Source organism: Mycolicibacterium iranicum (assembly GCF_014190915.1).
Lineage (GTDB): Bacteria > Actinomycetota > Actinomycetes > Mycobacteriales > Mycobacteriaceae > Mycobacterium > Mycobacterium iranicum_B.
Genome location: NZ_JACHVU010000014.1, coordinates 52,856 through 145,405 on the forward strand (window position 1 = coordinate 52,856; position 92,550 = coordinate 145,405).

At 69.2% G+C, this 92,550-nt stretch carries 94 protein-coding genes and 1 pseudogene; 43 read left to right on the plus strand and 52 right to left on the minus strand.

Annotation, left to right across the window (positions count from 1 at the left end):
- Positions 1–123: 123 nt before the first annotated feature.
- Positions 124–876: a 3-hydroxyacyl-CoA dehydrogenase gene (locus FHR72_RS22975; protein ID WP_183472667.1), complete on the minus strand. Its 753-nt coding sequence runs from the start codon at positions 874–876 to the stop codon at positions 124–126.
- A 79-nt stretch (positions 877–955) separates the two neighbouring features.
- A complete protein-coding gene (locus FHR72_RS22980) occupies positions 956–2,050 on the minus strand; it encodes a CaiB/BaiF CoA transferase family protein (RefSeq protein WP_183472670.1) in 1,095 nt (364 codons plus the stop codon).
- A gap of 121 nt (positions 2,051–2,171) precedes the next feature.
- Here FHR72_RS22980 and FHR72_RS22985 point away from each other — a divergent pair, with 121 nt between their 5' ends.
- Entirely contained in the window at positions 2,172–3,002 is an 831-nt protein-coding gene (locus FHR72_RS22985) for an enoyl-CoA hydratase (protein WP_183472673.1), read from the plus strand.
- Positions 3,003–3,100: 98 nt separating this feature from the next.
- Entirely contained in the window at positions 3,101–4,405 is a 1,305-nt protein-coding gene (gene tet(V) / locus FHR72_RS22990; protein ID WP_221194275.1) for a tetracycline efflux MFS transporter Tet(V), read from the plus strand.
- Here tet(V) and FHR72_RS22995 read toward each other — a convergent pair.
- Genes FHR72_RS22995 through FHR72_RS23005 form a run of 3 tightly spaced genes read right to left on the minus strand, consistent with a single transcriptional unit; the run spans position 4,402 to position 6,827 of the window.
- Entirely contained in the window at positions 4,402–5,082 is a 681-nt protein-coding gene (locus FHR72_RS22995; RefSeq protein ID WP_183472922.1) for a CPBP family intramembrane glutamic endopeptidase, read from the minus strand. The genes tet(V) and FHR72_RS22995 overlap by 4 nt on opposite strands.
- 32 nt (positions 5,083–5,114) lie before the next feature.
- The gene (locus tag FHR72_RS23000; protein ID WP_183472676.1) at positions 5,115–6,260 is read right to left on the minus strand and encodes an NAD(P)H-binding protein; all 1,146 of its coding nucleotides are present in this window, start codon (positions 6,258–6,260) and stop codon (positions 5,115–5,117) included.
- A gap of 39 nt (positions 6,261–6,299) precedes the next feature.
- Complete coding sequence (locus tag FHR72_RS23005; protein WP_183472679.1) at positions 6,300–6,827, minus strand: gamma carbonic anhydrase family protein; 528 nt, start codon at positions 6,825–6,827, stop codon at positions 6,300–6,302.
- Between the two features lie 77 nt (positions 6,828–6,904).
- Between FHR72_RS23005 and FHR72_RS23010 the strand changes: the two genes are divergently transcribed.
- The 3 genes from FHR72_RS23010 to FHR72_RS23020 all read left to right on the plus strand — a co-directional run bounded on the left by FHR72_RS23010 (position 6,905) and on the right by FHR72_RS23020 (position 9,320).
- Positions 6,905–7,861 carry an SDR family NAD(P)-dependent oxidoreductase gene (locus FHR72_RS23010; RefSeq protein ID WP_183472681.1) on the plus strand — a complete coding sequence of 319 codons (957 nt, stop codon included), beginning with the start codon at positions 6,905–6,907 and terminating at the stop codon, positions 7,859–7,861.
- Complete coding sequence (locus tag FHR72_RS23015) at positions 7,858–8,445, plus strand: TetR/AcrR family transcriptional regulator (RefSeq protein ID WP_183472684.1); 588 nt, start codon at positions 7,858–7,860, stop codon at positions 8,443–8,445. The genes FHR72_RS23010 and FHR72_RS23015 overlap by 4 nt, the downstream gene beginning before the upstream one ends.
- Positions 8,446–8,573: 128 nt before the next feature.
- A complete protein-coding gene (locus FHR72_RS23020) occupies positions 8,574–9,320 on the plus strand; it encodes a fasciclin domain-containing protein (RefSeq protein ID WP_183472687.1) in 747 nt (248 codons plus the stop codon).
- Positions 9,321–9,381: 61 nt separating this feature from the next.
- On the opposite strand, the gene FHR72_RS23025 is transcribed toward FHR72_RS23020, so the two are convergent.
- The 4 genes from FHR72_RS23025 to FHR72_RS23040 all read right to left on the minus strand — a co-directional run bounded on the left by FHR72_RS23025 (position 9,382) and on the right by FHR72_RS23040 (position 13,922).
- Entirely contained in the window at positions 9,382–10,524 is a 1,143-nt protein-coding gene (locus FHR72_RS23025; protein WP_183472690.1) for an acyl-CoA dehydrogenase family protein, read from the minus strand.
- Between the two features lie 22 nt (positions 10,525–10,546).
- Complete coding sequence (locus tag FHR72_RS23030; protein WP_183472693.1) at positions 10,547–11,359, minus strand: crotonase/enoyl-CoA hydratase family protein; 813 nt, start codon at positions 11,357–11,359, stop codon at positions 10,547–10,549.
- Positions 11,356–12,501 (minus strand): thiolase family protein, encoded by a 1,146-nt coding sequence (locus FHR72_RS23035; RefSeq protein WP_183472697.1) that lies wholly within the window; start codon positions 12,499–12,501, stop codon positions 11,356–11,358. Before FHR72_RS23035 ends, FHR72_RS23030 begins: the two co-directional genes overlap by 4 nt.
- Positions 12,502–12,605: 104 nt before the next feature.
- Positions 12,606–13,922, minus strand: a complete 1,317-nt coding sequence (locus FHR72_RS23040; protein ID WP_183472700.1) for an acetyl-CoA hydrolase/transferase family protein — start codon at positions 13,920–13,922, stop codon at positions 12,606–12,608.
- A gap of 191 nt (positions 13,923–14,113) precedes the next feature.
- Between FHR72_RS23040 and FHR72_RS23045 the strand changes: the two genes are divergently transcribed.
- Positions 14,114–14,905 (plus strand): FadR/GntR family transcriptional regulator, encoded by a 792-nt coding sequence (locus FHR72_RS23045; protein ID WP_183472703.1) that lies wholly within the window; start codon positions 14,114–14,116, stop codon positions 14,903–14,905.
- A 9-nt stretch (positions 14,906–14,914) separates the two neighbouring features.
- On the opposite strand, the gene FHR72_RS23050 is transcribed toward FHR72_RS23045, so the two are convergent.
- From FHR72_RS23050 to FHR72_RS23060, 3 genes are all read right to left on the minus strand, one after another.
- Positions 14,915–16,681 carry a DUF3556 domain-containing protein gene (locus tag FHR72_RS23050; RefSeq protein ID WP_183472706.1) on the minus strand — a complete coding sequence of 589 codons (1,767 nt, stop codon included), beginning with the start codon at positions 16,679–16,681 and terminating at the stop codon, positions 14,915–14,917.
- Between the two features lie 87 nt (positions 16,682–16,768).
- Positions 16,769–17,290 carry a DoxX family protein gene (locus tag FHR72_RS23055; protein ID WP_183472709.1) on the minus strand — a complete coding sequence of 174 codons (522 nt, stop codon included), beginning with the start codon at positions 17,288–17,290 and terminating at the stop codon, positions 16,769–16,771.
- A gap of 62 nt (positions 17,291–17,352) precedes the next feature.
- The gene (locus tag FHR72_RS23060) at positions 17,353–18,624 is read right to left on the minus strand and encodes a WS/DGAT domain-containing protein (RefSeq protein ID WP_183472712.1); all 1,272 of its coding nucleotides are present in this window, start codon (positions 18,622–18,624) and stop codon (positions 17,353–17,355) included.
- 24 nt (positions 18,625–18,648) lie between these two features.
- On the opposite strand from FHR72_RS23060, the gene FHR72_RS23065 reads away from it, so the two are divergent.
- Positions 18,649–19,455 carry an SDR family NAD(P)-dependent oxidoreductase gene (locus tag FHR72_RS23065; protein WP_183472715.1) on the plus strand — a complete coding sequence of 269 codons (807 nt, stop codon included), beginning with the start codon at positions 18,649–18,651 and terminating at the stop codon, positions 19,453–19,455.
- A 7-nt stretch (positions 19,456–19,462) separates the two neighbouring features.
- Here FHR72_RS23065 and FHR72_RS23070 read toward each other — a convergent pair whose 3' ends face one another.
- The 4 genes from FHR72_RS23070 to FHR72_RS23085 form a co-directional block, all read right to left on the minus strand.
- Positions 19,463–20,113 (minus strand): Rv1363c family protein, encoded by a 651-nt coding sequence (locus tag FHR72_RS23070; protein ID WP_311736236.1) that lies wholly within the window; start codon positions 20,111–20,113, stop codon positions 19,463–19,465.
- Positions 20,110–20,796 carry an Rv1363c family protein gene (locus FHR72_RS23075; protein ID WP_183472718.1) on the minus strand — a complete coding sequence of 229 codons (687 nt, stop codon included), beginning with the start codon at positions 20,794–20,796 and terminating at the stop codon, positions 20,110–20,112. Before FHR72_RS23075 ends, FHR72_RS23070 begins: the two co-directional genes overlap by 4 nt.
- A gap of 194 nt (positions 20,797–20,990) precedes the next feature.
- Positions 20,991–21,464: a VOC family protein gene (locus tag FHR72_RS23080; protein ID WP_183472721.1), complete on the minus strand. Its 474-nt coding sequence runs from the start codon at positions 21,462–21,464 to the stop codon at positions 20,991–20,993.
- A gap of 70 nt (positions 21,465–21,534) precedes the next feature.
- Entirely contained in the window at positions 21,535–22,098 is a 564-nt protein-coding gene (locus tag FHR72_RS23085; protein WP_183472928.1) for a TetR/AcrR family transcriptional regulator, read from the minus strand.
- Between the two features lie 140 nt (positions 22,099–22,238).
- Here FHR72_RS23085 and FHR72_RS23090 point away from each other — a divergent pair, with 140 nt between their 5' ends.
- Genes FHR72_RS23090 through FHR72_RS23100 form a run of 3 tightly spaced genes read left to right on the plus strand, consistent with a single transcriptional unit; the run spans position 22,239 to position 26,432 of the window.
- Positions 22,239–23,114 (plus strand): alpha/beta fold hydrolase, encoded by an 876-nt coding sequence (locus FHR72_RS23090; RefSeq protein WP_183472724.1) that lies wholly within the window; start codon positions 22,239–22,241, stop codon positions 23,112–23,114.
- Positions 23,111–26,050, plus strand: coding sequence for an aminotransferase (locus tag FHR72_RS23095; protein WP_183472727.1), 2,940 nt, complete (start codon positions 23,111–23,113; stop codon positions 26,048–26,050). Before FHR72_RS23090 ends, FHR72_RS23095 begins: the two co-directional genes overlap by 4 nt.
- A gap of 7 nt (positions 26,051–26,057) precedes the next feature.
- Positions 26,058–26,432 (plus strand): limonene-1,2-epoxide hydrolase family protein, encoded by a 375-nt coding sequence (locus FHR72_RS23100; protein ID WP_183472730.1) that lies wholly within the window; start codon positions 26,058–26,060, stop codon positions 26,430–26,432.
- Here FHR72_RS23100 and FHR72_RS23105 read toward each other — a convergent pair.
- Positions 26,429–27,364 (minus strand): hypothetical protein, encoded by a 936-nt coding sequence (locus FHR72_RS23105; RefSeq protein WP_183472733.1) that lies wholly within the window; start codon positions 27,362–27,364, stop codon positions 26,429–26,431. The genes FHR72_RS23100 and FHR72_RS23105 overlap by 4 nt on opposite strands.
- Before the next feature lie 25 nt (positions 27,365–27,389).
- On the opposite strand from FHR72_RS23105, the gene FHR72_RS23110 reads away from it, so the two are divergent.
- A complete protein-coding gene (locus tag FHR72_RS23110) occupies positions 27,390–28,199 on the plus strand; it encodes an adenylate/guanylate cyclase domain-containing protein (RefSeq protein WP_183472736.1) in 810 nt (269 codons plus the stop codon).
- Here FHR72_RS23110 and FHR72_RS23115 read toward each other — a convergent pair.
- On the minus strand, positions 28,166–28,327 hold the full coding sequence (locus tag FHR72_RS23115; protein WP_183472739.1) for a hypothetical protein: 162 nt from the start codon (positions 28,325–28,327) through the stop codon (positions 28,166–28,168). The two genes, FHR72_RS23110 and FHR72_RS23115, sit on opposite strands and share 34 nt — an antisense overlap.
- 42 nt (positions 28,328–28,369) lie before the next feature.
- Here FHR72_RS23115 and FHR72_RS23120 point away from each other — a divergent pair, with 42 nt between their 5' ends.
- Positions 28,370–29,047, plus strand: a complete 678-nt coding sequence (locus FHR72_RS23120) for a guanylate cyclase (protein WP_183472931.1) — start codon at positions 28,370–28,372, stop codon at positions 29,045–29,047.
- A gap of 109 nt (positions 29,048–29,156) precedes the next feature.
- Positions 29,157–29,771 carry a hypothetical protein gene (locus tag FHR72_RS23125; protein ID WP_183472742.1) on the plus strand — a complete coding sequence of 205 codons (615 nt, stop codon included), beginning with the start codon at positions 29,157–29,159 and terminating at the stop codon, positions 29,769–29,771.
- Positions 29,772–29,780: 9 nt separating this feature from the next.
- Here FHR72_RS23125 and FHR72_RS23130 read toward each other — a convergent pair whose 3' ends face one another.
- Positions 29,781–30,245 carry an SRPBCC family protein gene (locus FHR72_RS23130; protein ID WP_183472745.1) on the minus strand — a complete coding sequence of 155 codons (465 nt, stop codon included), beginning with the start codon at positions 30,243–30,245 and terminating at the stop codon, positions 29,781–29,783.
- Positions 30,199–30,654, minus strand: coding sequence for a hypothetical protein (locus FHR72_RS23135; protein WP_183472748.1), 456 nt, complete (start codon positions 30,652–30,654; stop codon positions 30,199–30,201). Before FHR72_RS23135 ends, FHR72_RS23130 begins: the two co-directional genes overlap by 47 nt.
- A 266-nt stretch (positions 30,655–30,920) precedes the next feature.
- Between FHR72_RS23135 and FHR72_RS23140 the strand changes: the two genes are divergently transcribed.
- From FHR72_RS23140 to FHR72_RS23150, 3 genes are read left to right on the plus strand one after another with little or no spacing between them, the layout of a single operon-like run.
- A complete protein-coding gene (locus tag FHR72_RS23140; protein ID WP_183472751.1) occupies positions 30,921–31,145 on the plus strand; it encodes a hypothetical protein in 225 nt (74 codons plus the stop codon).
- Between the two features lie 34 nt (positions 31,146–31,179).
- Positions 31,180–31,674, plus strand: coding sequence for a nitroreductase/quinone reductase family protein (locus FHR72_RS23145; RefSeq protein ID WP_183472754.1), 495 nt, complete (start codon positions 31,180–31,182; stop codon positions 31,672–31,674).
- Between the two features lie 23 nt (positions 31,675–31,697).
- Complete coding sequence (locus tag FHR72_RS23150) at positions 31,698–32,237, plus strand: putative immunity protein (RefSeq protein ID WP_396888503.1); 540 nt, start codon at positions 31,698–31,700, stop codon at positions 32,235–32,237.
- Positions 32,238–32,366: 129 nt separating this feature from the next.
- Here the strand turns inward: FHR72_RS23150 and FHR72_RS23155 are convergent, their stop codons facing one another.
- Together FHR72_RS23155 and ychF are read right to left on the minus strand one after the other, a co-directional pair.
- Positions 32,367–33,323: a DUF1214 domain-containing protein gene (locus FHR72_RS23155; protein ID WP_183472757.1), complete on the minus strand. Its 957-nt coding sequence runs from the start codon at positions 33,321–33,323 to the stop codon at positions 32,367–32,369.
- Positions 33,324–33,402: 79 nt separating this feature from the next.
- Positions 33,403–34,500 (minus strand): redox-regulated ATPase YchF, encoded by a 1,098-nt coding sequence (ychF, locus tag FHR72_RS23160; protein ID WP_183472759.1) that lies wholly within the window; start codon positions 34,498–34,500, stop codon positions 33,403–33,405.
- An 82-nt stretch (positions 34,501–34,582) separates the two neighbouring features.
- Here ychF and FHR72_RS23165 point away from each other — a divergent pair, with 82 nt between their 5' ends.
- Entirely contained in the window at positions 34,583–35,770 is a 1,188-nt protein-coding gene (locus FHR72_RS23165) for a DUF6542 domain-containing protein (RefSeq protein WP_183472762.1), read from the plus strand.
- A 6-nt stretch (positions 35,771–35,776) separates the two neighbouring features.
- On the opposite strand, the gene FHR72_RS23170 is transcribed toward FHR72_RS23165, so the two are convergent.
- A complete protein-coding gene (locus FHR72_RS23170; RefSeq protein ID WP_396888505.1) occupies positions 35,777–37,534 on the minus strand; it encodes a penicillin-binding transpeptidase domain-containing protein in 1,758 nt (585 codons plus the stop codon).
- A gap of 28 nt (positions 37,535–37,562) precedes the next feature.
- Positions 37,563–38,564 (minus strand): 4-hydroxy-3-methylbut-2-enyl diphosphate reductase, encoded by a 1,002-nt coding sequence (locus FHR72_RS23175; protein ID WP_183472768.1) that lies wholly within the window; start codon positions 38,562–38,564, stop codon positions 37,563–37,565.
- Between the two features lie 52 nt (positions 38,565–38,616).
- Here FHR72_RS23175 and FHR72_RS23180 point away from each other — a divergent pair, with 52 nt between their 5' ends.
- The 5 genes from FHR72_RS23180 (at position 38,617) to FHR72_RS23200 (ending at position 42,540) form a co-directional block, all read left to right on the plus strand.
- Positions 38,617–39,195 (plus strand): lipid droplet-associated protein, encoded by a 579-nt coding sequence (locus FHR72_RS23180; protein WP_183472771.1) that lies wholly within the window; start codon positions 38,617–38,619, stop codon positions 39,193–39,195.
- Complete coding sequence (gene xseA / locus FHR72_RS23185) at positions 39,192–40,445, plus strand: exodeoxyribonuclease VII large subunit (protein ID WP_183472774.1); 1,254 nt, start codon at positions 39,192–39,194, stop codon at positions 40,443–40,445. Before FHR72_RS23180 ends, xseA begins: the two co-directional genes overlap by 4 nt.
- Positions 40,442–40,654: an exodeoxyribonuclease VII small subunit gene (locus tag FHR72_RS23190; protein WP_183472777.1), complete on the plus strand. Its 213-nt coding sequence runs from the start codon at positions 40,442–40,444 to the stop codon at positions 40,652–40,654. Before xseA ends, FHR72_RS23190 begins: the two co-directional genes overlap by 4 nt.
- Positions 40,655–40,717: 63 nt before the next feature.
- Positions 40,718–41,830, plus strand: a complete 1,113-nt coding sequence (locus FHR72_RS23195) for a 3-beta-hydroxysteroid dehydrogenase (protein WP_221194279.1) — start codon at positions 40,718–40,720, stop codon at positions 41,828–41,830.
- On the plus strand, positions 41,830–42,540 hold the full coding sequence (locus tag FHR72_RS23200) for an alpha/beta fold hydrolase (protein WP_183472780.1): 711 nt from the start codon (positions 41,830–41,832) through the stop codon (positions 42,538–42,540). Before FHR72_RS23195 ends, FHR72_RS23200 begins: the two co-directional genes overlap by 1 nt.
- Positions 42,541–42,593: 53 nt before the next feature.
- On the opposite strand, the gene FHR72_RS23205 is transcribed toward FHR72_RS23200, so the two are convergent.
- Positions 42,594–44,918, minus strand: a complete 2,325-nt coding sequence (locus FHR72_RS23205) for a putative bifunctional diguanylate cyclase/phosphodiesterase (protein ID WP_183472783.1) — start codon at positions 44,916–44,918, stop codon at positions 42,594–42,596.
- Positions 44,919–45,062: 144 nt separating this feature from the next.
- Positions 45,063–45,527 (minus strand): SRPBCC family protein, encoded by a 465-nt coding sequence (locus FHR72_RS23210; protein ID WP_183472786.1) that lies wholly within the window; start codon positions 45,525–45,527, stop codon positions 45,063–45,065.
- An 89-nt stretch (positions 45,528–45,616) separates the two neighbouring features.
- Between FHR72_RS23210 and FHR72_RS23215 the strand changes: the two genes are divergently transcribed.
- From FHR72_RS23215 to FHR72_RS23225, 3 genes are read left to right on the plus strand one after another with little or no spacing between them, the layout of a single operon-like run.
- A complete protein-coding gene (locus FHR72_RS23215) occupies positions 45,617–46,402 on the plus strand; it encodes an SDR family NAD(P)-dependent oxidoreductase (protein ID WP_183472789.1) in 786 nt (261 codons plus the stop codon).
- On the plus strand, positions 46,399–47,241 hold the full coding sequence (locus FHR72_RS23220; protein WP_183472792.1) for an SDR family oxidoreductase: 843 nt from the start codon (positions 46,399–46,401) through the stop codon (positions 47,239–47,241). Before FHR72_RS23215 ends, FHR72_RS23220 begins: the two co-directional genes overlap by 4 nt.
- A gap of 10 nt (positions 47,242–47,251) precedes the next feature.
- Positions 47,252–48,475 carry an AI-2E family transporter gene (locus FHR72_RS23225; RefSeq protein WP_183472795.1) on the plus strand — a complete coding sequence of 408 codons (1,224 nt, stop codon included), beginning with the start codon at positions 47,252–47,254 and terminating at the stop codon, positions 48,473–48,475.
- Here the strand turns inward: FHR72_RS23225 and FHR72_RS23230 are convergent.
- Positions 48,456–49,253, minus strand: a complete 798-nt coding sequence (locus FHR72_RS23230; RefSeq protein WP_183472798.1) for a dienelactone hydrolase family protein — start codon at positions 49,251–49,253, stop codon at positions 48,456–48,458. The genes FHR72_RS23225 and FHR72_RS23230 overlap by 20 nt on opposite strands.
- Positions 49,254–49,267: 14 nt before the next feature.
- On the minus strand, positions 49,268–49,960 hold the full coding sequence (locus tag FHR72_RS23235) for a DUF4245 domain-containing protein (RefSeq protein ID WP_183472801.1): 693 nt from the start codon (positions 49,958–49,960) through the stop codon (positions 49,268–49,270).
- A gap of 54 nt (positions 49,961–50,014) precedes the next feature.
- On the opposite strand from FHR72_RS23235, the gene glpX reads away from it, so the two are divergent.
- From glpX to FHR72_RS23250, 3 genes are all read left to right on the plus strand, one after another.
- Entirely contained in the window at positions 50,015–51,043 is a 1,029-nt protein-coding gene (glpX, locus tag FHR72_RS23240) for a class II fructose-bisphosphatase (protein WP_183472805.1), read from the plus strand.
- Between the two features lie 36 nt (positions 51,044–51,079).
- Entirely contained in the window at positions 51,080–52,513 is a 1,434-nt protein-coding gene (locus FHR72_RS23245; protein WP_183472808.1) for a class II fumarate hydratase, read from the plus strand.
- A 102-nt stretch (positions 52,514–52,615) separates the two neighbouring features.
- A complete protein-coding gene (locus tag FHR72_RS23250; RefSeq protein ID WP_183472811.1) occupies positions 52,616–52,837 on the plus strand; it encodes a hypothetical protein in 222 nt (73 codons plus the stop codon).
- Between the two features lie 13 nt (positions 52,838–52,850).
- On the opposite strand, the gene FHR72_RS23255 is transcribed toward FHR72_RS23250, so the two are convergent.
- The 5 genes from FHR72_RS23255 to FHR72_RS23275 form a co-directional block, all read right to left on the minus strand.
- Positions 52,851–53,519 carry a polysaccharide deacetylase family protein gene (locus FHR72_RS23255; RefSeq protein ID WP_183472951.1) on the minus strand — a complete coding sequence of 223 codons (669 nt, stop codon included), beginning with the start codon at positions 53,517–53,519 and terminating at the stop codon, positions 52,851–52,853.
- Between the two features lie 74 nt (positions 53,520–53,593).
- Positions 53,594–54,931, minus strand: a complete 1,338-nt coding sequence (locus tag FHR72_RS23260) for an RNA 5'-3' helicase PhoH2 (protein WP_183472814.1) — start codon at positions 54,929–54,931, stop codon at positions 53,594–53,596.
- 203 nt (positions 54,932–55,134) lie between these two features.
- Positions 55,135–55,962 carry an acyl-ACP desaturase gene (locus FHR72_RS23265; RefSeq protein WP_183472817.1) on the minus strand — a complete coding sequence of 276 codons (828 nt, stop codon included), beginning with the start codon at positions 55,960–55,962 and terminating at the stop codon, positions 55,135–55,137.
- Positions 55,963–56,020: 58 nt separating this feature from the next.
- Complete coding sequence (locus FHR72_RS23270; RefSeq protein WP_183472820.1) at positions 56,021–57,484, minus strand: glycine hydroxymethyltransferase; 1,464 nt, start codon at positions 57,482–57,484, stop codon at positions 56,021–56,023.
- A 91-nt stretch (positions 57,485–57,575) separates the two neighbouring features.
- Entirely contained in the window at positions 57,576–58,772 is a 1,197-nt protein-coding gene (locus tag FHR72_RS23275; RefSeq protein WP_183472823.1) for a DUF885 domain-containing protein, read from the minus strand.
- Positions 58,773–58,802: 30 nt separating this feature from the next.
- On the opposite strand from FHR72_RS23275, the gene coaA reads away from it, so the two are divergent.
- The gene (gene coaA / locus FHR72_RS23280) at positions 58,803–59,753 is read left to right on the plus strand and encodes a type I pantothenate kinase (RefSeq protein WP_183472826.1); all 951 of its coding nucleotides are present in this window, start codon (positions 58,803–58,805) and stop codon (positions 59,751–59,753) included.
- A 16-nt stretch (positions 59,754–59,769) separates the two neighbouring features.
- Here the strand turns inward: coaA and FHR72_RS23285 are convergent, their stop codons facing one another.
- From FHR72_RS23285 to FHR72_RS23300, 4 genes are all read right to left on the minus strand, one after another.
- Entirely contained in the window at positions 59,770–60,171 is a 402-nt protein-coding gene (locus FHR72_RS23285) for a hypothetical protein (RefSeq protein ID WP_183472829.1), read from the minus strand.
- An 82-nt stretch (positions 60,172–60,253) separates the two neighbouring features.
- A complete protein-coding gene (locus FHR72_RS23290; RefSeq protein WP_183472832.1) occupies positions 60,254–60,670 on the minus strand; it encodes a hypothetical protein in 417 nt (138 codons plus the stop codon).
- A 69-nt stretch (positions 60,671–60,739) separates the two neighbouring features.
- A complete protein-coding gene (locus FHR72_RS23295) occupies positions 60,740–62,089 on the minus strand; it encodes a hypothetical protein (RefSeq protein ID WP_183472835.1) in 1,350 nt (449 codons plus the stop codon).
- 11 nt (positions 62,090–62,100) lie between these two features.
- On the minus strand, positions 62,101–62,892 hold the full coding sequence (locus FHR72_RS23300) for a (2Z,6E)-farnesyl diphosphate synthase (RefSeq protein WP_183472838.1): 792 nt from the start codon (positions 62,890–62,892) through the stop codon (positions 62,101–62,103).
- Positions 62,893–62,948: 56 nt separating this feature from the next.
- Between FHR72_RS23300 and trhA the strand changes: the two genes are divergently transcribed.
- Complete coding sequence (trhA, locus tag FHR72_RS23305) at positions 62,949–63,677, plus strand: PAQR family membrane homeostasis protein TrhA (RefSeq protein WP_183472841.1); 729 nt, start codon at positions 62,949–62,951, stop codon at positions 63,675–63,677.
- A 350-nt stretch (positions 63,678–64,027) separates the two neighbouring features.
- Here the strand turns inward: trhA and FHR72_RS23310 are convergent, their stop codons facing one another.
- From FHR72_RS23310 to mca, 4 genes are read right to left on the minus strand one after another with little or no spacing between them, the layout of a single operon-like run.
- Positions 64,028–64,402, minus strand: coding sequence for a nuclear transport factor 2 family protein (locus FHR72_RS23310; RefSeq protein ID WP_183472844.1), 375 nt, complete (start codon positions 64,400–64,402; stop codon positions 64,028–64,030).
- Positions 64,403–64,412: 10 nt separating this feature from the next.
- The gene (locus FHR72_RS23315; RefSeq protein ID WP_183472847.1) at positions 64,413–66,434 is read right to left on the minus strand and encodes a thioredoxin domain-containing protein; all 2,022 of its coding nucleotides are present in this window, start codon (positions 66,432–66,434) and stop codon (positions 64,413–64,415) included.
- Complete coding sequence (locus FHR72_RS23320) at positions 66,421–66,702, minus strand: hypothetical protein (protein WP_396888504.1); 282 nt, start codon at positions 66,700–66,702, stop codon at positions 66,421–66,423. Before FHR72_RS23320 ends, FHR72_RS23315 begins: the two co-directional genes overlap by 14 nt.
- Position 66,703: 1 nt before the next feature.
- On the minus strand, positions 66,704–67,573 hold the full coding sequence (mca, locus tag FHR72_RS23325; protein WP_183472957.1) for a mycothiol conjugate amidase Mca: 870 nt from the start codon (positions 67,571–67,573) through the stop codon (positions 66,704–66,706).
- 117 nt (positions 67,574–67,690) lie between these two features.
- On the opposite strand from mca, the gene FHR72_RS23330 reads away from it, so the two are divergent.
- From FHR72_RS23330 to FHR72_RS23340, 3 genes are all read left to right on the plus strand, one after another.
- The gene (locus tag FHR72_RS23330) at positions 67,691–68,113 is read left to right on the plus strand and encodes a DUF4307 domain-containing protein (RefSeq protein WP_183472850.1); all 423 of its coding nucleotides are present in this window, start codon (positions 67,691–67,693) and stop codon (positions 68,111–68,113) included.
- Positions 68,114–68,346: 233 nt separating this feature from the next.
- Complete coding sequence (greA, locus tag FHR72_RS23335) at positions 68,347–68,841, plus strand: transcription elongation factor GreA (protein ID WP_183472853.1); 495 nt, start codon at positions 68,347–68,349, stop codon at positions 68,839–68,841.
- Positions 68,842–68,879: 38 nt separating this feature from the next.
- Entirely contained in the window at positions 68,880–69,548 is a 669-nt protein-coding gene (locus FHR72_RS23340; protein ID WP_183472856.1) for a GOLPH3/VPS74 family protein, read from the plus strand.
- Here the strand turns inward: FHR72_RS23340 and FHR72_RS23345 are convergent.
- Positions 69,545–70,723 carry a cystathionine gamma-synthase gene (locus FHR72_RS23345; protein ID WP_183472859.1) on the minus strand — a complete coding sequence of 393 codons (1,179 nt, stop codon included), beginning with the start codon at positions 70,721–70,723 and terminating at the stop codon, positions 69,545–69,547. The genes FHR72_RS23340 and FHR72_RS23345 overlap by 4 nt on opposite strands.
- A 31-nt stretch (positions 70,724–70,754) precedes the next feature.
- Here FHR72_RS23345 and FHR72_RS23350 point away from each other — a divergent pair, with 31 nt between their 5' ends.
- A complete protein-coding gene (locus FHR72_RS23350; RefSeq protein ID WP_183472862.1) occupies positions 70,755–71,945 on the plus strand; it encodes an acyl-CoA dehydrogenase family protein in 1,191 nt (396 codons plus the stop codon).
- Here FHR72_RS23350 and FHR72_RS23355 read toward each other — a convergent pair.
- From FHR72_RS23355 to FHR72_RS23370, 4 genes are all read right to left on the minus strand, one after another.
- Positions 71,929–72,417, minus strand: a complete 489-nt coding sequence (locus FHR72_RS23355; protein WP_183472865.1) for an Rv1078 family RDD domain-containing protein — start codon at positions 72,415–72,417, stop codon at positions 71,929–71,931. The genes FHR72_RS23350 and FHR72_RS23355 overlap by 17 nt on opposite strands.
- Positions 72,418–72,486: 69 nt before the next feature.
- On the minus strand, positions 72,487–73,530 hold the full coding sequence (locus tag FHR72_RS23360; protein ID WP_183472868.1) for a DUF2189 domain-containing protein: 1,044 nt from the start codon (positions 73,528–73,530) through the stop codon (positions 72,487–72,489).
- Positions 73,531–73,981: 451 nt separating this feature from the next.
- Positions 73,982–75,376, minus strand: a complete 1,395-nt coding sequence (locus FHR72_RS23365) for a cystathionine beta-synthase (RefSeq protein WP_183472871.1) — start codon at positions 75,374–75,376, stop codon at positions 73,982–73,984.
- A gap of 56 nt (positions 75,377–75,432) precedes the next feature.
- Entirely contained in the window at positions 75,433–76,503 is a 1,071-nt protein-coding gene (locus FHR72_RS23370) for an alpha/beta hydrolase fold domain-containing protein (RefSeq protein WP_183472874.1), read from the minus strand.
- 194 nt (positions 76,504–76,697) lie between these two features.
- On the opposite strand from FHR72_RS23370, the gene FHR72_RS23375 reads away from it, so the two are divergent.
- From FHR72_RS23375 to purT, 3 genes are read left to right on the plus strand one after another with little or no spacing between them, the layout of a single operon-like run.
- On the plus strand, positions 76,698–77,660 hold the full coding sequence (locus tag FHR72_RS23375; protein ID WP_183472877.1) for an SGNH/GDSL hydrolase family protein: 963 nt from the start codon (positions 76,698–76,700) through the stop codon (positions 77,658–77,660).
- 38 nt (positions 77,661–77,698) lie between these two features.
- Positions 77,699–78,916, plus strand: a complete 1,218-nt coding sequence (locus tag FHR72_RS23380) for an acetyl-CoA C-acetyltransferase (protein ID WP_183472880.1) — start codon at positions 77,699–77,701, stop codon at positions 78,914–78,916.
- Between the two features lie 21 nt (positions 78,917–78,937).
- Positions 78,938–80,140: a formate-dependent phosphoribosylglycinamide formyltransferase gene (gene purT, locus FHR72_RS23385; RefSeq protein WP_183472883.1), complete on the plus strand. Its 1,203-nt coding sequence runs from the start codon at positions 78,938–78,940 to the stop codon at positions 80,138–80,140.
- On the opposite strand, the pseudogene FHR72_RS23390 reads toward purT, so the two are convergent.
- A pseudogene (locus tag FHR72_RS23390) lies at positions 80,121–81,064 on the minus strand (hypothetical protein). The gene purT and the pseudogene FHR72_RS23390 sit on opposite strands and share 20 nt — an antisense overlap.
- Before the next feature lie 196 nt (positions 81,065–81,260).
- A complete protein-coding gene (locus FHR72_RS23395; protein WP_183472886.1) occupies positions 81,261–82,115 on the minus strand; it encodes a Bax inhibitor-1/YccA family protein in 855 nt (284 codons plus the stop codon).
- Between the two features lie 176 nt (positions 82,116–82,291).
- Here FHR72_RS23395 and FHR72_RS23400 point away from each other — a divergent pair, with 176 nt between their 5' ends.
- Genes FHR72_RS23400 through FHR72_RS23410 form a run of 3 tightly spaced genes read left to right on the plus strand, consistent with a single transcriptional unit; the run spans position 82,292 to position 85,827 of the window.
- The gene (locus FHR72_RS23400) at positions 82,292–83,332 is read left to right on the plus strand and encodes an enoyl-CoA hydratase/isomerase family protein (RefSeq protein WP_183472889.1); all 1,041 of its coding nucleotides are present in this window, start codon (positions 82,292–82,294) and stop codon (positions 83,330–83,332) included.
- A gap of 2 nt (positions 83,333–83,334) precedes the next feature.
- Entirely contained in the window at positions 83,335–84,108 is a 774-nt protein-coding gene (locus FHR72_RS23405; protein ID WP_183472891.1) for an enoyl-CoA hydratase, read from the plus strand.
- A 9-nt stretch (positions 84,109–84,117) separates the two neighbouring features.
- A complete protein-coding gene (locus FHR72_RS23410) occupies positions 84,118–85,827 on the plus strand; it encodes an alpha/beta hydrolase (protein WP_183472893.1) in 1,710 nt (569 codons plus the stop codon).
- Here FHR72_RS23410 and FHR72_RS23415 read toward each other — a convergent pair.
- Both FHR72_RS23415 and FHR72_RS23420 read right to left on the minus strand, forming a co-directional pair.
- Positions 85,824–86,192 carry a rhodanese-like domain-containing protein gene (locus FHR72_RS23415; RefSeq protein ID WP_183472895.1) on the minus strand — a complete coding sequence of 123 codons (369 nt, stop codon included), beginning with the start codon at positions 86,190–86,192 and terminating at the stop codon, positions 85,824–85,826. The two genes, FHR72_RS23410 and FHR72_RS23415, sit on opposite strands and share 4 nt — an antisense overlap.
- Complete coding sequence (locus FHR72_RS23420; protein ID WP_183472897.1) at positions 86,192–86,713, minus strand: cysteine dioxygenase; 522 nt, start codon at positions 86,711–86,713, stop codon at positions 86,192–86,194. Before FHR72_RS23420 ends, FHR72_RS23415 begins: the two co-directional genes overlap by 1 nt.
- A 336-nt stretch (positions 86,714–87,049) precedes the next feature.
- Between FHR72_RS23420 and FHR72_RS23425 the strand changes: the two genes are divergently transcribed.
- The gene (locus tag FHR72_RS23425; RefSeq protein ID WP_183472899.1) at positions 87,050–87,487 is read left to right on the plus strand and encodes a lipoprotein LpqV; all 438 of its coding nucleotides are present in this window, start codon (positions 87,050–87,052) and stop codon (positions 87,485–87,487) included.
- A 63-nt stretch (positions 87,488–87,550) separates the two neighbouring features.
- Complete coding sequence (locus FHR72_RS23430) at positions 87,551–88,534, plus strand: patatin-like phospholipase family protein (RefSeq protein ID WP_183472901.1); 984 nt, start codon at positions 87,551–87,553, stop codon at positions 88,532–88,534.
- Here FHR72_RS23430 and FHR72_RS23435 read toward each other — a convergent pair.
- Both FHR72_RS23435 and FHR72_RS23440 read right to left on the minus strand, forming a co-directional pair.
- The gene (locus FHR72_RS23435; protein ID WP_183472903.1) at positions 88,523–89,389 is read right to left on the minus strand and encodes a patatin-like phospholipase family protein; all 867 of its coding nucleotides are present in this window, start codon (positions 89,387–89,389) and stop codon (positions 88,523–88,525) included. The two genes, FHR72_RS23430 and FHR72_RS23435, sit on opposite strands and share 12 nt — an antisense overlap.
- Before the next feature lie 147 nt (positions 89,390–89,536).
- Positions 89,537–90,598, minus strand: a complete 1,062-nt coding sequence (locus FHR72_RS23440) for an NAD(P)H-dependent amine dehydrogenase family protein (protein ID WP_183472905.1) — start codon at positions 90,596–90,598, stop codon at positions 89,537–89,539.
- A 182-nt stretch (positions 90,599–90,780) separates the two neighbouring features.
- Between FHR72_RS23440 and FHR72_RS23445 the strand changes: the two genes are divergently transcribed.
- Positions 90,781–92,454: a serine/threonine-protein kinase gene (locus tag FHR72_RS23445; RefSeq protein WP_183472907.1), complete on the plus strand. Its 1,674-nt coding sequence runs from the start codon at positions 90,781–90,783 to the stop codon at positions 92,452–92,454.
- The last annotated feature ends 96 nt before the right edge of the window (positions 92,455–92,550 follow it).

Here is a 92,550-nt window from a genome sequence, read left to right on the forward strand (position 1 = left end):
TGTGCTTTCTCCTCTTCGCGCAGGCGCTCATCTGTGCTTTCTCCTCTTCGCGCAGGCGCTCATCTGTGCTTTCTCCTCTTCGCGCAGGCGCTCATCTGTGCTTTCTCCTCTTCGCGCAGGCGCTCATCGGGGCGCCATGCGGATCGCGCCGTCGAGGCGGATCGTCTCACCGTTGAGCATCGGGTTCTCCACGATGTGGACCGCGAGCGCACCGTACTCGTCGGGATCGCCCAGACGCGCCGGGTGCGGCACCTGCTTGCCCAGCGAGGCCTGCGCCTCCTCGGGCAGCGAGCCCAGCAGCGGCGTCTTGAACAGACCCGGAGCGATCGTGCACACACGGATGAACTCACGCGACAGGTCACGCGCGATCGGAAGGGTCATCCCGACGACGCCGCCCTTGGAGGCCGAGTACGCGGCCTGGCCGATCTGACCTTCGAACGCAGCCACCGAGGCGGTGTTGATGATGACGCCGCGCTCGCCGTTGATGGGCTCGGTCTTGGCGATCCGCTCCGCCGAGAGCCGCAACACGTTGAACGTGCCGATCAGGTTGACCTGGATGACCTTGTTGAAGCCGTCGAGCGGGAACGGGCCGTCCTTGCCCAGCGTCTTGATGGCGTTGCCGATGCCGGCGCAGTTGACGTTGATCCGCAGCGGTCCGAACTCCTCGGCGGCATCCAGCGCCGCGCTCACCTGCTCGGGATCGGTGACGTTGGCCTCGACGAACTTCGCGCGCGGTCCGAGCTCGGCCACGACATCGGCACCCTTGAGGTCGATGACGACGACCGAGGCGCCCCGGTCCAGCAGTCGCTTGGTCGTCGCGAGACCGAGGCCCGAAGCACCTCCGGTGACGACGGCGGCGGCATCTTTGATCTCCACAGGCGGTTTCCCTTCTTCGTTGTTGTGCTGAAAATGTCGTGTTCGGGGTGGGATGTGCGAGCGGTGCCGGACCGGCCCGTCAGACCCATTCCCGCAGAACGGCTTCGGTGTCTGCCCCGGGAACACCCGGCGCCTTCGGAGCCGACGGGGCGGTGCGCGAGAACCTCGGCGCCGGCGCCGGGTACTGGAAACCGTTCTCGGTGTAGAAGGTTCCGCGTTCGGTGTTGTGCGGCTCGGACTCGACCTCGGCGAACGACAGCACCGGCGTGACGCACGCGTCGGTGCCGGCGAACACGCCGGCCCAATGGTCACGGTCGTGGGCCGCGAACGCCTCGGTGAACTCGGCGCGCAGTTCCGGCCAGCGGGCCATGTCGTTCTGATCGGGCAACTCGGCGCCGTCGAGACCGATCCCCTTGAGGAGTTCGGCGTAGAACTGCGGCTCGATCGCCCCGACCGCGACGTGGCGGCCGTCGGCGCAGGTATAGGTGTCGTAGTACGGGGCCCCGGTGTCGAGCATGTTCACGCCCCGCTCGTCGCTCCACATGCCCATGCCGCGGAACGCCCACATCATCATCGACAGAACGCTGGACCCGTCGACCATCGCGGCGTCGACGACCTGGCCCTTGCCGGAGCGCTCCCGTTCCCACAGCGCCGAAAGGACGCCCACGAGAAGGAACATCGAGCCGCCGCCGAAGTCACCGACGAGGTTGAGCGGCGGCACCGGGCGCTCACCGGCACGGCCGATGGCGTGCAGGGCGCCGTTGAGCGAGATGTAGTTGATGTCGTGGCCGGCCTGCTGCGAGCGCGGACCCTCCTGCCCCCAGCCTGTCATCCGGGCGTAGATCAGCTTCTCGTTGACCTTCGCGCAGTCCTCGGGGCCCAACCCCAGGCGTTCGGTGACCCCGGGCCGGAAGCCCTCGATCAACACGTCGGCCTTGGCGATCAACTGCAGGACCATGTCGCGGTCCTCATCGCTCTTGAGGTTGGCCGCAACCGACCGGCGGTTGCGCAGCAGGTAGTCGCCACCGGGCTTGGTCGCAGGCCCCGGCCCCTTGCCGGGCCGCTCGATGCGCACCACGTCGGCGCCGAGATCGCCCAGAATCATCGCCGCGTGGGGGCCGGGCCCGATACCGGCCAGCTCCACAACTCGTAGTCCCTGCAGTGGTCCAGCCATGCCTAGCCGCCCTTCGTCAGTTTCGCTCGGTTGACCGCGACATAGCTTACTTGTATAACCAAGTCGACCGGCCGCGGGGCATCGAGGTCCCCGGTGGTCCCACCAACCGAAGGGTGCGCACATGACCGTCGAGTCCGGCGCGGACGTCGAGACCAGCGAGTATCAGGGCATCACCGATCTGGAGGTCGGCCTCGATGGCGGCGTGCTGAGCGTGACGCTGAACCGCCCGGACAGCCTGAATTCCCTGACGGCGCCGATGTTGCGCACCTTCGCCGAGGCACTCGAACGTGCCGCCACCGACTCCCGGGTCCGCGTGGTGCGTATCAGCGGTGCGGGTCGCGGGTTCTCTTCCGGCGCCGGCATCAGCGAGGAGGACCACGCCAACCCCGGGGCGGCCGGCACCCCCGCCGATGTGCTCGACGCCGCCAACCGCTGCATCCGCGCGATCGTGAACCTGCCGCAGCCGGCCGTCGCCGTGGTCCAGGGCGCCGCCGCCGGTGTCGGCGCGTCGTTGGCTCTGGCGTGCGATGTCGTACTCGCCTCGGAGAAGGCGTTTTTCATGCTCGCCTTCACGAAGATCGGCCTGATGCCCGACGGCGGTGCGTCGGCACTGATCGCCGCAGCGGTGGGACGCATCCGCGCGATGCGGATGGCACTGCTGGCCGAGCGCATCTCGGCCGGCGAGGCGTACGGCTGGGGCCTGGTCAGCGCCGTGTACCCCGTCGAGGAGTTCGACGCCGAGGTCGACAAGGTTCTCGCGACGCTGGTGTCGGGTCCCGCCGTGGCGCTGCGCAAGACCAAGGACGCGATCAACGCCGCGACGCTCACCGAACTCGAGAGTGCCCTCGAGCTGGAGAAGGTCGGCCAGCTCTCGCTGCTCGACTCGCACGACTTCCGTGAGGGGACCAAAGCTTTCCAGCAGCGCCGGACAGCCACCTTCACCGACACCTGACGAACGTGGGCCCTGTGCACGCGATCTCGTGATGTCGCGTGCACAGCACCCATGGTCGACGGGCTCCGAGGCCTGAAAATCATTCGACCGCGCGGGGGATGGTCGGCGACCATCGAGCGGTGAGCACGCAGATCGACACCGAGCAGCCGGTGGCACCCGGCCGCTGGCGCGTGCTCGCCCCGTTCCGGTTCCTTGAGTACCGCCTGCTGATCGCCGCGGTCTCACTGTCGATCTTCGCCGAGGGCATGTGGGCCGTGGTGATGGCGCTGCAGGTCATCGAGCTGTCCGACGACCCGACGTCCCTGTCCCTGGTCGCGACGTGCCTCGCCGCAGGCCTGGTCGCGTTCGTCCTGGTGGGCGGCCTGGCGGCCGACAGGCTCAGCCAGCGGGCCATCATCATCGTCGTCGAAGCGGTGAACACCGTCGTGGTGACCGCGGTCGCGGTCCTGGGAATGCTTGGCGCGCTGGCCATCTGGCACATGGCGGTGGCAGCCGCCGCACTCGGCATCGCCGCGGCCTTCTTCTTCCCCGCCTACAGCGCGATCCTGCCCCGCATCCTGCCCGCCGACCAGCTGCTCGCGGCCAACGGCGTCGAGGGGATGGTGCGTCCGGTCTTCCAGCGGGCCGTGGGCCCGGCCGTCGCCGGGCTGCTCATCGGCGCGACGTTCCCGGCAGCGGGCGCGGTCGTCGTCGCCGCGCTGTTCGGCACCGGCCTGATCCTGCTGATCGCCAACAAGCCCACCTCGGCGAAACCTCCCGTCGCAGAGCAGGAATCGACGCCGCACCTGCTGCGGGACCTCCGTGACGGGTTCGGCTTCGTGCTGCACACCCCGTGGCTGTTGTGGACACTGCTGTTCGCGAGCCTGTTCGTGCTGGTCGTCCTCGGGCCCATCGAGGTGCTGCTCCCGTTCGTCGTCTCCGACCGGTTCACCGACGGCGCCCAGACGTACGGCTTCGTGCTGGCGTTCTTCGGCGCGGGCAGTGCACTCGGCGCGCTGGCCGTGTCGTCGCGGCAGCTGCCGCGCCGGTACCTGACGGTGATGATGACCATGTGGAGCGTGGGTTCCCTACCGCTGGCGATCGTCGGTATGACGTCGTCGTTTCCGCTGATGGCGTTCGCTACCTTCATCATCGGGGTCACCGACGGTGCCGGCATGGTCATCTGGGGCACGCTGTTGCAGCGCCGCGTCCCGCCGCAGATGCTCGGCAGGGTGTCGAGCCTGGACTTCTTCGTCTCCCTGGCGTTCATGCCGGTGTCGTTCGCGATCGTGGGTCCACTGTCGAAAGTCGTGTCGATGGAGGCGATCTTCCTCGCCGCCGGCGTGCTACCCGTACTGCTGGCCGCGATCGCCGTGACGGCGGCCGGCATGCGCCGCGACGAGCTGGCGCACCCGCTGCGTTAGACCCCGAAGATCGGCGGCAGCGCCAGCACCAGCACCAGGCCCCAGAAGAAGTGCACGAGCATCGGCGCCAGCACACCCCCGGTCGCCCGGCGCAGCAGGGCGCAGACGGTGCCGAGGATGATCGCCGCGAAGCCGAGCATCGGGTTGCCCGTGGTGGCAGCCGTGGCGATGACGTACAGCACCGTCGACACGATGATCGGGTGGTGATTGCGCAGGGCGGTGTACACGGCGCCGCGGAAGAACATCTCTTCGGCGAGGCCGTTGATGACCGTGATGAATGCGATCAGGTAGATCGGACCGTTGTTCGAATACTCCAGAACCTGGCGCACATAGTCGTTCACACCGGGGATCTCGCGCACGATCAGACCGCCGACGACGAATACCGCGCCGAGACCGAGACCGATTGCGGTGCCGGTGATCACGGGCCGCTGGTTACGTCCGCGGAAGCAGACGTACCCCATGTGCAGCGGGCCGGAGATGAACGCCCCGGCCGCCCACACCCCCGCCAGCGCCAGGGTCAGCCAGATGAAGGTCGAGTCGCCGGGGGGCCGGCTGAGCGAGTAGCCCAGCAGCGCGGCGCCGATCAGCAGGACGATGGACACGACGAACTTGCGCCGGGTGACCACCCCGGGAGGCTCGTTGTAGGGCGGGGCCTTCGTGCGTGCGATCCGCACCATCTCGCCGGTCCAACTGGTGGGGGTGGAGGTATTCACGCGGGAATCACCTTGGGTAGCAGTCCGAGGACGTGGTCGAGTCCGTCGCGCACCGCTGCGGCGACGGGCCGGGGAACGAAGCCGAGCAGCCCCAGGACGGGACGCACGACGGGCGGGGTGACGGCGCTGGCGAGCTGACGAAGCCGCAGCGTGTCGCCGCCGGCCCAGTCGGGATCGGTGTCGGCGAGGTGGTGCAGGTCGCCGAGTTCGTTGACCGGGCGTCGCGGCGGACTCGTCACCGCCCGCCGGATCGCGTCCTCGATACCCACGGGGCCGTCGGGCGGGTCGGCCACCAGGTCACCGAGGTCGTTCGAGGTGGCGATCATCGGATAGTCAAGCGACTCAACGAGATCGGCGGCCAGGCCACCCGGCACGGGCAGCACCAGGCCGGTCACCTTCGACACCAGGCTGGTGTCGATGCCGTACACGGCCAGCGGTGTACGCCAAATTCCGGCGATGCGCGCATAGCTGCGCAGCAGATCGCCGTAGGTGGTGGTCTCGGGACCCCTGATGTCGTAGGCGCCGGCGGGCACCCTCGGATCTGCCGCCGCCACAAGGTAATGCACGACGTCGGTGATCGCGATCGGGTCGATCGGATTGGCCGACCATTCCGGCATCGGCAGCACGAGGAACCGGTCGGCGACGTAGCGCAGCATCTCGAACGACGTCGATCCGGCGCCGATCACGATGGCCGCACCGAGCCACACCACGTCGGGGCCGCCGTCGATGGTCAAGGCCGCAGCCACCTCCGCGCGGCTGGTGAGGTGCTCGGAGAGCGAGTCGTTGTCGGGCACGAACCCGCCGAGGTACACGATGCGCCGCACGCCGGCCGCCTTGGCCGCGGTCGCGACGTTCGCCGCGGCACGGTTGTCGGCCTCGCGGAAGCCCGGCTGTCCGATGCCGTGAACGAGGTAGTACACGACGTCGATCGGGCCGGCTTCGGTGAACGCCAGCTGCGTGGAGTTCTCGTCGTGGGCGTCGAGGGCCACCGTCGACACGTCGTGGTACCAGCCGAAGTCGGCGAGTCGGCCGGGGTTGCGGCTCGCGGCGACGACCTGGTGGCCGCCGTCGAGCAGTGCTGCGACGAGGCGGGAACCGATGTAGCCGGTCGCGCCGGTGACCAATGTGCGGACGGGTTTCACCGTACGGCTGTACCCCGCCGTGCCGATTCAGAATCCGGGTCAGGAGTTGGCTGCATCACGATGCAGTTTGACCAGCTCCTGGTACAGCTGTGCGTTGGTGCGGATGCCGGCGATCTCTTCGTCGCCGAGCTGGCGGCGCACCTTGCCCGGCACGCCGGCGACCATCGACCCGGGCGGGATCACCGCGTTCTGCGGCACCACCGCGCCCGCCGCGATCAGCGAGCCCGCGCCGACCACCGCGCCGTTGAGCACCACCGCACCCATGCCGACCAGGGAGTCGTCCTCGATCGTGCAGCCGTGCAGGACCGCGTTGTGCCCGACGCTGACACCCGCGCCGATGCGGGCCGGGAAGCCGGGGTCGACGTGGATCGTCACCCCGTCCTGGATGTTGGTGCCCGCACCGATCTCGATCGGCTCCACCTCGGCGCGCAGGATCGCGCCGTACCACGCACTCGCCCCGGCGGCGAGCACGACCTGTCCGATCACGGTGGCGTTGGGCGCCACCCAGCTGTCGGGATGCAGTTGGGGGGAACGTCCGGCGATGGACAGGATCAGTGGCTCGGCCATGGGCGTCATCGTAGGACGGCCCGGCCCGCGCGGGGCCGGGTGAGGGAACAGGCGGCCGCCCGTGCGATCCTCACCTCGTGACAACGACGTCAAACCCCACCGCGCTCGACATCGTCGACGGTGTCGACCTGAGCGGCAAGACCTGCGTCATCACGGGGGCCTCGTCGGGGCTGGGCCGTGAGTCGGCCCGGGCGCTGGCCCGAACCGGCGCGCACGTGATCCTCGCTGCGCGCAACACCGAGGCGCTCGCCGAGACCGAGGCCTGGGTGCGCGGCGAGGTCCGCGACGCGCGGCTGTCGCTGGTTCACCTCGACCTCACCTCGCTGGCCAGCGTGGCTGCCGCCGCATCGGAGATCAGCGAGCTCACCCCCGCCGTCCACGTGCTGATGAACAACGCCGGCGTCATGTTCACCCCGCTGGGCCGCACCACCGAGGGTTTCGAAACCCAGTTCGGCACAAATCATCTCGGTCATTTCGAGCTGACCAGGCTGCTCTTCCCGGCGTTGGTGGCCGCGGACGGCGCGCGCGTGGTGGTGCTGTCGTCGGCGGGTCACCGGATGGGTGACGTCGACTTCGACGACCCCAACTGGGAACGCCGCGACTACGACAAGTTCGAGGCCTATGGCGCCTCCAAGACCGCCAACGTCCTGCACGCCGTCGAGCTGGACCGGCGCCTGCGCGACGCCGGGGTGCGCGCGTTCGCGGTCCACCCGGGAATCGTCGCGACAGCGCTGGCACGGCACATGACCCGCGACGACTTCGACCAGCTCAGCTCTGCCGGCGCCTCGGCCGATCCGACGAAGCCGTCGACGGATGTGCGGATGACCTTCACCTCGCCCGACTACGGCGCCGCCACGCAGGTGTGGGCCGCGGTCAGCAGCGACCTCGACGGGCAGGGCGGGGTGTATCTCGCGGACTGCCGGATCCGGACCGCGGCACCGTACGCGGTCGACGAGGCCAGGGCGCTGGAGCTGTGGGCGCTCTCCGAACAGCTCTGCACATCGGGCGCATCGCGCCTAGGCTCGACTGCGTGACCTCGTCTGCGAAGGTGATCTACCTTCGCTCTTACGGTGACCGCGATCGCGACGACCATGACGTGGTGCGCCTCGTGCTCGACGCCACCGTCGACCTGTTGCGCACCGTGCCCTTCGACGAGCTGACCACGCGACGGATCGCCGATCGGGCCGGCGTGGCACACAAGGATCTGTGTGTGTTCTTCCGGTCCAGGGACGCGATCGTCGCCGAGGTCTATCTGGGGTTGCTGCGGGAGGCGCCTCTGTCGGTCGACGTCGACGAACCCTCCCCCGTACGGGTGGCGGCGCTGTTCCGTCAACTGGTCATGCTGCTGGCCGATCAGCCGGCCCTGGCCTCGGCATGCTCGAGCGCGATGATCTCCCAGGAGCCGTCGGTGCAGGCGGTCCGCCGCCGCATCCATGCCGAACTGCACCGCCGGGTGCACACCGTGCTGCGCTCGGGCGCGTGGCCGGAGGTCGCCGAGACGCTGCAGTTCGGACTGGTGGGCGCGATGGTCCAGGCGAGTTCGGGGTCGACGACGTTCCAGGACGCGGCCGACGATCTGGCCCGCGTGGTCGCGACTTTGTTGCCCGACGGTTCCTGACCGCATCACCGCAGTTCAGGACGGTGTCCACGCTGCGGGCGAGGCTCCGGATGGGCGTTCTCGACTTGGCCGTTACCAATTCGTGCACATAGCATGCCTTGCGACTTGACATATGTAAGGAGTCCACCGTGAAGACCCGCACCAGCAAGGCCCTCGGCGTCGCCCTCAGTGCCGCCGCGCTCGCCCTGTCTGTTCCGCTGGCCGTCAACGCCTACGCCGAGCCGACCACCACGGTCAGCGAGATCCCCGACCCGCAGGGACCCGAGTGCGGGGCCTTCAAGGAGGCCCTGCCGAACTGGAAGGGCCTGGCGAACATGCCTGTCAGCACCGTGCTGGCGAGCGTCCCGAACATCACGACGTTCAACTCCGCGATCTCCGGGCAGCTGAACCCGGCGGTCAACATCACCAGCGTCCTGGACAACGGCCCGTACGTGGTGTTCGCGCCGACCAACGAGGCCTTCGCCGCGCTGCCGCCCGAGCAGCAGGAGATGCTGCGCACCGATCCGGCCGCGCTGACCACGCTGGTGTACTACCACGCGTTCCTCGGCCTTCTGGGCCCCGACGACGTCAAGGGCCAGCGGCCGACGCAGGAGGGCACCGAGATCGAGGTGACCGGATCCGGCGGCGACATCCAGGTCAACGAGACCGCCGAGGTCGTATGCGGTGGCATCCAGGCGCAGAACGCGCGGATCTACATCGTCGACGCGGTGCTCAACCCGGCCGACGCGCCTGCTCCGATCTCGCCGACGGGAACCAGCACCAGCGAGACGAGCACCACCACGACCACGTCGACTCCGGCGCCGACGCTGCCCGCCGAGGCCCCGACGACGACCGCCGCGCCGCTCACCCCGGCGGCCGAAGCCCCGATCGGCTGATTCTCCCTGCGATTTCGGTGTAGTTGGTCAACGCTGCGTTGACCAACTACACCGAATTCGCTTACAGGCCGAGATCGCGGCCGATGATCTCCTTCATGATCTCGGTGGTGCCACCGAAGATCGTCTGGATGCGCCCGTCCACGTAGTCACGGGCCACCCGGTATTCGAGCATGTAGCCGTAGCCGCCGTGTAACTGCACGCACTGGTCGACGACCTTCTTGGCGACCTCGGTCGCCCACCACTTCGCCTTGGCCGCCTCGACGGCGGTCAGCTCACCGTCGACGACACCCTGCAGGCACCGATCGATGTACTGCTCGGTGACCTCGAGCTCGGTGTCCATCTCGGCCAGCAGGAACCGGTTGTGCTGGAAGCTGCCGATCGGCTGGCCGAACGCCTTGCGGTCCTTCGCGTATTGCAGTGTCTGCCGCCAGGTTTCGCGCGCCCCGGCGATCGCGGAGATGGCGATCGAGAGCCGCTCGGAGGGCAGGTTGGTCATCAGATGGTAGAAGCCGCGACCTTCCTTGCCGAGCAGGTTGGCGCTCGGGACCCGGACGTTCTCGAAGTGCAGCTCCGAGGTGTCCTGCGCGTGCAGGCCCATCTTGTCCAGTTTGCGGCCCCGGGTGAAGCCTGGCATGTCGCGCTCGACGACGAGCAGCGAGAAACCCTTGTGGCCGGCCTCGGGATCGGTCCGGGCGACGACGACGACCAGGTCGCTGTTGATGCCCGACGAGATGAAGGTCTTGGATCCGTTGACGATCCAGTCGTCACCGTCGCGCACCGCGGAGGTGCGGATGCCCGCCAGGTCGCTGCCTGCACCCGGTTCGGTCATCGCGATCGCGATGACGAGCTCGCCGCTGGTGATGCCGGGCAGCCAGCGCTGCTTCTGCTCGTCGTTGGCGAGTTCCTTGAAGTACGGGCCGACGACGTCGTTGTGCAGGCTCAGCGCCGGTGCGGGCACGCCCGCCTTGGCGATCTCCTCGTCGATGATCGCGTTGAAGCGGAAGTCGTCGGTCCCGCCGCCGCCGAACTCCTCGGGCATGTTGAACCCGATCAGGCCGTGCTTGCCCGCGGCCACGTAGGCCGACCGGTCGACCAGGCGGTCGGCTTCCCACTTCTCGGCGTTCGGAACGAGCTCGCTCTCGATGTATCCGCGCACGGTGTCGCGGAATGCCTCGTGCTCTTCGTCGTAGATGGTGCGCTTCACAGGTATCCCTACTTTGCTTGTCTTACTTGGCTTTCCAGACCGGCTCGCGCTTCTGGGCGAACGCCAGCGGTCCCTCTTTGGCATCCTCGGACGTGAAGACGACGGCGACTTCGCGCCTCGTGCGTTTCCACCCGGGCTCGTCGTCGGCGACGACGCCCTCGTCGGCACCGACCGCGACCCGCTTGCTGGCCTGCACGGCCAGCGGAGCGTTGACGGTGATCCGCTCGGCCAGCTTCAGAGCGGCCTCCAGCACCGCGCCTTCCTCGCCGTCCGGCACGACCTCGTTGATCAGGCCCCACTTCAGCGCCTCGGCCGAAGTGATCGGCTCACCGGTGAACATCATCTCCAGCGCGACCTTGCGAGGGATCTGATCGACGAGCCGGAAGACCCCGCCGGCCGCGGCGATCAGGCCCCGCTTCACCTCGGGCAGACCGAATTTCGCGCTCTCCCCGGCCACGACGAGGTCGCTGGCGAGCGCGAGCTCGGTGCCACCGCCCAGCGCGGTGCCGTTGACCGCCGCGATGGTGGGCTTGTCGATGAAATGGCGGACGTAGCCGGCGAATCCCCACTTCGGGTGATCGGGATGTCCGATGTCCTCCCCGCGCGACAGCGCCTTGAGATCGGCTCCGGCGCAGAAGGATTTGTCGCCGGACCCGGTCACCACGACCACCCAGACGTCGGGGTCCTGCTGCGCCTCTTCCAGTGCGTCGCCCAGCGCGATCGACACCGACGAGTTGATGGCGTTGCGGGCCTCGGGCCGGTTGAGCGTGATGACCATGACGTTGCCCCGGCGCTCGACGAGAGCGCCGGCGGGCGCAGCGTGGGTTTCGGTCACAGCAGTTCCAGGATGGTGGCGTTGGCCTGGCCGCCGCCCTCGCACATGGTCTGCAGGCCGTACTGAATCCCGTTGTCGCGCATGTGGTACAGCAGCGTGGTCATGATGCGGGCACCGGAGCCGCCCAGCGGGTGGCCCAGCGCGATCGCGCCGCCGTTGGGGTTGAGCCGCTTCTCGTCGGCGCCGATGTCCTTCAGCCACGCCATCGGCACGGGCGCGAACGCCTCGTTGACCTCGAACGCGCCGATCTGGTCGATGCTGAGGCCGGAACGCTTGAGCGCCTTCTGCGTCGCCGGGATCGGAGCGGTCAGCATGATGACCGGGTCAGCGCCGGCCAGCACCGCGGTGTGCACCTTGGCCAGGGGCTTGAGGCCGAGTTCCTTGGCCTTCTCGGCGGACATGAACAGCAGCGCCGCGGATCCGTCGGAGATCTGAGAGCTGTTGCCCGCGTGGATCACACCGTCCTCACGGAAGGCCGGCTTGAGCTGACCCATCTTCTCCAGGGTGGTGCCGCGGCGGATGCCCTCGTCCTTGAGCACGGGGTTGCCGTCCTGATCCTTGATCGCCACGATCTGGTCGTCGAACGCGCCGGCATCCTGTGCCGCGGCGGCCTTCTCGTGCGAGTCGAGCGAGAATTGGTCGAGCTGGGTGCGCGAGAGGCCCCACTGCTCGGCGATCATCTCCGCGCCGATGCCCTGGTTCGGGGTCTGGTTGTAGCGCTCCTTGAAGCGGCCCGGGTACGGGTTGCCGCCACCGGCCAGCGACGAACCCATCGGGGTCCGCGACATCGACTCCACGCCACCGGCGACCACCACGTCGTAGTGGCCTGCGACCACACCGGCCGCCGCGAAGTGCACCGACTGCTGGCTCGACCCGCACTGCCGGTCGATGGTCACGCCGGGCACCGACTCGGGCCATCCGGCCGTCAGCAGGGCGGTGCGGCCGATGTCGAGTGCCTGCTCGCCGGCCTGCATGACGCAGCCCCAGATGACGTCCTCGACGAGACCGGGGTCGACGCCGGCACGCTCGACCAGACCGTTGAGCACCTGGGCGGACAGTTCCGCGGGGTGGACACCGGACAGACCGCCGTTGCGCTTGCCGACCGGCGACCGGACAGCCTCGACGATGACGGCTTCAGCCATGGGGATACTCCTTCATAGAACGGGTCTTCCCTCGAACGTAAACGAACAAGGTTTACTAGGTCAACCTACTGGTTGGTAGGCCCGTTTCCTCGCGCGGGGCCAGCTCACACGACGGGCGAGCGACCCTTCGCGGCGCGGTCTGCGGCGGCCCGCAGTTCGTCGCGGAACTGCGGGTGGGCGATCTCGGCGAGCGCATGTCCGCGTTCGCGCACCGTCCTGCCTTCCAGTTCCGCCGTGCCGTACTCGGTCACGATCACGTCGACGTGGTGGCGCGGCGTCGTGATGACCGCGCCGGGGCCGAACCAGGGCACGATGCGCGACTGCAGCGCGCCGTCCTTCTCATATGTCGAGGGCAGGCAGATCAGCGAGCGGTCCGAGAGCTCGAGACCGGCGCCTGCCACGAAGTCCTCGGCGCCTCCGATGCCGCTGAACTGGGTGCCGTTGATGGTGTCGGCGACGACCTGTCCCTGGATGTCGACCGCGAGGGCACCGTTGATGGAGACCATGTTCTTGTTGGCGGCGATCACCTCAGGCGAGTTGACGACCTCGACGGGCAGAAAGGCGACATCGGCGTTGCCGTCGAGCCACGCATACAGATCCGTGGTGCCGAAGGCGAACGTCGTCACGCTCACCCCTTCGTAGAGGCCTTTGGCGACATTGGTGACCTTGCCGGCGCGGTGCAGTTGCATGCAGCCGTCGGTGAACATTTCGCTGTGCAGCCCGTAGTCTCCGCCGTCCCCTTCGGCGAGCAGGGTGGCGATCTGGCTCGGGATGGAGCCGATGCCCGTCTGCAGCGTCGCACCGGAACGGATGAACGACACCGCGTGTCGGGCGATCTCCTTGTCTGCGTCGGTCGGCGGAGGGCCGGGGAGGGCGAGCGGCGCTTCCGTGGAGGGCACCAGCACGTCGATCTCGTCGACGTGCAGCGCGTGCCGGTACTGGTCTCCGAGACCGAAAGTCCTTGGATAGGAATCGGATATCTCGACGATGAGCAGCCGCTGCGGGTCGGCGCCCGCGCGACGCAGCTCGTCGACCGTGCCGCCTGCGTGCAGGGACAGCGAGCACCACCCCTCCGCATCCGGCGGGGTCGCGACCGTGCACATGACCCGGGGCGACTGGCGCTGGAGCAACGGGCCGAAGCGGCGGAAATCTGCCGGCGTGAATTCGATGTCGGCGCCTGCGCCGCCGAGTGCGCGCTCCAGCGGGCCGAAGAACCCCGACAGGTAATGGACGTTCGCCCGGGAGAACAGCTCGGTGCCGACCGCCAGAAGTGCGCCGTAGACCCGCAGATCGGTCCAGTCGGTGCGTTGCCCCAACGCCTTCAGGAACGCCGGCGGCTGCCCCGGCCCCAGGGGAATCCCGAGTGTGTCGGCAGGATTTAGACGCGCAGCGGCCTCGTCGGCGGTCAGCTCGGTCGACATGGCCGTCACCCTGCCATGCCGACCGCGACCGTCCCCGCGGATTCGCCGAGCCGGCCGGGCGATGGCCCCGTACCCGCTGCGGCGTGTCCTGGCAGAATCACTGTCCTGCTGCGCGGGGCCGCCAGACCGTTCGGATGCTCGGCACATGGTTTACTGAGTTGCACAGCTGAGTCGACCGTGGAGGAGGTGACGTGGCTCGCAGCACTCCCCTGGCCCCGATGATCGGGCCGGACGCCGTCGCGTCCCGTGCCGCCGTCCGCTCCCCCAAGACCGCGGAACTGGTCGCCGGGACGCTGCGCCGGATGGTCGTCGAAGGACAACTCGAAGACGGCGACTTCCTGCCCAACGAAGCCGAGCTCATGGCCCACTTCGGGGTCAGCAGGCCCACGCTGCGCGAAGCCGTGCGTGTCCTGGAGTCCGAGCGTCTCGTGGAGGTGCGCAGGGGATCGCGCACCGGCGCCCGCGTCCGGGTTCCCGGCCCCGAGGTCGTCGCCCGGCCGGCAGGGCTGCTGCTCGAACTGTCCGGCGCCACGATCGCGGACCTGCTGACGGCGAAGTCCGGCATCGAACCGATGGCGGCGCGCCTTCTTGCCGAATCCGGTTCCGACGCAGCGTTCGACGAGCTCGAAACGATGCTCGAAGAGCTCGTCGCCGACGGATACCAGTCGGTCCGCCTCGCTGAGGCGACCGGAGCGTTCCATCTACGCGTCGTGCAACTGTCGGGCAACGCGACCCTCGCGATCGTCGCGGGCATGCTGCACGAGATCACGGTCAGGCACACGGCTTTCGTGTTCAACGAACGGCGTCCGGTCTCGAAGGCCGACTACGAGAAGCTGATGCGCTCCTATCGCAAGCTGATGCAGTATCTGCGCGCCGGGGATGCCGCCGGCGCAGAGGCGCACTGGCGCAAGCATCTCGACACCTCGCGCGAGCTGTTGCTGACGGGTCTGGAAAGCGTCCCCGTCCGCGACGTGATGGGCTGACCCTCCGGCCTACGCGTCGGCGCCGTCCTTCTGCCAGGTCACGTGCACCGGCACGGTGTCGTCCCACGGCTGGCGGGTGACCATGTCGGCCACCATCACATAGCCGCGCTCGAATTCCCCGGTGGCCGCGTCGACGAGTCGGTACTCCTGGCGCTGCTTGTGGATCGGCTGCGCGTCGAGCATCAGCACCCGCACCTCGCCCGGTTCGAAGTGACACCGCTTCTGCAGGGCGGCGATCAACTGCTCGTTGTGCATGTGGCCGTCGCCGAAGTTCCACCCGATCGCGGTGCTGCAGATGCGTTCCCCGTCGGTGAGTACGTACTCGTCCTCGTTCACCTCGGCGGAGCCGGGAGTGCCGCCGGGGCCGGCCATTGCGCGGTGCGCGAGGGTGAACATCGCGCGGCCGTGGGTGTTGAACGACCGGAACGCATACCCCATGTAGAGGTACATCTCGGCGGTTTCCTTGCTGCCGTAGAACTTCTCCATCTGCGCGGCGGGCATGCTCGCGATCGCGACGATGCCGTTGGTGATCTTGTCCGACGCCGACGGCTTCACACACCACAGCGAGGTGTCCCAGTTGCCGGCGTAGTAGCGCATACCCGGCAGGAACGACACCTTGCGCGGGAACAGGTTTCCGATCACGACGGTGCCCGCGACGGCGACGAACAACACGATGGGCCAGGGGCTCTGCAGATCGGACAGGCCGACACCGGCGTTGCCGACGAACAGCGCCAGCACGCTGAACATCATGAACACGTTCCACTCCAGCGGCACTCCCATCGGGATCGCCGAGAGGATGCCGAAGTGGAACACCAGCATCACGAAGGCTGCGATCGTGGTGGCCCACCCGCCGTGCGAGAAGAACAGCACCAGCGGCACCAGCATCTCGATGGCCGTGGAGAAGTGCGCGAGCACCCGGGAGGCCCGGCCCGGGCGCAGGTCGTCGGGGAAGTGCTCGAAGAACTTCCGCTTGATCCACCGCGGCCGCATCACGGGGTTGTTGCTCATCATCGTCGAGATGACGAACGGGAAGTGCTTGTTCAGCTTGGAGGTGGCGGCGCCGGTCCAGATGACCAGACACACCAGCTTGGCGGCGATGATGATGTCGGCGCCGGAGAACAGGAAGCACACCGCCAGCGAGCCGTAGACCTCGCCGCGGGCAGCCAGGAAGATCACCTTGTCCCGCAGGCCCGCCACAACGAGCAGGCCGATGATCGTTGCGGTCTGCCACACCGGCAGGACGCCGACCTCGGATCCGATCTCGGGGATGGGTCCGGTGCCGTCGGAGAACAGCGCGACCACCAGCATCGCCAGCAGTGCGCCGTACAGAACCGCGTCGAACGGGGTCCTGGTGTCACCCGCGGTGAGGGGCACCCGGTTCGGCCACGGTGGGAGACGAATGGTCTTCGGCCGCAGCCAGTACAGGATCGACCCCATCGGCGGGAAGAACCGGTTGTTCAGCGGCCCGAAGCCGCAGCCGAGGCCGACGACCTCGAAGAGCATCGTGTAGAAGACGACCTTCTGGTAGACGATCGGCTCGTGGTACCACTGCGCCACCTCGGTGAACCCGTCCACGCCTGCCGTGGAGAGCACGATCAGCCACGCCACCAGCACATACAGCAGGATCTTCACCACGTAGAACAGGTGCATGACGACCGGCGTGCCGAAGCCCACCTCGGCCCAGTGCCGGGCCATCGGTTTGATCCGCTCGGCCCTGCTGCCCTTGCTCCACTGTGCGTAGTCGACGACGGGCGCGTCCTGTTTCAGAAAACCCATGCCGGACAGATTAGAACGTGTTCCAATTCGGCTGGGCGATTCGGGTGTAGTTCGTCGCGCCGGCGTTGACCGCCGACACCGAAATCGCTAGGTGGTCTGTTTGGCCGGGGGGCGGTAGAAGATCGCCAACTGCCCGATGCCGCCGGCGAGGCCGAGGACCAGCGCGATGGCCAGACCCCACCATCCGTGCAGGTAGTCGTAGAAACCCGAGTCCTTGAACAGGGCGTGGTCCAGACTCAGCGCGCCCGGGCCGGTGGTGGCGATACCGACGGCCGACGCGGCCAGCACCAGGTTGTACTCCCAGCCCTCCTTGACGATGAAGAAGCCGTTGGCCTTGTGCACGGTCCATGCGGCGACGAACATCAGGGCCACGAAGCCCGCGGCGGGGACGGGCGTCAGCAGACCGACGGCCAGGCCCAGGCCGGCTGCCATCTCGGTGGTGGCGGCGACCCGGGCGTGGAACATGCCGGGCCTCATCCCCATGCTGTCGAACCAGCCGGCGGTGCCCTTGAGCCCGCCCTTGCCGAAGAACTTGTTGTAGCCGTGCGCGGCCATCGTCAGGCCGAGGACGACGCGCAGGATCAGGAGTCCGACATCGTAGGCAGTCATGTAACAAAACTTAGAACATCTGTCACGCCGACACGTACCCCCGGGCCCCCGAAATGCCCGCGCTATCCGCCGGCGCCGAGCTCCGCGCGCAACCGGTCGACGTACGCGTCGATGTCCGCGACCGCCGATTCGGCCGCGTGCACGCTGACCGTGACCGTGTCGCCGATGCCGTGCACGCCGTGCGTCAGGCCCATCATCGGCGACAGTGTCGGCAGGGCGGTGGTGAGCAGGACCGGCGCGGCGCCGAAATGCAGATCCTTCGGCCCGCGGTTGACGCTGGACACGACGGTGTTGCCGAGGACGGTGCCCGAACGGACATCGGGGTCGAACTGTCGGACTCCCCACCGCAGCAGCGGCGCGGGGATGGTGGCCGATGCGGCGCTCTCGGCGCTCGTCACCGGGTGCGCGGCCCGCCTGCGCCGACGGGCCAGGTCCGCGGCGATCGCGGCGGTACGACGCTCGGGCTCCTCGTCCGGGTAGAGCCCCACCCCGACGTTGCCGAAGTGGTTGTTGCTGTGCCGCAATCCTGTTCGGGCCAGCGGCACCTCGGCGCCCAGCTGCGCAGGGTCGTCGCCGAGGGCACGGAGATGGCCGGCCAGCGCCGCGGACAGCGCGCTCAGCACCGCGACGGTCACGGTCGGGCCCGACAGGCTCCGCCGGTCACACAGCACCGTCCTCAGCCCCCGCGGCCCCTCGGGACGGGCGTTGGTGCGCAGCGGGGTTCGCAGAACGGCCGGGGGCGGAACCAGTCCCGCGCGGGTGTCGCGGGTCAGACGTCGGTGGGCCGCGCCCGCCCGCAGTGCGTGCACCGGGAACATGCGTGGCCGCACCGTGCTGTCGTGGGCGCGGGGCACATCGCCGCGGCGTCCGAACAGGTGGCCCGCGAGCGCCGCACCGCGGACACCGTCGGCCAGCGCATGGCAGATCTGCAGCGCCGCGACCGTCCCCGGACCCGCCGCGCCCGGTATCCCCCGGATATCGGCGAAGACGTGCAATCGCCACGTCCGTACGCGTGCGTCCAGCTGATCGCCGGCCATCGCCGCCAGTGCCGCGCAGAACTCGGCCCAGGTCGCGCCCGCGAGGTCCTCGTGCACGACGAACTGGTCGGCGCCGACGTCCCGCGGCGCCCACTGCGGGTACGTCCAGAAGCCGGAATCGTCGACGCGGACCCCGAGGTCCGGGCATGCGCGCGCGCTGTCGCGCACCGTCTCCAGCGCCGGGCCCAGCGCACCGGCCGGGCCGTCGAAGGCATAGACCATGAACTCGTCGCTGGGGATCGCGGCGGACATCCAGAGGGACTGGGCGTCGACCCCTGTGAGCCGCCGCGCCGCCATACGCCCCAGGCTAGGCTGTGCCGCATGCCGACGCTGCCCCCTCCCTCCCGGTCCGGGGCAGCTCTGGTCACCGGGGCCTCGTCGGGAATCGGCGAGGAGATCGCGCGTGAGCTGGCCCGCCGTGGTCATCAGCTGATCCTGGTGGCGCGACGCGCCGAGCGGTTGCAGTCACTCGCCGATTCGCTCGGCGGCGGCCACCACGTGATCCCGGTCGATCTGGCCGATGCCGGCGAGCGCGCCACGCTGCCGGATCACGTTGCCGCACTGGGCCTTACGGTCGACATACTGGTCAACAACGCGGGCATGTCCAATCTCGGCGGCGTCGCGACGGTGGACGTCGCCGCCGAGCTGCGTCTGGTCGAGGTCGACGTCGCCGCGATCGTCGACCTGTGCACCCGCTTCGTTCCGGGCATGGTGCAGCGCCGCCGTGGCGCGGTGCTCAACGTGGCGTCCGTCGGCGCGTTCGGACCGGTGCCGTGGCAGGCGTCCTACGGGGCGGCGAAGGCGTTCGTGCTGTCCTACACCGAGGCCATCAGCGAGGAGCTAAAGGGAACCGGCGTCGCCGCCGCGGTGGTGTGTCCCGGGCCGGTGCGCACCGGATTCGGCGAGGCCGCAGGCATTCCCGACGACGAGGCGGAGAAGATGCTGCCGAAGTTCCTCTGGGAGGAAGCCGACGCGGTCGCCCGCACCGCCGTCGACGGGCTCGCGCGGGGCCGGCGGGTCATCGTGCCGGGCACACCGAATCGTGCGGCGGCGATGGTGAACCGGTTGGCGCCCCGCTGGATGCTGCTGCCCGTGCTGGCGCGCAGCCACCCCGGCCGCAAGACCTGACGGGCCTTTACACCGGGTCGAATTCCGAGATCAGCCAGCGGTCGCCGTGCCGTTCGAGCGTGACCCGCACGCTGGAGGCGTTGTCGGTCGGTGCGTCGGACCCGACGGTGACCGTCTGGTTCACGAACAGCAGCACGACGGCCCTGTCGGGCGTCGCCGACACCGAGGCCGCCGCGGGCACCGACGCGATCGCCGAGATCTGCTGCTCCTTGGCACCCGGGACGATCACGTCGTTGGTCAGCGTCGTATAGGAATCCAGGAACTCACCGGTCAACCGCTCGCGGGCGGCGCCGAGCTGCTGCTCCACCGTGTCGGGCGCATAGGACAGCAGGGCGATCGCGGTGTCGCGGGCGGCCTGCACCGAGGTGATCGAGGCGACTTCACTGTTGCGGACCGAATTGTCTTGCCACTTCAGGTATCCCGCGCCTGCCGCGAGCAGCAGCGCCAGCGCGGGCAGGACGATGAACGCGACGACGCGGGACCAGTCGACGCCGCGCTGCGCCGGCCCGGCAGCGACGCCGGCGGCGGTCTCCCGCGTGGTGTCGGCCTCGAGCTCGGTGGCGTCGGACTCGACGTCCGTGGCGCCCGTCGCGAGGTCTGCGTCGTCTCCGCCGGTTTTCACCATCGTCGTCTCGCCACCTTCCACATTCTCGGTCACGGCACGAACTCCACGTTCGACACCTTGGCCTGGCCGTCGACCTCCTGCACCGTGACCCGCATCCGCCACCTCCGTGGCTGCTGTTCGGGCGTTCCGGCATTCGTCGTCTGCACCATGACCGCCACGAGCACGTCGGCCTCGGTGTCGCTGGACGATTCCAGACCCGCCTCGGCGACGGTGCCGACCGACTTCGACTGTGCCTGCTTGACCACCTGGACGAACGGCTCGGCGCGCCGCTGGAAATCGTCGTAGAAGGTGCCCGTGGCCGAGTCGAGGATGCGCTGGACGTCGGTGTCGGCGCTCTCCCAGTTGATGGTCGTCAGGTTGAGCGCACCCTGGCGGCCCGCCTGGAGGAACGAGTTTCGCTGCTGCTCGGCGCGCTGGGACTCGTAGGTGCGATACCCGAGCCACCCGGTCAGTGCGGCGAGTGCGACGACGCCGGCAAGGCCGGCCAGCAGGGCCAGCTTGACGTGCGACATCGGGCGTCTGACCGCCGCGGGCTCGGTCTCGTCGCTGTCCCTGTCGCCGTCGCCGTCAGTGTCCCCGTCGGCTTCTGGGTCGGCCGCGGCCACCTCGGTGGTGTCGTCGACGTCGGTCAGCTCGACGGCCTCGGGCTCGACGTCCGTCGCGCTCGATCCCGCCCTCCTCAGTTCCCCGTCGGGGGCAGCAGGCTCGTCTGCCATGTTCGCTCCTCTTCGGCGCACGCGCGGCCGGGTGAGACTGTGTGCACACCCCTCCGTCGGTCCAACGTACGTGCCGTTCGCGGGATCGTATTCGGCGGCCGCGCACTCCGGGGTCGCCGGGCCCGGCGTTACCGAAGGCTCCGCGGGCGGTTGACCGGGTCGCAGCGGCGGGACGCTCGACCGGACAGCCCAGCTCACACCCCCGCGACGGCCTCCTCCAGCTCGGCGACGACGATCTTGCGCATCCCGAGCAACGCGCGGGTGGCGGCCGCCGCCCGGGCGGGATCCGGATCGGTGGTGAGTTCGGTCAGGCGGTCGGGCACGATCTGCCAGCTCAAGCCGTAGCGATCCTTGAGCCAGCCGCACTGCGACTCCTCGCCTCCCTCGACGAGCCGGTCCCAGTAGTGGTCCACCTCGTCCTGGTCCCGGCATTCGACGGTGAACGACACCGCCTCGGTGAACGGGAACTGTGGGCCGCCGTTGATCCCGATGAACCGCTGACCGTCGAGCCGGAACGTCGCCGACACCACCTGGCCGGGAGTGCCCGGGCCGGCGTCGGTGTACCGCTCGAGTGAATCGAGGGATGAGTTCGGGAAGATGGACAGGTAGAACGCGACGGCGTCTTCCAGGTTGTCGTCGAACCACAGCGACGCGACGATGGCAGGCATGCGATCCCTTTCGGTCGAAGGTTGTCCTCACCGTTGAGACCGCCGACAGGCGCCGAAGTCATCGGCGTCGTCAGCGCCGGCTGGTCGCACCGACCGCGCGCAGCGCGAAAGATACGACCGCGACGTGGGCTTTCTTCCACACCTCGGGGTCGGCGGTGGTCTGGCCACCCAGCACACGGCTGACGATCGCGTTAATGGCGACGGCGTCGGTGTCCGGCTCGGCGAGTGGGAAAGACCCGTCGTCGAGGCCCCGGCGCAGGATCTCCGACAGTCCGCGCTCGCGCGCGGCGTGCAGTCGTTCGCGGATCTCCCTGTACCCCTTGGCCGCCCGCACCTCCTCGGAGTCGATCACCGTCAGCTTCATCCGCTGACCGGGGTCGACCATCAGATCGAACAGTGCGGCGATCCACGCTTCGAGCTGGTCGACCGGCGAGCCGGCCGCTTCCGCGGCCACCCGGTCCACCCCGCCGATCACCGTCTGACCCTCCTGTTCGAGCAAAGCCAGGAACAGGTCGTCCTTGGACATGAAGTGGCGGTAGAACGCGCGGCTCGACACCCCGGCGATCCGCAGGATCGTCGCGACCGGCACCGGCCCGGCGTGCGGGTCGGCCAGGCACACGTAGGCGGCCCGCATGATGCTGCGACGGTCGTCGTCGTGGTCATCATGAGCTTGCACAGCCGTCAATAATAATGACACCGCACCCCCCGGGACCCGGGATGGGGTGAACTGGTGCGCTGGGTAACGTGATCACCCGGGGTGAGCGAGAGGACGCCGTGAGTACTGGCCACAGCGAACCGAGGACAGCGACGTTTCGCGGCGCCGAGGATCTGGCCCTGGTCGCCGACGAGTGGAACAATCCGGCCGAGACCGTGGGGTTCGACGAGACCAGGCCCTCGGTGCTGATGATGCACGGCGGCGGCCAGAACCGCTTCTCCTGGAAGAAGACCGGCCAGATCCTGGGTGACCGCGGGCTGCACGTGGTGGCGCTCGACAGCCGCGGGCACGGTGACAGCGACCGCTCCCCCGATGCCCGGTACACCGTCGAGGCGTTGTGCGAGGACACCCTGAACGTGCTCGACCGGATCGGGCGGCCCACGGTGCTGATCGGCGCCAGCATGGGCGGGCTCACCGGCATCCTGGCGGCCCGTAAGGCCGGCCCCGAGGTGGTCACCCGCCTGGTCCTCGTCGACGTGGTGCCGCGCTACGAGAAGGACGGCAGCGCGCGCATCCGCGAGTTCATGTTCAGCCACGTCGACGGCTTCGACACCCTCGACGAGGCCGCCGACGCGGTGGCCGCCTATCTGCCCCACCGCACGAAGCCCCGCAGCCCCGAGGGGTTGAAGAAGAACCTGAGGCAGCGCGACGGGCGGTGGTACTGGCACTGGGATCCGGCGTTCCTGACCAAACCGTCCGAGGACCCGTTCGTGCGGGTCGAACTGCTCGAACAGGCCGCCATCGAGCTGACCATCCCGATTCTGCTCATCCGCGGCAAGCTGTCCGACGTCGTGAGCGAGGAAGCGGTGCAGGACTTCCTGGCCAAGGTGCCCAACGCCGAGTTCGCCGAACTGACCGGCGCCGGGCACACCGCCGCCGGTGATGACAACGACGCGTTCTCCGACGTCGTCAGCGACTTCGTGCTGTCCCGATGAGCGCGCAGCCCACCGCGGGATTCAACTTCCTGGAGCAGCGCGAGCTGCCCGCACCTCAGGTCAGCGAAACCCAGGCACAGGACATCCTGGCCACGCACTACGGGATCAGCGCCCGGGCCACGTCACTGGGCAGTCAGCAGGACAGGAACTTCACCGTCTCGGACGCCGACGGAGCCGTGGTGGGGGTGCTGAAGATCGCCAACCCGGCGTTCACCGCCGAGGAACTGGCCGCGCAGGACGCCGCCGCCGAACTGATCGCCGCGGCGGAGCCGGATCTGCGGGTGGCGGTGCCGCTGGCCAATTCCGCGGGCGAGAAGTGCACGGCCGTCACAGGTCTGGTGGAGGGCACCGCCCATGTGCGCCTGCTGAAGTACCTGCCCGGCGGGACCCTGCTGGAGTCCGGCTACATCGCCCCCGCGGCCGCCATGCGCCTCGGCGAGGTCGCGGGCCGAGTGAGTCGGGCGCTCGCGGAGTTCGCCCACCCCGGTTTGGACCGAATCCTGCAGTGGGACCTGCGTTTCGGCATGGACGTGGTCGACGAACTCAGTGCGCACGTCGAGGATCCGGAACTGCAGGCCCGCCTGCAGACGGTCGCCCGCGACGCGTGGGCGAGGATCACCGAACTGGACGACGCGCTGCCGCGGCAGGCGGTGCATCTCGACCTGACCGACGCGAACGTGGTGGTGTCCGCGCGCCACGGCGCGGTGCGCCCCGACGGCGTCATCGATTTCGGCGACCTCTCCCACACCTGGGCGGTGTCGGAGCTCGCGATCACCGCCTCGTCGTTGCTGGGACATGCCGGCGCACAGGTGACCTCGGTGCTTCCGGCGATCCACGCGTTCCACGGCGTGCGTCCGCTCTCTGCGGCGGAGGTCGAGGCGGTGTGGCCGATGGTGGTGCTGCGCACGGCGGTTCTGATCGTCAGCGGCGCCCAGCAGGCGGTCCTCGACCCCGACAACGACTACATCACCGACCAGGCCGACGGCGAGAGGCAGATGTTCGAGCTGGCCTCCTCGGTGCCCGTCGACGTGATGACCGCGGCGATCAGGGCCCACCTCGGAATGGCCGTACCCGCCGCGCCGTTGCGGACCCAGTCGCAGATGGTCGCAATGGACCGTACGGCCGTGGTGACGCTCGACCTGTCCACCACGTCCCCGCTCTACGACGACGCCTTCGACGGCACCGGTGTGCTGCCCGCCGAGTTCGACGAGACGTCGGCCCTCGCTGCGCTCGATGCCGGCGCGCCGCTGGTCGTCACCCGGTACGGCGAGGCGAGGCTCTGCCGGGCGCCGCGGCTGAGCCAGGACGCCCCCGAGGTGGTCGCCACCGGTCTCGACCTGTGGCCGGCCGGTGAGCTGGAGCTGGCGGCACCGTGGGACGGCGAGGTGAGCGAGGACGCCGCCGGTCGAATCACTGTGCACTCCACCGAGTTCGAGGTCACGATCACCGGCGCCCAGGGCACCGTGCGTGGCCCGATCAGTGCGGGCGACGTCCTGGCGCGTGCCGCAGCCCGGCAACGGGTGGGGCTGTCCGTGCGCCCAGCCGGCGCGCCCGTCGCTCCGTCGTTCAGCCGTGCCGACCTCGCACCGGGATGGCTGGCCCAGACGCGCGACCCGCGTCCCCTGCTCGGGCTGGCCGGCCTGAACCACGTCGACCGTGATGATCTGCTGGCCCGCCGGGACGCGAGCTTCGCTCCGGTGCAGGAGTTCTACTACCGCACCCCGCCGCAGATCGAACGCGGCAAACGGCACTACCTGATGTCCACCGAGGGCCGCAGCTACCTGGACATGGTCAACAACGTCACCGTTCTGGGGCACGCCCATCCCCGGATCGCCGACACCGCGTCCCGGCAGTTGCGGAGGCTGAACACGAACTCGCGCTTCAACTACGAGGCCGTCGTCGAGTTCAGCGAGCGCCTTGCCGCCCTGCTGCCCGACCCGCTGGACACCGTGTTCCTGGTGAACTCGGGTTCTGAGGCCAGCGATCTGGCGATCCGGTTGGCGACCGCTGCGACCGGGCGCCGGGACGTCGTCGCCGTCCGCGAGGCCTACCACGGGTGGACGTACGGCACCGACGCGGTCTCGACGTCGACTGCCGACAACCCGAATGCCCTTGCCACCCGCCCGGATTGGGTACACACCGTCGAGTCGCCGAACAGCTTCCGGGGTAAGTACCGCGGCAGCGACGCCGGCCGTTACGCCGCCGACGCGGTCGCCCAGATCGACGAGCTGATCGCTTCGGGACGGCCGCCCGCCGGGTTCATCTGCGAGAGCGTGTACGGCAACGCCGGCGGCATGGCGCTGCCCGACGGCTACTTGCAGCAGGTCTACGCGGCCGTGCGCGCCGGCGGCGGCCTGGCGATCTCCGACGAGGTCCAGGTGGGTTACGGCCGTCTGGGCGACTGGTTCTGGGGCTTCGAGCAGCAGAACGCGGTACCCGACATCGTGTCGGTCGCCAAGTCGGTGGGCAACGGATATCCGCTCGGGGCGGTGATCACGAGCCGGGCCGTCGCCGAGGCGTTCTCCAGCCAGGGTTACTTCTTCTCCTCCACCGGTGGCAGCCCGCTGTCCTGCGCTCTAGGCATGACGGTGCTCGACGTGCTGCAGGAGGAACGGCTGCAGGACAACGCGGTTCGCGTCGGCGGATACCTCAAGGCTCGCCTGGAGGGGTTACGCGACAAGCACCCGCTGGTCGGTACCGTGCACGGCTTCGGGCTGTACCTGGGAGTCGAGATGATCCGCGACCCGCAGACGCTGGAGCCCGCACCGGAGGAGACGACCGCCATCTGCGACCGGATGCTCGAACTCGGGGTGGTCATCCAGCCCACCGGTGACCATCAGAACATCCTGAAGACGAAGCCTCCGCTGTGTATCGACACCGAGGCGGCCGACTTCTACGTCGACGCACTGGACCGCGTCCTGACCGAGGGGTGGTGATCCGGCGATGTCACGCTCCCCCGCCGACGTGGTGACCGAATTCTGCGCGCTGTGGTCCGCACCCGACCCGGACGTGCTGGCCGGGCACTTCACCGAAGACGGTGTGTACCACAACATCCCGATGGAGGCGGTGGTCGGCCGAGAGGCGATCAGGGCGTTCATCGCCGACTTCACCGCCGCCGTCGACGGCATCGATTTCCGGATCCACCGCCAGGTCTGCGCCGGCGACCTCGTGTTCAACGAGCGCACCGACGTGATGCGGTTCCGGGACGGCCGCCGCCTCGAGCTCCCGGTGGCCGGGGTGTTCGAGGTCGCCGACGGCCGGATCGCGTCCTGGCGGGACTACTTCGACATGGCCACGGTGACCGCGGCCTGGGGTTAGACCGACAGCGGAACCGTGTCGAGACGGTCGTCGGTCAGGATCTCGAACATGGCTCTGCCGCTGGTGAGTTCCGCGCGTTCGAAGGCCTTGCCGGCCAGCTGTATTCGGCAGCTCGCGATCGCCGAGTTGTAACAGTGCTTCACCCCGCCGTGGGTATCGGAATACGTCAGCCCGAGGACGTCGGCGGGCTCCGCGACGATCTCACCCTCGATCATCTGCTCGCCCACCCGCGCCCCGAACGTCCAGCGGAACGGTGCGTAGCTGCCGTGGGACTGCAGACTGCCGCGGATCGAGCGCACCGCGAACTCCTGGCCCTCGTGCCGGAAGACGAACAGCGTGACCCCCGGCAGCAACAGAGACCCGAGGGCGGCACGGGCCGTGACGATCTCCAGCGTCGACTCGGGTGCTTCGTCGAACCCGCACACCTGCCCGTAGGCGTAGGCCGGGGTGTGGCGGGTCCCCCAGTTGTGGTTGACGCTGCCGATCCAGTCGTCGACGTCGACGACCAGACCGGCGACCTCGACGCGGCCGTCGAAGCGGGCGAGCGGGTGGCGGACCATCGTCTTGGCCGTCGGGAACTTCCGCGCGTAGGCCCGGTCGGTCAGTATCCGCACCGGCTCCTGCCCCGCCGGGGCGATCGTGAGGTCCCACCGGGCCGTGGGCAGCGTGCCCGTCGCGGCGTGATCGTCGAGGGCGGTGGTGGCGATCCGCGCGGTCCAGTCCGCGTCGGCGAAGTCGGCATCGTCGAGGGCGTACCGCTGTTTGACGGCCCGGTGACCCGACGGGTCGAAGAGCATCACCCACACCTCGGCGACCGGATCACCTCCGACGGGCAGCAGCAGGGTTTCCCGTAGCCAGACCGCCCTGCGTGCCTCCGGATCGTTGGCGCGCAGGAAGCGACTCTCGTAATAGGGGGCCTTCGCGATCGTCACGTGCCCAGCATCCAATACTGGGGGGATGACCGGAACACTGATCGCGGTGTATGTGCTCGCCGTGCTGGCGGCGGGCCTCGGAGTCGCGGTGGCCGTGCAGACCGTCAGACTGCGGGACGCCCGGGCCGAGGCCGACGAGCTGCGCGACCGCCTCGACACCCGGCAGCTGCTGGTGTCCGGAGGCACCAGGGCGGTCAAGACCGTGTGGGAGACCGCCAACATCCTGCGCAAGGACGGGTTCGGCGCCGCGGTCCGCTCCTCGATCGAGGAACTCGCCGACTGGGCCGAGGTGGAGCGACCCGACCTGGCACGCCTGGCGCCGAGCGGCAAGGTGGCGATCATGTTCTCCGACATCGAGGAGTCGACCGCGCTCAACGAGCGCATCGGCGACCGCGCCTTCGTGCGGCTGATCGGCAAGCACGACAAGTCGGTGCGCAAGCTGGTCGGCAAGCACGACGGCTACGTCGTGAAGAGCCAGGGCGACGGCTTCATGGTCGCGTTCAGCCGGCCCGAGCAGGCCGTGCGCTGCGGCATCGACATTCAGCGTTCACTTCAGAAGCGGCCCAACGGCATCCGGGTCCGCATCGGCATCCACGCGGGCAAGTCGGTGCGGCGCGGCGACGACCTGTTCGGCCGCAACGTCGCGATGGCAGCCCGGGTGGCGAGCGAGGCGGATGGCGGCGAGACGCTGGTCAGCAGCACGGTCTACGACGCGGTGCTGGACTGCGACGACTGCGACGACCTCGTGTTCGACGACGGGCGCGACGCGAAACTGAAGGGTTTCTCGGGCGCCCACACGCTCTACGCGGTGCGTTCGGAGTCGGCGAGCCGCTGATGCAGGCGCGCCCGGATGTCGTCCGGGGTATAGGCGTTGCGGCGCCGTTGATCCCGGGCGACGAGGGCGCCGCCGGCGACGACGCCCGCGACACCGGCCAGACCGACCCACTTCCAGATGCCACGCATGGCGCCCAGTCTGCCTAAGCTGCGGGGGTGAATCCAAGCACGGTGTCACTGCAGCGGGCCCTGGAGGAGACCCGCACCGGCGATATCTGGCTGTTCCGGGGACATTCGGGCCCCGACCGGGCCATCCAGTCCCTGACGAACAGCCCGGTCAACCACGTCGGGATGACCGTCGCGATCGACGACCTGCCGCCGCTGATCTGGCACGCCGAGCTGGGCGACAAGCTGCTGGACATGTGGACCGGCACGCACCACCGTGGCGTCCAGCTCAACGATCTGCGCCAGGCCGCCGAACGGTGGATCCACACCTACGACCAGCGCTGCTGGCTGCGTCAACTGACCCCCTACGCCACGCGCGAACAGGAGGACCGGTTGCTTCGGGTCATCGCCAGGATGGACGGGACCCCGTTCCCGACGACCGCGCGGTTGACGGGCCGGTGGATGCGGGGCCGCATCCCGACGGTCAGCGACTTCACCCGCGGAATCCCGTTCCTGCACAATAAGGTTCGAGAATCGGCGGAACGCCGCAAGGCGGAGAGATCGAAGGTCGGACTGGAGACCGCCTACTGCGCCGAGACGGTGGCCATCACCTACGAGGAGATGGGGCTGCTGCAGACCGAGAAGAATTCGAACTGGTTCGACCCGGGATCGTTCTGGAGCGGCGACGGGTTGCCCCTGGCGCAGGGCTACCGGCTCGGCGACGAGATCGCGGTGATGCCGTAGCCGGTGCGGGCAGCCGAGCGGCGAAACGCCGACCCGCCTCGCGCGTTTACGCAGAAGTCGATGGTTTGCTGATGCACAGCAGCTCATCCGGGCGCGACAAGGAGCCGGCATGCCGACGCCAGACGACCACGATCCGCCACGCCGCGGCCTCTTCAGCGCCCGCGGCTCGGCCATCTCGATCGTCGTCGCGTCTCTGGCCACGCTCGGGGTCGTCGTGGTGATGGTGAACTCGGCCGACGACACCCTGCACGTCCAAACGATTCCCGCGCAACCGAATTCGACTTCGCCGTCGGCCGCCACGCCCGCGACGTCCCTGCCGCCACCGACCGCCGCTCCCCGGGCGCCCGCCGCTCCCCTGCCTCCGGCCGCTCCCCGGGTGCCGGCAGCCGCATCCGCTCCGCCACCTGTGCCGGCGTTCGCCATCGACGCGCAGGGGTTCGTCGACTCCGCCCGCTGCAGCGACGATCAGCGAGCCGTGGCCATCGCACGCACCGAGCGGTCGACGATGGTGGTCTGCGAGGCGGCCGACGGGACGCTCGAATACGAGGGTGTCCGCCTGGGAGACGGGGCGACACTGCGCCTCGACGACGTACGGCCCATCTCCGCGGGCTTCGAGGCGCGCAACGGGGGGACCACCTACCGGCTGTCGCCGACCGAACTCGTGGTGATCACCGGGGAGTCCCTGTACAGCCGGGACGCGATCGTGGAGTATCGCGCCGGCTGAGAGCGCAGGTCAGGAACCGGCGAGGAAACGCGCCAGGTTGTCCAGCGACGAGGTCATGCCGGCGACGTGGTCGGCGGCGGAGATGCCCTCGGGGACGTCGTCCGCCCGGATGTCGACGCGGGTCCCACCCTCGACGTCGGAGAGGCTCCAGGTCATGGTCATCGTGCCTGCGAACGCGGGGTCGCCGGACGTGAAGTCTCCGGCCTGCACCACGCGGACGTCGGGCACGATCTCCAGAAAGCGGCCGTCGACGACGTCGGAGTCGGCTGAGCTCTTACCGCCCCCAGCAGGGATTTCGGTGTAGGTCAACGTCATTCGATACGAGCCGCCCGGCCGGACGTCGATGTGCTCGAAGCGGCCCGTCATCCCGGCCGGCGGCAGCCATTCGAGCAGTGACGCCGGGTCGATGAGGGCCGAGAACACCCGCCTACGGGCAGCGGCGATCACCCGCGATGCCGTGTCGGTGCGCCCCATGCTGAGAAAGGTACTCAAAAGCCGCACCTCCCGGGCGCCAGGTCATCGAGCTCCCGTCGCCGAAATCCGACAGCATCGCGATCACGGGACCGTGCAGGCTGTCGGCCGGAGGCCGCACGGTCACGGTGGCCTCGGCGAAATGGACCTGCAGGCCGCCGGCGGCGTTCTCCCGGGTCGCGACCACGTGATGACCGATGAGCGACCGTATCGCGTCGGTGTAGCCCGGTTGACCGTCCGTCAGAGGTCCGTTCGCCGTCTCGATCGTCGGCAACACCTCGCAGGTGAGCACCGGCAGATCGGGCGACGACAAGGACGTGAACGCGAATTGGAGATATCCGCCGTTGAAATGCACGGATTGCACGTGAAAACCGTTCAGGCGCGCGAGCAACGCGTTGTATTCGTAAGCCATGTCGTCAGTGGGAAAAGTGCTGACCTGAATTCGATGATCGCCGCGCCGGGCAGATCGTCGTCGTCAGCCGCATCCCTCGCCTCACTCGTCGGAGTCTCTGTATTACTACAGTAAGTTAACGTGCACCGATGCGGGCGCGCTAGGTCTACCCGTCACGGTCACGTCATTCGGGCGACGCCAATTCCCCCTGCGCGGTCACGGCAATCGCGACGAGGTGTGGCCGCGCTGTGATCCCGTCGCAACCGCGACCGGGAAAGCTCGACGCCATGACCGTCCTCGCGCTGCTGGCCGCACTGAGTGTGGCGCTGTGCGTCGGCTCCGTCCTGGGATATGTCGTCGGCCACCGCCGCGGCGCGCGCACCCCGACGTGGAAACAACGCACCAGCCGGGCCTATCTCGGACGCGAAGCGGCGGGGCTGGTTGCCTTGCTCACCGTCAGCCGGCTCCAGCGCGCGGCGAGGCGGCGGCTGCCGCGGGCCGTCAGGCGTTGACGGACTCCGACGACCGTCGCGGTAGGTTGCGGTAATGCCGCTGCGCTACGTCGACCCGCACCGCCGCCGCGGACGTCGGTACGAACAAGGTGTCCGTTTCGGCCGGTCCGCGGTCGGTCAGTTCCTGGCGCGCCACGTCGCCCGCCGCACCGACCCGATTCTGTTCCGCCTCACCGGCGGCCGGGTCAACATGGGGCCCATCGTGAACGCCCCGCTGAGGTCGACCGGCGCGAAATCGGGCAAGACCCGCGAGGTGCAGCTCACCTATTTCCACGACGGGTCCGACGTCATCCTGGTCGCGTCGAACTTCGGGGGCGACAAGCACCCGCAGTGGTACCACAACCTCAAGGCCAATCCGGAATGCACGTTCGGGCTGGAGCCGTTCACCGCCGAACAGGTGACCGACCCCGGCGAATACGAGCGGCTGTACGACCTCGCGAAGGGGGTCTACGCCGGGTACGGCGACTACCAGGAGAAGACAGCCGACTCGGGCCGCCAGATCCCGATCTTCCGACTACGCCCACGCTGACCGCGGCGCGGACACTCGGTGCTGTGGCCGTCGACCCCCCGCGCTACATCGACCTGTCGATGCCCGAACTGCGCGAGGTCACGCGCTTCGCGGCCCTGAACGCGGCGGACGTGCTGCCCCTGTTCGAGCGGACCCATCCGGGCGACACCCGGCCACGGGCCGCGCTCGACGCCGCCCGGCAGTTCTTCGAAGGCGAGCCTCGAAGCCGCCTCCAGCGGGTGACGGCCCTCGATGCGCACCGTGCCGCCAGGGACGCTGACACGCAGGCTGGCGGACATGCCGCACACTCCGCGGCCGCCGCGGCAGCGGCGGCCTACCTGCATCCCCTCGCCAGTGCCGACCAGGTCGGCCACATCCTGCGCTCGGCCGCGCACGCCGCCGCGGCGGCGGAATTGGCCGCGGACGACCCGGAAGCCGCTGTGGCGCAACTCGATCGGGCAGTCACCAGAGCCACACCGGTGCTGATCGAGGTGTTGCTGCGCTACCCGCCGGCCCGCCCGGGCCGCACCCGTGTGCCCGTGCTGATGCGCCGACTGGACACGCGCCTGCGGGCCATGCGCTAGCGGGATCGCCGAACGTGGGCCCCTGTGGACGCATTTCGCGCCGATCGCGTACACGACCCCCACATTCGACGCGTCAGACGTTGAAGCGGAACTCCACCACGTCACCGTCGGCCCGGCGCTTGGCGCAGCTCAACGCCTTTGCAACTTGTTGAGTGCCGGTGGTGCCCACCGTCCCTCCACGATCTCCGCCCTGGGGCGGTAAAGCCTGATGAGGTAGTTCCACCCGTCCGGGGTGATGATCGCGTTGGCAGGGGTCTCCCCGTCAGTCGCGCCGACAAAACGGACGGTGACCGAACCGTCTGCGTTGGGTCGACCGGTGACGCTGTTGACGGTGTACAGGTTCTTCTCGTTCGGCTCGAAGAAGCCCTGCGCGTTGTACACCGACACCGACCAGAAGGCGTCGACGGGAACCTCGGTGAACACCAGCTCGTAGTCGCCAGGCGGGACACCCGGGTCCACACCGATATACACCGCCTCCGAGGTCGGAAGCCCGCCCCACCCCGCTGCGCAACCGATCAGGTGGTGAACCTGATCGACTTCGTCGGGCGTCCCGAATGTCCGGTCGAATTGACCCAGTCCCCGGGCCAGCTGCAGCAGCGCATCGCGGGTCGCGTCCAAGCTTTCAACGTCATAATCCGGCATCACGAACGGCTCCTGCGGGCTGGCCTGGATGCTCAGGGCATCCTGAAGTCTTGACACGGCCCCCACGTCGTCGGGGTCATCCGGATTGACCAAGATGCGCACCGCCACGAAGACATAGCGGGTCCCGTAGTCCTCGGCGGTGAGAATGTGCTCGCCGCGTTCGTGCAGGACGCTGTTTATGTAGTGGTCCTCGTTCACGATCATCGCGGACAGATAGCGGCTACCGGCCTCTGGCAAGGTCAGACGTGCCGGGCTATCGAGGTCCACGACCGCGAAGCTGTAGAGCGTGTCACGGTTGAGTCTGATGACCGTCTGCTCGTCGATGCGGACTGGCGTTCGATTGTGCCTGAACTGCCCGACCCCTCCGGCTTCTGCCTGATTGACCGAGAACATCCGGTGTGTTTCTGCCCGGACGAAGTTGTCGACGTTCACCCTGATCGGCATCACACACACGGTAATTGACGTGGCGGCCCGAGTTGCACGTGAAGCGGAGAACCAGGGATCTGCCCCGACGCGCTGCCGGCTACGCCTTGGCTTTCGATGTAGACGTTGCTCCGAACCGGAACTCCACCACATCCCCGTCGGCCATCACGTAGTCCTTGCCCTCCATGCGAACCTTGCCCGCAGCCTTGGCCGCCGCCATGGAGCCGGCCTCGACCAGGTCGTCGAACGAGACGATCTCGGCCTTGATGAAGCCCTTCTCGAAGTCGGAGTGGATGACCCCGGCGGCCTTGGGCGCGGTGTCGCCCTGCTTGATCGTCCACGCCCGCGCCTCCTTCGGCCCGGCCGTCAGGTAGGTCTGCAGCTTCAGCGTGTGGAAACCGGCGCGCGCCAAGGCATCCAGGCCCCGCTCGGTCTGACCGATCGATTCCAGCAGCTCCGCTGCGGACTCCTCGTCGAGCTCCTGAAGCTCCGCTTCGATCTTCGCGTCGAGGAACACGGCGTCGGCCGGGGCGACGAGGTCACGCAACTCGGCCACCCGTGCCTCGTCGGTGAGCACCGACTCGTCGGCGTTGAACACGTAGAGGAACGGCTTGGACGTCATCAGGTTGAGCTCGCGCAGCAGCGACACGTCGGTTCCCGCCGAGAACAGGGTCTTACCGGTGTCGAGAACCGCGCTCGCGGCCAGCGCCGCGTCGTGCACCGGCTTGCGGTCCTTGTGCGTGCGCGCTTCCTTCTCCAAGCGGGGCAGCGCACGCTCCAGGGTCTGCATGTCGGCCAGGATCAGCTCGGTCTCGATCACCTCGATGTCGGACTTCGGGTCCACCCGGCCGTCGACGTGGACGACGTCGTCGTCGGCGAACACGCGGACCACCTGACAGATCGCGTCGCTCTCGCGGATGTTGGCGAGGAACTTGTTGCCCAGCCCCGCGCCCTCGGACGCACCCTTCACGATGCCCGCGATGTCGACGAAGGTCACCGGCGCCGGGACGATCTTCTCCGACCCGAACATCTCCGCCAGCCGGGTGAGCCGTGGATCCGGGAGGGCCACGACACCTTCGTTCGGTTCGATCGTCGCGAACGGGTAGTTGGCTGCCAGCACGTCGTTGCGTGTCAAGGCGTTGAACAAGGTCGACTTGCCGACGTTCGGGAGTCCGACGATTCCGAGATTGAGGCCCACGGAGACCACAGTGTAGGCAATGTGATCGCCACGCCACCCTTCGCTGGCGACGAGCGGTCGTCGTAGCCGGTACGGTCGACCTGTGTCAGGACAGCGCACGCGGCCGGCAGTCGCGGCCGATCACCGCTCTGTGCACCCCAATGTCACCGGGATTCCGTGGTGGGGTGCCGTTCTGACCGCTGTGGTCGCGTCGGCGATCGGCTTCGCCTTCGACGCTGGATCCGGCGGCGGTCAGCTCACCGCGGCCTTCTCGACGCTCTACGTCCTCGGCTGCCTGATCGCGGTGCTCGCCGTCCAGCAGCGCGGGTTGTTCACCGCGGTGATCCAGCCACCCCTGGTGCTGTTCGTCACGGTGCCGGGCGCGTATTTCCTGATGCACAGCAGCGAGATCCAGGGCCTCAAGGACGTCCTGATCAACTGCGGCTATCCGCTGATCGAACGCTTCCCGCTGATGTTCTTCACCTCCGCGGCCGTGCTGCTGATCGGCCTGGGCCGCTGGTACTTCGGCAAGGCCGCCAAGCGCGCGGCCCCGGAGGCCGCCGAGGAACGCGCGGCCACGCCGGGCCGCAGCGCCGGGCTGTCGTCGAAACTGTCGTCGCTGCTCGGCGGCAGGACCGCCGGGGACGACACCGATGTCGATGATGCCGAGGACGGCGATCCGCGTGCGCGGCGCGCCGCCGAGCGTCGCCGTGCCCGCGACGCGAAGCCGGCCGCAGGCCGCTCCTCCCGGGGCGCACGGCCCGTCAAGCGGGCCCCGTCCCGGTCCCGGCACTCCCGGGCGCCCGAGACCGAGATCATCGACGCCGTCGTCGACGACCGTCCCCGCCCGCGCCGACCGCGACCCACGGACGACTCCGCAGGAGAACCCCGTCGCCGGTCCCGCTCGTCGGCCACCCGATCCTCGCGTGAATCCCGGGAGCCCCGCGAGCCGCGGACGTCGCGCTCGTCCCGGTCCTCCCGCGAGGGGCGCGAGCCTCGCGAACCCCGTGAGCGCCGCACACGCTACGAGTCCTACGACCGGCAAGACCGCTATGAGCGGCCCGTCCGGGAGCGTCCGCAGCGGCGCAGCAGCTACGAAGACCGCCGGTTCGACGACGGCGGCAGGTTCGGCGAGTACGACGCGTTCGACGGTTACGGGTCCGGCTCACATCACCCCGTGTCCCGGGTGCGCTACCGCGGCGAGGACGCCGAGGACCGGACCGAGTCACGTGCCCGCAGGCGCGCCCCGCAGCGCGACGTCGACGCCGATCGCTGGGAATACGACATCTGACCCCGGTCAGGGGACGGCGCGCAGGAAACGACCCGCCGCCTCGACCGCCGGGCCCGAACTGCCCGCATCGCTGACGAACACCGCCAGCGCGAGATCGCCCCGGATGCCGACGAACCAGCCGTGGGCGTGCTGATCGTCGATGTACTCGGCGGTGCCGGTCTTGCCGAGCAGGCCCGGGATGTCCTGCAGCGCGGTGGCCGTACCCCCGGTGATCGTCTCGCGCATCATCGCCTGCACCTGCTCGTCGACGGTCGGCGGCAGCGGCTCGGGCTGACGGTCGGGTAGACCCGGCTCCCCCTCGACGATCGCGGGGGCCGGTACCGAGCCACGTGCCAGCGTGGCCGCGACCAGCGCCATGCCGAACGGTGTCGCGGTGACCTTGCCCTGCCCGATGCCCTCCTCGACGCGCAGCGCCGAGGTGTCGGCCACCGGCACCGATCCGGTGACGGTCGTCATCCCCGGCGACACGAAGTCGATGCCCAGGCCCAGCTGCGCGGCCGCCTTGGTCAGCCCGTCCGGCGGCAGGTTCACCGCCAGCCGCCCCATCGTCGTGTTGCAGGAGCGGGCGAACGCCGTGTGCAACGGGACGTCGCCGAGCTCGAAGTTGTCGTCGTTCGGGATCTGCCTGCCCTCGATGTTCTCGGTACCCGGACAGCTGACGATGCTGTCGGGGGTGACCTGACCGGCCTGCAGTGCCGCCGACACCGTGACCGTCTTGAACGTCGACCCCGGCGGATACAGACCGGTCAGCGCGATGGCGCCCTGCGCGTCCGCGGGGGCGTTCTGGGCGACGCCCAGGACGTTGCCGGTCGACGGCTGCAGCGCGACGATCGCGGCAGGCGTGGTCAGCGGGGCGAGGGCCGACTCGGCCGCGAGCTGCATGCCGATGTCGATGGTGCTGGCGATGTCGCCGACGGGGGCGGCGTCCTGGCCTCCGACGCGTCGCGCGCCGCCGGCCGTCTGGGCGGTGACCGCCCACCCCGCGGCGGCATCGGTGCGCTGCTGCCAGAGGTCGGACAGGCCGGCGAACGTCGGCGACGTCAGCGCGCGGTCGGTCGCGAGCAGCCGGGTCTGAGGTCGCAGCGTGACGCCGGGCAGCGTCGACAGCTGCTCGCGGATCGGCGCCAGGTCCTCCTCCCGCAGCGTGATCGCGGTGACCGGCTTGCCCGCCGCAGCGGCGAGGTCACCGCCGAGTGACTGCGGGGTGATCCCCGGCGCGATCGGGTTGAGCAGTGCGGCAACGGCATTCACGTCGGCACCGGCGGCGACGTCGACGAGGGTGACCACGTGCTGGGTGAGGAGTTCCCCACCGGTGCGGTCGAGCACCCGGGCGGCGGGCTGCGGGACGAGGGTGCTGTAGGTCAGCGGGCCCTCGTCGAGGCCGGGGGCGACCGTGGCGGGATTCCACTGGATGGCCCAGTCGTCGCCGGCGGCGTTCGCGGTCCCCTGCGTCGTATACGTCCATTCGGTGCGCTTCTCGGGACCGAACTTCCACGTCGCCGCCAACGTGAAGCTCGCCGCGCTGTCCTCGGCGCGGCGGTCGCGGACCTCGAAACGGACATCCTTGCCGAGGCTGTCGAACAGCGCGGTCAGCGTGTCGGCGGCCGCGGCCTGGTCACTGGTCAGAATGGCGGCGGCGTGCGCATCGCCGCGCCCGAGGGCATCAGCGAAGCTCTGCAGAGTCGAACTCAGTCGGTCTTCGGCGTCGCTGCACCCCGCGAGCACGAGGACGGCGAGCAGGACGACTGCGAGGGCGCGGCGCACACGGGTCACGTTCGCCGAACGTACCGGCTCAGCTTCGGGCGGGGCGGATCTCGCGCGGCAGGGCGAAGACGAGTGTCTCGTTGGCCGTCGTGACGGGCTGGACGGTGCCGAAGCCGTGCTCGGCGAGGCGGTCGAGCACGCCGCGCACCAGGATCTCGGGCACCGACGCGCCCGAGGTGACACCGACGGTGGTGACACCCTCCAGCCACGCGGGGTCGATGTCGTCGGCGTAGTCGACCAGATGGGCGGCTTCGGAGCCGGCGCCCAGAGCCACTTCGACCAGGCGCACCGAGTTCGACGAGTTCTTCGACCCGACGACGATCACGAGTTCACACTCGGGCGCCATCGCCTTGACCGCGACCTGCCGGTTCTGGGTGGCGTAGCAGATGTCGTCGCTCGGCGGGTCCTGCAGCGTCGGGAACTTCTCCCGCAGCCGGCGCACCGTCTCCATCGTCTCGTCGACGCTGAGCGTGGTCTGGGACAGCCAGATCACTTTGTTCGGGTCGCGGACGGTGACCTTGTCGACGGCGTCCGGGTTGTCGACGACCTGCACGTGGTCGGGTGCCTCGCCGGCGGTCCCGACGACCTCCTCGTGACCCTCGTGGCCGACGAGCAGGATGTCGAAGTCGTCGCGGGCGAAGCGCTTGGCCTCGTTGTGCACCTTGGTCACCAGCGGGCACGTGGCATCGATGGTCCTGAGGTTGCGGGCGGCGGCCTCGACGTGCACGGTCGGCGCGACGCCGTGGGCGGAGAAGACGACGATGGCGCCCTCGGGCACCTCGTCGGTCTGCTCGACGAAGATCGCACCGGCCTTGGCCAGCGTGTCGACGACGTAGCGGTTGTGCACGATCTCGTGGCGGACGTAGATCGGGGCGCCGTGCTTCTCCAGGGCGCGTTCCACGGTCTCGACGGCGCGATCCACCCCGGCGCAGTACCCGCGGGGCTCGGCGAGAAGGACTCGTTTGCCCGCCGTCCGTTCGACGACCGAGCTGGCGGCACCCGGGATGCCCATGTTCACAGTCGGCGGCATGACTCCAGGGTACTTACCTGCCCCCCGAACCGCCCAGTCGTAGGCTGTGGCCATGTCAACTGCACCGTATGGCGTCCGTCTGCTCGTGGGTGCGGCCGTGACCGCCATCGAGGAGACGCGCAAGCTGCCGCAGACGATCCTCATGTACCCGATGACCGTCGCGAGCCAGATCGCCCAGCTGGTCATGAAGATGCAGCAGGACGTCGCCGTCCTGGTCATCAAGGGGGACGAGACGCTGGAGTCCATCTTCCCGCCCAAGGACGAGCAGCCCGAATGGGCGACGTTCGACGAGGACGTCGACGGCGCGGACAGCGACACCGCCGATGTGGTGGAGCTGCCGGTGCGCGACGGCGAGCGCCTGACGGAAGGACGCTTCGCGCTGTTCAGCGGCGATCCGGAGGTCCCGAAGGCGGACACGCCCGCCGAGACGCCCGCAGCGGACGCCGACGCTCCCGAGATCGTCGCCGAGATCGAGTACGAGTCGCTGACGCTGGCCCAGCTGCGGGCCCGCCTGACGTCGCTGCGCGTCCCCGATCTGGAGGCGCTGCTCGCCTACGAGGAGTCGACGAAGGCCCGGGCGCCCTATCAGACGCTGCTGGCCAACAGGATCACGCGCGCCTCGGCGAAGTGACCCCGGCGAGCGCAGCAGACGGAGCTGCCCCGGGGCAGTCCGCGGACAACCCGTTTCCGGTGCGCGGCGTCGCGATCCGCGTCGCCGGGTGGATCGACAAGCTCGGCGCGGTGTGGGTCGAGGGCCAGATCGCCCAGCTGACCCTGCGGCCCAACTCGAACACCGCCTTCATCACCCTGCGTGATCCCGCGGCGGACATGTCGCTGTCGCTGACGTGCCCGCGCGACCTCGTCGCCAACGCCCCGGTTCGGATGTCCGACGGGACCCAGGTGATCGTCTACGGGAAGCCGAACTTCTACACCGGTCGCGGCACGTTCTCGCTGCGGGTGTCGGAGATCCGGGCGGTGGGCATCGGCGAGCTGCTGGCCCGCATCGACCGGCTGCGCAGGCTGCTGGACGCCGAGGGGTTGTTCGACCCGCGGTTGAAGCGCCCGATCCCGTTCCTGCCGGGCACGATCGGGCTGATCACCGGGCGGGCGTCGGCCGCCGAGCACGACATCACGGCCGTCGCGTCCAGCAGATGGCCGGCCGTGCGGTTCGCGGTGCGCAACACCGTGGTGCAGGGCCCCAACGCCGTTCCCCAGATCGTGGAGGCGCTGCGCGCCCTCGACGCGGACCCGCAGGTCGACGTCATCGTGCTCGCCCGCGGCGGCGGCAGCGTGGAGGACCTGCTGCCGTTCTCCGACGAGACGCTGTGCCGCGAGATCGTGCGGTGCACGACGCCGGTGGTCAGTGCCATCGGCCACGAGCCCGACAACCCGCTGTGCGACCTGGTCGCCGATCTACGCGCCGCGACCCCGACCGACGCCGCGAAGCGGATCGTGCCCGACACCGCGGCCGAGCAGGCCCTCGTCGGCGATCTCCGGCGGCGAAGCGCACGCGCGCTCCGCAACTGGGTGAACCGGGAGGCCCACGCGGTCGCGCAGCTGCGCAGCAGGCCCGTGATGAGTCGGCCGCTTGCGGCGATCGATGTCCGCGCCGACGAGATCCACCGCGCGCGGGCAGCGGCCCGCCGTGACGTCACGCGATTGCTGACCCGCGAATCCGAGCGCGTCGGGCACCTGGCGGCCCGGCTGACCACGCTGGGCCCCGCGGCCACCCTGGCCCGGGGATACGCGGTGGTGCAGGCGATCCCGGACGTCGGCGCTCCGCACGTCCTGCACGCCGTCGCCGACGCGCCGGCCGGCACGAAGCTGCGCATCCGGGTGTCCGACGGCGCGGTCACCGCAGTCAGCGAGGGGGAACAGTGAAGCCTATTAGTCAGCTCGGCTACGAAGAGGCCCGCGACGAGCTCATCGAGGTCGTCGAACGCCTCGAACACGGGGGCCTGGACCTCGATGCGTCGCTGAAACTGTGGGAGCGGGGCGAAGAGCTGGCCAAATGCTGCGAAGCCCACTTAGCCGGGGCGCGCGAGCGCGTTGAGAAGGCACTGGCGGCCAACGACGAGTCGGACGACTGACGACGGAACGGGATTCCCGCCGGCATCTCGAAATTGGAACACGTTTCAGTTATTCTGCCCGGCATGGGTGATGCAACGTTGCAGACGGAACTCGGCCGGGTCCTGGTCACCGGGGGCTCCGGCTTCGTGGGCGCCAACCTGGTGACCGAACTCCTGGACCGCGGCCTCGAGGTCCGCTCCTTCGACCGCGTCCCGTCGCCGCTGCCTGCGCACCCGCGACTGGAGGTGTTCCAGGGCGACATCACCGACCCCGATGACGTCGCGGCCGCCGTGGACGAGATCGACACCGTGTTCCACACCGCGGCGATCATCGACCTCATGGGCGGGGCGTCGGTCACCGAGGAGTACCGCAAGCGCAGCTTCGCGGTAAACGTCACCGGCACGCAGAACCTCGTCCATGCCGCGCAGAAGGCCGGTACGAAGCGGTTCGTCTACACCGCCTCCAACTCCGTGGTGATGGGCGGTCGGCGCATCGCCGGCGGCGACGAAACACTGCCCTACACCGACCGTTTCAACGATCTCTACACCGAGACCAAGGTCGTCGCCGAGAAGTTCGTGCTGTCCCAGAACGGGGTCTCGGGCATGCTGACGTGTTCGATCCGCCCCAGCGGCATCTGGGGCCGAGGCGACCAGACGATGTTCCGCAAGGTCTTCGAGAGCGTGCTCGCCGGGCACGTCAAGGTGCTCGTCGGGAACAAGGACGTCAAGCTCGACAACTCCTACGTGCACAACCTCGTGCACGGTTTCATCCTGGCCGCCCAGCATCTGGTCGAGGGGGGAACCGCCCCGGGGCAGGCGTATTTCATCAACGACGGCGAGCCGATCAACATGTTCGAGTTCTCCCGGCCCGTCGTGCAGGCGTGCGGCCAACCGTGGCCGACGATCCGGATACCCGGCCGGCTGGTGTGGTTCGCGATGACCGTCTGGCAGTTCCTGCACTTCAAGTTCGGCCTACCCAAGCCCCTGCTCGAACCGCTTGCGGTGGAACGCATCTACCTGGACAACTACTTCTCGATCGCCAAGGCCGAACGCGATCTCGGCTATCGCCCACTGTTCACCACCGAACAGGCACTCGAACAGTGCATGCCCTACTACGTGGACCTGTTCCACCGGATGAAAGCCGAAAGCGCCCAGCCGGTCGTCCACGCGGCCGCGCCCGCCCCGCCCAAGGGCTGATGTCGACGTTCGCCTACGCCACCGGTGGCGACGCGCGGCTGCGCTACCTCGACTCGGGAGGCGAAGACCGCGGCGCCCCTGTCGTTTTCGTGCCGGGGTTCACCTGTGTCGCCGACGACTACCTCCTAGCCCCTACGTCCTTCGGCCGGCGCACGGTGATCGCCGAACTGCGCGGACACGGCCACAGCGACGCCCCCGACGGCCGGTACGACTCGGACACCCTGGCCCGCGATGTGGGGGCGGTCGTCGATGCCGTCACCGACGGCCCCGTGCACCTGGTGACGTTCTCGCGCGGGACGCCCTATGCCTTGATATGGGCACTCGCCCACCGTGACCGCGTGCGCTCCCTCTCGATCGGCGACTACGTGCCCGAGGAGATCGAGCTGACCGACGACATCATCTTCGGCCTGCTCGACGGGCGATGGCGCGGAACGCCGGTGGCGCACCGGGTGGACCGCGACGCCGCCGTCGCCACGTTGCGATCGGCACGCACCCAGTCGTTCTGGGAACCGCTGTCGCAATGGCAGCCTCCGCTGCTCGCGGTGCGCGGCCTGAACAGCCCGATGGTCGACGACGCGACCTGGGCCCGGTACCGCACGCTGTTCCCCGAGGCGCGGCTGCACGAGTTCGCCGACTCCCCCCACGACATCTTCCGGCCGGACCGCGGCCGCTTCCCCGCGTTGGTGGGCGAGTTCATCGATACTCTGTGAATCGGTGCTGAAAATTGTTGTGGTGCAGCAGCTGCGGCGGCCGAACGTGATTACTACGCCGGTCCGATCGACAGCCGCCCCAGATCGGGGACGTCGCCGGCATCGATCGGCTTGCCGAAGTAGAAGCCCTGGCCGATGTCGCAGCCGCTGTCGCGAAGCCAGTTCGCGGTCGTGACATCCTCGATCCCCTCGGCCACCACCGTCATCCCGAGCCCGTGCGTGAGCTCGATTATGGCGCGCACCACGACGGCCGCCCGCGGGTCGGAAGTGACCGACCCGATGAAGTTGCGGTCGAGTTTGATCTCGTCGATCAACAGGTCCCGCAGGTAGGACAGCGCCGAATAGCCGCTGCCGAAATCGTCGATGGCGACCCGTATCCCGTGTTCGCGCAGCTGCCCCAGCACGCCCGTCACCAGGTCGAGATCCTTGATCACGAGGTCCTCGGTGATCTCGACGGTCAGCACGTCGGCGGGCAGGCCGCGCCGCTGAAGAGCCTCCCGCAGCCTCGAGGGCAGCTGCGTGTCGCGCAGCGACGGGGCGAACAGGTTGAGGGCGACAGGCATGTGAGCTCCGCCGGCCACCCACCGCGCGGCGTCGTCGAGCACCTTCTCGACGACGAGGTCCGTCACCGGCCGGATCAGCTTGTGCTCCCGCACAAGCGACATGAACATTCCCGGGTGCAGCAGCCCCAGCTGGGGGTGCGGCCACCGCAGCAACGCCTCGACACCCACGACCTCACCGCTGCCGAGATCGACCTTCGGCTGGTAGGCCAGTTCCAGTTCGCCCTTGTCGACCGCGCGGCGCAACTCCCCGAGGAGGCGGACCTTCGCCGCTCCGGCAACGGCGACGCGGTCGGTGCTCACATCGCCGCCCTCGCCCGAATCCGGCTCCGCCTGCTCCATGTCCTCCTCGAAGAACCGCACGCGCGGAAAGTGCGATTGCTTGGCGGCCCGCACCGCCATGTCGGCACGGGCGAGCATCGTGTCCGGGGTGACATCGGGTTCGTCGGCGAACACCACTGCCACCCCGACGCTGCATCGGATGGTCACCTGCTGCCCGTCGACGTCGAAGGGGTCGTCGAACCCGTCGACCACGCGCTGCAGGACGCGCTGCGAATCGTGCACATCGCCCTCGAGCAGCAGGGCGAACTCGTCTCCCCCGACCCGACCGACGGTGTCACCGGGCCGCGCGCAGCAGGCGATGCGACGCCCGGCGTGGACCAGCAACCGATCGGCGACGGGATGGCCCAGGCTGTCGTTGACGAACTTGAAGTCGTCGAGGTCCAGGGACACCACCATCACCGGCCGGTCGTCGTGGGACCGCAGCATCATCGCGTGGGTCAGCCGGTCGTGGAACAGGGTCTTGTTCGACAGCCCCGTCAACGGATCCTTCAGGGAATGCTCGGCCGCCGCCTTGACCCACTGCCGGTTCTCCCACGCCGCCACGAACTGACGGAGACACACCGCGACGACGATGACGGGCGCCACATAGCGTTCGAGGCCCTGGGTGACCAGCGGCGGCCCCACGGTGCCGACGAGCAGCAGGGGCAGGTACGGCGCCCACAGCGCGGTGGCCGACGGCACCGCCACCGACGCGGCGCGCGGAGGCGGTGTGTGCCGGCTCCACAGTGCGGCGATGCCGATGGCGACGGTGGCGACCGCCCACCCGACGTCGATCAGGCTGCCCGTGACGTAGCTGTCCTCGGCCACCGCGTAGGCGAACGCGCTGTCGGTGATCGTCATGACGCCGAACGCGAAGACCAGCAGCGCGAGCACCACGCGCTGGCTGGTGTCGACGCGCGCCAGGACGGCGACCGACACCGCCAGGATCACGATGTCGGCGGCGGGATAGAACAGCGCCAGACCCAGCGCGAGTTTGTCGTCGCGGTAGGCCTCGTAGACGCTGTCCAGCGCGAGCAGCCAGGCCAGCAGGAACGAGCACAGCGCGACCGTGACCCCGTCGAGGGTGATGCGCAGCTTGGCCTGCCGTCGCGACCACACATCGAACGGTGCCATGCTGAGCAGTGCCGGGACGGCCAGCACGCTGAACGCGAGATAGAAGAGGTCGGCGGGCGACGGGAACGGCTCCACCTGGAACACGTAGTCGCACAACAGCCAGATGAGATCGGCGAACGCCCACGCCCCCACCGCAGCCGCCATGACCGCCCAGGCGGTCCGCATGCGCCCCACCGCCGACATTGCCGCCAGCGCCGCGCACACCGCGGCGTACGTCGAGAGCCCGAGAATGATCAGGTCGTCGATCACGGGCACCGTCGTGCTGCCGTCGTCGACGGCGAGCAGCACGGTCAGACCGATGCACAGCGCTACCGGCACCGCGATCGCCGGCCCGGCCAGAGGCCGAAAGCGGCCAAACCCCATGGCGCTCCTGCCTCGAGTCGGCAAACCCCTGCTGCGCGACGCTAACGCATATCGGTTCACGGCACGCCCGAATGCCCCACGCGTCGGCCGGGCCGGTCCGAGGTCACTCCGCTGCTTCTGCGAACCGCGGTAACACCGCAGCGCTCAGGCGCCTTCGGCCGTCGACTTGATCGCGGCGAGCGTGGCCGGGATACCGTCGCGCGCGGCGTCGCTGCGTTTGGCGATCTCGGCCTCGGCGGCATCGCCGAACCGTTCGCCGAAGCCTTCGATCCCCTTGGGCAGGAACTCCCAGGATTCGGTGAGCCTCGTGCCGTCGCCCTCGGGTTCGAGCGTGTAGCCCCAGTGCACCCAGCCGTTGTTGACCTCCCAGGCGAAGGCGCGTCCGGGGTCGGCGGCCACTACCTGGCTGCGCGTCTCCCACGTCCTTTCCGGGGTTTCGTTGCGGCCCGTGAACCAGGCGCCGACCTGCGGCCCGGCTCCCTCATCCCACCAGCAGGCCTTGCAGACCGGGCTCCATTCGCCGGTGCGGGTCACATCCGACACCAGCGCGTACAACTCGTCGGGCGGGACGGCGACGAAAATCGACTCGGATCGCTTCAGTTCGGTCACGCCGCCGAGTCTGCCATCCGATATTGCGCTTTCGGTGTGCGAGTGTGACCTTGGAACGCGTTCCACTTCCTCGTCGAAAGGCCAACGGGATGAGCAACGGTAACGGGCGGGCCGCCAGGGAGGCGATCGTCATCGGCGGCGCTTCTGGCATCGGGTGGGCCACCGCGCGGGCGTTGGCCGCCGAGGGGTGCCGGGTGACGATCGCCGACCTCAACGGCGACGGCGCCCGCGCGCGGGCCGCCGAACTGGGCGGCGAGCACGCCGCAGCGGTCGTCGACGTCACCGACGAGGACTCCGTGGCACGTCTCTTCAAGACCCACGGCCCCCTCGACGTCGCGGTGAACTGCGCGGGGTTCAGCAACGTCGGCCTGATCACCGACATGCCCGCCGACGACTTCCGCGCGGTCATCGACGTGTGCCTCAACGGCGCGTTCCTGGTCGCCAAGCATGCGGGCAGGCACTTGCGTGAGGGCGGTTCGCTGGTGCAGATCAGCTCGCTCAACGGCAGACAGCCCGCGGCCGGGATGAGCGCCTACTGCGCCGCCAAGGCGGGCCTGTCGATGCTGACCCAGGTCGCTGCGCTGGAGATGGGGCCGCGCGGCATCCGGGTGAACGCGGTCGCGCCGGGCTTCGTGCACACACCTCTGACCGCGGCCGCCGCGTCGGTGCCCGGCGTCGTCGAGGACTACGTCGAGAACACCGCGCTCGGTCGCGCCGGAACCCCCGAGGACATCGCCGAGGCCGTGGTGTACCTGTGTTCGCCGGGCTCGTCCTGGCTGACCGGCGAGGTGCTCGACATCAACGGCGGCGCACACCTGAAGCGCTATCCCGACATCATGGGCCACGTGCGGCGCCTCATGGAGCAGTCGTCGTGAGCGTCGGCGGTCGCCCACAGCCGCACAGGTACAGCGGAAAGCAGGCCATCGTCACCGGCGGCGGATCGGGGATCGGCGCCGCGCTGTGCCGGGCGCTCGACGACGCGGGCGCCGATGTGCTGTGCACCGACATCGACGCGGACGCCGCAGCGCGGGTGGTGTCCGGGCTGAGTGCCCGCGCCCGCTCGGCACGCCTCGACGTGACCGACGCCGCGGCGGTTCAGGGTGCGGTCGACGACGTGGTCGCGCGGTCCGGGCGGCTGGACCTGATGTTCAACAACGCCGGCATCGTATGGGGCGGCGAGACCGAGCTGCTCACCCTCGATCAGTGGAACGCCATCATCGACGTCAACATCCGCGGTGTCGTGCACGGTGTGGCGGCGGCGTATCCGTTGATGCTGCGGCAGGGCCACGGCCACATCGTGAACACCGCGTCGATGGCGGGCCTCGCCGCCGGCGGGCAGCTGACGAGTTACGTCGCGACCAAGCACGCGGTCGTCGGGCTGTCGATGGCGCTGCGCGCCGAAGCGGTCCCCCGCGGTGTCGGCGTGCTCGTGGTGTGCCCGGCCGCGGTGGAGACGCCCATCCTGGACAAGGGCGCGGTGGGCAGCTTCGGTGGTCGCGACTACTTCCTGCGCGCCCAGGGCGGCAAGGCCTACGATGCCGACCAGCTCGCCCGCGACGTCCTGCGCTCCATCGACCGAAACAAGGCCATCCTCGTCAAACCTCGTGTGGCGCATGCCCAATGGCTGCTGACCCGGCTCGCTCCGGTGACGCTGAACAGACTCTCGATGCGGTTCCTCGCCGCGCAGGCACCGAGCACCGCCGACACGGGATAGGGTGCGCCGCATGAGGGACGAGTTCACCGTCACCCAGAAGCGCGCCCTGGCCGTCCTGACGGTCGTGGCGCTGGGTTTCGGAGCGTACTTCCTGCGCGGTTACATCCTGTTGATCGCGGTGGCCGGTGTGCTGGCCTACCTCTTCCGCCCGCTCTACGACCGACTCCGGCGCTCGATGAACGTCGGACTGTCGGCGACGCTGACCCTGTTCGCGGCCATCGCCACCGTGGCGCTGCCGCTGACCGGTGTGGTGTTCCTGGCCGTGCTGCAGATCAGCCAGGCGGTGACCAGCATCGGCCACTGGGTCGACCAGACGGACTTCACGGCGCTGGCCCAGCGACTGCTGGACTCCGCCAACGGGATTCTCTCCCGCGTGCCGTTCATGAACATCACGCTGACCCCCGAATCGGTGCGGGACGCGGCAACATCCCTGGGCCAGAACGCCGGACAGGTCGCGCTCGGCTTCGCCCGCGACTCGGTGGGCGGTATCGCCGCCACGGTGACGGCACTGGTGATCTTCCTCTACGTGTTCCTGGCGCTGCTCACCAACGGCGACCGGGTGGTGGCCCTGTTCCGGGACCTGAACCCGTTGGGAGAGCAGGCTTCCGACATCTACCTCGCCAAGGTGGGGGCGATGGTGTCGGCGACGGTCAAGGGCCAGTTCATCATCGCCGTCTGCCAGGGCACCGCCGGCGCCGTCTCGATCTACCTCGCCGGATTTCACGACGGCTTCTTCATGTTCCTGATCTTCCTGACCGCGCTGTCGTTCATCCCGCTCGGCAGCGGCATCGTGACCATCCCCGTGGGGATCGTCATGGCGGTGTTCGGCAACGTGGCGGGCGGCATCTTCGTCGTGCTGTTCCACGTGGTCGTCGTGACGAGTATTGACAACCTGTTGCGGCCGTTCCTGGTTCCCAAGAGCGCACACCTGCATCCGGCGCTGATGCTGCTGGCGGTCTTCGCCGGCCTCAAGATGTTCGGCTTCTGGGGCATCGTGCTGGGCCCGGTCCTGATGATCGTCATCGTGACCACGGTCAGCGTGTACCTCGTGGTCTACAAGGGCGCGTCCCCGGAATCGCTGACCGGGACGGCCGCCGACCCCGACCCCGACGACGCCGAGGCCGAGGCCGAACGCCGCACACCGTGGTGGCGCCGGATCCTGCCCGGCACGCCGAAACCCCGGCCGCGGCCTACCGAACCCGCCCCGGATTCGGCTAAACCAGCCGCTCCCTGAGGAATTCGACGACGCGCTTGCGGGCCTCGTAGGCAGGATGGCCCTCGACCTCGCGGACCTCCAGGGTCAGCACCGAGTGCGCCATCTTGCCGAACTTGTGCTCGTTGCCCTTCTTCGAGTCGATCTCGATCACTTCGAAGGCGTCACCGAGGCGCTTCTTCAGCGTGGTGAACCGAGCGGCCGGCGACAGCGGATCCTCGCTGAACCGCAACCCGAGCGCGCACAGGCCCTCCTCGGCGACACGGCGCTCGATGACCTTCAGTTCACCGTCGGACAACCCGGGGTCGGCGCGGTGGCGGGCGGTCAGGCCGAGGGGCAACGACGGCTGGCTCAGCACCGGCGCGAGCACGCTGTCGTCGACGGCGGCCGCCAGCGCGAAGCCGCCGCTCCAGCACTCGCCGATCACCCCGACGCCCTTGCCCGGAGTCCATTCGTTGAGATCGCGGGCCAGCGCACGCAGGTAGTGCGCGATGGGGCGGTCCGCATTGGTCGCGAACGCCGCGAATTCCTTTGCCACACAGCCACGCACCATCACCGCCACCGCGCCGGGGCGGATGCCCGGCGCTTCGGGGGTGCCGTACAGCGACGGCGCGGCCACCGTGAAACCGTTGTCCACCAGGTGATTGCCGAGCGCGAGCACGCCTGGGTGCAGGCCGGGCATCTCCGGGATGAGCACGACGCCGGGGCCCTCGCCCTTGCGGTAGACGTCGTAGGTGAACCCGGCGGCGCTGAACGGCGCCGAGGTCCACCCGCTCAGGTCTGCTTCTGGTCCGCTCATGGCGTCTCCCGGGGTTAGGTGACCGTCAGCGGCGGCTGGGATTGCGTCGCCGCGGCCAGCGTACGGTACTCGTCCGTACCCGCGGCACCGGAAACCGCAAGTTGCGCCGGCCCCGTGGGCCCGTCCACCTCGGTCGTCCACACCGGTTCGTTCGGCTTGCCGTCGCTCTCCCCGCCCTCGTAGACGACCCAGCGGACTCCGTCGACCTCCTGCGTGCCGGTCGGCACCAGGTCCGGGCTGAACGATGCGATGAGCTTGTCCTCATCGGCGTTGCTCTGCGTGATGCCCAGGTACATGCCGCTCGGAGTCAGGTACCCGACGACGGTGCCGACGGCACGCACGGCCTGTCCCGTGACCGGGTCGGTGCGCCCGCCTTCGATGCCTTTGCGGCTGCCCGAATTGGCCTGCCAACCCTCGGGCAGCTGCGGCACCCGCACCGGGAACCGTAGGGCGTTCGCGTCGGCCTGCAGGGCCGCGGGTGCGTCGTACTCGGGTGCCGGTCCGCGGCCCGGACCCGTGGGGGCGAACGAGCACATCCCGAGCAGTCCGGCGAGCACCACGCAGACCACCACCAGCGGCGCCATCGACCAGAACATGTCGCGTCCGTCCTGGAGCAGGCGCGACTTGGCAGGCTTGGGGCCCGGCACCGCATAGCCCACGTCGGGGTCACCGGTGACCTCGTGGCCCGGCTCGGGCGGCGTAGTCATGCCACCCAGTATCCCAGCTCCCATTTCCGATTCCGCTAATGGGAGAATCTGGCCATGAGCGCCCCGCGACGTGAAGCACCGGACCGAAATCTCGCCCTTGAACTGGTGCGGGTCACCGAGGCCGGAGCGATGGCCGCGGGCCGCTGGGTCGGCCGCGGGGACAAAGAGGGCGGCGACGGAGCCGCTGTCGACGCGATGCGCGAACTGGTCAACTCCGTGTCCATGCGCGGCGTCGTGGTCATCGGCGAGGGCGAGAAGGACAACGCGCCGATGCTCTACAACGGCGAAGAGGTCGGCAACGGCGACGGACCCGAATGCGATTTCGCCGTCGACCCCGTCGACGGCACCACGCTGATGAGCAAGGGCATGCCCAACGCGATCTCGGTGCTCGCGGTCGCCGAACGCGGCGCCATGTTCGACCCGTCGGCGGTGTTCTACATGCACAAGATCGCCGTCGGTCCCGACGCCGCCGATGTCATCGACATCAGCGCGCCGATCGCTGAGAACATCAAACGCGTCGCGAAGGTCAAGAACTCCAGCGTGCGCGACCTGACGGTCTGCATCCTCGACCGTCCCCGCCACCAGCAGCTGATGGCCGACGTCCGCGAGGCAGGCGCCCGCATCCGGCTGATCTCCGACGGCGACGTCGCCGGCGCCATCGCAGCCTGCCGCCCGGGGTCGGGCACCGACATGCTCGTCGGCATCGGCGGCACCCCCGAAGGCATCATCGCCGCCGCGGCGATCCGCTGCATGGGCGGCGCGATCCAGGCCAAGCTCGCCCCCACCGACGACGACGAACGCCAGAAGGCCATCGAGCGCGGTTACGACCTCGATCAGGTCCTGAGCACCGAAGACCTCGTCTCCGGCGAGAACGTCTTCTTCTGCGCCACGGGCGTCACCGACGGCGACCTGCTCAAGGGCGTGCAGTACTACGGCGGCGGCTGCACCACCCAGTCGATCGTCATGCGCTCGAAGTCCGGCACGGTCCGCATGGTCGAGGCCTATCACCGTCTCTCGAAGCTCAACGAGTACTCCGCCGTCGACTTCACCGGCGACAAGAGTGCCGCCTACCCCTTGCCGTAATCACCCCACTCACACCAGAACACGAACAGGGAGCCAATGACTGCCGACAACGCCGTCGACAAGAATGCCGGTGACGACACCGAATACCGCATCGAGCACGACACCATGGGCGAGGTCAGGGTGCCCAAGAACGCGCTCTGGCGCGCTCAGACCCAGCGTGCGGTGGAGAACTTCCCGATCTCGTTCCGCCCGCTGGAGCGCACCCAGATCCGCGCGCTGGGCCTCCTCAAGGGCGCCTGCGCCCAGGTCAACAAGGACCTCGGCCTGCTCGCGGCGGAGAAGGCCGATGCGATCATCGCCGCGGCCGCCGAGATCGCCGACGGCCGCCACGACGACCAGTTCCCGATCGACGTGTTCCAGACCGGCTCGGGCACCAGCTCGAACATGAACACCAACGAGGTCATCGCCTCGATTGCCGCGGCCAACGGTGTCACGGTGCACCCGAACGACGACGTCAACATGTCGCAGAGCTCCAACGACACCTTCCCCACGGCCACTCACATCGCCGCGACCGAAGCCGCCGTGCGCCACCTGATCCCGGCGCTCGAGGTGCTTCACGAGTCGCTGGACGCCAAGGCCCGCCAGTGGCGCACGACGGTGAAGTCCGGCCGCACCCACCTGATGGACGCCGTCCCGGTGACGCTGGGCCAGGAGTTCGGCGGGTACGCGCGCCAGATCCAGGCCGGCATCGAAAGGGTCAAGGCGACGCTGCCCCGCCTGGGCGAGCTCGCCATCGGCGGCACCGCCGTCGGCACCGGCCTCAACGCCCCGGACGGGTTCGGCGCGAAGGTGGTCGACGTCCTGGTCGACCAGACGGGGATCGCCGAACTGCGCACGGCCGTGGACTCTTTCGAGGCCCAGGCCGCCCGCGACGGCCTCGTCGAGGCGTCCGGTGCGCTCAAGACCATCGCCGCCTCGCTGACCAAGATCGCCAACGACATCCGCTGGATGGGCTCCGGCCCGCTCACCGGCCTCGGCGAGCTGCAGCTACCCGACCTGCAGCCGGGCAGCTCGATCATGCCGGGCAAGGTCAACCCCGTCATCCCCGAGGCCGTGACGCAGGTCGCCGCGCAGGTGATCGGCAACGACGCCGCCGTCACCGTGGGTGGTCTGTCGGGTGCCTTCGAGCTCAACGTCTACATCCCGATGATGGCCCGCAACGTGCTGGAATCGTTCACGCTGCTGGCCAACGTGTCCAAGCTGTTCGCCACCAAGTGCATCGACGGCCTGGTGGCCAACGAGGACCGCCTGCGGGAGCTCGCCGAGTCCTCCCCGTCGATCGTGACGCCGTTGAACTCGGCGATCGGCTACGAAGAGGCCGCCAAGGTCGCCAAGCAGGCCCTCAAGGAGAAGAAGACGATCCGGCAGACGGTCGTCGACCGCGGCCTGATCGGCGACAAGCTCTCCGAGGAGGAGCTCGACAAGCGCCTCGACGTGCTGGCGATGGCGAAGGTGAAAGACGGGAGCTAGCACTCGGATTCGTTCCTGGAGATCTGTCGAAAACCCGGCGGATCGTCGGCGACGGGCACAAGATGGTGGCGTCCCACCCCCAGGTATGAATCAGGAGTTGCGGTGACCGCCACCCTCGACGCCACGACCACGTCCCCGTCCGCCGCGCTGGTCACCACGGCCACCAGCCAGCCGGCGCTGCGCACGGGTTTCGTCATGCTCGGACTGGCATCGCTGGTCGACCTGTCGAAGGCCAGACACGGCTGGGGAGCCGACCGCATGCTGGCGGTGTCCGGGGCGGCGGCCGCGGGATGGTTCCTCGTCGAGGGTCGTCGCCGCCAGTAACAGGTCGCGCCTGTCACGCGCGGTCGCGGGTCCCGTACAGGCTCCCGGGTGCGCGCGGTCCGAGCAGCTGCGACGCCGTCACCAGGTGGTAGCCGTCCGCTCTGAGCGCGGGCACCAGGTGGGTCATCGCCTCCACGGTCGACCACACGGTGTCGTGGAGCAGCACCACCGCATTCGGGCGGATCTGGGCCCTCAGCGCGTCGCGGACGATCGCGGGGTCGCTGATCTCCCAGTCCCGCGGGTTGATGTCCCAGTTGACGGCGCCCAGCCCCTGACGTTCGGCCTCCGCGAGCACGGAGTCGTCGATCGCCCCGAAGCCGGTGCGCGTCAAGGCCGGCCGTTGTCCCGTCGCGGCCTCGATGGCCTCCGTGGCGCGGCTGAATTCGGACGCGACGTCGGCCCGCGTGAGCGTGGTCATGTCGCGGTGCGCCCAGGTGTGGTTGCCGATCTCCATGCCCGCGCCGGCGATCCGGCGGGCCGCGGCGGGGTCGGCGGCGACCCGCTCCCCGATCAAGAAGAACGTGGCCCTCGCATCATTGGCGCGCAGTATGTCGAGCAGCCGGTCGGTGTGGGCGCCCGGCCCGTCGTCGAACGTCAGCGCCACGCACCTGACCCGCGCGCAGTCGACCGTGTCGGCGGCGGCGGGCGTCACTGAAGCGACCAGACCGAGGACGAGCCCCATCACCACGGCCCACAACCTGCGATTTCGGTGTACTTGGTCAACGTGGCGTTGACCAAGTACACCGAAATCCCGCGTCACGGCAGGGCGCCGGGGCTGAATTCCTCCAGCATCTCGGTGACCAGCGCCGCGATCGGCGAACGCTCGCTGCGCAGCAGCGTGATGTGAGCGAACAGCGGGTGACCCTTGAGCTTCTCGATGACCGCGGCGACACCGTCGTGGCGGCCCACGCGCAGGTTGTCCCGTTGCGCCACATCGTGAGTCAGCACCACCCGCGACCCCGCACCGAGCCGTGAGAGCACGGTCAGCAGCACGTTGCGCTCCAGCGACTGGGCCTCGTCGACGATCACGAACGAATCGTGCAGCGAACGGCCACGGATGTGGGTCAGCGGCAGCACCTCGAGCATGCCGCGCGAGAGCACCTCCTCCAGGACGGCCGGGCTGGCCAGGCCTTCGAGGGTGTCGAAGACCGCCTGGGCCCACGGACCCATCTTCTCGCTCTCGCTGCCGGGCAGGTAGCCGAGATCCTGGCCACCGACGGCGTAGAGCGGACGGAAGACCACGACCTTGCGCTGCGTGCGACGCTCCAGCACGGCCTCCAGGCCGGCGCACAGGGCGAGCGCCGACTTGCCGGTGCCGGCTTTGCCGCCCAGCGAGACGATGCCGACCGATTCGTCGAGCAGCAGATCGAGGGCGACGCGTTGTTCGGCTGACCTTCCCCGGAGGCCGAACACTTCGCGGTCCCCACGGACCAGCTGCACCTTCTTGTCGGCATTGACCCGGCCGAGCGCGTGAGAGTTGCTGCCCAGCAAGCGAATTCCGGTGTGGCACGGTAAGTCGCGGGCCGCCTCGAGATCGATCTCCCCGTCGGCGAACAGGGCGTCGACATCCTGGCTGGGCACCTCGACCTCGGCCATCCCGGTCCAGCCGGAGGTGACGACGTCCTGGGCGTGGTACTCGTCGGCGAGCAGGCCGACCGCGCCCGCCTTGACGCGCAGCGGGATGTCCTTGCTGACCAGCGTGACGTGTTTGCCCTCGGCGGCGAGGTTGGCCGCGACGGTGAGGATGCGGGCGTCGTTGCTGTCGTTGCGGAAGCCCGCCGGCAGCACCGTCGGGTCGCTGTGGTTCAGCTCGACATGCAGCGTTCCGCCTTCTGTCCCAACGGGTATCGGCTGATCGAGCCGTCCGTGTTCCAGCCGCAGATCGTCGAACATGCGCAAGGCCTGCCGGGCGAACCACCCCAGCTCGTGGTGGTGGCGTTTGGCCTCCAGTTCGCTGATGACCACCAGCGGAACCACCACGTCGTGCTCGGCGAACCGCGTGATTGCCCAGGGATCGGACAACAACACGGACGTGTCGAGAACGTAGGTCCTCAGGCCGGATTGCCGGCTGGGCCGGCCCTGCGAATCAGTCACGTAGCACTCCTCGAGGCTGCGCGAGTTCCTGCGACCCCACACGAACTTCTCGGTGGACACACAAGCGATCTCAGGACCGGGGCCGGTCCTTTCGAATCGGGACCGCCCGGACAGCGAAGCATGTCGCTAGCCATCGAAAATGACGCTACTCCCGCCGCGGCGATCGCGCCGTGGAGGCGCGCCGAGTCCGGGAGTCGCGTGCGTTACGAGCTGATGAACTGCGCGAGGCGTGGCTCGTCGACCAGGCCCCACGCGGTGATGCGATCGGCGATCACGGTGCGGAGAAGGTCGCGGTCGAAGATGCCGGCGTCGGCCATCGCGGCCACCTTGTCCTGGTAGGCGTCGATGTCGCCGCCGATGACGTCGAGGCCCTCGGCGCGCCGCGCGATGGCCTCGACCGTCTCGTCGCGGGAATAGCCCAGACAGTGGCTGATGAGGTTGGCGAAGAACTCCTCGTGGCGCTCCTCGTCCCTGGCGATCCGGCCGACCAGTGCCTTGAGGACCGGTTCGGCGATCTGCGCTTCGAGGTTGCGGCAGAACACGGCGTGGGCACGCTCCCACAGGGCCATGAAGGCCAGCGTCTCGATCTGGCTGTACGTGTCGGCGCGGTAGCCCTTCATCACGTGTTCGACGCGGACGTCCTCATTGGCGGACGGGTCGATCTCACGGGTGACCACCAGGTAGTTGCGCAGCGCGACGGCGTGCAGGTGCTCCTCGGCGGTCCAGCGCCCCATCCAGCGGCCCCACTTGTCCTCGAGCAGGAAGTGCTCGACGAGCTCGCGGTGGTACCCGGCGAGGTTGTCCTTGGTGATCAGCAGGATCTCCAGGGCGTCGGTGACGGTCTTGGGCAACGTCACGTCCGACGGTTCCCAGTCCCGGCCACCCAGGAACGCGAAGTTCTCGCCCTGGTCGAACGGGACGTAATCGTGGGCGTACCAGATGTCCTCGCTGTCGATATGACGTCGAAGCTCCTGCAGCACCACGGGCTCGAGTTCGAGTGTCAGCGCATTAGCGACAGGTTTCTGTGCCATGCGGTTACAGTAACCCAATTCTGTGGGAATCGTAAAATTCCCACGCCGACACTCCGGGCTAGAGCGTCAGGCCCGGGTACAGCGGATTGGCGTCCAGAAGCTCGGCCGCGGCGGCCCGCACGCGCTCCGCCGTGCCGTCGGCGAGGGTGTACTTCGCCTTCGACGGGCCGTTCGGTCCCGCGGCGGGCTGCGTGTTGCTGAGCACCTCGACGACCAGCTCGGCGACCCGGTCGAATTCGTCGGCGCCGAACCCGCGCGTCGTGAGCGCCGGTGAGCCGAACCGGATGCCGCTGGTGTACCAGGCGCCGTTCGGGTCGGCCGGAATCGCATTGCGGTTGGTGACGATGCCGGAGTCCAGCAGCGCCGACTCGGCCTGCCTGCCGGTGAGGCCGAACGAGGTGACGTCCAGCAGGACCAGGTGGTTGTCGGTGCCGCCGGTGACGAGCGCTCCATCGCGCTTGACGAACCCGTCGGCCAGCGACTGGGCGTTGTCGGCGACGGCCTGGGCATAGGTGCGGAACTCGGGCTGACGGGCCTCGGCCAGCGCGACGGCCTTGGCGGCCATCACATGCGAGAGCGGTCCGCCCAGCACCATCGGGCAGCCCTTGTCGACGGCGGGCGCGAACTCCTCGGTCGCGAGCACCAGGCCGCCGCGCGGGCCGCGCAGCGACTTGTGCGTCGTCGTCGTGACCACGTGGGCGTGGGGCACCGGGTCCTCGTCGCCGGTGAACACCTTGCCCGCGACCAGCCCGGCGAAGTGCGCCATGTCGACCATCAGCGTCGCGCCGACCTCATCGGCGATCTCGCGCATCTTGGCGAAGTTGACCCGCCGCGGGTAGGCCGAATAGCCGGCGACCAGCACCAGCGGCTTGAACTCGCGGGCGGCGGAGGCGACGGCGTCGTAGTCGAGGAACCCGGTCACCGGGTCGGTGCCGTACTGGCGCTGGTGGAACATCTTGCCCGAGATGTTGGGCCGGAAGCCGTGCGTCAGGTGCCCGCCGGTGTCCAGCGACATGCCCAGCAGCCGCTGGTTGCCCATCTTGGCGCGCAGGGTCTCCCAGTCGGCCTCGGAGAGGTCGTTGACGTGCTTGGCGCCGAGCTCGGCCAGGCCCGGCGCCTCGACCCGGGTGGCCAGGATCGCCCAGTAGGCGACCAGGTTGGCGTCGATCCCGGAGTGCGGTTGGGCGTAGGCGTACGGGGCGCCGAAGAGCTCGCGGGCGTGCTCGGCGGCCAGCGCCTCGACGGTGTCGACGTTCTGGCACGCGGCATAGAAGCGGTGCCCGACGGTGCCCTCGGCGTACTTGTCCGAGAACCAGGTGCCCATCGTCAGCAGCACAGCCGGCGAGGCGTAGTTCTCGCTGGCGATCAGCTTCAGCGAACTGCGTTGATCGGCAAGCTCTTTGCGGGTCGCGTCGGCGATGCGCGGCTCGACGGACTCGATCACCCGCAGTGCGGCCTGATAGGCCTCGCTCGAGGTGGCTGCGTAGTCGGCACCCTGGCCTGAGGCAGACGTGGAAGTCATGCCCAGAAGCCTATCGGGCCTGCTGTTCGCCCACTTCTGCACCATGGCCGTAGCGGGCGCCCGGGCACGACCCTGACGCAGAAGTCGATCGTCAGGCGGCGCGCAGCGACGACGGGATCAGGGGTTCATCGAGCAGCGTGCCGAAGCGCTCGGTCAGGGTGACGGTGTCGGGCCGGGCGTCGAGCCACCCGCGCAGCAGCCGGTAGCCCTCCACATAAGTACTCGTGTAGGCCCGCCACAGCGGTGAGGACAGGAACCGCAGCATCTGGCGCGCCCGCTCGTCGTTGACCAGCAGCCACCGCTTCAGGAAGTCGACGACGTCGTCGACGTCGCGGTGCTCGTCGTGCAGCATCAGCGCGGCGTCCTGACGGACGTCGGCGAGCGCGGCCGTCGCCTCCGAGATGGTCGCGGCCCGTTCCCCGTCGAATCGCAGGCCGAGGTCGGCGTAGATCTCGCCGGCCCAGCTTCCCCACTGCGGTCCGACCGCTGCGTAGAGCGCCAGGTCCGCCAGCCCCTCGGCCATCAGGCACTGCGGGGTGTTGACGAGGAAGATCGTCTGCTCGGCCTGACCTTTGCCCTCGACCAGGCCGGCCTCCTTGCGGCAGTGCTCGGTGTGGTGCCCGGGATAGGACTCGTGGGCCACGAGCCGCGGCAGGTTCGACATCTGCTGCTTGAGGTCGGCGTTGACCGCCACGGTCGACTGGTAGTCGCCGCGGTAGTAGTTGAAGCCCGACCACGGCTTGTCGGTGACCACCTCGTAGGTGATGGTCTCGCGGGCCGGCAGCGGGAAGGTGGCGCGCACGCGATCGCGCAGCGCGCTGGAGAACGCGTGGATGGCCTCCTTCAGGCGGGCGGGCGGGATCTCCTCCGACGCGCGGTGGGCCTGGATGCGCTCGGCCAGGGAGCCGGAACCGCCGAGAGCTTCGTCGAGCTGGACATGCGCCTCGCGGTACCGCTCCGGGTCGCCCTTGCTGATACGGACGTCGAAGTAGGCCAAGACCTCGTCGACGAAACCCACCTCCTCGCCGGCGAACTTGCGGCCTGCGCAGGCCAGCGCGCGCAGGTGCGAGCCCACGAACGCCGCGCGGGCCTCGTCGAGTCCGGCCGGCAGTTCGGTCAGCAGCCGCTCGGCCTGGCGCGCCAGATCGGCGGGGTCGGGTTGCGGTTCGGACTGCACGGCTTGGCGCAGCGCGGGGTCGCCGGTGAAGGAGTCGACGTAGCCTTCCTCGACCCTGTCGAAGCGCAGACCGAGCATCAGGTATTCACGGATCAGGGTGCCGGGCTCCATATGTACAAAGCTAACTGCAAGACTGTGCCCATGGCGCGGCTGAGCGACCCCAGCCCCTACGTGGAGTTCGATAGAACCCAATGGCGGGCGCTTCGCATGTCGACGCCGCTGAAGCTGACCGAGGACGAGTTGGTCCGGCTGCGGGGTCTGGGCGAGAAGATCGACCTCCTCGAGGTCGAAGAGGTCTACCTGCCGCTGGCGCGGCTCATCCACCTCCAGGTGGCGGCGCGGCAGGCGTTGTTCGCGACCACCGCGCACTTCCTCGGCGATTCGAACGGCGAGCCGAGCCAGAACCCGGACCGCCCGGTGCCGTTCGTGATCGGCGTCGCGGGCAGTGTCGCGGTGGGCAAGTCGACGACGGCCCGCGTGCTGCAGGCGCTGCTGGCGCGTTGGGAGCACCACCCCCGCGTCGACCTCGTCACCACCGACGGCTTCCTCTACCCCAACGCCGAGCTGTCACGACGTAACCTGATGCATCGCAAGGGTTTTCCGGAGAGCTACGACCGCAGGGGTCTCATGCGGTTCGTCACCGCGGTGAAGTCGGGGTCGGATGCGGCCTGCGCCCCGGTGTATTCGCATCTGCTCTACGACATCGTGCCGGGTGAGAAGCAGATCATCGAGCACCCCGACATCCTGATCCTCGAGGGCCTCAACGTGCTGCAGACGGGTCCGGCGCTGATGGTGTCCGACCTGTTCGACTTCTCGGTCTACGTCGACGCCCGCATCGAGGACATCGAGAACTGGTACATCTCGCGGTTCCTGTCGATGCGGGCCGGGGCGTTCGCCGACCCGGCCTCGCACTTCCACCACTATTCGACGTTGACCGACGAGCAGGCCGTGTTCGCCGCCCGCGACATCTGGCATTCGATCAACCGCCCCAATCTGATCGACAACATCCTGCCGACCCGGCCGCGGGCGACGCTTGTGCTGCGCAAGGACTCCGACCACTCGATCAACCGGCTGCGGCTGCGCAAGCTCTGAGGGCAGGGGCGCGCTCTCAGAGTCGTCGCAGGCCGATGTACTGCACCGTGCCGATCACCGCGGTGTAGAGCGCACCGCCGAGCAGCAGCGCCACCCCCCAGCCGGTCAGCGGCCAGATGCCGGCCACCTCGGCTCCAACGAAGCCGACCGTGAACAGTGCGTTGGCGGTGATGGTCGCGATCGCGCCGGGGCGGACCCGGTCGCGACCGGCCAGCCAGTACACGACGACGCCGTAGACCAAGAAGAACACGCCGAGGGCGTACTCGACGGCCACCGGCACGCCCGTCGCCGAGGAGAGCCAGCCCGCGGCGGCGACGAACGGCACCCCGGTGATCCCGACCAGGACGGCGTCGAGGCGCATCGCGAAGCGGACCAGGGAGTCCCTGGTACCTGTCGTGGAGGCGGTCACTGCGGTCATCGTGCGTTCCCTTCTGTTGTGGGTGAGGTGACCGGTACCGGAGTCGACGCCACGACCTCTTGTGACGGCGACTCCGGACCAGTCATGCGGGGGTGCGGCGCACCCCGAGGTACTGCAGGTAGGCGAAGCCCACCGTGACTGCGGCGAACGCGACGGTGGCCGCCGCGCCGAACGGGGTCAGCGGAAGCCACCCGGCAGCGAGCACGACGGCCACCGCCACCGTGAACATCACGTTGCCGATCAGCACGGCGACGCCGACGCGGCGGATGTTGCGCAACCGGGCCGCGCTGTAGAGCAGGGCGCCATACGCGACGAGCGCCGAGCCGGAAAACCATTCGGCCGTCGGGCTCAGACCGGAGAGCTCTGAGAGGGGGTCCGCGGCCATCGCGACGAACAGACCCAGCCCGGCACACAAGGTGGCGTCGGCGCGCATCGCGACGCGCAGCAGCTGCGTGTCGGTGGGGGTGGCCCGTGGGTGCCGGGTGGTGATGGCGGTCATGTCACCGAGCGTGCTCGCGCAGCACTGCCAGGTCTGCACCGACTACTGCCAGTTACTGCCAGCCGCAGGTCAGCGGGCCGTGACGAGGTTGCTGCGCAGGTCGGTGGCGATGACGCGGGCGGCCGCGTTCTGCCAGTTGTGCAGCGACCGCTGCGGCACCTCGGTGACGAACCACTGCCAAGCCTGTCGGGCGAGCGGGTCCAGCCCGGCGGCCGTCGCGTTCTGGGCATAGGCGCGCACGCCAGCGACGTACGGGAAGTACAGCGAGTTGTAGTGGCGCCACTGTTCGGTGGTGCCGAAATCCGCGCCGTCACGTGGCTTGAGACCGGCGATGCGTTCGGCCAGCAGGGCCCGCAGCTCGTTGGCGCGTTCCAGCGGCTGGTCCGGGGCGCCGCGCAGCGCGAGGCGCTCGTCGATGACGGGCAACGCGGTCAGCGGGCTGGCGACGAGCTTGGACAGATCGCCGTAGTGCCCGAGCGCGCGGCGGGTGACCCGCACGAACGTCTCCTCGTCCATGCCGTCGAGCGGGCTCGCCGAACGCAGGGGCAGCGCGGCCTCGGTGCTGCGCAGGGCCGCCCGGTCGGCGCGCAGGTCCGGCGACCGGGAGAACGCCAGCCGGTCGAGCAGGCCCGCGAGGGGGTCGGCCAGCACGTTGATGGCAATCGCGACGGCCAGGCTGGTGAACAGCAGCACCGCCAACGTGGTGCTCTGGCCCGCCACCGCCAGGCCGATGAGCACCTGCGCACCGAACAGGACGGCCACGACCATCGTGCCGACGAAGGACCTCAGCATGTCCTTGCGCAGCGCCTGGCCCTCGTCGAACGCGTCGCCGATCGCCACCGCGACGCCGAGCAACGCGACGTCGAAACCGGTCGACGCGAGCGCCAGCCAGCTGGGCACCAGACCCAGCGGGATCACCAGGATCGCGTTGCCCAGGGCGAAGAACAGCGTCGCGACGACGACGAAACCGACGACCGGGCCCGGCTGGGAGCGTCGCACCACGGTGTTGATCATCGCGCCGACGGCGGGTATCGACACCGCCGCGAACATCACCCAGTGGCCCAGCCGCAGCGGACCTTCGACGCCGCCGGCGAGCGTCGCGCCGAGGAACGCGACCGCGGCCACGGCGGCCACCACCCCCGCCTCTCCCGCTCGGCTCCGCAACGTGTCGTGGGACCGCGAGAGCTCCAGCAGCACGGCGAACCACGCGATACCCGGCACCGCGACGAGGTAGATCTCGACGCGGCTGAGCATCTCGGACCCGCTGATCACCCGGACCGCGTCCAGCGCGACGACCGCCGCGAAGCTCGTCAGCCCGATCGCGGCGAGCACCAGCGTCGGCTTGCGCGGGTCACGCGCCAGCAGGTAGAGGCCCAGCCACCAGCTCAGCGCGAACACCAGAGCGGAGAGAGTAGCCATGGCCGGCAGTCCTAGCGTCCGTAGCGTCGGTGCCTGGCGCTGTAGTCGCGCAGCGCCCGCAGGAAGTCCACCCGGCGGAACTCCGGCCAGTACGCCTCGGTGAACCACATCTCCGAATACGCGCTCTGCCACAGCAGGAACCCGGACAGCCGCTGCTCCCCCGATGTCCGGATCACGAGATCGGGGTCCGGTTGGCCCGAGGTGTAGAGGTTCTCCGAAATGGCTTCGGCGGTGACCGATTCGATCAGTTTGTCGCCGCTGACGCCGTTGGCGAGTTCCTTGCCCAGCAGTGCGCGCACGGCGTCGACGATCTCCTGGCGGCCCCCGTAGCCGACCGCGACGTTGACGTGGAACGAGCCGCCGTTGCCGTCGGTCGACCGGACGGCATCGCGAAGCCGACGGGCCGACTCCTCGCCGATCAGCTCGAGGTCCCCGACGGTGCGGACGCTCCACTGGTTGGCCGGCGCGCAGATCTCCTCGACGACCTCGGTGATGATCTCGATCAGCGTGGCCAGCTCGCCGCGGTCGCGCTGCAGGTTCTCGGTGGACAGCAGATAGACCGTGGCCATCTCGATGCCGGCTTCGTGGCACCAGCGCAGCATCTCGGCGATCTTGCCGGCGCCGACGCGGTAGCCGTAGCTGACGTCATCGTGGCCGAGCTCACGTGCCCACCGCCGGTTGCCGTCGCACAGAACGGCAATATGACGGGGAAGGTCGGATCGCTTGAGTGACAACCCCTGACGCAGCCGCATCTCGTAGAGCCGGTACATCGGCTCCTTGAGTCGCCGCGGAATGAGGTCCACGATGTTCCAGACTACTGTGACGCGAGGAAGCCCCAAGGGCAGTCAGCGGAGGTGAAATGCCGACATCGCTCGAACCGTGGTACTCGGCCGATTCGTCGCGAGGACCCGAGGACCTTCCCGAAGCGGTCGCCGAAGGCGTCGCCCAGTTCCTGGGCAAGCCGCGGCTGCGCGGATGGATCCACGTGTACTCGGCGGTCATCGCGGTCATCTGCGGTGCCACGCTGGTCGCGGTGTCGTGGTCGGTGGTCTCGACGCGCGCCGGCATCGCCACGCTGATCTACACGCTGACGATCGTCGCCATGTTCGCCGTCAGCGGCACCTATCACCGGGTGAACTGGACGTCGGCCAACGCGCGCAAGTGGATGAAGCGCGCCGACCATTCGATGATCTTCGTGTTCATCGCCGGCAGTTACACGCCGTTCGCGCTGCTGGCGGTGGGCGACGACGGCATGGTGCTGTTCTGGATCGTGTGGGGCGGCGCACTGGCCGGGGTGGCGCTGAAGATGCTGTGGCCGTCGTCGCCGCGCTGGCTCGGCGTGCCGCTCTACATCCTGTTGGGGTGGGTCGCGGTCTGGTTCATCGGCCCGATCATGGAGGGCGCGGGCGTCGCGGCGGTGGTGCTGCTGATCGTCGGCGGCGCGCTCTACAGCATCGGCGGCGTGCTCTATGCGCTGAAGTGGCCCAACCCGTGGCCCACCACGTTCGGGCACCACGAGTTCTTCCATGCGTGCACTGCCGTCGCGGCGATCTGCCACTACATCGCGATGTGGTTCGCCGTCTTCTGACACCCCGCCCCTTGCCACCCCTCACCGCTCACCGCGAGCGTGCGTGTCTGCAGCCAACACGCCGCGCCAATGCGAGAGTTTGCGCACGCTCGCGAGGCGCGCTCGACACACTCCACGCACGCTCGCGACCGCAGGCCCGGCTTATTCCACGCACCCTCGCGACCGTAGGCCCACGCGGGGCCCGACGCGCTCAAGACACCCCACGGAACCTTCCCCGCGACGCCCACACCGTCTCGCCGCGAGCGTGCGCGAACTCCCGTTGCTGACCGGCGAGTTGCCCGCAGACACGCACGCTCGCGGACAACGAAAGGGGCTAGGGGGAAGGGAGAAGGGGAAGAGAAGAGAAGAGCTCAGGAAGACAGCTGGGTGATGTTCTGCGGGCCCCAGTAGGCCTTCATCGACGTGATCTGGCCTTCGCCGTTGAACGTCATCACCTCGATGGGCTCGATGCGCATCGCGCCGCCGACCGTGATGGCGAAGACGAACGCCGCCTCGTGTCCGCCCGCGCGGAACTCACGCAGCTCGGTCGTGATCTCGCCGCCCTCCACCATTTTGTAGAAGCCGGCGATGGCCTGACGACCGATGTGCACCTCGCCGCCGCCCACGGGATCTTCGAGCGTCGCGTCCTCGGCGTAGAGAGCGGCGACGGCGTCCGCGCTGCCGCCGGCGACGGTGTCGAGGTAGCGCTGGACGAAACCTTGCAGGACATCGGGCTCAAAGCTCATGTGCGGCAGGCTACACGGAGGGTGCGAGCGCGGCGGCGAGATCCTCGACGGTCGTGACGGGCAGGTCGCAGACCCGTCCGCGGCACACGTAGGCCGCGTCGGCGCCCCCGACCCGCGGCCGGTCCCGCAGCAGCTCGGCGGAATCCGTCGCCCCGCCCACCACGACGGCCCCGCCGGGGGCGAGGGCACGCGCGGCCGCCAGCAGTTCCGAGTCGGGGCCCTCGCAGGAGACGGCGATCTGGATCGGCCCGCGCACAGCCGCCTCGGCGACGGCGAGCCAGTGCCCGGCCGAGCGGGGAACCCGGGCCGGCAGCACCGTCGCACCGGCCAGCGTGGCCTCGGCCGCAGCCGAATACCGTTGCGCCGCAGCCTCGGGCGCGAGGTGCGCCGCGAGTAGCAGCGCCTCGGCGACGAGTGAGGCGCCCGACGGTGTCGCCCCGTCCATCGGATCCGACGGCCGCAATACCAGCTGCTCGGCGTCATCGGCGGTGTCGAACCAGCGGCCCTGCTCGTCGGGGTCGGCGAAGTGGTCGAGGGCCACGTCGAGCAGCCCGAGGACGTCGTCCAGCCATTTGCGCCCGCCCGTGGCCTGGTAAAGGGTCAGCAGTGCGGTTGCCAGGGCCGCGTAGTCCTCGAGGATCGCCACGCTGTCGCCGACCACCCCGCCGAGGCTCGAGCGTCGGAGCCGGCCGTCGACGAGATGCAGGTCCAGTAGCGCGCGGGCGCAATCGATTGCCGCGGTGAGATATTCGGGACGACCCAGTACGAATGCCGCGTCGGCGAGGGCGGTGATCGCCAACCCGTTCCACGCTGTGACGACCTTGTCGTCCCGTGCCGGCTGGGGACGCGCCCCGCGCGCCTCGCGCATCGCCGACCGGACCCGCTCGTAGCGGTCGATGTCGTCGGGGTCGCGGCGCAACTGCAGCACCGAGGCGCCGCGCTCGAACGTCCCCTGCGTGGTGACGCCGAAAAGGTCTGCGGCCCAACGGCCGTCGTCATCGCCCAGCACCTCGGTCAGCTGTCCGGGCGTCCACACATACGTGGCACCCTCGACCCCGTCGGTGTCGGCGTCCAGCGATGAGACGAACATCCCGTCGCGCCGGAGATCGGCGAGCAGGAAGCGGGCGGTCTCGTCGGCTACCCTGTGCGCCAACGGGTTTCCGGTGCGGCGCGCCCAGTGCGCATACACGCCGAGCAGCTGTGCGTTGTCGTAGAGCATCTTCTCGAAGTGCGGGACGACCCACGACGCGTCGACGCTGTAGCGCGCGAAGCCGCCGGCGAGCTGGTCGTAGATCCCGCCACGCGCCATCGCGTCGCAGGTGCGGGCGACGGCCCCCAGGGCTGCGGGCGACCCGGTGCGCTCGTGGTGGCGCAGCAGGGCTTCCAGCAGCGCCGACGGCGGGAACTTGGGTGCGCCGTTCGGCGACGTGGAGAACCCGCCGTTGACCGTGTCCTCGTCCCGTAGGACTGCAGCGACCGCCTCATCGCACGTCTGAGCATGCACCGGCGGGCCCCCACCGGGCAGACCCGACGCCATCGACCGCAGTTCCCCGGCGATGTTGTCCGACGTCTGCTCCACGTCGGCCCGCCGGGTCCGCCACGTGTCGGTGACCGCGTCGAGCAACTGCAGGAACGTGGCCTTCGGGTAGTAGGTGCCGCAGAAGAACGGCCGGCCGTCGGGGGTCAGGAAGCAGGTCATCGGCCAGCCGCCCTGTCCGGTCATCGCGACGGTCGCGCTCATGTAGACCGCGTCGAGGTCCGGACGTTCCTCGCGGTCGACCTTGATGCAGACGAAGTTCGCGTTCGCGACCGCTGCGACGTCGTCGTCCTCGAAGGACTCGTGGGCCATCACGTGACACCAGTGACACGCGGCGTAGCCGATCGACAGCAGGATCGGCACGTCGCGCCGGGCGGCCTCGGCGATCGCCTGCGCCGTCCACTGCTGCCAGTGCACGGGGTTGTCGGCGTGCTGCCTCAGGTACGGGCTGGTGGCGTCCGCGAGCCTGTTCGACGAGCTCTCAGCTCGGCTCACGCTTCGATCCGTCGGCCGGGTTCTCGGTGGACAGGTCGGGGTCGGCGTCGGGCGCACCCTCGACGCCGTCGTCGTCGAACGATTCCGGCAGCTTGCGCAGGTGCCGGTTCATTGACCAGACCAGGAAGAACACCGCGATCAGCAGCAGCACGATGATGATCAGCCCGACCGGGCTGGCCTTGCCGAAGTCCGGGCCGGTCTGGCGCGGCTCGTCCTGGGCCAGTACGCCCGTCATCAGTTCCAGGCCGAACATCATCGTGTCGGTCATGTCAGCGTCCTTCGATGCCGGCGAACAGGTCGGTCTCGGGCAGCGACACCGGCACCCGGGAGCGGGCCAGCTCGAACTCCTCGGTCGGCCACAGCCGCTGCTGCCACTCCATGGGGGTGGTGAAGAAGAAGCTCTTCGGGTCGATCTGCGTGGCGTGGGCCAGCAGTGCCTCGTCGCGTTGCGCGAAGTACTTCGAGCATTCGATGCGGGTGGTCACCCGCTTGTCGAGCACGTCGTCGTCGGGATCCCACGTCTCCAGCCACTTGGCGAACGGGCCCTCTTCGCCGTTCTTGGCGAACTCGTCCTGCAGCACCTGCATGCGCTGACGCAGGAATCCGTGGTTGTAGTACAGCTTCGCCACGCTCCACGGCTCCCCCGCGTCGGGGTAGAGCAGGTGGTCGGCCGCCGCCTCGTACGCCGCGACCGACACCTGGTGGCACTTGATGTGGTCGGGGTGCGGGTAGCCGCCGTTCTCGTCGTAGGTGGTCATCACATGCGGCTTGAACTCGCGGATCACGCGGACCAGCGCCTCGGTCGGCACCTCCAGCGGTTCCAGCGCGAAGCATCCCTCGGGCAGCGGGGGCAGCGGATCGCCCTCGGGCAGGCCCGAATCGACGAACCCCAGCCAGTGGTGCTCCACACCGAGGATCTCGGCCGCTCTGGCCATCTCGTCGCGGCGGATGTCCGGCATCCGGCCGTGGACCTCGGGGATGTCCATGGCCGGGTTGAGGATGTCCCCGCGTTCTCCGCCGGTCAACGTCACGACCATCACGCGCACGCCTTCATCGACGTAGCGCGCCATCGCCGCGGCACCCTTGCTGGACTCGTCGTCCGGGTGCGCGTGCACGGCCATCAACCGCAGTTCGGTCAACCTGGTCCTTCTCAGCTCTTCGCCTACTCGATCGCTCACGCAGAAGTTCAACCACGGGAGTGGCCCTATAGTTCCAGGTCTAGTAGACCCATCCGACCGACGGGCATGCAAAACGAGATGATCGACCGCCCCACCGCCCGCTACGGCGGGCAGCGAATCGACCGCCGCACCGGCAGGCGGATCGCCATCGGCCTCACCGCGCTGGTGGCGATCCTCGGCGTCGCCATCGCCGCCGTGGCGTTCTCCCGGTTCGGTTCCAGCGAGGTCAAGGGCGAGATGGCCGGGTACGAGATCGTCGATCCGCACACCGTCGACGTCACCATCAGCGTGACCCGTGACGATCCGTCGCGCAGCGTGGTCTGCATCGTGCGCGCCCGCTCCAAGGACGGCGAGGAGACCGGCCGGCGCGAGGTGCTCGTCCCACCGTCGCAGGACACGACGGTCCAGGTCACCACCCCCGTCACGTCCAGCAGGCCGGTGGCGATCGGCGACGTCTACGGGTGCGGAACCGAGGTCCCGGGATACCTGATCGCCCAGTAGCGGGCAGACGCGCGACGAACGCTCGCCTGCGAAATCGTGAAATTCCGATGGCCCGCCGGTGGTATGCTGGGCCGATACACGGTTCCTGCTGGGGCCGTGTATTGCTGCATTTTGGAGCTCAGAACCGACGCTCGATCGCGGCAGTACACGTCACGACAGATCCCGGCGCCGTGCCAGAACCTTCGACCTTCTGAGGCGACATCGCACGGAAGCAACGACGACAGGAGTGCGACATGACCGACACCCAGGTCACCTGGCTCACCGAAGAGTCCTACGACCGACTCAAGGCCGAGCTCGACCAGCTGATCGCCAACCGCCCCGTCATCGCCGCCGAGATCAACGACCGACGCGAAGAGGGCGATCTGCGCGAGAACGGCGGCTACCACGCCGCCCGTGAGCAGCAGGGCCAGGAAGAAGCCCGCATCCGCCAGCTGCAGGAACTGCTGAACAACGCCAAGGTCGGCGAGGCGCCCAAGCAGTCCGGTATCGCCCTGCCCGGATCCGTCGTGAAGGTCTACTACGACGACGACGAGAACGACACCGAGACGTTCCTGATCGGCACCCGTGAGCAGGGCGTCAGCGACGGCAAGATCGAGGTGTACTCCCCCAACTCCCCGCTCGGCGGCGCGCTGATCGACGCCAAGGTCGGCGAGTCCCGCTCCTACACCGTGCCCAGCGGCAACACCGTCAAGGTCACGCTGGTCAGCGCGGAGCCCTGGCACGGCTGATTCTGTGGGCCCGGCGGGCCCGGGTTAGTCTCCAGCGCATGGCCCAGATCGCAGAGGACCTTTTTCTGCTCCTGGTCGACAACGCCTCCGCGCAACCCGGGCTCGACGATCCACGCCGCGGCCGCGCGCTCGCGGCAGCCTCACTGCTCGATCTCGCGCACGCGTGCCGGGTGCGCCCCTCCGTCGACGGCGAACCCGTCCCCGCGGGGCGCCTCGTCGCGCTCGACGCGCCCGGACCGATCGACCCGGCGGTGGCTCCGGCGTTCGCGCTCCTGAAGACCCGGCCGCTGCAGCCCGGGGCGGCGATCAAGAAGCTGGGCCGCGACGCACAGGGCCATCTCGTCGGACATCTGGAGCAGGCCGGGCAACTTCAAAAAATCAACTCCGGCAGGCTCTTCGGGCGCAGCCAGACGTTCCCGCTGACCGGGCGGGACCGCGTCGCCACGGCTCGCGCGGCGTTGATGGGGGCGCTGTTCGAACGTCGGCCGCCCGCGCCGGCGACGGCGGGCATCATCACCGTGCTGCACGCGGTGGACGGGTTGGGCGCACTGCTGAGCCTCAACGACCGCGGCTGGCGCTGGGTGCATGCCCGCGCGGGCGAAATCGCCGGCGGCAGTTGGGTCGACGAGGCGCCGGCGGGACTGCCCGAGGTGAACCTGGCGGTGACCGCGTCGGCGGTGCGTCAGGCACTCGCCCAACTGAACTAGCGGGCCGCCAGGGCCTGCTCGACGTCGCCCAGCAGGTCGGCGACGTCCTCGATGCCCACCGAAAGCCGCACCAGGTCGTCCGGCACCTCCAACTGCGAACCCGCCGTGGAAGCATGCGTCATCGCGCCGGGGTACTCGATCAACGACTCGACCCCGCCGAGGGACTCGGCGAGGATGAAAATCTCTGTGCGCGCGCAGAAGTCGCGCGCCGCCTGTGGGCCGCCCCGCAGGCGCACCGAGATCATCCCGCCGAAGCCGCTCATCTGCCGCGCCGCGACGTCGTGCCCCGGATGCGAGGGCAGACCGGGGTAGAGCACAGAGTCGACGGCGGGGTGTGCGTCGAGGAACTCGGCGACGGCGGCGGCGTTCTCGCTGTGCCGCTGCATCCGCAGCGGCAGCGTCTTGAGACCCCGGATCGTCAGGTACGCGTCGAACGGGCCGGGGACGGCCCCTGCACCGTTCTGCAGGAACGCGAACGCGTCGTCGAGCGCCTCGTCGTCGGTCAGCAACGCTCCCCCGACGACGTCGGAGTGGCCGCCGATGTACTTCGTCGTCGAATGCAGCACCACATCGGCGCCCAGCGCCAGCGGCTGCTGCAGCGCCGGGGAGGCGAATGTGTTGTCCACCAGCACCGTCACGTTGCGCTCGGCACCGATCGCGGCGATGCCGCTGATGTCGGCGATCGACAGCAGCGGGTTGGTCGGGGTCTCGATCCAGATCAGCTTGGTGCGGTCGGTCACGGCGGCGCGGACCAGGTCCAGATTCGACAGCGCGACCGCGGTGTAGCTGATGCCCCACTGGCTGAACACCTTGTCGATGAGGCGGAACGTTCCGCCGTAGGCGTCGTCGGGGATCACGACGTGGTCGCCGGGACGCAGCACCGCCCGCAGCATGCAGTCGGTGGCCGCCATCCCGGAGCTGAACGCGCGGCCGAACGCGGCGCCCTCGACCGCGGCCAGCGCACCTTCCAGCACGGAGCGGGTCGGGTTGCCCGTGCGCGCGTACTCGAACCCGCCGCGCAGACCGCCGACGCCGTCCTGGGCGAACGTGGAGCTGGCGTAGATCGGCGGGTTGACGACACCGGTGGCCGGATCGGGCCGGTAACCCGCATGGATGGCCTTCGTGGCGGGGCCGTAGGCCCGGTAGTGGTCGGCCGCACTTCGCTGCTCGCTCATATTCGCAAGGCTAGCGGTGTAGAACTTGACCATGCCCGCCCACCAGCGTCCGTCGACGACCACCACGATCGAAAGCCTCCTCGACCTCGACTCCCTGCTGAGCGCCGAGGATCGTGACCTGCGCACCATGGTGCGTGAATTCGGGGAACAGCGGCTGCGACCGCACATCGCCGAATGGTTCGAGGACGGGCAGGTCCCGGTCCGTGAACTCGCACTGGAGATCGGCAAGCTCGGTCTGCTCGGCATGCACCTGACCGGCTACGGCTGCGGCGGGTCCACCGCGACCGCCTACGGTCTGGTCTGCCAGGAGCTGGAGGCCGTCGACAGCGGGCTGCGCAGCCTGGTGTCCGTGCAGGGGTCGCTGGCGATGTTCGCCATCCACCGCTGGGGCAGCGAGGAGCAGAAGGAGCAGTGGCTGCCCGGCATGGCCGCCGGCGAGCTGATCGGCTGTTTCGGCCTCACCGAGCCCGACTTCGGTTCCAACCCCGGCGGTATGCGCACCACTGCCCGCAGGGACGGATCGGACTGGGTCCTCAACGGATCGAAGATGTGGATCACCAACGCCTCACTGGCGGATGTGGCGATCGTGTGGGCCCGGTCCAAGGAGGGCGTCGTCGGCTTCGCGGTCCCGACGTCGACGCCCGGATTCAGCGCCCGGGAGATGACGCACAAGATGTCGCTGCGCGCCTCGGTCACCTCCGAGTTCACGCTGGAGGACGTGCGGCTGCCCGAGGACGCGAGACTGCCTGAGGCGCAGGGGTTGAAGGCCCCCCTGAGCTGTCTGTCCGAGGCGAGGTTCGGGATCGTGTTCGGCGCGGTCGGGGCGGCGCGGGACTGCTTGGAGACGACGCTGGACTACGTCGGCACCCGTCGGGTCTTCGACAAGCCGCTCGCGGGTTATCAACTGACGCAGGCCAAGATCGCCGACATGGCCGTCGAACTGGGGAAGGCCCAGCTGCTCGCACTGCATCTGGGCCGCCTCAAGGACGACGGCCGGATCAGGCCCGAGCAGGTCAGCGTGGGCAAGCTGAACAACGTGCGCGAGGCCATCAAGATCGCACGGGAATGTCGCACGCTGTTGGGCGCCAACGGGATCACGCTGGAGTATCCGGTGCTGCGGCACGCCAACAACCTGGAGTCCGTGCTCACCTACGAGGGCACCTCGGAGGTGCACCAGCTCGTGATCGGCGAGGCGCTGACGGGCGTCAGCGCCTTCCGGTGAGCCGGGCGTTCGGTACACACACCGTGCCCGTCAGCTTGTCGGCCAGCGTCTGACGTCGCGGATCCCACAGCGGGAACAGATAACCGATCCCGCACGGGAGCGCGTCGATGAGGTGGACGGCCTGACGCAGCACCGAGGCCGCGAAACCGACGGCCTGCCCGGTCTTCTGATCGACCACCCGGAATCCCATCACCGACTTGCCGATGCTGGCACCGCGCACGCCCTGGCGGCGGCCGAAGTTCCACAACAGGTAGGCGACGGTGAGGGCGGCAGCCACCACACCCGCGATGTCGCCCACGGGTGAATGCACCGCCGTGCACGCCACCCCGCCGTTGTCGTAGGTGATGCACTCCGTCGGCGCGGCGCCGATGGCCACGGATCCGGCGACGGTCCACAGCGCCACGAGCGGCGCCGCGTCGATCAACGAGGCCGCCACGCGCGTCCGCCACCGCGTGTACGGGTTGGCCGTCATATCGCCTGTGGCACAACGGGAAGTCGGCGTGCCCGGAACTCCGAGCACGCCGACATCCGGGACGAGCGACTACGGGGTGGCAGGTGCGACGTACCCACCGTTGAGGGTCCGGTAGGTGTACACCATGATCAGCATCGCCAGCGGCGCCGCGACCAGCAGGCCCACGAAGCACAGCACGACGCCGACGATGATCACCGCGACGCAGGCCAGCCAGGTGAGCAGGGCCGGTCCGACGTTGTTCTTCGTCGTCTCGAAGCTCGACTTGATGGCGTCGATCGGCGACAGATCCCGGTCCAGCACCGCGATGGTGGTGAACATCAGCAGGAACGCCGCGATCACACCGGGCACCACGCACAGGAAGATGCCCACGGTGGTGATGACGCCGGTGATCAGGCCCGCGATCACGACGTTGCCGACATTGCGGGGCCGGAAGAACGACCCGACGGTCACCTGCTGTCCGTTGGCGATGTCGAAGATGCCGTTGAGGAACGCCGACTGGATCGCCGCGGAGACGATCAGGGACAGGAACCAGCCGACGATCGCGACCAGGATGCCCGCGACGCCGGTCGCGGCGTAGGAGAAGGACAGTCCGCTGTCGTCGGCGACGTAGCTGGTGTCACCGGGTGAGACGAGCATCTGCACGAGGTTGATGAGACCCTGCAGCACGATGAGGACGACGGCGAACACCAAGGTCGCGACGATCAGCGGTACGGCGTTCTTGCTGAACTTGTTCCACGCCCACCCGAACGCGTCCCCGACGTTGAAGGCCGGCGCGCCGCCGAATTGCGGATGGCCCTGCCCCGCCGGGGGAAAGCCACCGCCGAAGCCCTGCGGCGGGAAGTTGCCCGACGGCGGCGGCGGATAGCCGCCCGGGGGCGGAGGCGGGTATCCCCCGGGGTCCTGCGGCCCGAAGCCACCCTGCGGCCCGTAGCCACCCGAGGGCGGAAAGCCGCCGGACGGCGGGAAGCCTCCGGAGGGAGGGAAGCCCTCGGACGGAGGCGGATAGCTGCCACCGCCGGGCGGCGGCGGGAAGCCGCCACCGGACGGCGGCGGGGGCGGGTAGCCGCCGGGGGGCGGAGGCGGATAGCCGCCGGGCGGCGGATTCTCGGTCATCGGTGTCTCCTGATCTCGATCGCGGTCAAAGCGGTACGCACACCGTGGTGGAAATCTGGTCTGCCCTGGTGTGACGCTGACGTGTAGCACATGGCCCCGGCTGCACACGGACGCGTCGACGACGGTGCGACGGAGCGAAAGCTGTTGCTTGCCAACATTTCTCGCTCGATCCCGGAAACTGCGTCGTCGACCTGTCCGTACGGGAACCTGACGCGCCCGGTGACGGCCGAGGTTCCAGCTGTGGAACGTAATCGACGGCGCTACGGAGATCAACAGCATTCCGCGGCCTGTCGAGCGGCAGCCGACGTGCCATGCACACCCCTCCGGTCACCGCGAGCTGGGAACGAGCGTGCTCACCCTACCCGAGGCCGGGCCGCGGTCAGCGGATTCGCGCCGGAAGCGTCGACGGCGGCGTCACACCGGCGACGTTTGCCAAATCCGCCGGCGCGGTTCAGCGTCGGGGGCTGCTGTCGGAGAGGTAGCCGAGCAGGTCGTGCCGGGTCAGTACGCCGGCGGGCTTGCCCTCCTCGACGACCATCACCGCGTCGCATTCGCGCAGCGTCTTGGCCGCCGTGCTGACCGCTTCACCGGCGCCGATCAGCGGCAGCGGCGGGCTCATGTGCTGCGACACGGCGTCGGCGAGCTTGGCCCGTCCCTCGAACACCGCCGAGACGAGCTCGCGCTCGGACACGCTGCCCGCGACCTCGCCGGCCATCACCGGGGGTTCCGCGCCGACCACCGGCATCTGCGAGACGCCGTACTCGCGCAGGATCCCGATGGCGTCGCGCACCGTCTCCGACGGGTGGGTGTGCACGAGGTCGGGCAGCGCGCCGCTCTTGCCTCGCAGCACGTCGCCGACCGTGGACTCGGCCACCGAACCGTCGAGCCTGCTGCGCAGGAACCCGTAGGACGACATCCAGCCGTCGTTGAAGATCTTCGACAGGTACCCGCGGCCGCCGTCGGGCAGCAGCACGACCACCACGGCGTCCGGGCCCTCGCGTTCGGCGACCCGGATCGCCCCCACCGCGGCCATCCCGCAGGATCCGCCGACCAGCAACGCCTCTTCGCGCGCCAGCCTTCGGGTCATCTCGAATGAGTCGGCATCCGAGACGGCGATGATCTCGTCGGGGATGGTGGGGTCGTACGCCGACGGCCAGAAGTCCTCGCCGACACCTTCGACCAGATAGGGCCGCCCGGTACCTCCGGAGTACACCGACCCCTCGGGGTCGACACCGACGATCTTGACCTTTCCGCCCGACACCTCTTTGAGGTAGCGGCCGGTGCCGGTGATGGTTCCGCCCGTGCCCACCCCGGCGACGAAATGGGTGATCTTGCCTTCGGTGTCGGCCCAGATCTCGGGTCCGGTGGTCTCGTAGTGGCTCTCGGGACCCATCGGGTTGGAGTACTGGTCCGGCTTCCACGCGCCGTCGATCTCCTCGACGAGGCGGTTGGAGACGCTGTAGTAGCTGGCCGGGTCGTCCGGCGCGACCGCGGTCGGACACACCACGACCTCGGCGCCGTAGGCGCGCAGCACGTTCTGCTTGTCCTCGCTGACCTTGTCGGGGCAGACGAAGATGCAGTGGTATCCGCGCTGCTGGGCGACGATGGCCAGGCCGACCCCGGTGTTGCCCGAGGTGGGTTCGACGATGGTGCCGCCCGGCTTCAGTTCACCGCTGGCCTCGGCGGCATCGATCATCTTGATCGCGATGCGATCTTTGGAGCTGCCCCCGGGGTTCAGGTACTCGACCTTCGCAGCGACCATGCCCGCCCCCGAGGGGACGACCGAGTTCAGCTGCACCAGAGGGGTGTTTCCGATGAGCTCACTGATGTGCCGGGCGATGCGCATGGGTCCATCGTGTCAGGCCCGGCGCAGAGTAACCAGGCGGCCTCCGGCCGCGCCTGCTACCAGGTTGCTTCGCGGATGTAGTCGCCGATCTGCTTGATCGACCGGCTCGCCTCGGACACCGCAGGCGCCCCCAGCTGGAACACGTGCATCTGACCGGGCCAGATCCGGACCTCGACGGGAACTCCGGACGCCGCGAGCAGCCGGGCGGCCTTTCGCGCATCGCTGAGCAGAACCTCGGATCCGGACACGTGGATGAGCGTGCGGGGCAGGCCCGGCTCGATGTGGTCGAGCGGCTCGTACACCTCTTCGGGCTTGCCGTCGACGACCCGGCGCGACGCCGCGTCCTCGATCAGCTCGACGAGGGCGTGGAATGCCTTCGGCGGGAACATCGCGTCGGTGCGGGCGTTGGGGTGGTCGGCGCGCCCCTCGTTGTCGATCTCGAACAGGGGCGACATCGTCACGATCGCCGCGGGCGTCTCGCCGACGTAGCCGTTGATGCCCTCGACCTGCAGCCGCTCGGCCAGGGCCAGCGCGAGGTAACCGCCCGCCGAGTCCCCGGCCAACACGATCTGCTCGGGCTCGTAGCCCGTCTCGCGCAGCCACTTGTAGGCGTCGTAGCAGTCATCCAGGGCCGTGCCCACGGAGTGCTTCGGGATCATCCGGTAGTTGACGACGAGCGCGGGGGCGTCCGCGCACTTCGACAGCGCCGTGACCAGACGGCCATGGGTGTTCACGCCGCACGTCAGGAACGCCCCGCCGTGCAGATACAGGATCACGGTGCGTTTGCCGTCGGCGGGCAGCACGCCGGCCGCGCGGACCAGTTGCGCCGTGCAGTGCGGCAGCGCGATCGTGGCGCGCACGGTGCCGGGAGCAGGCTTGAGCACCCGGGCGGCGAAATCGACCACTCCCCACGGCCACGGCAACTTGGGGGCGTAGCTGCCGACCGTCAGGAACGGCTTGATCGTTGCCATGGCGGCCAGCCCCAGCAGGCGTCCGGCGACGCTCGGCCCGTCCTCCACGACCTCGACAGGTGCGCCGTCGGAGACCGGGAACTTGCGATTCTTACGCCCGCGAGCTGCGGTGATCGCAGCATGGGGAGTCACTGGAACCTTGCTGGGTGCCGTCATCGCCACCACTTCCTACGCCGATGTAGAGCCGGGATAAGCCAAGTTACTCAGACAACCTCGTAACTTAGCTTCGCACTTGTAACCATTATCACAATTGGTTAAACACTTTTGGTACACCAGTTGATACCGCACTGTGATCGCCGATCGGGGTTGCGACGCGGCGCGGGCGGGCGGCTCCGGCCTAAACTGGCGCCGTGGGCATACGCGCATCGCGTCGGTCGGTCGCCCTGGCGGCGGCAGCCACCTTCGCCTCGACGGGCACCGCCTATGTCGGGGCCCGCAACCTGCTCAGTGGGCAGGCCGATCAAGCCCGTCAGGTCATCCCGAAGTCCTGGGACGTCCCTCCCCGCGCCGACGGCATCTACACGCCGGGCGGCGGGCCCGTGGAGCGCTGGCATCGCGGCGTGCCGTTCGATCTGCACCTGATGATCTTCGGCGACTCGACGGCCACGGGGTACGGCTGTGTGGTCGCCGACGAGGTGCCCGGCGTGCTGATCGCCCGAGGCCTGGCCGAGGAGTCCGGCAAGCGGATCCGGTTGAGCACCAAGGCGATCGTCGGTGCGACGTCGAAGGGCCTGTCCGGGCAGATCGACGCCATGTACGTCGCGGGGCCACCCCCGGACGCGGCGGTCATCATGATCGGCGCCAACGACATCACCCAGCCCAACGGCATCGGTCCGTCGGCGCGCCGCCTCGGCCGTGCGGTGCGGCGGTTGCGCGGCAGCGATGCGGTCGTCGTCGTCGGGACCTGCCCGGACTTCGGTGTCATCACTGCGATCCCCCAGCCGCTGCGCTGGGTGGCGCGCAGCCGCGGGCTGCGGCTGGCCCACGCGCAGGCGGCGGCCGTCCGCGCCGCCGGCGGCATCCCCGTCCCGTTCTCCGACCTGCTGGCCCCGCACTTCTACAAGACCCCCGAGCTGTTGTTCTCCCCGGACATGTTCCATCCGTCCGCCGCGGGCTACGAGCTGGCCGCCAAGCAGCTGCTGCCCGCGCTCTGCGAGGCGCTGGGAGAGTTCATCACCGGGCAGCCGCGTGAGGCGGCGCTGGAGTCCAGAACCGGCGAGGGCGCCTCACTGCTGTCGCGGGTCAGCGGCCTGAGCCGGCTGTGGCGCCGCTCGACCGGGGTGCCCGCGCCGATCGTTGTGGCTGCGAGCTAGGTTTCTTGGAACACGTTCTCTCAGCGAGGAGCTCTTTCATGCCCGAAGCCGTCATCGTCGCCACCGCACGCTCGCCCATCGGCCGGGCCAACAAGGGCTCCCTGGTGTCCATGCGTCCCGACGACCTCGCCGCCCAGATGGTGCGCGCGGTGTTGGACAAGGTGCCGGCGCTGGACCCCCGCGAGATCGACGACCTGATGATGGGCTGCGCCCAGCCCGCCGGTGAGGCCGGCTACAACATCGCCCGCGCCGTCGCGGTCGAGCTGGGCTACGACTTCCTGCCCGGCACCACCGTCAACCGCTACTGCTCCTCGTCGCTGCAGACCACGCGGATGGCCTTCCACGCGATCAAGGCCGGCGAGGGTTCGGCGTTCATCTCGGCCGGTGTCGAGACGGTGTCGAGGTTCGGCAAGGGCGCGGCCGACGGCGCGCCGGACTCGAAGAACCCGGTCTTCGCCGACGCGCAGGCCCGCTCGGAGCAGGCCGCCGCCGGCGCCGACGAGTGGCACGACCCGCGCCAGGACGGCTCGCTGCCCGACGTCTACATCGCGATGGGCCAGACCGCCGAGAACGTCGCGAACTTCACCGGCATCAGCCGCGAGGACCAGGACCACTGGGGCGTGCGGTCGCAGAACCGCGCCGAGGAAGCCATCAACAGCGGCTTCTTCGAACGGGAGATCTCGCCGGTCACGCTGCCCGACGGCACCGTCGTCTCCACCGATGACGGCCCGCGGGCGGGGACCACCTATGACAAGATCAGCCAGCTCAAGCCGGTGTTCCGGCCCAACGGCACGATCACCGCGGGCAACGCGTGCCCGCTCAACGACGGCGCCGCGGCGGTCGTCATCATGAGCGACACCAAGGCCAAGGAGCTGGGGCTGACCCCGCTGGCGCGCATCGTGTCCACGGGCGTGTCCGGTCTGTCCCCGGAGATCATGGGCCTGGGCCCGATCGAGGCCGTCAAGAAGGCGCTGGCGAACGCGAAGATGTCGATCGGCGACATCGACCTCTACGAGATCAACGAGGCGTTCGCGGTGCAGGTGCTTGGCTCTGCGCGCGAGCTCGGCATGGACGAGGACAAGCTCAACGTCTCGGGCGGCGCGATCGCGCTCGGACACCCGTTCGGCATGACCGGCGCCCGCATCACGGCCACGCTGCTGAACAACCTGGCCACCCACGACAAGACCTTCGGCATCGAGTCGATGTGCGTCGGCGGCGGGCAGGGCATGGCCATGGTCGTGGAGCGCCTCAGCTAGCCCCCTACAATCGGCGTTCCTATGACCACCATCGGAACGCCGCTGTCACCGCGCGCCACCAAAGTCATGCTGCTCGGCTCGGGTGAGCTGGGCCGCGAGGTGCTGATCGCGCTGCAGCGACTCGGCGTCGAGACCATCGCCGTCGACCGCTATGACAATGCGCCCGGCCAGCAGGTCGCCCACCATGCGCGGACCATCGCGATGACCGACCCCGATCAGCTGCGCGGGCTGATCGAGGCCGAGCGGCCCGACCTGGTCGTGCCCGAGATCGAGGCCATCGCGACCCCGGCCCTCGAAGCGCTGGAAGCCGAGGGCGTGGCCACGGTGATCCCGACCGCCCGCGCCGCGCGCCTGACGATGGACCGCGAGGGAATCCGGCGGCTGGCCGCCGAGACGCTGGGTCTGCCGACCAGCCCGTACCGGTTCTGCGATTCGCTGGACGAATTGCAGGCTGCCATCGACGACGCCGTCGGATACCCGTGCGTCGTCAAGCCGGTGATGAGCAGTTCCGGCAAGGGACAGTCGAAGATCGACAGCCCTGAGGACGTCGCGCCCGCCTGGGAGTACGCGATGTCGGGCAGCCGGGTGAGCAACACCCGCATCATCGTCGAGGGGTTCGTCGATTTCGACTACGAGATCACGCTGCTGACCGTGCGGGCGCGCGGCACCTCCGGCGAGATCGAGACGCAGTTCTGCGAGCCGATCGGGCACCGGCAGGTCAGCGGCGACTATGTCGAGAGCTGGCAGCCCCATCCGATGCCGGCGACCGCGCTGGATCGGGCCCGGCAGATCGCGACGGCCGTGACGCAGGATCTCGGCGGGCAGGGCATTTTCGGTGTGGAGCTGTTCGTCAAGAATGACGACGTCTGGTTCAGCGAGGTCAGCCCGCGCCCGCACGACACCGGCATGGTCACGATTGTCACGCAGTGGCAGAACGAGTTCGAGCTGCACGCCCGCGCGATCCTCGGCCTGCCGGTGGACACCACGCTGAAGTCCCCCGGCGCCAGCGCCGTGATCTACGGCGGGGTCGACGCCAAGGGCGTGGTGTTCGACGGCGTCGATCAGGCACTCGCGGTGCCGCACAGCGACATCCGGCTGTTCGGCAAGCCGGAAAGCTTCGTCACGCGGAGGATGGGCGTGGCGCTGGCTTACGCCGACGACGTCGACACCGCGCGCCGCAACGCGACGGAGGCCGCGAGCCGGGTCACGCCCCGCGCGGTGTAGCCGCCTTCGGTGTAGCCGCCGCCGCCGCGTTCGCCGACAGTGCGCTCAGATCACCGATCCGCGGGAAAGCAGGCGCTGAGCGCACTCTCGCGGCCTCGTAGGCGCGCGCGACCCGCCTGAGGATGTCGCCTTCGGTATTCGCCTTCACGACGCGGACCCGGGTCCATTCGATCTCGTCAAGGTCCTCTGCGCGCCGGATGTCGTGCGCGAACTGCACAGGGTCGACGCGGTGTTGGTCGCCGTCGTACTCGACCGCGAGCTTGAGGTCTTCCCAGCCCATGTCGAGGTAGTAGCGCCGTCGGCCGTCGGCGCTGACCACCGGGATCTGCGACGCCGGGCGAGGGAACCCGTCGCGAATCAGCAGCAGTCGCAGCCAGGTCTCACGCGGGGACTGCGCGCCCGGGTCGTGAAGGTTCAGCGCCGCGACCAGTTGCCGCATCCCCGCTTCCCGCCGTGCCGCTCCTGCGCCCACCGCAGCAGCTCCGCGGGGTCGAACCGCGTGGCATCACCCAGCGCATCGAGCCGGGCGACCGCCGCGCCGAGCGGCCCGCGGCGGCCCAGGTCGAAGGCGGTGCGCTGCACGGTGGTCACGGGCAGGCCCCGGCGCCGGGTGATCTCGTCGGCGGCCAGGTCCTGCTTGTGGATCCAGATGCCCTGCGGCGGGCGGCCGTTCGGCCAGACCAGTTCGATCGGGTGCGAATCCTCGACGTATCGCGCCCCGTGCAGTGCCGCGGCGGTCAGGCCGGCCAGGACGCCGCCGCGCCGGGACCACAGCCACGCGGCGGTGGCCCGGTGCTGCAGGCTCAGCTCGGCGCCGGGGCGGGTGTACACGTCGGGGTGCAGGGCCACGAACCCGGTGCGCAGCCGGTGCTTGGCGACGACCCCGGCCGAGACCGCTTCGCTTCCGAGGAACGGCACCTGCATGGAATCGAGACTCGCCGGTCCCCTGTGTGCTGCGCACCCCTGCGTCTGCGCCCTGTGGACAACTCCGCGACAGTGCGCTCAGATCGCGAATCCCGCCGAATCCCTGCGCTGAGCGCACTCTCGCGGCGTCGCGACCACCCGCCAGACGCGAAAAAGGGCGCCCGTACGAACGGACGCCCTTTCTCTGGCGGTACTGCTAGTCGTTGTTGAAGTAGCTCAGCAGGCGCAGGATCTCGAGGTACAGCCAGACCAGGGTGACGGTCAGGCCGAGCGCGATGCCCCAGGCGGCCTTCTCCGGAGCGCCGGCGCGAACCATCTGGTCGGCGGCGTCGAAGTCGATCAGGAAGCTGAACGCGGCCAGCGCGATGCACAGCAGCGAGAAGCCGATGGCGATGGCGCCACCGTCACGCAGGCCGAGGCCCGCTCCGCCGCCGACACCGAAGAGGCTCAGCACCAGGTTGAGCAGCATGAGCGCGACGACGCCGAACAGGCCGGCGACGATCATGCGGGTGAACTTCGGGGTGACGCGGATGGCGCCGGTCTTGTAGACCACGAGCATGCCGAAGAACACGCCGAGCGTGCCGACGATGGCCTGGGCGATCATGCCCACGCCGCCGACCGAGGCGATGTTGGCGATCACGAACGACACCGCGCCGAGGAACAGGCCTTCCAGCGCCGCGTAGGTCAGCACGATGCCCGGGTTGTCCTGCTTGCGGCCGAACGTCGCGATCATCACGAGCGCGAAGCCGCCGAGCCCGCCGATCAGCGTGAACGGCATGGCCAGCGACGGATTGCCCGCCGTCAGGACGTAGGAGACCGCCGCGACGGCCGTCAGGACGGCCAGCGTCATGCCGGTCTTCATCACGACGTCGTCGATGGTCAGCGCGCGGGAGACCCCGCGCTGCTGCTGATCCGGATACTGCTGCGCGACGTACGGATCCGCGTGGACCGCTTGTGCACCGTAGCCGGCGGCTCCGGTACCGAATTGCGCATAGCCGCCCTGCTGCTCTTTCGGCAGTGAGCGGAATACCGGGTTGCTGCTTTCGCGCACCGTCGGTTCCTTCCTGTTCTCGTGTCTCAAGTGGTTACGACCTGTGACGATCACACGGTCAACGTTCGAGCTTCCCGGCCGGTTCCCGCCGTGTCGCGGCTGTCACCTCCCAGGCCCTTCACAGGAAACCTTACCCGGGCAGCCCTTCACCCGGGAGACGATCTAGATTGCATTCCGTGGACGAAAACGAGGATGTCCTAGTAACCGTCAGCGGGGGCATCGGGCACATCACGCTGAACCGGCCCAAGGCCATCAACTCCCTCACCCATCAGATGGTCGGCGCCCTCGCACGCACCCTGAAGGCCTGGGAGCACGACGACGCGGTGGACGCCGTCCTGCTCACCGGTGCGGGCGATCGCGGGTTGTGCGCGGGCGGCGACGTCGTCGCGATCTACCACGACGCCCGAGCCGGCGGGTCTGAGACGCGACAGTTCTGGCACGACGAATACGTGCTCAACGCCTTCATCGGCCGCTACCCGAAACCGTATGTCGCGGTGATGAACGGCATCACGATGGGCGGCGGCGTCGGGGTCAGCGCGCACGGCAGTGTTCGGGTCGTCACCGACACCACCAAGATGGCGATGCCCGAGGTCGGCATCGGCTTCATCCCCGACGTGGGCGGCACGTACCTCCTGGCGCGAACCCCGGGTCTGCTCGGTGTGCACGCCGCCCTGACCGGGGCGCCGTTCTCCGGGGCCGACGCGATCGCCATGGGCTTCGCCGACCACTTCGTGCCGCAGGACAGCATCGCGGCGTTCACCGATGCCGTGGCCGCCGACGGTGTCGACGCCGCCCTGGCCGCCCATGCCCAGGAGCCACCGCCGAGCGCGCTGGTCGCCCAGCGCGACTGGATCGACCGCTGCTACGACCGCGCCACAGTCGCCGACATCGTGGCGGCGCTGCGCGAGCACGGCGGTGACGCCGGCGACGCGGCGGACCTGATCGCGTCGCGTTCACCGATCGCGGCCTCGGTTGCGCTGGAAGCGGTCCGCCGGGCGGCGGAACTGCCCACACTGGAAGACGTGCTGCGCCTGGAGTTTCGGACGTCCTGCGCGGCCCTGCGTTCCCACGATCTGGTCGAGGGCATCCGCGCGTTGCTCATCGACAAGGACAAGAACCCCCGGTGGTCACCCGACTCGCTGGCCGCGGTGACCCCGGCAGACGTCGAGGCGTACTTCGTCTCGGCCGATCCCGACCTGCAATTCGACGAGGAGTAACCATGAGCTACGAGACGATCCTGGTCGACCGCGACGGCCGCGTCGCGACGATCACGCTGAACCGGCCGAAGGCACTCAATGCGCTCAACAGCCAGGTGATGGACGAAGTCACCAGGGCTGCAGCCGAACTCGACGCCGATCCGGAAGTCGGCGCCATCGTGCTCACGGGTAACGAGACGGCGTTCGCCGCCGGGGCCGACATCAAGGAGATGGCATCCCTGTCGTTCGCCGAGGTATTCGCCTCGGACTTCTTCGCGGGGTGGGGGAAGTTCGCGGCCACCCGCACTCCCACCATCGCCGCCGTCGCGGGATACGCCCTCGGCGGGGGCTGCGAGCTCGCGATGATGTGCGACATCCTGATCGCCGCCGACACCGCCAAGTTCGGCCAGCCCGAGATCAAGCTCGGCGTGCTGCCCGGCATGGGCGGCTCGCAGCGGCTGACCCGCGCGATCGGCAAGGCCAAGGCGATGGACCTCATCCTGACCGGGCGCACCATGGGCGCCGAGGAAGCAGAACGCGCGGGCCTGGTCTCCCGCGTCGTCCCCGCCGACACGCTGCTGGAGGAAGCCAAGTCCGTCGCCGCGACCATCGCGGGGATGTCGCTGTCGGCATCGCGGATGGCCAAGGAGGCCGTGGACAGGGCCTTCGAGACGACGCTGTCGGAAGGCCTGCTCTACGAACGCCGGCTCTTCCACTCGGCGTTCGCCACCGACGATCAGACCGAGGGCATGAACGCGTTCACCGAGAAGCGTTCGCCGAACTTCACACATCGCTAAAGTTCGTGCGTGACCACCGGTGAAGCCCCCGCCGAGGCGATCGAAGAGACGCCTGCGCCTCCGCGCGAGGCCGTCCCGCGCCGCAACTGGTGGGTTCGTCGGTACACCTTCACCGGCACCGCGGCCGGTCTGGTCTTCCTGTTCCTGTCACTGACGCCGTCGCTGTTGCCGCGCGGCCCGCTGTTCCAGGGGCTCGTCAGCGGTGGCGCCGCCGCGATCGGCTACGCGATCGGCGTGTTCGCGGTGTGGCTGGTGCGGTTCATGCGCTCGCGGGACACCAGCCCGCCGGCGCCGCGCTGGGCGTGGCCGGGGCTCGTCGCGGTGGGGCTGGTCGGCATGGTCCTGATGATCATCTGGTTCCACCACTGGCAGGACGACGTCCGCGACCTGATGGGTGTGCCCCGCCTGGGTTTCTGGGATCACCCGCTGGCGGCGGTGATCTCGCTGGTGACGCTGTGGGTGCTCGTCGAGATCGGGCAGCTCGTCGGACGGTTGGTCCGCTTCCTGGTGCGGCAGGTGGACCGCGTGGCACCGCCCCGGGTGGCCGCCGTCGTCGTGGTGGCCCTGCTCCTGGCGTTGACCGTCGCACTGCTCAACGGCGTGGTGGTGCGGTTCGCGATGAGCACCATCAACAAGACGTTCGCCGCGGTCAACGACGAGACCGACCCGGACAACGCCGCGCCGGAGTCCGTCCTGCGGTCCGGGGGGCCGGGGTCGCTGGTCACCTGGGAGTCGCTGGGCCACCAGGGCCGGATCTTCATCTCCGGCGGCCCGACGGTCGAAGAGCTCACCGAGTTCAACGGGGCCCCGGCGATCGAGCCCATCCGCGCCTATGCCGGCCTGAACTCCGCCGACGGCATCAAGGCGACCGCGGCGCTGGCCGCCCGGGAGCTGCAGCGCACCGGCGGCCTGAACCGTGCCGTGGTGGCGGTCGCGACGACCACGGGCACCGGCTGGATCAACGAGGCGGAAGCCTCGGCGCTGGAGTACATGTACAACGGCGACACCGCGGTGGTGTCGATGCAGTACTCGTTCCTGCCCAGCTGGTTGTCGTTCCTCGTCGACAACGAGAACGCCCGCCAGGCCGGGCAGGCGCTGTTCGAGGCGATCGACGAGCTGGTGCGCGAGATGCCCGAGGCGCAACGGCCGAAGCTGGTGGTCTTCGGCGAGAGCCTCGGTTCCTTCGGCGGCGAGGCGCCGTTCCTGGCGCTGAACAACCTGATCGCCCGCACCGACGGCGCGCTGTTCAGCGGGCCCACCTTCAACAACACGATCTGGACGGACCTCACGCGCAACCGCGATCCCGGATCGCCGGAGTGGCTGCCGATCTACGACAGGGGCGCCAACGCCCGGTTCGTCGCCGAGCCGCAGGATCTGCAGCGTCCGGCTGATCCCTGGTCACAGCCGCGCGTGGTGTATCTGCAGCACGCCTCGGATCCGATCGCGTGGTGGAGCCCGGATCTCCTGTTCGCCAAACCGGATTGGCTGCGGGAGACGCGTGGATACGACGTGTCGCCGAACATGGAGTGGATCCCGGTGGTCACGTTCCTGCAGGTGTCGGCCGATATGGCTGTGGCGGTCAACGTCCCCGACGGGCACGGACACGTCTACGTGCGCAACGTCGCCGACGCCTGGGCGTCGATCCTGTCACCGCCGGGATGGACACCGGCCAAGACGGAGAAGCTGCGCGGGATGTTGCGCAGCGACGAGAACTCCTAGACCAGAACGCTTTTCAGTGCGTGATAGCCGCCAATGACGTCGGTGGAGCGATGCAGCCCGAGGTCTTTCAGCGACGCGGCCGCCAGACTCGAGGTGTAGCCCTCGGAGCACAGCACGACCCACTCGACGTCGTCGTCCACGGCCTCGGCGATGCGGGCGTCACTCGTCGGATCACAGCGCCATTCCAGGACGTTGCGTTCGATGACGAGCGCGGCGGGGACCTCTCCCTCGGCCGCGCGCTGCGCGGCGGGCCGGATGTCGACGAGGATCGCCCCCCGCTCGAGCGCCGCGGGAACGTCCTCCGCGGAGAGCCGGGTCAGCTTCGCGCGGGCGTCGGCCAGCACGGCGTCGATTCGGCTCGGCATCAGTCCCCCTCCGGTTTGTCGGTCAGCTCGGTACGGTTGCGGTGCAGTGTATTCCGGTCGGTGACTGCGTAGTAGGACATCGTGGTGAGCGGTGGCGAATACGCGTGCACGCTCAGGGTGGGCGCGGGCGCCGACACGCCACCGGCCGTCACGGACTCCCGCGCCCAGACGACGTCGTGCACCCATCCCAGCGGGAACGCCGCCTGGTCGCCGGCGACCAGCCGGCGATGGCGCAATCCGGTTCCGTCCCAGCGGGTTTCCTGCAGCGCACCGGACACGACGGTCAGCGCACCGAGCGAGTCGCCGTGGTCGTGCAGTTCGGTGGAACGGTCGGGCACCCAGCTGATCAGCCAGACGTCGAGATCGTCGTTGCCGTGCAGCCGGGTGAACCAGCGCTCGTCGGTGGGCGGTCCACCGACCGGTAGGAGGTGGTCGTAGTCGCCGCCGAGGACGTCGTCGGCGAAACGGTCGGTGACGTGCAGCAGGTCGGCGGAACGCAGGCGGGTAGGGGCCAGGGCCATGAGGACTCCAGGGGAATGACGGATGAGACGGTCAGGGGGCAGGCGTCAGGCCTGACAACACTCCTGGGTGCGCGTCACATCGGTCACGCAGGCCAGTGTTCCACGCCGTCGCGGGGTCTGCCAGCCTCGGCAATTAACCTCACGGTGAATCTGGAAAAGCCCATGTCGCGGGGCAGGTGGCCGCATCTTGGTCGTCGCGGTGGGTCTCCGCCCAGCCGTCGCTCGGTTCGGCGATCCCGGACCCGGGCACCTCCGAGCAGACGGTGTGAGGGCCGGGTGAGAGCGGCTTGTCGAGCCCGTCGGAAGTCACGATCCGGACGTGCCTACATTGGCAGGATGCGCAGGCTTTTCCTCGGCGCCGCCGGCGTCGCCGCGGTGACCGTGATCGCGACCGGGTGTTCCTCCGGCGACGACGCCCCTCCCGCGACGTCCACCTCCGACGCCCCGACGACGTCCTCGACACCCGCGGCGGCGCCGTCGCCCGTTCCCCCCGGCGAGGTCGGGGTCTCCCCGGGCGGCGTGACGACAGCGGTCGGGGCGCCCGCGGAGTCCACCGAGGACGATTACTTCCAGGCCTGCCGGGCCGCCAAGACCTGGATGGACCAGCAGGGCGGTGACCCGAAGTCGCAGATCGAGCCGTACCTGAAGACGGTGCAGTCCGCGCAGTCGGTGGGACCGGGGACCTTCGACAAGCGGTGGTCCGACCTGTCTCCCGGGCAACAGTCCGCGGTCATCGTCGCCGTCGAGGCGGCCGCCGACGCGCTGTGCGGGTAGCGCTCGGCCACGTCGCGCAGGGGTTGGCGTACCTGCCCGGGTCCCACACGCCAGAATGAACCCATGCGGGTCGCACTGGCTCTGGGCAGCGGCGGCGCGCGCGGCTACGCCCACATCGGCGTCCTCAACGAACTGCGCGAGCGGGGCCACGAGGTGGTCGGTATCGCGGGCTCGTCGATGGGAGCTCTGGTCGGCGGGCTGGAGGCGGCGGGCAAGCTCGACGAATACACGCTGTGGGCGAGCTCTCTGACCCAGCGGGCTGTTCTGCGGCTGCTCGATCCGTCCATGACCTCGGCGGGGGTGCTGCGCGCCGAGAAGATCCTCGACGCCGTCCGCGAGATCCTCGGCGATGTCACCATCGAAGAACTCCCCATGCAGTACACCTCGGTGGCGACCGATCTGATCACCGGGAAGTCGGTGTGGATGCAGCGCGGCCCGGTCGACGACGCGATCCGCGCCTCGATCGCGATCCCCGGCGTGATCACGCCGCACATCCTGGACGGCCGGTTGCTGGCCGACGGCGGCATCCTCGATCCCCTGCCGATGGCCCCGATCGCGGCGGCGCCCGCCGACGTGACCATCGCGGTGAGCCTCTCGGGTGAGGATCCCGACGTGGGCCACCGGATGCGGGATGCTCGGCAACCCACGTCGGACTGGTTGACCCGGATGTGGCGCAGCAGCTCCTCGCTGCTCGACACCAAGGCCGCACGGTCGCTGCTGGAGACCCCGACCGGTCGTGCGGTCCTGGGACGCTTCGTGGCCGCCGACGACGAGCCGCTGGAACCGCTGGAGGAACTGCGTGAACCGAGCGTCCCCGAGATTCCCAAGCTCGGTGGTTTCGAGGTGATGAACCGCGTGATCGACATCGCCCAGTCCGCCCTGGCCCGCCACACGCTGGCCGCCTACCCGCCCGATCTGCTGATCGAGGTTCCCCGCACCGTGTGCCGCAGCCTCGATTTCCACCGCGCCAACGAGGTCATCGACATCGGGCAGGAGCTGGCGAGCGTCGCCCTGGACTCGCTGGAGGGCAAGACCTCAGAGGCGTGACAGGAACTCGGCCACCCGCGGCGCCTCGCGGCGGCCCTGCGCGCGTCCGGCCTGCGCGGCGGGTGGGCGGCACGCGGGGTCGAGCGGGTTGGGACCGAAGGCGGCCAGCGCGTCCTCGTCGGCGAACACCGCGAGTGTCTCCCCGGGGAAGGCGTCGATCTCTGCCACCGTGCCGCTGCCCCACGGCGACGGGCTGTTCGCCGGCGACGGCACCAGCGCCACCGCGGCCGCGCAGTCCTGTACCGCGGACATGTTGACCGTGCTGCCCACGCCGCCGTCCATGAACCGGCGCTCCCCGATGGACACCAGCGGCCACACCCCCGGCACCGCACAGCTCGCCGCCACAGCATCGACGAGGGCGACCCCCGACGAGGCGTCGAAGACGACGAGTTCGCCTGTGGCGCTGTCGATCGCGGTGATGCGCAGGGAACGCTGCGGCCACTCGTGGGACGGCAGGCGGTGCTCGATCACGGCGCGGCGGACGGCTTCGGGCACGGTGTCGGTGCCGGCGGCGACGGCGCCGATCTTCTGCAGCTTCTGCTCTCTGGTCGCACCCGGCGTGGCCATGGAGCTCAAGAACAGCTCGCTGATCGATTCGATCGACACGCCGGGATGGATCTCGTGGGCGCCGTGTTCATCGGAGAGTTGCCGCGCGAACAGGTCGTCGAGGTCCGCGCCGCCGGCGATCTGCGCCGCGACCGCCGAACCCGCCGACGTGCCCAGCAGGACATCGGCGCTCAGAAGATGGCGCCCGGCCTCCGGATTCTCGTCACAGATACCGAGCAGAACGCCTGTCTCCCAGGCTATTCCGGCGAGTCCTCCGCCTGCGAGCACCAGAGCGCGCACGTCGTCCACCTTTCCCGTCGCCTTCGGCCGGCTACCGGGCGCGGCCCGGCGCGGTCAGCCCACTGACCGTCGATGTGGTCGACCGACGTGCGGGCAACCTCGTCCTCGTCCTCGACCGCCACCGCGTCCTCGACCGCGACCTCGATGCTAGCCGCGTCAGCTCCCGGTGCGCGCCTTGCCCGGGGCGGCCTTCCCGCTGATCAGCGGCAGGTCGAGATAGGTGGCGATGCCCGGCTCGGCCGCGCACACCGCCGGCACGGAGTTCACGCAGTGCGCCGCGGTGCCGACGACCCCGTACTCGGGACCCTCACCGCCGACATCGGACTGAAAGCCCTTGACCGACACCGTGAAGTCGGGATTGCCCCGGACCTCCATCTCGTAGCGCTGACCTTCGGGTCCGAACGACCACGGCGGGTCCAGGTTGTCCTCACCCATCAGCCAGTTCACGGTGACCCGGACGACGGGCTCGTCGTCGACCAGCGCCTCCCAGTGGAACTTCCGGCCGGCGACCTGGCCCGGCTCGATCGCGCCCATCGGCGAATCGATGGGCGCGGTGGCGACGGCGATCTCCTGTGAGGCACGCACTTTCGGGTCGGCCGCGAAACCGAGCTGGTCGACGCACATCCGTACCGCCTGGATGAAGCCGGAATCGAGCATCTTCTGCATCGGTCCGGTCAGCGCCTTGTCCGGCGTCTCGCCGAACCCCATCACGTGGCGCAGCACGTCGGGCGCCTCGTAGGTGCGCAGATCGGAGAACTCCTCGGCGCGTACGAACGTGACGCCGGTGGACATCGCCGAGAGCATCAGCGGGAACTTCTCACTGATCCCGCCCGGGGCGATGCCGGTGCCGTGCAGCGTGGCGTTGCCCGCGAGTGCGGCGTCGCGCAACGGCGCGCCGCTGCGCTGGCTGGGATACAGCCAGCCGACCGGGGTTACCACGTTCTTCCCTGAGCGCAGCAGCGCCACGACTTCGTCGGTGTCGGCGATCAGCGGTGTGTAGATGACCGCGTCGGCATCGAGTGCCAGGATCTCCTCGGCGCTGGTGGTGGCCACGACGCCGACGGGGTCGACGCCGGCGATCTCCCCGGCGTCCCGTCCGGCCTTAGCCTCCGAATGCACCCAGCAGCCGACCAGTTCGAGCTCGGGGTGCTCCAGCACGCCCCGGATCGCGGCCACGCCGACTCCGCCGGTCGCCCACTGCACGACGCGCAGTGCCATGTCGTCTCCTCTCAGGAGCCCCCGAACTAGAACACGTTCTACTCACATCTACACCAGGAGGCGGCACGTTCGGACGCGAATGCCCCCGACTGGGTTCCGGCCCGCCGGTTGCGGCTGTGCGGCACCGCCTGCCGCATTAGGGTGTGTTCGCCGGACGCACCACCGACCCCCGAGGAGCCACGATGACCGATCCCCAGCAGGGTTCCCGCGTCGGCTCCCAGATCGGGCCGTACCGGCTGCAGCGGCTGCTCGGCAAGGGCGGCATGGGCGAGGTGTACGAGGCGCACGACACGGTCAAGGACCGCGTCGTGGCCCTGAAGCTGTTGCCCGAGGGCGTGTCCCACGATCCGGTGTTCCGCACCCGGTTGCAGCGCGAGGCGCACGCGGCCGGCCGTCTGCAGGAACCTCACGTCGTCCCGATCCACGACTACGGGGAGATCGACGGGCTGCTGTTCGTCGACATGCGGCTGATCGACGGCAGAGATCTGCGCGCACTGCTCAAAGAGCAGGGACCCATGGCGCCGGCCCGCGCGGTGGCGATCGTCCGGCAGATCGCCGCAGCGCTGGACGCCGCGCACCGCGCGGGCATCATGCACCGCGACGTCAAACCCGAGAACATCCTGCTCACCCGCGACGATTTTGCCTATCTCGTCGACTTCGGCATCGCGAACGCGGCCACCGACCAGGCTCTGACCGAACTGGGAACCGCGGTCGGCACCTACGCCTACATGGCCCCCGAGCGGTTCACCGCCGGGGAGGTGACACACCGCGCCGACGTGTATGCGCTCGCCTGCGTGCTGCACGAATGCCTCACCGGCGCACAGCCTTTCCAGGGCGACAGCGTGAGCGTGGTGATCACCGCCCACCTCAACCAGCCTGCCCCGCGGCCCAGCGAGCTGCGCCAGGGCATCCCGCCCGGCCTCGACGAGGTGGTCGCCCGCGGCATGGCCAAGCGCGCCGAGGACCGCTACGGCTCGGCCGGGGAGTTGGCCTCGGCGGCCACCGACGCGCTCACGCGCGCCGAGCAGGACCAGGCCGCCTCGATCCTGCAGCGCAGCCAGGCCGCGACGATGATGGCGCCCCTGCCGCCCCCGCCCCCACCGCCGGGTCCGCCACCGGCGTACGCGTCGGCCCCGCCGCCACCCGGGCAGGGCTCCGGGTACTACGCCCCGCCCCCTCCGCCCGTTGCGCCGCCACCGGGGTGGGCCCCGCCGCCGTCGTCCGGCGGCAGTTCGAAGGGGACGGTGATCGCGCTTCTGGGGGGCGCGGCGGCGATCGTCCTGGTGCTCGGCGCCGTCGGGGTCTGGCTGGTGACGCGCTCCGACGACTCCGCGTCCCGACCCTCCGCCTCCGGCACGTCGTCGGCGACCACGTCGCCGTCCCGCGAGACGACGCGGCGCTCACGCACCACGACGACGCCGCCGCCGCAGACCGAGTCCTCCGACGAGCAGTTGATGGCCCTGTTGGCGCCGGGGCACGACAGCGCGAACTGCCGACCGGCCGACCCACCCGCGGCCGGGGCCCTGGCCACCGTCGACTGCGAGCAGAACACCAAGCCCGGCGGACCGGCGTTCACCCGGTACTCGCTGTTCGGCGACAAGGCGACGCTGAATGCGGCGTTCCAGGAGGCGATCGAGGTGAACTCCGAACTGCTGCAGTGCCCCAACAGCGGTCTCGAGTCGCCGACCACGTGGCACTACACCGAGACCCCCGACCAGATCGCGGGCCAGATCGCCTGCGGAACCTACAACGAGAACCCCGACGTCGTCTGGACCAAGGACGAGAACCTTCTGCTCGCCGACGCCCAGGGGCCCAACCTGGAGGACCTGCACAACTGGTGGCTGGAGTTCGGCTAGTTGTACTGACCACGGACGTTGGTGACGGCGTGGTGAGGTGACAAGACGAAGACCTCCGAGTGGAGTGCGAGCTGTCTAGGAACGCTCACCAATCTC

Coding starts and splice junctions, on each gene's coding strand:
- FHR72_RS22980 (WP_183472670.1), bottom strand. CDS start 2,050: ATGGCTGGACCACTGCAGGGACTACGAGTTGTGGAGCTGGCCGGTATC.
- FHR72_RS22985 (WP_183472673.1), top strand. CDS start 2,172: ATGACCGTCGAGTCCGGCGCGGACGTCGAGACCAGCGAGTATCAGGGC.
- FHR72_RS22995 (WP_183472922.1), bottom strand. CDS start 5,082: ATGGTGCGGATCGCACGCACGAAGGCCCCGCCCTACAACGAGCCTCCC.
- FHR72_RS23005 (WP_183472679.1), bottom strand. CDS start 6,827: ATGGCCGAGCCACTGATCCTGTCCATCGCCGGACGTTCCCCCCAACTG.
- FHR72_RS23035 (WP_183472697.1), bottom strand. CDS start 12,501: ATGGCTGAAGCCGTCATCGTCGAGGCTGTCCGGTCGCCGGTCGGCAAG.
- FHR72_RS23040 (WP_183472700.1), bottom strand. CDS start 13,922: ATGTCGACCGAGCTGACCGCCGACGAGGCCGCTGCGCGTCTAAATCCT.
- FHR72_RS23050 (WP_183472706.1), bottom strand. CDS start 16,681: ATGGGTTTTCTGAAACAGGACGCGCCCGTCGTCGACTACGCACAGTGG.
- FHR72_RS23055 (WP_183472709.1), bottom strand. CDS start 17,290: ATGACTGCCTACGATGTCGGACTCCTGATCCTGCGCGTCGTCCTCGGC.
- FHR72_RS23060 (WP_183472712.1), bottom strand. CDS start 18,624: ATGGCGGCGCGGCGGCTCACAGGGGTCGACGCCCAGTCCCTCTGGATG.
- FHR72_RS23065 (WP_183472715.1), top strand. CDS start 18,649: ATGCCGACGCTGCCCCCTCCCTCCCGGTCCGGGGCAGCTCTGGTCACC.
- FHR72_RS23075 (WP_183472718.1), bottom strand. CDS start 20,796: ATGGCAGACGAGCCTGCTGCCCCCGACGGGGAACTGAGGAGGGCGGGA.
- FHR72_RS23080 (WP_183472721.1), bottom strand. CDS start 21,464: ATGCCTGCCATCGTCGCGTCGCTGTGGTTCGACGACAACCTGGAAGAC.
- FHR72_RS23085 (WP_183472928.1), bottom strand. CDS start 22,098: ATGCGGGCCGCCTACGTGTGCCTGGCCGACCCGCACGCCGGGCCGGTG.
- FHR72_RS23095 (WP_183472727.1), top strand. CDS start 23,111: ATGAGCGCGCAGCCCACCGCGGGATTCAACTTCCTGGAGCAGCGCGAG.
- FHR72_RS23100 (WP_183472730.1), top strand. CDS start 26,058: ATGTCACGCTCCCCCGCCGACGTGGTGACCGAATTCTGCGCGCTGTGG.
- FHR72_RS23110 (WP_183472736.1), top strand. CDS start 27,390: ATGACCGGAACACTGATCGCGGTGTATGTGCTCGCCGTGCTGGCGGCG.
- FHR72_RS23115 (WP_183472739.1), bottom strand. CDS start 28,327: ATGCGTGGCATCTGGAAGTGGGTCGGTCTGGCCGGTGTCGCGGGCGTC.
- FHR72_RS23125 (WP_183472742.1), top strand. CDS start 29,157: ATGCCGACGCCAGACGACCACGATCCGCCACGCCGCGGCCTCTTCAGC.
- FHR72_RS23130 (WP_183472745.1), bottom strand. CDS start 30,245: ATGGGGCGCACCGACACGGCATCGCGGGTGATCGCCGCTGCCCGTAGG.
- FHR72_RS23135 (WP_183472748.1), bottom strand. CDS start 30,654: ATGGCTTACGAATACAACGCGTTGCTCGCGCGCCTGAACGGTTTTCAC.
- FHR72_RS23140 (WP_183472751.1), top strand. CDS start 30,921: ATGACCGTCCTCGCGCTGCTGGCCGCACTGAGTGTGGCGCTGTGCGTC.
- FHR72_RS23145 (WP_183472754.1), top strand. CDS start 31,180: ATGCCGCTGCGCTACGTCGACCCGCACCGCCGCCGCGGACGTCGGTAC.
- FHR72_RS23155 (WP_183472757.1), bottom strand. CDS start 33,323: ATGCCGATCAGGGTGAACGTCGACAACTTCGTCCGGGCAGAAACACAC.
- FHR72_RS23175 (WP_183472768.1), bottom strand. CDS start 38,564: ATGCCGCCGACTGTGAACATGGGCATCCCGGGTGCCGCCAGCTCGGTC.
- FHR72_RS23180 (WP_183472771.1), top strand. CDS start 38,617: ATGTCAACTGCACCGTATGGCGTCCGTCTGCTCGTGGGTGCGGCCGTG.
- FHR72_RS23195 (WP_221194279.1), top strand. CDS start 40,718: ATGGGTGATGCAACGTTGCAGACGGAACTCGGCCGGGTCCTGGTCACC.
- FHR72_RS23200 (WP_183472780.1), top strand. CDS start 41,830: ATGTCGACGTTCGCCTACGCCACCGGTGGCGACGCGCGGCTGCGCTAC.
- FHR72_RS23205 (WP_183472783.1), bottom strand. CDS start 44,918: ATGGGGTTTGGCCGCTTTCGGCCTCTGGCCGGGCCGGCGATCGCGGTG.
- FHR72_RS23215 (WP_183472789.1), top strand. CDS start 45,617: ATGAGCAACGGTAACGGGCGGGCCGCCAGGGAGGCGATCGTCATCGGC.
- FHR72_RS23225 (WP_183472795.1), top strand. CDS start 47,252: ATGAGGGACGAGTTCACCGTCACCCAGAAGCGCGCCCTGGCCGTCCTG.
- FHR72_RS23230 (WP_183472798.1), bottom strand. CDS start 49,253: ATGAGCGGACCAGAAGCAGACCTGAGCGGGTGGACCTCGGCGCCGTTC.
- FHR72_RS23235 (WP_183472801.1), bottom strand. CDS start 49,960: ATGACTACGCCGCCCGAGCCGGGCCACGAGGTCACCGGTGACCCCGAC.
- glpX (WP_183472805.1), top strand. CDS start 50,015: ATGAGCGCCCCGCGACGTGAAGCACCGGACCGAAATCTCGCCCTTGAA.
- FHR72_RS23245 (WP_183472808.1), top strand. CDS start 51,080: ATGACTGCCGACAACGCCGTCGACAAGAATGCCGGTGACGACACCGAA.
- FHR72_RS23255 (WP_183472951.1), bottom strand. CDS start 53,519: ATGGGGCTCGTCCTCGGTCTGGTCGCTTCAGTGACGCCCGCCGCCGCC.
- FHR72_RS23265 (WP_183472817.1), bottom strand. CDS start 55,962: ATGGCACAGAAACCTGTCGCTAATGCGCTGACACTCGAACTCGAGCCC.
- FHR72_RS23270 (WP_183472820.1), bottom strand. CDS start 57,484: ATGACTTCCACGTCTGCCTCAGGCCAGGGTGCCGACTACGCAGCCACC.
- FHR72_RS23275 (WP_183472823.1), bottom strand. CDS start 58,772: ATGGAGCCCGGCACCCTGATCCGTGAATACCTGATGCTCGGTCTGCGC.
- coaA (WP_183472826.1), top strand. CDS start 58,803: ATGGCGCGGCTGAGCGACCCCAGCCCCTACGTGGAGTTCGATAGAACC.
- FHR72_RS23285 (WP_183472829.1), bottom strand. CDS start 60,171: ATGACCGCAGTGACCGCCTCCACGACAGGTACCAGGGACTCCCTGGTC.
- FHR72_RS23290 (WP_183472832.1), bottom strand. CDS start 60,670: ATGACCGCCATCACCACCCGGCACCCACGGGCCACCCCCACCGACACG.
- FHR72_RS23295 (WP_183472835.1), bottom strand. CDS start 62,089: ATGGCTACTCTCTCCGCTCTGGTGTTCGCGCTGAGCTGGTGGCTGGGC.
- trhA (WP_183472841.1), top strand. CDS start 62,949: ATGCCGACATCGCTCGAACCGTGGTACTCGGCCGATTCGTCGCGAGGA.
- FHR72_RS23310 (WP_183472844.1), bottom strand. CDS start 64,402: ATGAGCTTTGAGCCCGATGTCCTGCAAGGTTTCGTCCAGCGCTACCTC.
- FHR72_RS23320 (WP_396888504.1), bottom strand. CDS start 66,702: ATGACCGACACGATGATGTTCGGCCTGGAACTGATGACGGGCGTACTG.
- FHR72_RS23330 (WP_183472850.1), top strand. CDS start 67,691: ATGATCGACCGCCCCACCGCCCGCTACGGCGGGCAGCGAATCGACCGC.
- greA (WP_183472853.1), top strand. CDS start 68,347: ATGACCGACACCCAGGTCACCTGGCTCACCGAAGAGTCCTACGACCGA.
- FHR72_RS23340 (WP_183472856.1), top strand. CDS start 68,880: ATGGCCCAGATCGCAGAGGACCTTTTTCTGCTCCTGGTCGACAACGCC.
- FHR72_RS23345 (WP_183472859.1), bottom strand. CDS start 70,723: ATGAGCGAGCAGCGAAGTGCGGCCGACCACTACCGGGCCTACGGCCCC.
- FHR72_RS23350 (WP_183472862.1), top strand. CDS start 70,755: ATGCCCGCCCACCAGCGTCCGTCGACGACCACCACGATCGAAAGCCTC.
- FHR72_RS23355 (WP_183472865.1), bottom strand. CDS start 72,417: ATGACGGCCAACCCGTACACGCGGTGGCGGACGCGCGTGGCGGCCTCG.
- FHR72_RS23360 (WP_183472868.1), bottom strand. CDS start 73,530: ATGACCGAGAATCCGCCGCCCGGCGGCTATCCGCCTCCGCCCCCCGGC.
- FHR72_RS23365 (WP_183472871.1), bottom strand. CDS start 75,376: ATGCGCATCGCCCGGCACATCAGTGAGCTCATCGGAAACACCCCTCTG.
- FHR72_RS23370 (WP_183472874.1), bottom strand. CDS start 76,503: ATGACGGCACCCAGCAAGGTTCCAGTGACTCCCCATGCTGCGATCACC.
- FHR72_RS23380 (WP_183472880.1), top strand. CDS start 77,699: ATGCCCGAAGCCGTCATCGTCGCCACCGCACGCTCGCCCATCGGCCGG.
- purT (WP_183472883.1), top strand. CDS start 78,938: ATGACCACCATCGGAACGCCGCTGTCACCGCGCGCCACCAAAGTCATG.
- FHR72_RS23405 (WP_183472891.1), top strand. CDS start 83,335: ATGAGCTACGAGACGATCCTGGTCGACCGCGACGGCCGCGTCGCGACG.
- FHR72_RS23415 (WP_183472895.1), bottom strand. CDS start 86,192: ATGCCGAGCCGAATCGACGCCGTGCTGGCCGACGCCCGCGCGAAGCTG.
- FHR72_RS23420 (WP_183472897.1), bottom strand. CDS start 86,713: ATGGCCCTGGCCCCTACCCGCCTGCGTTCCGCCGACCTGCTGCACGTC.
- FHR72_RS23425 (WP_183472899.1), top strand. CDS start 87,050: ATGCGCAGGCTTTTCCTCGGCGCCGCCGGCGTCGCCGCGGTGACCGTG.
- FHR72_RS23430 (WP_183472901.1), top strand. CDS start 87,551: ATGCGGGTCGCACTGGCTCTGGGCAGCGGCGGCGCGCGCGGCTACGCC.
- FHR72_RS23440 (WP_183472905.1), bottom strand. CDS start 90,598: ATGGCACTGCGCGTCGTGCAGTGGGCGACCGGCGGAGTCGGCGTGGCC.
- FHR72_RS23445 (WP_183472907.1), top strand. CDS start 90,781: ATGACCGATCCCCAGCAGGGTTCCCGCGTCGGCTCCCAGATCGGGCCG.